Origin of the sequence: Zhongshania sp. (assembly GCF_029212375.1) — a bacterium.
Lineage (GTDB): Bacteria > Pseudomonadota > Gammaproteobacteria > Pseudomonadales > Spongiibacteraceae > Spongiibacter.
The window spans coordinates 115,344-230,686 of record NZ_JARGNU010000004.1 but is presented as its reverse complement, the minus strand read 5'-3'; the positions used below and the strand labels follow the sequence as shown (position 1 = coordinate 230,686).

General features: G+C 51.3%; 115 protein-coding genes and 2 tRNA genes (2 of these 117 cut by a window edge). 47 read left to right on the top strand and 70 right to left on the bottom strand.

All coding sequences use genetic code 11. The features are described from left to right. Both P1U47_RS06680 and P1U47_RS06675 read left to right on the top strand, forming a co-directional pair. Positions 1–215, top strand: partial view of a secondary thiamine-phosphate synthase enzyme YjbQ gene (locus P1U47_RS06680; RefSeq protein ID WP_301027879.1) — the 3' portion only. 205 nt of this gene lie to the left of the window's left edge; the window shows 215 of its 420 coding nt (coding positions 206–420); the start codon falls outside the window, past its left edge; the stop codon is at positions 213–215. A gap of 224 nt (positions 216–439) precedes the next feature. Next, a complete protein-coding gene (locus tag P1U47_RS06675; protein ID WP_301027878.1) occupies positions 440–1,012 on the top strand; it encodes a YtfJ family protein in 573 nt (190 codons plus the stop codon). Positions 1,013–1,034: 22 nt separating this feature from the next. Here P1U47_RS06675 and P1U47_RS06670 read toward each other — a convergent pair whose 3' ends face one another. Beyond that, positions 1,035–1,553 carry an SRPBCC family protein gene (locus tag P1U47_RS06670; protein ID WP_301027877.1) on the bottom strand — a complete coding sequence of 173 codons (519 nt, stop codon included), beginning with the start codon at positions 1,551–1,553 and terminating at the stop codon, positions 1,035–1,037. Between the two features lie 132 nt (positions 1,554–1,685). Between P1U47_RS06670 and truC the strand changes: the two genes are divergently transcribed. Further along, positions 1,686–2,462: a tRNA pseudouridine(65) synthase TruC gene (gene truC / locus P1U47_RS06665; RefSeq protein WP_301027876.1), complete on the top strand. Its 777-nt coding sequence runs from the start codon at positions 1,686–1,688 to the stop codon at positions 2,460–2,462. Here the strand turns inward: truC and P1U47_RS06660 are convergent. Then, complete coding sequence (locus P1U47_RS06660; RefSeq protein ID WP_301027875.1) at positions 2,459–3,325, bottom strand: DUF2971 domain-containing protein; 867 nt, start codon at positions 3,323–3,325, stop codon at positions 2,459–2,461. The two genes, truC and P1U47_RS06660, sit on opposite strands and share 4 nt — an antisense overlap. A gap of 90 nt (positions 3,326–3,415) precedes the next feature. Next, positions 3,416–4,207 carry an alpha/beta fold hydrolase gene (locus P1U47_RS06655; protein WP_301027874.1) on the bottom strand — a complete coding sequence of 264 codons (792 nt, stop codon included), beginning with the start codon at positions 4,205–4,207 and terminating at the stop codon, positions 3,416–3,418. Positions 4,208–4,274: 67 nt separating this feature from the next. Here P1U47_RS06655 and P1U47_RS06650 point away from each other — a divergent pair, with 67 nt between their 5' ends. Together P1U47_RS06650 and P1U47_RS06645 are read left to right on the top strand one after the other, a co-directional pair. Next, positions 4,275–5,081, top strand: coding sequence for a hypothetical protein (locus P1U47_RS06650; protein WP_301027873.1), 807 nt, complete (start codon positions 4,275–4,277; stop codon positions 5,079–5,081). 156 nt (positions 5,082–5,237) lie between these two features. Further along, complete coding sequence (locus tag P1U47_RS06645; RefSeq protein WP_301027871.1) at positions 5,238–5,543, top strand: hypothetical protein; 306 nt, start codon at positions 5,238–5,240, stop codon at positions 5,541–5,543. Between the two features lie 54 nt (positions 5,544–5,597). On the opposite strand, the gene P1U47_RS06640 is transcribed toward P1U47_RS06645, so the two are convergent. Further along, entirely contained in the window at positions 5,598–6,221 is a 624-nt protein-coding gene (locus tag P1U47_RS06640) for a glutathione S-transferase family protein (protein ID WP_301027870.1), read from the bottom strand. 116 nt (positions 6,222–6,337) lie between these two features. On the opposite strand from P1U47_RS06640, the gene P1U47_RS06635 reads away from it, so the two are divergent. Genes P1U47_RS06635 through P1U47_RS06620 form a run of 4 tightly spaced genes read left to right on the top strand, consistent with a single transcriptional unit; the run spans position 6,338 to position 9,213 of the window. Continuing rightward, on the top strand, positions 6,338–6,853 hold the full coding sequence (locus P1U47_RS06635) for a glycine zipper 2TM domain-containing protein (protein ID WP_301027869.1): 516 nt from the start codon (positions 6,338–6,340) through the stop codon (positions 6,851–6,853). A 21-nt stretch (positions 6,854–6,874) separates the two neighbouring features. Beyond that, complete coding sequence (locus P1U47_RS06630) at positions 6,875–7,174, top strand: PepSY domain-containing protein (RefSeq protein WP_301027868.1); 300 nt, start codon at positions 6,875–6,877, stop codon at positions 7,172–7,174. Positions 7,175–7,193: 19 nt separating this feature from the next. After that, positions 7,194–7,877 carry a response regulator transcription factor gene (locus P1U47_RS06625; protein ID WP_301027867.1) on the top strand — a complete coding sequence of 228 codons (684 nt, stop codon included), beginning with the start codon at positions 7,194–7,196 and terminating at the stop codon, positions 7,875–7,877. After that, on the top strand, positions 7,852–9,213 hold the full coding sequence (locus tag P1U47_RS06620; RefSeq protein WP_301027866.1) for an ATP-binding protein: 1,362 nt from the start codon (positions 7,852–7,854) through the stop codon (positions 9,211–9,213). The genes P1U47_RS06625 and P1U47_RS06620 overlap by 26 nt, the downstream gene beginning before the upstream one ends. 80 nt (positions 9,214–9,293) lie before the next feature. Here P1U47_RS06620 and P1U47_RS06615 read toward each other — a convergent pair whose 3' ends face one another. From P1U47_RS06615 to P1U47_RS06605, 3 genes are all read right to left on the bottom strand, one after another. Further along, a complete protein-coding gene (locus tag P1U47_RS06615; protein WP_301027865.1) occupies positions 9,294–9,896 on the bottom strand; it encodes a hypothetical protein in 603 nt (200 codons plus the stop codon). Between the two features lie 303 nt (positions 9,897–10,199). Further along, entirely contained in the window at positions 10,200–11,930 is a 1,731-nt protein-coding gene (locus P1U47_RS06610; RefSeq protein WP_301027864.1) for a ShlB/FhaC/HecB family hemolysin secretion/activation protein, read from the bottom strand. A gap of 18 nt (positions 11,931–11,948) precedes the next feature. Further along, positions 11,949–12,932 carry an OmpA family protein gene (locus P1U47_RS06605; RefSeq protein ID WP_301027863.1) on the bottom strand — a complete coding sequence of 328 codons (984 nt, stop codon included), beginning with the start codon at positions 12,930–12,932 and terminating at the stop codon, positions 11,949–11,951. Positions 12,933–13,481: 549 nt separating this feature from the next. Between P1U47_RS06605 and P1U47_RS06600 the strand changes: the two genes are divergently transcribed. Beyond that, positions 13,482–14,501 (top strand): alpha/beta fold hydrolase, encoded by a 1,020-nt coding sequence (locus tag P1U47_RS06600; protein ID WP_301027862.1) that lies wholly within the window; start codon positions 13,482–13,484, stop codon positions 14,499–14,501. A gap of 1 nt (position 14,502) precedes the next feature. Here P1U47_RS06600 and P1U47_RS06595 read toward each other — a convergent pair whose 3' ends face one another. Then, positions 14,503–15,366 (bottom strand): CoA ester lyase, encoded by an 864-nt coding sequence (locus tag P1U47_RS06595; protein WP_301027861.1) that lies wholly within the window; start codon positions 15,364–15,366, stop codon positions 14,503–14,505. A 184-nt stretch (positions 15,367–15,550) separates the two neighbouring features. On the opposite strand from P1U47_RS06595, the gene P1U47_RS06590 reads away from it, so the two are divergent. Genes P1U47_RS06590 through P1U47_RS06570 form a run of 5 tightly spaced genes read left to right on the top strand, consistent with a single transcriptional unit; the run spans position 15,551 to position 21,867 of the window. Next, complete coding sequence (locus P1U47_RS06590) at positions 15,551–16,828, top strand: imelysin family protein (protein ID WP_301027859.1); 1,278 nt, start codon at positions 15,551–15,553, stop codon at positions 16,826–16,828. A gap of 21 nt (positions 16,829–16,849) precedes the next feature. Then, positions 16,850–18,202 carry a di-heme oxidoredictase family protein gene (locus tag P1U47_RS06585; RefSeq protein ID WP_301027857.1) on the top strand — a complete coding sequence of 451 codons (1,353 nt, stop codon included), beginning with the start codon at positions 16,850–16,852 and terminating at the stop codon, positions 18,200–18,202. Beyond that, on the top strand, positions 18,202–19,329 hold the full coding sequence (locus P1U47_RS06580) for an imelysin family protein (protein WP_301027856.1): 1,128 nt from the start codon (positions 18,202–18,204) through the stop codon (positions 19,327–19,329). The genes P1U47_RS06585 and P1U47_RS06580 overlap by 1 nt, the downstream gene beginning before the upstream one ends. A 38-nt stretch (positions 19,330–19,367) precedes the next feature. Beyond that, a complete protein-coding gene (locus P1U47_RS06575) occupies positions 19,368–20,450 on the top strand; it encodes a DUF1513 domain-containing protein (RefSeq protein ID WP_301027855.1) in 1,083 nt (360 codons plus the stop codon). Positions 20,451–20,478: 28 nt separating this feature from the next. Beyond that, positions 20,479–21,867, top strand: a complete 1,389-nt coding sequence (locus P1U47_RS06570) for a multicopper oxidase family protein (RefSeq protein ID WP_301027854.1) — start codon at positions 20,479–20,481, stop codon at positions 21,865–21,867. Between the two features lie 100 nt (positions 21,868–21,967). On the opposite strand, the gene P1U47_RS06565 is transcribed toward P1U47_RS06570, so the two are convergent. From P1U47_RS06565 to P1U47_RS06520, 10 genes are all read right to left on the bottom strand, one after another. Beyond that, positions 21,968–23,632 (bottom strand): wax ester/triacylglycerol synthase family O-acyltransferase, encoded by a 1,665-nt coding sequence (locus P1U47_RS06565; protein ID WP_301027853.1) that lies wholly within the window; start codon positions 23,630–23,632, stop codon positions 21,968–21,970. Between the two features lie 183 nt (positions 23,633–23,815). Continuing rightward, positions 23,816–24,766: a rhodanese-related sulfurtransferase gene (locus P1U47_RS06560; protein WP_301027852.1), complete on the bottom strand. Its 951-nt coding sequence runs from the start codon at positions 24,764–24,766 to the stop codon at positions 23,816–23,818. 1 nt (position 24,767) lies between these two features. After that, entirely contained in the window at positions 24,768–25,097 is a 330-nt protein-coding gene (locus P1U47_RS06555; RefSeq protein WP_301027850.1) for a BolA/IbaG family iron-sulfur metabolism protein, read from the bottom strand. A gap of 175 nt (positions 25,098–25,272) precedes the next feature. Then, entirely contained in the window at positions 25,273–25,626 is a 354-nt protein-coding gene (locus tag P1U47_RS06550) for a TfoX/Sxy family protein (protein WP_301027849.1), read from the bottom strand. Between the two features lie 17 nt (positions 25,627–25,643). After that, complete coding sequence (locus P1U47_RS06545) at positions 25,644–26,768, bottom strand: aminotransferase class I/II-fold pyridoxal phosphate-dependent enzyme (RefSeq protein ID WP_301027848.1); 1,125 nt, start codon at positions 26,766–26,768, stop codon at positions 25,644–25,646. Continuing rightward, complete coding sequence (locus P1U47_RS06540) at positions 26,765–27,733, bottom strand: CobD/CbiB family cobalamin biosynthesis protein (protein WP_301027847.1); 969 nt, start codon at positions 27,731–27,733, stop codon at positions 26,765–26,767. The genes P1U47_RS06545 and P1U47_RS06540 overlap by 4 nt, the downstream gene beginning before the upstream one ends. A gap of 141 nt (positions 27,734–27,874) precedes the next feature. Beyond that, a complete protein-coding gene (locus P1U47_RS06535) occupies positions 27,875–28,630 on the bottom strand; it encodes an amidohydrolase family protein (RefSeq protein WP_301027846.1) in 756 nt (251 codons plus the stop codon). 144 nt (positions 28,631–28,774) lie between these two features. Continuing rightward, positions 28,775–29,953, bottom strand: coding sequence for a glycosyltransferase family 4 protein (locus P1U47_RS06530; RefSeq protein ID WP_301027845.1), 1,179 nt, complete (start codon positions 29,951–29,953; stop codon positions 28,775–28,777). A 175-nt stretch (positions 29,954–30,128) separates the two neighbouring features. Continuing rightward, the gene (locus P1U47_RS06525) at positions 30,129–30,527 is read right to left on the bottom strand and encodes a TM2 domain-containing protein (protein ID WP_301027844.1); all 399 of its coding nucleotides are present in this window, start codon (positions 30,525–30,527) and stop codon (positions 30,129–30,131) included. A 194-nt stretch (positions 30,528–30,721) separates the two neighbouring features. After that, complete coding sequence (locus tag P1U47_RS06520; protein ID WP_301027843.1) at positions 30,722–31,399, bottom strand: class I SAM-dependent methyltransferase; 678 nt, start codon at positions 31,397–31,399, stop codon at positions 30,722–30,724. A 203-nt stretch (positions 31,400–31,602) separates the two neighbouring features. Between P1U47_RS06520 and rlmC the strand changes: the two genes are divergently transcribed. Then, positions 31,603–32,733 carry a 23S rRNA (uracil(747)-C(5))-methyltransferase RlmC gene (gene rlmC, locus P1U47_RS06515; protein ID WP_301027842.1) on the top strand — a complete coding sequence of 377 codons (1,131 nt, stop codon included), beginning with the start codon at positions 31,603–31,605 and terminating at the stop codon, positions 32,731–32,733. Positions 32,734–32,756: 23 nt separating this feature from the next. Beyond that, positions 32,757–33,743: a 2Fe-2S iron-sulfur cluster binding domain-containing protein gene (locus P1U47_RS06510; RefSeq protein ID WP_301027841.1), complete on the top strand. Its 987-nt coding sequence runs from the start codon at positions 32,757–32,759 to the stop codon at positions 33,741–33,743. An 18-nt stretch (positions 33,744–33,761) separates the two neighbouring features. Here P1U47_RS06510 and P1U47_RS06505 read toward each other — a convergent pair whose 3' ends face one another. Further along, positions 33,762–34,193 carry a gamma-glutamylcyclotransferase family protein gene (locus P1U47_RS06505; RefSeq protein WP_301027839.1) on the bottom strand — a complete coding sequence of 144 codons (432 nt, stop codon included), beginning with the start codon at positions 34,191–34,193 and terminating at the stop codon, positions 33,762–33,764. A 174-nt stretch (positions 34,194–34,367) separates the two neighbouring features. Between P1U47_RS06505 and P1U47_RS06500 the strand changes: the two genes are divergently transcribed. Further along, positions 34,368–35,018, top strand: a complete 651-nt coding sequence (locus tag P1U47_RS06500; protein WP_301027838.1) for a hypothetical protein — start codon at positions 34,368–34,370, stop codon at positions 35,016–35,018. Positions 35,019–35,069: 51 nt separating this feature from the next. Here the strand turns inward: P1U47_RS06500 and P1U47_RS06495 are convergent, their stop codons facing one another. Both P1U47_RS06495 and P1U47_RS06490 read right to left on the bottom strand, forming a co-directional pair. Next, positions 35,070–36,461: a HAMP domain-containing sensor histidine kinase gene (locus P1U47_RS06495; RefSeq protein WP_301027836.1), complete on the bottom strand. Its 1,392-nt coding sequence runs from the start codon at positions 36,459–36,461 to the stop codon at positions 35,070–35,072. Next, complete coding sequence (locus P1U47_RS06490; RefSeq protein ID WP_301027834.1) at positions 36,448–37,125, bottom strand: response regulator transcription factor; 678 nt, start codon at positions 37,123–37,125, stop codon at positions 36,448–36,450. Before P1U47_RS06490 ends, P1U47_RS06495 begins: the two co-directional genes overlap by 14 nt. A gap of 183 nt (positions 37,126–37,308) precedes the next feature. Here P1U47_RS06490 and P1U47_RS06485 point away from each other — a divergent pair, with 183 nt between their 5' ends. Both P1U47_RS06485 and P1U47_RS06480 read left to right on the top strand, forming a co-directional pair. Then, positions 37,309–37,797 carry a hypothetical protein gene (locus P1U47_RS06485; protein ID WP_301027833.1) on the top strand — a complete coding sequence of 163 codons (489 nt, stop codon included), beginning with the start codon at positions 37,309–37,311 and terminating at the stop codon, positions 37,795–37,797. A 71-nt stretch (positions 37,798–37,868) separates the two neighbouring features. Continuing rightward, entirely contained in the window at positions 37,869–38,348 is a 480-nt protein-coding gene (locus P1U47_RS06480; protein ID WP_301027832.1) for an RDD family protein, read from the top strand. 5 nt (positions 38,349–38,353) lie between these two features. Here the strand turns inward: P1U47_RS06480 and lptG are convergent, their stop codons facing one another. Together lptG and lptF are read right to left on the bottom strand one after the other, a co-directional pair. Next, complete coding sequence (gene lptG, locus P1U47_RS06475) at positions 38,354–39,415, bottom strand: LPS export ABC transporter permease LptG (RefSeq protein WP_301027831.1); 1,062 nt, start codon at positions 39,413–39,415, stop codon at positions 38,354–38,356. Beyond that, complete coding sequence (gene lptF / locus P1U47_RS06470; RefSeq protein ID WP_301027830.1) at positions 39,408–40,520, bottom strand: LPS export ABC transporter permease LptF; 1,113 nt, start codon at positions 40,518–40,520, stop codon at positions 39,408–39,410. The genes lptG and lptF overlap by 8 nt, the downstream gene beginning before the upstream one ends. Before the next feature lie 205 nt (positions 40,521–40,725). On the opposite strand from lptF, the gene P1U47_RS06465 reads away from it, so the two are divergent. From P1U47_RS06465 to P1U47_RS06445, 5 genes are all read left to right on the top strand, one after another. Beyond that, entirely contained in the window at positions 40,726–42,207 is a 1,482-nt protein-coding gene (locus P1U47_RS06465) for a leucyl aminopeptidase (RefSeq protein ID WP_301027829.1), read from the top strand. Positions 42,208–42,210: 3 nt separating this feature from the next. Beyond that, on the top strand, positions 42,211–42,633 hold the full coding sequence (locus P1U47_RS06460; protein ID WP_301027827.1) for a DNA polymerase III subunit chi: 423 nt from the start codon (positions 42,211–42,213) through the stop codon (positions 42,631–42,633). Between the two features lie 11 nt (positions 42,634–42,644). After that, a complete protein-coding gene (locus tag P1U47_RS06455; protein WP_301027826.1) occupies positions 42,645–43,037 on the top strand; it encodes a hypothetical protein in 393 nt (130 codons plus the stop codon). Between the two features lie 167 nt (positions 43,038–43,204). Then, positions 43,205–46,072, top strand: coding sequence for a valine--tRNA ligase (locus P1U47_RS06450; RefSeq protein WP_301027824.1), 2,868 nt, complete (start codon positions 43,205–43,207; stop codon positions 46,070–46,072). A gap of 312 nt (positions 46,073–46,384) precedes the next feature. Beyond that, positions 46,385–46,594, top strand: a complete 210-nt coding sequence (locus tag P1U47_RS06445; protein WP_301027822.1) for a cold-shock protein — start codon at positions 46,385–46,387, stop codon at positions 46,592–46,594. Between the two features lie 69 nt (positions 46,595–46,663). Here P1U47_RS06445 and P1U47_RS06440 read toward each other — a convergent pair whose 3' ends face one another. Beyond that, positions 46,664–49,294 (bottom strand): ATP-binding protein, encoded by a 2,631-nt coding sequence (locus P1U47_RS06440; protein ID WP_301027821.1) that lies wholly within the window; start codon positions 49,292–49,294, stop codon positions 46,664–46,666. A 433-nt stretch (positions 49,295–49,727) separates the two neighbouring features. Between P1U47_RS06440 and P1U47_RS06435 the strand changes: the two genes are divergently transcribed. Beyond that, entirely contained in the window at positions 49,728–49,988 is a 261-nt protein-coding gene (locus P1U47_RS06435; protein ID WP_301027910.1) for a cold-shock protein, read from the top strand. Positions 49,989–50,076: 88 nt separating this feature from the next. Here P1U47_RS06435 and P1U47_RS06430 read toward each other — a convergent pair whose 3' ends face one another. Then, a complete protein-coding gene (locus P1U47_RS06430) occupies positions 50,077–50,298 on the bottom strand; it encodes a SlyX family protein (RefSeq protein ID WP_301027820.1) in 222 nt (73 codons plus the stop codon). A 93-nt stretch (positions 50,299–50,391) separates the two neighbouring features. Here P1U47_RS06430 and P1U47_RS06425 point away from each other — a divergent pair, with 93 nt between their 5' ends. Further along, the gene (locus P1U47_RS06425) at positions 50,392–50,739 is read left to right on the top strand and encodes a translation initiation factor Sui1 (protein ID WP_301027819.1); all 348 of its coding nucleotides are present in this window, start codon (positions 50,392–50,394) and stop codon (positions 50,737–50,739) included. Between the two features lie 37 nt (positions 50,740–50,776). On the opposite strand, the gene P1U47_RS06420 is transcribed toward P1U47_RS06425, so the two are convergent. Next, positions 50,777–52,120, bottom strand: a complete 1,344-nt coding sequence (locus P1U47_RS06420; protein WP_301027818.1) for a sigma-54 dependent transcriptional regulator — start codon at positions 52,118–52,120, stop codon at positions 50,777–50,779. 184 nt (positions 52,121–52,304) lie between these two features. Between P1U47_RS06420 and gpt the strand changes: the two genes are divergently transcribed. Together gpt and P1U47_RS06410 are read left to right on the top strand one after the other, a co-directional pair. Next, a complete protein-coding gene (gene gpt / locus P1U47_RS06415; protein WP_301027817.1) occupies positions 52,305–52,769 on the top strand; it encodes a xanthine phosphoribosyltransferase in 465 nt (154 codons plus the stop codon). 75 nt (positions 52,770–52,844) lie between these two features. Continuing rightward, a tRNA-Arg gene (locus P1U47_RS06410) sits at positions 52,845–52,921 on the top strand. A gap of 36 nt (positions 52,922–52,957) precedes the next feature. Here P1U47_RS06410 and P1U47_RS06405 read toward each other — a convergent pair. The 3 genes from P1U47_RS06405 to P1U47_RS06395 are packed head-to-tail and all read right to left on the bottom strand — an operon-like array spanning position 52,958 to position 57,063. Next, positions 52,958–54,529 carry an ATP-binding protein gene (locus P1U47_RS06405; RefSeq protein WP_301027816.1) on the bottom strand — a complete coding sequence of 524 codons (1,572 nt, stop codon included), beginning with the start codon at positions 54,527–54,529 and terminating at the stop codon, positions 52,958–52,960. 21 nt (positions 54,530–54,550) lie between these two features. Beyond that, a complete protein-coding gene (locus tag P1U47_RS06400; RefSeq protein WP_301027815.1) occupies positions 54,551–55,114 on the bottom strand; it encodes a YfiR family protein in 564 nt (187 codons plus the stop codon). Then, positions 55,102–57,063, bottom strand: coding sequence for a TonB-dependent siderophore receptor (locus P1U47_RS06395; protein WP_301027814.1), 1,962 nt, complete (start codon positions 57,061–57,063; stop codon positions 55,102–55,104). The genes P1U47_RS06400 and P1U47_RS06395 overlap by 13 nt, the downstream gene beginning before the upstream one ends. 231 nt (positions 57,064–57,294) lie before the next feature. On the opposite strand from P1U47_RS06395, the gene P1U47_RS06390 reads away from it, so the two are divergent. Continuing rightward, positions 57,295–58,314 carry an AraC family transcriptional regulator gene (locus P1U47_RS06390; RefSeq protein WP_301027813.1) on the top strand — a complete coding sequence of 340 codons (1,020 nt, stop codon included), beginning with the start codon at positions 57,295–57,297 and terminating at the stop codon, positions 58,312–58,314. Positions 58,315–58,330: 16 nt separating this feature from the next. Here the strand turns inward: P1U47_RS06390 and P1U47_RS06385 are convergent, their stop codons facing one another. The 5 genes from P1U47_RS06385 to P1U47_RS06365 all read right to left on the bottom strand — a co-directional run bounded on the left by P1U47_RS06385 (position 58,331) and on the right by P1U47_RS06365 (position 63,746). Next, positions 58,331–59,866, bottom strand: coding sequence for a hypothetical protein (locus P1U47_RS06385; protein WP_301027812.1), 1,536 nt, complete (start codon positions 59,864–59,866; stop codon positions 58,331–58,333). Positions 59,867–59,982: 116 nt separating this feature from the next. Beyond that, positions 59,983–60,762: an SDR family NAD(P)-dependent oxidoreductase gene (locus tag P1U47_RS06380; RefSeq protein ID WP_301027811.1), complete on the bottom strand. Its 780-nt coding sequence runs from the start codon at positions 60,760–60,762 to the stop codon at positions 59,983–59,985. A gap of 23 nt (positions 60,763–60,785) precedes the next feature. Then, on the bottom strand, positions 60,786–61,814 hold the full coding sequence (locus P1U47_RS06375; protein WP_301027809.1) for a phosphotransferase: 1,029 nt from the start codon (positions 61,812–61,814) through the stop codon (positions 60,786–60,788). A 9-nt stretch (positions 61,815–61,823) separates the two neighbouring features. Continuing rightward, a complete protein-coding gene (locus P1U47_RS06370; protein WP_301027808.1) occupies positions 61,824–63,047 on the bottom strand; it encodes an acyl-CoA dehydrogenase family protein in 1,224 nt (407 codons plus the stop codon). A gap of 39 nt (positions 63,048–63,086) precedes the next feature. After that, positions 63,087–63,746 carry a histidine phosphatase family protein gene (locus P1U47_RS06365; RefSeq protein WP_301027807.1) on the bottom strand — a complete coding sequence of 220 codons (660 nt, stop codon included), beginning with the start codon at positions 63,744–63,746 and terminating at the stop codon, positions 63,087–63,089. A 134-nt stretch (positions 63,747–63,880) separates the two neighbouring features. Here P1U47_RS06365 and P1U47_RS06360 point away from each other — a divergent pair, with 134 nt between their 5' ends. After that, complete coding sequence (locus P1U47_RS06360) at positions 63,881–64,780, top strand: LysR family transcriptional regulator (RefSeq protein WP_301027806.1); 900 nt, start codon at positions 63,881–63,883, stop codon at positions 64,778–64,780. Positions 64,781–64,834: 54 nt separating this feature from the next. On the opposite strand, the gene P1U47_RS06355 is transcribed toward P1U47_RS06360, so the two are convergent. The 4 genes from P1U47_RS06355 to P1U47_RS06340 all read right to left on the bottom strand — a co-directional run bounded on the left by P1U47_RS06355 (position 64,835) and on the right by P1U47_RS06340 (position 70,746). Continuing rightward, complete coding sequence (locus P1U47_RS06355) at positions 64,835–65,695, bottom strand: hypothetical protein (RefSeq protein WP_301027805.1); 861 nt, start codon at positions 65,693–65,695, stop codon at positions 64,835–64,837. A 146-nt stretch (positions 65,696–65,841) separates the two neighbouring features. After that, a complete protein-coding gene (locus P1U47_RS06350; RefSeq protein WP_301027804.1) occupies positions 65,842–66,738 on the bottom strand; it encodes an alpha/beta hydrolase in 897 nt (298 codons plus the stop codon). 50 nt (positions 66,739–66,788) lie between these two features. Next, positions 66,789–67,205, bottom strand: coding sequence for a hypothetical protein (locus P1U47_RS06345; protein ID WP_301027803.1), 417 nt, complete (start codon positions 67,203–67,205; stop codon positions 66,789–66,791). Positions 67,206–67,656: 451 nt separating this feature from the next. Beyond that, entirely contained in the window at positions 67,657–70,746 is a 3,090-nt protein-coding gene (locus tag P1U47_RS06340) for a parallel beta-helix domain-containing protein (protein WP_301027802.1), read from the bottom strand. Between the two features lie 115 nt (positions 70,747–70,861). On the opposite strand from P1U47_RS06340, the gene P1U47_RS06335 reads away from it, so the two are divergent. Then, positions 70,862–71,872, top strand: a complete 1,011-nt coding sequence (locus P1U47_RS06335) for an AraC family transcriptional regulator (RefSeq protein WP_301027801.1) — start codon at positions 70,862–70,864, stop codon at positions 71,870–71,872. Positions 71,873–72,047: 175 nt separating this feature from the next. After that, positions 72,048–73,778: a potassium/proton antiporter gene (locus P1U47_RS06330; RefSeq protein ID WP_301027800.1), complete on the top strand. Its 1,731-nt coding sequence runs from the start codon at positions 72,048–72,050 to the stop codon at positions 73,776–73,778. A 140-nt stretch (positions 73,779–73,918) separates the two neighbouring features. On the opposite strand, the gene P1U47_RS06325 is transcribed toward P1U47_RS06330, so the two are convergent. From P1U47_RS06325 to P1U47_RS06240, 18 genes are all read right to left on the bottom strand, one after another. Next, a tRNA-Lys gene (locus P1U47_RS06325) sits at positions 73,919–73,993 on the bottom strand. Between the two features lie 199 nt (positions 73,994–74,192). Further along, entirely contained in the window at positions 74,193–74,870 is a 678-nt protein-coding gene (queC, locus tag P1U47_RS06320) for a 7-cyano-7-deazaguanine synthase QueC (RefSeq protein WP_301027799.1), read from the bottom strand. 15 nt (positions 74,871–74,885) lie between these two features. Then, positions 74,886–75,536 carry a 7-carboxy-7-deazaguanine synthase QueE gene (gene queE, locus P1U47_RS06315; protein ID WP_301027798.1) on the bottom strand — a complete coding sequence of 217 codons (651 nt, stop codon included), beginning with the start codon at positions 75,534–75,536 and terminating at the stop codon, positions 74,886–74,888. Positions 75,537–75,603: 67 nt separating this feature from the next. After that, positions 75,604–76,440 carry a tol-pal system protein YbgF gene (ybgF, locus tag P1U47_RS06310; protein ID WP_301027797.1) on the bottom strand — a complete coding sequence of 279 codons (837 nt, stop codon included), beginning with the start codon at positions 76,438–76,440 and terminating at the stop codon, positions 75,604–75,606. A gap of 15 nt (positions 76,441–76,455) precedes the next feature. Next, positions 76,456–76,950 (bottom strand): OmpA family protein, encoded by a 495-nt coding sequence (locus P1U47_RS06305; RefSeq protein WP_301027796.1) that lies wholly within the window; start codon positions 76,948–76,950, stop codon positions 76,456–76,458. A gap of 85 nt (positions 76,951–77,035) precedes the next feature. Continuing rightward, positions 77,036–78,328, bottom strand: coding sequence for a Tol-Pal system beta propeller repeat protein TolB (gene tolB, locus P1U47_RS06300; protein WP_301027795.1), 1,293 nt, complete (start codon positions 78,326–78,328; stop codon positions 77,036–77,038). After that, entirely contained in the window at positions 78,328–79,107 is a 780-nt protein-coding gene (locus P1U47_RS06295) for a cell envelope integrity protein TolA (protein ID WP_301027793.1), read from the bottom strand. The genes tolB and P1U47_RS06295 overlap by 1 nt, the downstream gene beginning before the upstream one ends. Positions 79,108–79,112: 5 nt before the next feature. Next, the gene (gene tolR, locus P1U47_RS06290; RefSeq protein ID WP_301027788.1) at positions 79,113–79,556 is read right to left on the bottom strand and encodes a protein TolR; all 444 of its coding nucleotides are present in this window, start codon (positions 79,554–79,556) and stop codon (positions 79,113–79,115) included. A gap of 11 nt (positions 79,557–79,567) precedes the next feature. Next, a complete protein-coding gene (gene tolQ, locus P1U47_RS06285; protein WP_301027787.1) occupies positions 79,568–80,242 on the bottom strand; it encodes a protein TolQ in 675 nt (224 codons plus the stop codon). 22 nt (positions 80,243–80,264) lie between these two features. Further along, a complete protein-coding gene (gene ybgC / locus P1U47_RS06280; protein WP_301027786.1) occupies positions 80,265–80,657 on the bottom strand; it encodes a tol-pal system-associated acyl-CoA thioesterase in 393 nt (130 codons plus the stop codon). Then, positions 80,657–81,697 (bottom strand): Holliday junction branch migration DNA helicase RuvB, encoded by a 1,041-nt coding sequence (gene ruvB, locus P1U47_RS06275; protein WP_301027785.1) that lies wholly within the window; start codon positions 81,695–81,697, stop codon positions 80,657–80,659. The genes ybgC and ruvB overlap by 1 nt, the downstream gene beginning before the upstream one ends. Positions 81,698–81,710: 13 nt before the next feature. Further along, positions 81,711–82,310 carry a Holliday junction branch migration protein RuvA gene (ruvA, locus tag P1U47_RS06270; protein WP_301027783.1) on the bottom strand — a complete coding sequence of 200 codons (600 nt, stop codon included), beginning with the start codon at positions 82,308–82,310 and terminating at the stop codon, positions 81,711–81,713. A gap of 72 nt (positions 82,311–82,382) precedes the next feature. Continuing rightward, entirely contained in the window at positions 82,383–82,910 is a 528-nt protein-coding gene (ruvC, locus tag P1U47_RS06265) for a crossover junction endodeoxyribonuclease RuvC (protein ID WP_301027782.1), read from the bottom strand. 126 nt (positions 82,911–83,036) lie between these two features. Further along, positions 83,037–83,792 carry a YebC/PmpR family DNA-binding transcriptional regulator gene (locus P1U47_RS06260; protein ID WP_301027781.1) on the bottom strand — a complete coding sequence of 252 codons (756 nt, stop codon included), beginning with the start codon at positions 83,790–83,792 and terminating at the stop codon, positions 83,037–83,039. 81 nt (positions 83,793–83,873) lie between these two features. Beyond that, complete coding sequence (gene aspS / locus P1U47_RS06255; protein WP_301027780.1) at positions 83,874–85,649, bottom strand: aspartate--tRNA ligase; 1,776 nt, start codon at positions 85,647–85,649, stop codon at positions 83,874–83,876. A 46-nt stretch (positions 85,650–85,695) separates the two neighbouring features. After that, on the bottom strand, positions 85,696–85,950 hold the full coding sequence (locus P1U47_RS06250; RefSeq protein WP_301027779.1) for a zinc ribbon domain-containing protein: 255 nt from the start codon (positions 85,948–85,950) through the stop codon (positions 85,696–85,698). Positions 85,951–86,143: 193 nt separating this feature from the next. Further along, entirely contained in the window at positions 86,144–86,545 is a 402-nt protein-coding gene (locus tag P1U47_RS06245) for an HU family DNA-binding protein (RefSeq protein ID WP_301027778.1), read from the bottom strand. A gap of 287 nt (positions 86,546–86,832) precedes the next feature. After that, complete coding sequence (locus P1U47_RS06240; RefSeq protein WP_301027777.1) at positions 86,833–87,255, bottom strand: HIT domain-containing protein; 423 nt, start codon at positions 87,253–87,255, stop codon at positions 86,833–86,835. A gap of 80 nt (positions 87,256–87,335) precedes the next feature. On the opposite strand from P1U47_RS06240, the gene P1U47_RS06235 reads away from it, so the two are divergent. The 3 genes from P1U47_RS06235 to P1U47_RS06225 all read left to right on the top strand — a co-directional run bounded on the left by P1U47_RS06235 (position 87,336) and on the right by P1U47_RS06225 (position 90,187). Further along, positions 87,336–89,060, top strand: a complete 1,725-nt coding sequence (locus tag P1U47_RS06235; RefSeq protein WP_301027776.1) for a proline--tRNA ligase — start codon at positions 87,336–87,338, stop codon at positions 89,058–89,060. Continuing rightward, complete coding sequence (locus P1U47_RS06230) at positions 89,023–89,658, top strand: lytic transglycosylase domain-containing protein (RefSeq protein WP_301027909.1); 636 nt, start codon at positions 89,023–89,025, stop codon at positions 89,656–89,658. Before P1U47_RS06235 ends, P1U47_RS06230 begins: the two co-directional genes overlap by 38 nt. 190 nt (positions 89,659–89,848) lie before the next feature. After that, a complete protein-coding gene (locus P1U47_RS06225; RefSeq protein WP_301027775.1) occupies positions 89,849–90,187 on the top strand; it encodes a YnfA family protein in 339 nt (112 codons plus the stop codon). A 14-nt stretch (positions 90,188–90,201) separates the two neighbouring features. Here the strand turns inward: P1U47_RS06225 and P1U47_RS06220 are convergent, their stop codons facing one another. Continuing rightward, a complete protein-coding gene (locus P1U47_RS06220) occupies positions 90,202–90,618 on the bottom strand; it encodes a BLUF domain-containing protein (protein ID WP_301027774.1) in 417 nt (138 codons plus the stop codon). A gap of 304 nt (positions 90,619–90,922) precedes the next feature. Between P1U47_RS06220 and P1U47_RS06215 the strand changes: the two genes are divergently transcribed. From P1U47_RS06215 to P1U47_RS06200, 4 genes are read left to right on the top strand one after another with little or no spacing between them, the layout of a single operon-like run. Next, a complete protein-coding gene (locus tag P1U47_RS06215; RefSeq protein WP_301027773.1) occupies positions 90,923–91,432 on the top strand; it encodes a MarR family transcriptional regulator in 510 nt (169 codons plus the stop codon). Beyond that, positions 91,432–93,003, top strand: a complete 1,572-nt coding sequence (locus P1U47_RS06210) for an efflux transporter outer membrane subunit (RefSeq protein ID WP_301027772.1) — start codon at positions 91,432–91,434, stop codon at positions 93,001–93,003. The genes P1U47_RS06215 and P1U47_RS06210 overlap by 1 nt, the downstream gene beginning before the upstream one ends. A 9-nt stretch (positions 93,004–93,012) precedes the next feature. After that, positions 93,013–94,209 carry an efflux RND transporter periplasmic adaptor subunit gene (locus tag P1U47_RS06205; RefSeq protein WP_301027771.1) on the top strand — a complete coding sequence of 399 codons (1,197 nt, stop codon included), beginning with the start codon at positions 93,013–93,015 and terminating at the stop codon, positions 94,207–94,209. An 11-nt stretch (positions 94,210–94,220) separates the two neighbouring features. After that, positions 94,221–95,783, top strand: coding sequence for a DHA2 family efflux MFS transporter permease subunit (locus P1U47_RS06200; protein WP_301027770.1), 1,563 nt, complete (start codon positions 94,221–94,223; stop codon positions 95,781–95,783). 62 nt (positions 95,784–95,845) lie between these two features. Here P1U47_RS06200 and P1U47_RS06195 read toward each other — a convergent pair whose 3' ends face one another. From P1U47_RS06195 to P1U47_RS06170, 6 genes are all read right to left on the bottom strand, one after another. After that, the gene (locus P1U47_RS06195; RefSeq protein WP_301027769.1) at positions 95,846–96,310 is read right to left on the bottom strand and encodes a periplasmic heavy metal sensor; all 465 of its coding nucleotides are present in this window, start codon (positions 96,308–96,310) and stop codon (positions 95,846–95,848) included. Further along, positions 96,307–96,762, bottom strand: coding sequence for a hypothetical protein (locus P1U47_RS06190; RefSeq protein ID WP_301027768.1), 456 nt, complete (start codon positions 96,760–96,762; stop codon positions 96,307–96,309). Before P1U47_RS06190 ends, P1U47_RS06195 begins: the two co-directional genes overlap by 4 nt. Continuing rightward, entirely contained in the window at positions 96,759–97,307 is a 549-nt protein-coding gene (locus tag P1U47_RS06185; RefSeq protein WP_301027767.1) for an RNA polymerase sigma factor, read from the bottom strand. Before P1U47_RS06185 ends, P1U47_RS06190 begins: the two co-directional genes overlap by 4 nt. 39 nt (positions 97,308–97,346) lie before the next feature. Further along, entirely contained in the window at positions 97,347–97,808 is a 462-nt protein-coding gene (locus P1U47_RS06180) for an EF-hand domain-containing protein (protein WP_301027764.1), read from the bottom strand. A gap of 231 nt (positions 97,809–98,039) precedes the next feature. Continuing rightward, the gene (locus P1U47_RS06175; protein ID WP_301027763.1) at positions 98,040–98,714 is read right to left on the bottom strand and encodes an NUDIX hydrolase; all 675 of its coding nucleotides are present in this window, start codon (positions 98,712–98,714) and stop codon (positions 98,040–98,042) included. Between the two features lie 34 nt (positions 98,715–98,748). Then, entirely contained in the window at positions 98,749–99,597 is an 849-nt protein-coding gene (locus P1U47_RS06170; RefSeq protein ID WP_301027762.1) for a peroxiredoxin, read from the bottom strand. 370 nt (positions 99,598–99,967) lie between these two features. Between P1U47_RS06170 and P1U47_RS06165 the strand changes: the two genes are divergently transcribed. Together P1U47_RS06165 and P1U47_RS06160 are read left to right on the top strand one after the other, a co-directional pair. After that, complete coding sequence (locus tag P1U47_RS06165) at positions 99,968–101,371, top strand: wax ester/triacylglycerol synthase family O-acyltransferase (RefSeq protein ID WP_301027761.1); 1,404 nt, start codon at positions 99,968–99,970, stop codon at positions 101,369–101,371. A gap of 51 nt (positions 101,372–101,422) precedes the next feature. Then, entirely contained in the window at positions 101,423–103,411 is a 1,989-nt protein-coding gene (locus tag P1U47_RS06160; protein ID WP_301027760.1) for an SDR family oxidoreductase, read from the top strand. A gap of 67 nt (positions 103,412–103,478) precedes the next feature. Here P1U47_RS06160 and P1U47_RS06155 read toward each other — a convergent pair whose 3' ends face one another. Next, entirely contained in the window at positions 103,479–104,498 is a 1,020-nt protein-coding gene (locus P1U47_RS06155; RefSeq protein WP_301027758.1) for an alkaline phosphatase D family protein, read from the bottom strand. Positions 104,499–104,844: 346 nt separating this feature from the next. Here P1U47_RS06155 and P1U47_RS06150 point away from each other — a divergent pair, with 346 nt between their 5' ends. Beyond that, complete coding sequence (locus tag P1U47_RS06150; protein WP_301027757.1) at positions 104,845–106,146, top strand: GntP family permease; 1,302 nt, start codon at positions 104,845–104,847, stop codon at positions 106,144–106,146. Between the two features lie 42 nt (positions 106,147–106,188). Here the strand turns inward: P1U47_RS06150 and chrA are convergent, their stop codons facing one another. From chrA to P1U47_RS06120, 6 genes are all read right to left on the bottom strand, one after another. Further along, a complete protein-coding gene (gene chrA, locus P1U47_RS06145) occupies positions 106,189–107,316 on the bottom strand; it encodes a chromate efflux transporter (protein ID WP_301027756.1) in 1,128 nt (375 codons plus the stop codon). Positions 107,317–107,383: 67 nt separating this feature from the next. Further along, positions 107,384–109,219 (bottom strand): DEAD/DEAH box helicase, encoded by a 1,836-nt coding sequence (locus P1U47_RS06140; RefSeq protein ID WP_301027753.1) that lies wholly within the window; start codon positions 109,217–109,219, stop codon positions 107,384–107,386. 169 nt (positions 109,220–109,388) lie between these two features. Then, a complete protein-coding gene (locus tag P1U47_RS06135) occupies positions 109,389–109,775 on the bottom strand; it encodes a thioesterase family protein (protein ID WP_301027752.1) in 387 nt (128 codons plus the stop codon). 32 nt (positions 109,776–109,807) lie between these two features. Continuing rightward, positions 109,808–110,080 carry a hypothetical protein gene (locus P1U47_RS06130; protein ID WP_301027751.1) on the bottom strand — a complete coding sequence of 91 codons (273 nt, stop codon included), beginning with the start codon at positions 110,078–110,080 and terminating at the stop codon, positions 109,808–109,810. Positions 110,081–110,103: 23 nt separating this feature from the next. After that, positions 110,104–110,805: a hemolysin III family protein gene (locus P1U47_RS06125; RefSeq protein ID WP_301027750.1), complete on the bottom strand. Its 702-nt coding sequence runs from the start codon at positions 110,803–110,805 to the stop codon at positions 110,104–110,106. Positions 110,806–110,927: 122 nt separating this feature from the next. Continuing rightward, entirely contained in the window at positions 110,928–111,215 is a 288-nt protein-coding gene (locus P1U47_RS06120) for a hypothetical protein (protein WP_301027749.1), read from the bottom strand. A 422-nt stretch (positions 111,216–111,637) separates the two neighbouring features. Here P1U47_RS06120 and cls point away from each other — a divergent pair, with 422 nt between their 5' ends. The 4 genes in view from cls to P1U47_RS06100 are tightly spaced (at most 7 nt apart) and all read left to right on the top strand, a layout consistent with a single transcriptional unit that may run on beyond the window. Then, on the top strand, positions 111,638–113,107 hold the full coding sequence (gene cls / locus P1U47_RS06115; RefSeq protein WP_301027748.1) for a cardiolipin synthase: 1,470 nt from the start codon (positions 111,638–111,640) through the stop codon (positions 113,105–113,107). A gap of 7 nt (positions 113,108–113,114) precedes the next feature. Then, positions 113,115–113,744, top strand: coding sequence for a paraquat-inducible protein A (locus P1U47_RS06110; protein WP_301027747.1), 630 nt, complete (start codon positions 113,115–113,117; stop codon positions 113,742–113,744). After that, positions 113,741–114,361: a paraquat-inducible protein A gene (locus tag P1U47_RS06105; protein WP_301027745.1), complete on the top strand. Its 621-nt coding sequence runs from the start codon at positions 113,741–113,743 to the stop codon at positions 114,359–114,361. The genes P1U47_RS06110 and P1U47_RS06105 overlap by 4 nt, the downstream gene beginning before the upstream one ends. Next, positions 114,354–115,343: the start of an MlaD family protein gene (locus P1U47_RS06100; RefSeq protein WP_301027744.1), read on the top strand. The gene runs 1,332 nt beyond the window's last position; the window shows 990 of its 2,322 coding nt (coding positions 1–990); the start codon lies at positions 114,354–114,356; its stop codon lies beyond the right edge, outside the window. Before P1U47_RS06105 ends, P1U47_RS06100 begins: the two co-directional genes overlap by 8 nt.

Below are 115,343 nucleotides of genomic sequence, written 5' to 3'. Positions count from 1 at the left end.
GAGTAATTCCAGACGGTGAGCAATATTACACGCATATTACTGAAGGCGACGACGACCTTCCCGCACATATTAAAAGCAGCATTCTGGGTAGCAGTCTTACTATCCCCATCTGTAGTGGTAAGCTTAAATTAGGTACGTGGCAGGGGATCTACCTCGCAGAGCACCGCAATTACGGCGGTTCACGCACGTTAGTAATTACTTTACATGGTGAATAATATTCGCAGAGGACTCTAAGCCTCTCTGTTAGGCCACTGATTACATAAAGAAAGCCCACCTTTACTCCACGCGGCCAAACCAACAAATTGCGCTATTAAGTAACTGTTCAGCTCCGTCCGCTAAACTATGAACTAAGCGTCATCTTTCCTCACTGGCCGCTATGCTATTCTTGTCGATATTTTTAGCCATTGGTTTCATCTTTAATAATACGGGTACACAAAATATGCTGAGTCTTAAAAAAGTGCTGATTGGGCTTACGCTAATCACGGGTGTTAGCAGCAGCTATGCAATAGAGATGGGTGGCACACTTCCCGACGTCAGCATTCCCACAAAGGGCGAGCTGCTATTAAGTAAGTCCAAGGTCACTTATAAAAAGTGGTCCAGCAGCAGCATTCAGCGTGGTTCGCCAGCCCTAATTTTTCATATGGCCGCCAGAATGTCGTCAGACAAAATTATTGCGCCACTACGTGAACGCTTAGAGAAGGAAGATTTCACACCCGGCAGTTTTCAATCAATCAGCGTGGTCAATATAGACGACGCGCTGTGGGGCACCTCTGGCCTAGTTAGTAGCGAGATGGAAAAAAACAAGCGCGCCCACCCTGAAGCGATTTTGGTAGCCGACGATGGCGGTCGCGGGCGACAGGCGTGGCAGCTAAAAGAGCGAGGCGTCGCCGTGATGCTGCTCGATGCCAAGGGCGAAATTTGCTATTTGAAAGAAGGCTCGCTGAGTAGCGACGACGTGAATACCATTATTGACTTACTAAATGCTGAAATTGCGCGAGGCGCCAGTAACTAAGCCCGAGCCGAAGCTATAGCGCTTACTTAGCTACGCTCTTACTTTTACTGCGCCCCTCAAGCAAACACGCTAACTTGCGTAGCATCAATTTTAGCGCCACTCGCATGACGGGACTGACCAGCGGCAAAAAATACCGGCTAACGCCCCTAGGGCGCATAGCCATCGTTAGCTTCACTTTACAGCTAGTGTCGTCAATTTCCTCAATCTGATAGCGTTCAGCAAAAGATTCAATACGGCCTTTACTTGCATGAGTAAAGCAAAAGGCCATTTCCCGCCCTCGCTCCCACGCGATAAACTCTTCGTAAACCACGAGCCCACCCAAGGTAGTCACTGTACGAGTGGTGCCTATACCAAAGGGTTGTTCGGCTGTCCATTCTACTGCTTTGATTAGCTTTACCCAGCGCGGCCAGTCCTCTGCGTTTTCAAAGCAGGCAAACACATCCGCAGCACCGGACTTAATCACAACGTCAGCAACGTAGCGAAAAGGGGCCGTATCAAAAAATGTCATATCGACAGTTTTACACGGGTATTTTTTTACCACACAAACGCTCCATAGAGATTAAACTGGCTCCAAGCCAGCGAGTAATCCGAAATCTAACACCCCCAGTAAAACTCAAACAAGGTAAGACCGTGAATATGACAAAGTCTTCATCTAAGGCTAGATGGTAAAACAATGAGTGTATGCGCCGAAAGCCTTCCTATTCTGTACCGCGACGAAGCCATTATCGCTATTAACAAGCCCAGTGGCCTCCTTGTGCATCGCAGCCCCATTGACCGCCACGAAACTCGTTTTGCGATACAATTACTGCGCGATCAAATCGGCCAATACGTCTACCCAGCCCACCGCCTCGACAAACCCACCTCGGGGGTTTTGTTATTCGCATTAAACCCCGATGTGGCCCGCAGCTTGGCCCAGTCTTTTCAGGCCCATCAAGTAGCCAAATCTTATCTCGCGGTGGTTCGTGGTTTTTGCGCCGACAGCGGCCATATCGATCACCCTCTTACCGAAGAACCGGATAAACGCATCGCCAGAAGCCAGCCCGCGGCCCCGCAAGATGCGGTAACCGACTTTCGCTGCCTTGCCCACCATGAACTGGAGGCTGAAATTGAAACCTACCCAACGTCGCGCTATTCGTTGGTACTTGCCGAGCCCAAGACTGGCCGCCGCCACCAGCTACGGCGCCATTTCAAGCATATATCGCACCCCATAATTGGCGATGCTAAGCACGGCCGCGGACGACACAACCGCTACTTTGCCGAGCAACTAGATTGTCCGCGACTGCTACTGCATGCGGCGCAGCTGAACTTTAAACACCCGTTAACTCAGCAAGAAATAAGCCTTAGGGCAGATCTAGACGATAGTTACAGCCAGCTTATTACGCGCTTTGGCTGGCAGGAAAAACTTACCGAGGCTTGGCGGGCCGACCCCTCTATTAGCGAGCAGCGCTAATTCTGCCGGTAGGGGATTTGGCAGTACTCGATGCCACGCACCGGTCGAATACCGTGTTTAGCAAGGCACATCTTCATTGAGTTCATCGACAGGCTTATATTGGGAGTGGGCCCGAGAAACACGTGATCGAGGGCCACCGATTCATGCTCTTCCAAGACTAAGGCAAAACTCATATAGGGCACCAACATACTGCGTCCTTCGCGGAAATTCACCGCCGCTTGGCGATAATCAGGAATAACCGGCGAAACCAGCCGCCACTCCTGCTCCTCTTCAAAGGAGGGGTGCTTAAGAATTGCCGCCAAACGCAGTAAATCGCTCTCAAGATGTTCAAATAATTGGTGGTATACCTCGCGTTCAACGCCGTCGTCGATATCCGCAGCCAACAGCTCTACTGCATCAACCACCTGCGCGATTAGACTCTGCTGCGCCTGATGATCGTATATGCAGCGGCCCATACGAAAATCTTGGGCGCGGGCACAGCGGCTCACCGTTTCGGGATTAAAGCCTAGGCTTGCGCCCTTGCCCACCGCGCTATACCCCCGCCATTGGCTAAGTAAGTTGCCATTAGCTCGAAATGAGGCGCCAAATAAAATATGGCCATTGGTGATCCGATTCTTTACCCAGTCTAAAAAACTGGTGAGCAAATGGGGACGGCTGTGACCATTATTTATACGCGCGGTCACGTCGCGGCCAACTAAGTCAGCCGTGTGTCGCAACTCAGCAGAGTCATTCATATAGCGAATATCACTGGCCCACAAAGTGCGGCTACCAATGATCCCCAGCACGCCGCTTAAGGACGTGTAGTGATATAAGGTTTCCTGAGGCGGTTCCGCAAACAAAGCCTCAGTAATAGCGCTAATCATAGCCCTCCCCCGTTAATCCTATTTCTAGCCAAAACACTAATGCCACTTATTTGCTTAAGTATAGCCTGCAGCAAGTATATTAACGCCCCGTTACACCTCGGTATTATCCGCCGCCAAAAAGTCCTTTACCATGCTGTTAAAAATCTGCGGATATTCGGCGTGTAACCAATGACCAGCACCGTCAATAGTGTGCATATGCATTTGCGGAAACTGGCGCTGCATTGGTACGCGATTTTCGTCGCGGATATATTTCGACAGCCCACCACGAATAAACAACGTTGGCCCGTCAAAAGACTCGCTGCTGGGCGCATCGCGCAAATTATCATAACACTCAGCAATCACCGGCAAGTTCATCCGCCACATCCAAGCCTCCTTGCCATCGCGGGCGATATTTTTTAATAAGAACTGCCTAATCGCGAGCTCAGGAACCGCTTTCTGCAATAGCTCATCAGCCTGTTCACGGCTGCGCAAAGCACGTAAATCCATCCCTAATAGGGCGGTAATTATTTCATCGTGACCTCGGCCATAACGCACTGGTGCAATATCTGCCACAATGAGACGGTCTACGCGCTCGGCATGTGTCACTGCCACTTGCATAGCCACCTTGCCACCGAGTGAATGCCCAAGAAAATGGGCCTTGGCAATTTTCAACTGATCCATAGTGGCCAAAACATCTGCCGCCATGCTCGGAATATCCATGTAATCGCTGTGCGGAGATTTACCGTGGTTGCGCAAATCCATGCGAACAACCTTAAAATCCTCTGCCAAGACCCTAGCAACCGACATCAAATTACTCGCCGAGCCAAATAAACCGTGCAGCAAAATCACCGGAAAATCGCCATCTCCGCTCACTTCGGTATGTAAACTAAGAGCTCTGGGCATATGTTCGCTTCTCTTCATCTATAGCGGTTGTTAGAATGCACAGGCTTTCAAATAAAAAGGTGTTACTGTGCGATTAACTTTTTTCATACTAGTACTGGTCAGTGCGATATTCAGCACCGGCTGTAGTTCAACAGATTACAACCCGACGACCTACGACTATTTTATCAGTCGCGACGACCTCAAACAAAAGCCGCTTAAAAAAGTGCTCTTAGCGACAGTAAATGTCAGCGGCGAACCCACTCGCTCGGTATTGCGTGACAGTGTTGATAAAGTAGACAAGCAAGTTGTGGAATATTTAGAGAGCAACGGCATTAGCCTCGCGCCCAGCCATTTATTTGATAATGCTTGGCGCCAAGCCCTACTCACCTTCGGCAATTTCTACGATCCAACGACCGGCAAGGTTGACCGCGTCGCTTGGCAGCAAGTAATGGCCGCGACCCTGCAAAGCATAAAGGAACAAAAGGACATCGATGCCATTGTGTTTACTGATTTACTCGAACACGACATTCAACACAGCCCCAGCATGAAACACTACGCGCGCTGGTATGGTGTTAGCCGCGAGCCAGCGACCGACGGCCCGACCTCCAGTGTTCCAGCCGACTTCAACTGGACCCAAGTGATTAAAGGCGCCACGCTGATGATTACAATCTATTCCCCCGAGGGAAAACCGCTATTTTCTAGCCGCGGCGGCCTAGACACCCTACACAGTATAGACTCGCGCAAATCGCAAAAAAGCTTTGTGCGCCGCAGCAAGATTTTGAGCCGCTCTAGCAATATTGAAGAGGGTATTGAACTAGCTTTCCACCCACTCATTAAAATGAGTCGCTATCCTGGCAAAACCGAAAAAGCCAAACCCGCCGCTACCGCTGAATAAGCCGTAAGCAACAACGCCGCGGTCTCTGTGAAAGAGGCCGCAAGCTTAAAAATCCATATAAACGTACCCCTTTCTGATAACAATCCACCTGATTCAGCTCGGGTTCAGATTGACCATGGCATCCTGCAGGTATTATTCAGCGAGGGAGATACCGTCATGAAATTATGCACTAGCCTTGTCCTTGTAGCTGGACTGGCATTCGCCGCCAATAGCTACGCCGACCATCAGCGCAGTAATACCGAATTTGAGGCCCGCTACCACTACCGGAGCGACAACGGCCACAGTCGTCACAACTACAAACACCACCATGACCGCGATGTATATTATGTTCGTGAGGACTATCACGATCATTATGACGATAACCGCGATCGCTATTATGTTAGCCATGTTCACAGCAGAGACTGCGGGCACCACTATCAACCCGCGTTTAACACACGGGTTAAAGTATTTCTCGGAATTTAAATACCGAGAACGCCTTAAATACGTCTAGGGGCGGCAAGTCACCGCCCCACTTCATTACTCACCAAACCGAGCTTTCATGGAAGCAAACCAAGCCTGTAATACTAAACAAGTATCGGGAATCTTCCGTTTTACCCAGCCACAAAAGCCGAGTACCACGTACAAATCAATATCGGCCTGCGACAGACTGCTGCCAACCAAAAATTCTCGTCCTGTAAGCTCACTGTTCATCGTTTCAACAAAAGCGCCAATGCGAAGATTTCCCCGCTCAACTAACTGGGGTATTTGCGGCATTGGCAAAGGGCCGGGCAAAGGACGATCCTTAAATGCATCGCCTTGGTTACGCAACACGTCAGCTACCGCAGCAAAGCCTTCAAAAAATATTTGGTGGCAGCGTCCGATAACTTGAGCGCGCTCAACATCGTTACTGCCAAACAAACCACGTTCAGGATACATGGCATCCAAATACACGCAAATAGCGATGGTATCGCTTAACACCGTGCCATCATCTAGCACCAATGTTGGCAGGGTTGAACGAGGATTAATCGCGCAAAAGCTTTCCGAGAACTGCGCCTTACTCATTAAATCAACTTCTTGGGTATCGACATTGATGCCCTTGTATTTCAAAAGCAAGCCAACTCGCCGCGGGTTAGGGGCCGCCGAAAAAGTATATAATTTCACTATGTTCACCCTCTATTATCATTTTGGAGAATCAGCTACAAAGCACTGGTTTATTCAGCTTTAGTTCAGCCTCAGCCACGTAAACTTCATGCTAACTACTCAAGGGAGTATATGCCATGTTGAAGTACTCTGTAATTCCCCTACTCATTGCGTGCTCAAGTGTCACTGTTGCCGACCATCGTCAGTACAGTCACAGCACAACTCGCATGGCTTGGGTTACCCAAGCCACCCCCATTTATGAGCGCATTTCCTACTCTGTTCCGCAGGAGCACTGCTGGCAAGAAACCGTCGCTTATGAAGAGCGCCGCAGTAATAGCGCGCCGATTATTGGCGCGATATTAGGTGGCGCACTGGGCAATGAGTTGGGCCACCATAAAAGTAATAAGCGCGTTGGCACCGTAGTGGGCGCGGTACTCGGCGCCACTGTTGCCACCGATATTTCGCGACGGCGAACCGGCAGCCACTACGAAACCGTTGATCGCTGCGAAATTCAGGATCGCCGTGAATGGCGAGATGAAATTGTTGGCTACAATGTCAGCTATCGCTATCAGGGCGAGATTTATCATACTCGTTTACCCTATAATCCAGGTAAGCAAATTGAGATTGACGTGAACGTTACTCCCCGCGGGTAAGGGCGAATGCCTAGGAATTCTATGAGCAGAAGAGAGCTGTACAAAGTAGGCATATTGGCCGGCGCCTGTATTCTGGCCGCGCAACTGAATGCCGACCCTCTGCGCGGCGCAACGGGGGGCCACCTAGGACTTCCTGAGCGGCCCCAATTTGAACAGCGCTTAGATACACGAGCAAGGGAAAGTATGACGGCCAGTGAGGCCATTAGTATTGCCGAGCGGCGTTATGGCGGCCGAGCCGTAGGTGCACAAAAAGCGGGATCAGGCTACCGCGTACGTATTCTGCAAGATAATGGCAAAATCAAAAACGTCACCATTGATTAATCGCTGACCGGATATTTCTATGCGCATACTAATTGTAGAAGACGAGCTATTGCTGCTAGAACAGCTTCGTCGTCAATTTGAACAGGCTGGCTACGCCTGTGACTGCGCCGCCGATGGCGGCGAAGGACTTTTTCTAGGGCAGGAAAACCCCTACGATCTCGCCGTGGTTGATCTTGGCCTACCAAAATTAGACGGTATTAGCGTTATAAAACAGTGGCGTGGCGAAGGTCGCAAATTCCCCGTATTAATATTAACCGCAAGGGACCGCTGGCAAGACAAAGTCGAGGGGCTCGAAAGTGGTGCCGACGACTACGTTGCCAAACCCTTTCAAATTGAAGAAGTTATGGCGAGGGCCAATGCCCTAATTCGCCGCTCAGCCGGATTTGCCAGCCCGCAACTAGAGTTCGGCTGCCTGACCATTGACACCGGCGCCAAGCGCGCACTGCTAAATAAGCAACCGTTGGAACTCACCGCTTACGAATACAATGCCCTAGAATTTATGGCCATGCGCAGCGGCCAAGTGGTGTCAAAAACCGACTTAACTGAACACCTATACGATCAAGACTTTGATCGCGACAGCAATGTTATCGAAGTCTTTATCGCCCGGCTGCGCAAAAAAATTGACCCAGCAAATACGTTAAAGCCCATTTCTACCCTGCGCGGTAGGGGCTACCGTTTTGAGCTTAGCGAAACCCAGCACTAACATGCCCAGCACCCGCCCCGGCTCCATTACCCGCCGTCTAATTGTTGCCAGCCTCACCTTAATGCCGCTGCTGCTCGGTTTAACAGGCGTGGCAATTGACCGAGCCCACACCAGTAGCTTAATTAGCGCCGAACAAGAGCAGCTGCGACTGCAATTTTTTGGTTTACTCGGCGCCATCGAGTGGCAGGATGGCAATTTTGAGATGGGCGATAGACTGAAAGAGCCTCGCTTCTGGCAGTTTCGCTCAGGCTTGTACGCTGAGATAAGAGAGCGCAACGGCGCAGTAGTATGGCGCTCAGTATCGAGCGACACCTTAAACCTTCCCTCCCCAAAAGACATGCCTCGCTCTGGCCGAGAATTATTTGGCGATACGAAAATAAACAATAAACCGTTTTTTACTTTTCATTACCATGCCATCTGGGAGACCGAAGAGGATAGTGAAGTACCCCTATTATTTTCTTTGTATTCCCAGCAAAGCACTTTCTTGACCGAACGCAAAAATTTCCGCGCGCAGCTCAGCTTGTGGCTGAGCTTAGTGCTGATTCTGTCATTATTTATCAGCGCTTTTATTCTGTACTGGGGGCTTCGCCCACTGCGCGAGCTTGCGCGCGACCTCCGCCGCCTAGAGCACGGTGAAACCCTAAAGCTCAGCACCAATTACCCCCGCGAGTTACGCGGTATCACCGACAATTTAAACCAATTACTCGACAAAGAGAAAAAGCAGCGCGAACGCTATCGCAACACCCTTGCCGACCTCGCTCACAGCCTTAAAACGCCCTTAGCCGTATTAAAATCCGGCAGCACTGACGCTAATGCCTTACAAGAACAAATCACGCGCATGGACAATATTATCAACTATCAATTAAAGCGCGCGGTCAGTAGTGGCAAGCAGCACTTAGCCCGAAAAACCCCAATTAAAGCCTTGATTGCTCGTCTCAGCCAATCCTTAGAGAAAGTTTATCGAGACAAAGCGCCTCAGTTTCAAAATCAATTACCCAGCAAGCTTGCCCTCGCTATCGACGAGCAGGATGCCATGGAGCTTTTCGGAAACCTTCTAGACAATGCCAGCAAGGCCTGCCGGCACAAAATTAGAATCACTGCGACCGAAAACCAACACTCGTGCCACATCCACATTGATGATGATGGCCCAGGAATGACAGAAGAACAGCGCCAGCAACTCTTGCAACGGGGCTTACGTGGCGACCAGTACGGCCAAGGGCATGGTTTAGGCTTGGCGATTGTTCGTGACATTGTCGACAGCTATGATGGCGAAATACACTTTAGCGACTCACCCTTAGGTGGTCTGCAAGTTACACTCGCACTGCCAATACGCTGATTAACAAAAAAGGCCAGCTGCTAGGCAACTGACCTTTTAGATTTAGTAAATACCGCTTAAATCGTCGGTATGTATGTGTTTTAGATAGGCAGAGCAACCGGAATCGCAGCTAAACCGGGTAAGCTCGGTACGCCACCGCCCAGCAAAGAAGTAACGGTAGCGAGTAAATCACCCACTAAGGAGGTGGGGTCAGCTGGCAGTGAACCCAAAACCAGCAGGCCAGTCACATCGCCGCCAAGTAAAGAAGTTGGATCAACTGGCAATGCACCCAAACCAGGCAGAGTCGGTACACCGCCACCCAATGAAGAAGTAATCGTCGCGAGTAAATCACCCACTATTGAAGTTGGGTCGGCGGGTAGCGAACCCAAAATCAGCAGATCCGGCAAACCGCCACCAACTAAGGCCGTTGGGTCAACTGGTAGTGAATCTAAACTAGGTAAACCGCCACCAACAAGCAACAGATCTACAGGTAATGCATCTAAACTAGGTAAACCGCCACCAACTAGCAACAGATCTACAGGTAATGCATCTAAACCTGGAAGACCACCGCCGGCACTCCCAAGCTGAGCATCGATGGCAGATAACACATCAATAACCGGCGCCAACGGGCCTGCGAAACTTAATGCACTTCCTGATACAAGTGCGACAGCCAAGGCTACTTTTTTAATTTTTGTAGTTTTCATAATATCCCCAATGCTTTTAGTAAGCGTTATTCATTGTTATCAATTTGGTTAAGCACGATTAAATTTTAGTTTAACCGCTGTCCACACCCGAATACTACGCACTAATACCTACACTTGAATGTGGTATTGCTCACAATAAAATGCCAATCATGGTGAAATCGCCCAAACTACGACACATAGCTGCAACATTGAGCACTACAGATAAAGACAGATAGGCGGCGAGTTTAGAAAATTAAGCGGAATGTTGAATGTAAGCCAGCTACCGAGAATGTTCTCGGCAGCGCAATACTGCATTTTCTTACATTAGAAACTGAGCTTTATACGCCAAAAGAAATCCACTTCTAGAGCAGATAAGGCATCTTCGTCAAGATTATCATCGTAAATTGGTGTTGCAGCGATCAATTCAGTTTTAAGGTATTTCCCCAATTCCGCTTCTAGGGTGAAACCCGCATCAGCGATTGCCCGCACGTCACCGGATTGACCAGCGGCATCTTCGTACCACACTTCACCATGCTCAATAAAAAGCGAGGGTTTGAACTGTAAGCCTAAGAATGGCAGGCCATTGCTCTCTAATGAGAGCTTGCTATACACACCCGAATCACCAACCAAAACACCTGGTAAATATGCGCTGAGGCCACTACCACCGCCGAGAAAAAATTGCTGTTGCAGCGGTAACTGCTGATTATTTGAAAATTGGCCAATTACATCGAACTTAATACTGGCCCAGTCGGCCACGGCCATTTTAAGCCCCGCACGGGGCTTAAATACCACAAACTCACCCGTTCGCCGGCCTACTGCCACTACACCCTCACGGCTATCTGTGCCTAATGTGCCCGCATCACCCTCTAAACCCGCCTCGACAAAACCCTGCGCAGTTAACTGGCTACCAACACCAAATAAGCGCAGCAATTTATTGTATTTAAGCCCCAACTCTAGGGTGGTATGGGGTTCATCCAACGCAAGGCCGACATTCTTTACATCAATAAAACTGTCAATTTTTTCCAGTCGCTGGGAGCTCGTGAAACGATGATAACTATCACCACTAATGACCTGCTCCCCAGTTAGGGCGACCGATGTCGTTTCTGAATAAAGATGAAGTGTGGTACTCCCGCCACCGGAAGATGGGAGTGACGAGTCGCTCGGTAAACCCAAGTCAAGACCAAGTAAGCCACTACTGATATCACAAAGCAGTGGTATTGCGCACAGCCCCCCCGAATTCCCACTGGTTTGCTCTGCAGCTACGCCACCTTCAAGCAAAACCTCTGTGTCGCGCTGGTATTCTGTATAACGCGCCTCTATTCCATACAGGCCAAAACTACTCGGATAACTCAACCTAAAGGTATACCCGTCGTAATAATCGCCGCCATTGACCTCACCAAACTCGGTAAGCGCCCTGTCGTAAGACAACAAGGCATCTATTCCGCTACTAAAATCGTGTTTAAGTGAGACATTGCCAAAATAACGACCTAGGAAACGATTACCAAAATTATTAGCACTAACACTCAGCTCGGTACTGTCGTGGTCTACTTTAGGTCTCTCGGTAAATACCAAAGTATAAGCTGCAGGATCGCCGGCAACTTGGTAGGTCACCGCGTAATCGAGCCCTGCACGATCACTTTTTAAATTGGCGAGCACCTGCTTGCCGCCAAATTCAGATTTCCGTAAATCTTCATCACCAACCAAGCCCGAAAAATAGGGCGTAATACTGTCGGGGGCTTTGATTGCTGCCAATTTACCATTAATGACATGGGCAAAAATGGTTTTATCTCGCTGGGCAAAATACACAGTAACTAACAAATGCCCTAATTGATAATACGCTTGATTTAGCGCATTCACCGCCTGCGCGGGGGATTTTGCCGCCCCCATTATCATGTCAATTTGCTCGCGAGTTAAATAGCGATTCCCCGAAATTCGCAAATCATAATCACCGACTTTGACCGCAATAACGCTCTCTGAATGCTGAGCTGAATATTGCTCTATTCGCTCTGCCGTCGAGGCCTGTGGTGGTATAAGTGGTGGTAAATCGATAGCCATAATTTCTCCAGTGTAACGCTATTCGCTAGGCTTAGGGTCGCCCTTAAGGACACGCAGTTCAACACGCCGATTCCGCGTTCGAGCGGCAAGTAATTCATTGCCCTCAAGGGAATCCGTCGCTACAACTGGCCGGCTCTCACCATAACCGCGAACTGAAAGCATCGACTCAGGAACACCCTCAGCCAGAAAGTATTTTTTTACGGCCACAGCTCTGCGTTCAGATAAACGCTGATTATAATTTTCACTACCCAAATCGTCGGTATGGCCGCCAATTTCAATCTGTAGATTTTGGTTTGCTTTCAGCATCTTCGCTGCTTGTCGCAGGGTCGCCGTAGACGAGGCTGTTAATAGTGCCGTATCAACCGCAAAGGTCACATCTCGCAGTGCCAGTGGGGTTTTGGCATCAAGATGACATCCCGAGGGTAAAACAATGGCATGAGGCGCTGAATCGAGGCATTGGTCGTGGCTGTCGCAAACATTGTCGCGATCATTATCTACGCATCGATACCCGCTGTCTTTTGGTAACTCTTCAGCGGAGTCACTTGCGGGCTTCATTACTTTATCTTTACTGTTATCAATACCGCCGTTCGACGCATCACCAGAACCCGGCAGTACTACTGTGAGCACCGTTGGATTGATATCGCCATCACTCGCGGTGTCCTGCAAAAACTCAAGCACCGCGCCCTGCGAACCACCCAAATCCATTAACGGCGCAAGAACGCTTCCAGTAGGGTCATCTGCCACTGGCGCACCCAAAAGCAATATATCTTGGCCGCTAACACTTACACCCAGTAAGCCGTTGTCACCAAGCACATCCACCTCGAGTAAAACACCCAAGCCGCCGGCTTCTTCATTCAAAAGATCAACATTAGACAGCAAATCGGTTACTGGCGCCGTCAGTGAGTTACCCAATAGCTGCACGTTAATCAATTGGGCACGTAAACTTGGCGATATAGCAATAACGCTTAACGTTAAAAAAAGTAACTGCGCTAATCGAGCCAAAAGGTCCTAATACTCCGCATAAATGCAATCTGGGCACTGTTTTTAGGTGGTAATATGAGCAATTCTTGGTTTCAACCCAATTTGCTTACAGTGTAAGTATAGTGTGGCATAGCAGTGCAGCTTTACCAAACCGCAAAAAATCAAGCCCTGAATGAGTAAAGGCCTACTGCGATTCTACCCGAATAGTTCAATATAAAAATGGTAATTATCCGCTAACTTCCGAGGTTTAGCTCAGGTACTACTCGAACAAAGCGCCGCCACACTTAACAATGAACACCCATTACCCTCGGCAATACGGTATCTAGGCAAGGATCAGCAGGCGAGCCCCTACGCCCTGCCAATGGGAAATTTCCGCGTTACTCGAACTGCCTAAATGTTGCAATAATTGGTCATTAATAACGGCCATGGCATACTGCCTTCGATAAATGATTGACCCTAACTCGTGACCCACTCAGTGCAGCCCCCTTACTAAGCTCATGCAGCGACGGGAACAAGCGGCACTCCACACAGCCCAATAGATCTTCACGAGAATCTTATTCAGGACACACCATGAGCGACTTTGCCCCAAGCGGGCTGCTAAAAAACCCCCACGCCCAATCTATCCTCGCATCGACTGGGCTGCGCAAATTGCGCAGCTATCCCCGCGCTCGGGCGATGCTAGCGGCCAGCAAAACCGTTATTTTGGATTGCGGCAACGGCCATCAACTCCTCGGCGAGTACGCCGCCCAGCCCAAGCGCAGCAAAGGTCTAGTCACGCTCATTCACGGTTGGGAAGGCAGTTCACAATCAACGTATATGCTCTCGTCCGGCGGCGCTTTATACCAAGCGGGCTACGATATATTCCGTTTAAATCTTCGCGACCACGGCCCCAGCCACCACCTTAACCGCGAACTTTTTAATTCTGCACGTCTCGACGAGGTGGTCGGTGCCATCGCCGCAATCCATGAAATCTACCCCCAGCCTTGGCAGTTTTTGGCGGGCTTCTCACTCGGTGGCAATTTTGCCCTGCGGGTCGCCGCGAAAGCCACTGAAGCAGATTTAGACATAAAGCAAACCGTTGCTATTTGCCCAGTAGTCGACCCCGCAAAAACCATGACGGCGCTAGAACAAGGCTGGTGGGTTTACGAGCAGTACTTTGTACGGAAGTGGCAGCAGTCGCTGCGTAAAAAAATCAATCTTTACCCAGAGCTGGGCTATCAAAAAAGTTTATTTAAGCTAAAAACCCTGCGCGACATGAACAGCTATTTTATTCCGCATCACACGCCTTTCAGCAATGTTGAAGACTATTTCCGCGCCTATTCTATCGCCGAAGAAGCCCTCAGCACCTTAAGCTCACCCGCACACATCATTGCCGCGCAGGACGATCCTATTATTCTTGCCGAAGATTTTGCACGCCTAGCCAATAGTGAGCACCTCAGCATTGAAACCAAACGCTACGGCGGTCACTGTGGCTTTATGAAAAACTACCAGCTCGACAGCTGGCTAGACGGCCGCCTACTGGAATTAATCAATCTCCGGCGCTACCCCAGTGGCGACCCAGCAAAACTGCACACGTTAGCCAGCGATTGAGTTAAGCCCGCGCGATTTGCTCGGCAACCGCCAGCAAACGCACAGCCTCTTCAACATGCAACGCCTCAACCAAGCGGCCATCAACCAACACCACGCCCTTGCCCTCGGCTTGAGCTTGTTGCCAAGCCACTTGGATCTTCTCTGCCCGCGCCAAGGCTTCCGCCGAGGGTGAGAAGGCCTTATTGGTCACCGCAATTTGCTTGGGGTGAATCAAGGTTTTGCCATCAAAACCCAACTCAACCCCCTGCTCGCAAGCCAGCGCCAAACCCGCTTCGTCATCAAGATCTAAATGCACGCCGTCAAACACATCAATACCATTGGCTCTGGCCGCCAGCACACACAGCCCCAAGGACGTTAACATTCCCAAGCGCTGTGGCGTATGTGGCACCCGCAAATCTTTGGCAAGATCAGAGGTTCCCAGCACAATAGCGTCCATGCGCGCATGGGCACCCGCAATCTCGTTAACCGCCAAAATTCCTCGCGGCGTTTCCGCCATTGCCCACAATTTTAAACTGGCGGCTGCGCCAGCCTGTTGCAATACCTGAACCACCGCGTGAATTTCCTGCGCCGACTCAACCTTGGGCAAGCACAGCGCAGAAATCGGCGCCGTTGCAAAGGCCTCAATATCTTTGCGCCCCCACTCGGTGTCAAAGGCATTCACCCGCACCACTAGCTCACGCCTGCCGTAACCACCGGCCATAACCGCTGCCAGCACCTGCTCCCGTGCCACAGCTTTTTGCTCAGGCGCAACCGCATCTTCTAAATCTAAGATGAGAACATCGGCATCAAGCCCCCGCGCTTTGTCTAGGGCCCGAGCATTGGAACCGGGCATATACAGCACTGAGCGACGCGGATTAGCGGCCATAGCAAAAATTCTCTCTTTAGAATGAAATAGGGTAAAACCGCAGTTTAACACAGCCCAAGCAAGCTCAGACCAGTTAGACCACTGCACTAATCATAAGCATTAATTGCGAATCATTATCAATAACAGGTAGAATATCCGCCCCTACTCCGGTCGCGGAGTATTACTGAATATGCGGAGTCTGTTAATGCCAGCGCTGTTTCGCCAGATTTTAGTCCTTATCAGCTGCCTTATGCTCTCCAGCCTGCTTCATGCTAATGACAGCGGCAACACCAAAAAGCCCAACGCAGTGACGGCTCAAGCGGTAGTCAAACACTACGCCGAACTTGCCTACGCCGTGTACAGCGACGCTGAAAGTAGCGCCCGTCAATTGCAAACCAAGGTCGAGGCCTTATTAAAAGCACCAAGCCCAGCAGGCTTAGTCGCCGCGCAACAGGCGTGGAAAACCGCCCGCATCCCCTATCAGCAGAGCGAGGTGTTTCGGTTTGGCAACCCCGTCGTAGACGACTGGGAATACAAGCTAAATAGCTGGCCCCTCGACGAGGGCTTAATTGACTACGTAGCAGAAGACTACTTCGCCGCGCTGGGCAATATTGGCGGTAGTCTCAACATTATTGGCAATCCAACTATTAATCTGGGCGGCGAAGTGCTCGACGCCAGCGCCATCACCCCCGAATTACTGCGCAGCCTACACGAACTTGGCGGCTCGGCTGCCAACGTCGCCACGGGCTACCACGCGATCGAGTTCTTGCTCTGGGGACAAGATCTCCACGGCCATGAACTCGGCGCAGGCGAGCGCCCCTACACCGATTACAGCCTTGGCGATAACTGCAGCCACCGCAACTGTGACCGCCGCGCCGCGTATTTGCGCAGCGCGGTCAGTGTTCTTGTCGACGACCTCAGCTATATGACAAAACAGTGGGCGCCGAACAAAACCGACAACTACCGCGCGCAGCTACTCGGCCTTAAAAGCGATATTGTCTTAGCGCGGATGTTTAGTGGCATGGGCTCGCTGTCGCTAGGTGAATTGGGCGGCGAGCGTATAAAGGTCTCTTTAGAGGCCAATTCCACCGAAGATGAACACGACTGCTTTAGCGACAACACCCACTGGTCTCATTACTATAATGGACTCGGTATCGAAAACCTGTATCTCGGTCGCTATCAACGTCTAGATGGCAGCATTCTTAGCGGGCCCGCACTGGGCGACCTTGTCCGCCAAGCTAAGCCAGCAATCGACAACAAAACCCGCAAGGCCTTGAGCGACACCATGGCCAGCCTCAAAGTATTAAGCGACACCGCCGAGGCCGCGCAAAACCCAGTGAAATTCGACATGTTGATCGCTGAAGGCAATAAGCAGGGCGAAAAAATCCTTAGCGATATACTCGCCGCCTTAGTCGTCCAAACCCCCGCCTTTGAGGCTGCCGCAAGCGCGATACAGATCGACCCCACAGCAACAGGCATATAAGCTTTGAAAAGTCGGCGCTCAATGCTGGCTTTAGTACTCGCTAAAGCCATGCTTTGTATAGGTTTGCTCAGTTTGCTCGCCTGTGAAAGCCCTCTGCCTACACCCTACCCCAGCGCAATGAGTTTTAGCCGCGAGCAAGGTTCGCCACGCCTGCTGCTGCAAGCCCAGCCACAGCTCAGCATTGAACAGCAACTCGACTGGGCGGTGGGTAAAAGTTTTGCGACCCAAGCTTGGGTCAGCGGCCCAGCCAGCACCACCGCCAGAGACGGACTCGGTCCCTTATTCAATGCCAATAGCTGTGTCGGCTGTCACCAATATAACGGCCAAGGCCAGCTGCCCGAACACGGACCAGGCTTAATTTTGCGCATCGCGCCCAGCGGCGCACAGCACCAAGCCTACGGCGAGCAGCTGCAAGATCACGCCCTCACCGGCACCCTCGCCGAAGGCCAAATTACTTGGCAAACCGTATCGGCATTACTCGCGAATAGACAGGGCATAGTGGCTCCGTTGAATCACCGCCGTTACTACATTAAAAATGGCCAATACGGCGACACCAGCGAGCTAGCGTATTCAGCTCGCCTCGCGCCAGCACTGATTGGCATGGGCTTGCTCGACGGCATCAGTGATGAAGACATTTTGCGCCACAGCGACCCCGATGACCGCGACGGCAATGGTATTTCTGGCCGCGCTATTCAACGCTGGGATGCAGCAAGCCAGCGCTTTCGGCCAGGCAAATTTGGCTGGAAGGCCAGCCAAAGTAGCTTAAAACAACAAATTGCATTGGCCTTTAGCCAAGATATTGGTATTCGCTCGCCCATTTATCCCGCAGCTAATTGCCCAGCAAATACGCCTAATTGCGAAACTCAACACGAACATGAAATCAGCGCGAAATTATTGGACGCAGTAACCAACTACATTGCCAATCTCGCCATACCCAGCCCGCGTCATAACGCCGACTTTGAAAAAGGCTTTAGCGTGTTTCAGCAACTCGGCTGCGCCGCCTGCCATATTCCCGCAACGCAGACCCATATTCGCGCAAGCTACCCGCAGCCGGCTAACTCGAGTACCCTAGCTCGCAGCGAAACCATTTACCCCTTTAGTGATCTACTGCTCCACGATATGGGCCCAGCACTCGCCGATGAGCACAACACCGACAACACTCCCGCCACCGAATGGCGCACGGCGCCGCTGTGGGGGCTGGGTATGCGCAGCATAGATCCAGACCATACGCGGCTACTTCACGATGGCCGCGCCAACTCAATTCACGCCGCCATATTCTGGCACGGCGGCGAAGCCCAATTAAGTCGCCAGCAATATTTGCAACTCGACTCTAATTCACAACATTTCCTGCTGAATTTTCTAAAGGCACTGTAATGATCGCAATAACTACTCAAACCATAAAATCCATGGCCCGCGGCGCACTCGCGGTCAGCGCCGTTAGTTTGATCGCCGCCTGCAGCCCGCCCCCCGCCGCCAAAGTACTAGCGGATACCAGCGAACGCTACATCCTAACTAGCTACCACGAGTTTTCAACGACAAGCCTGCAACTCGCCGAAGCCGCCGCTCAGTTTTGCGCAGCGCCCACTCAAAGCAGCGAGACCTTTGAGGAAGTCCGCACCCAGTGGCGGCGCAGTGTTATCGCTTGGTCTGGAGTACAAAATCTCCAGTTCGGCCCCTTACTGGTCGACAATCAAGCGTGGAAAATTCAGTTTTGGCCAGACAAGAAAAACCTCATCGCCCGCAAGGTAGAAACGCTATTGCGCAGCGAGGAAGCACTCGACATCAAGCGTATCGACGACAGCAGCGTAGTGGTTCAAGGCTTATCTTCACTTGAATATTTACTGTTTGACCAAGCGGCCGGCAAGCTCGACAGCTACAGCAATGCCACCGGCGCTCGTCGCTGCGACCTTCTGGTCGCCGTAGCCACCCATCTGCACGGAGTCGCAGCAGGCTTATACGATGCGTGGCGCCCCGAGGGCGGCGACTATCTACACAGCTTTATAAAGACCGGCAAAAACAACCCCGAATACCCCGACGACAGCATTGCTCTCGCCAATTTACTCGACACCTTAGTGGCGGGAGTTGAACTGATTAAGCGTGACAAATTTGAACGACCACTCGGCCTAGACAGCGACACCGGCCGCGCCCAGATTTACCTGTTGGAATGGTGGCGCAGCCAGTACGCCAAAGAAGCCATTACCGCCAATTTAAATAGCTTACAAACTCTGTTTAACGCCAATGACGGCTACGGCTTAGATGACTATCTAACTGATGTTAAGCAGCGCGGCGACTTAAGCACAAAAATTCAGCAAGGCTTTACTAGCAGTATTGCTAGCGCCAAAGCCATACCAAACAGCCTGTTCAGCACTGCCAAGCCCCGCGAGCAAGCCGAGCTAATCGCCTTTCAAAGTGAACTTAGCCAATTGCTTAGCTTGCTGAGAACGGACCTGCCCGAGGCATTGGGAATCAGCCTCGGTTTTAACGCCAAAGACGGCGACTAAGTCCATCTGTATTCGGCATTAGGAGCCCCACAAGCACCATGCAGCGACGCCATTTTATACTCTCCGCCACGGCCCTGTTATGCGCGCCAGCGCTGGCCAAGTCAGCGAATTTTACGCCGGTGCTCAGCGCCGCCAGCGATACCGCGGGCAAACATATTGGCCTGTGGCGCGATGACCACTGGCAAATTAGCAAAACCATCCCCCACCGCGGACACGACAGCCTATTCCACCGCCAGCGCCAAGAGCTCGTGTTTTTCTCACGCCGGCCTGGCCGCGAGATGTATATCATCGACGCCCGCAGCGGCGCCTTGCGGCATACCATTAGCAGCAATGCCGGCTACCACTATTACGGTCATGGCTGCACCAGTGCCGACGGCCGTTTTTTATACACTACTGAAAACAATATTGCCGACAACGGCGCCGGCAGCATTGGCGTTTACGACTGCGAACAGAGTTATCAGTGTATTGCTCATATGAGCTGCGACGGCATTGGCCCCCACGAGCTGGCGCTAATGCCCGACGGCAAAACCCTGGTAATTGCCATCGGCGGCATAAAAACCCTACCTGCGAGCGGGCGCGAAACACTAAATGCCGACAGCCTAGCGCCTGCATTGCATTATTTAGATATTGCCTCTGGTGAGATTGTGGAGCGTCAAGCCGCCCCGCATTTTCAGCTGAGCTTGCGCCACCTCGATGTTAGCCCCGATGGCCAAGTCGTGGTTGGCGCGCAATTCCAAGGTAGCTTGCCCTCGCGCCTGCCGCTGGTTTACAGCCACCGCCGCGGTGGCAAGCTCACCGCCATGGACTACGGCGAACAGCACCTTCAATTCAAAAAAGACTATATTGCCAGTGTCAGCATTGACGATCGCGGCGAGCACGCCGTAAGCAGCTGCCCACGCGACAATGTGGTCTGTCTTTGGGATTTAAAACACCAGAAATTACTCAAGGTTTACCCCTTGCGCGACAGCGCTGGCGCCATCTACGACCCCAACTTTACGCAATTTATTTTAAGCAATGGCAGTGGTCAGCTTATGGCTTTAAAACCCGGCCAGCCTACACTGACACCCCTCGCCTATGCGGCGGGTACCCAATGGGACAATCACCTGACACTGCTGAGCTAGCAATCCGCAGCGCCAACAGGGAAATACTATGAAACGTCGAAGCCTAATCAAAAACAGCGCCGCCGCGATAATCGCCAGTTCACTGCCCCGCTTCACCTTAGCGATGGCCTCGGCGGATAAAAGCGGCGGCCCTCACTACGACTATATTCTCACCGCTGAGGTCGCCACCGCACACTTAGCCGACAGCGGCGACAGCGAGATATTTGGCTTTAATGGCCAATTTCCGGCGCCAGTTATTCGCGCCAAACAAGGCCGGCCACTGCGTGTTAAGTTTGTAAACAAACTGAATGAAGCCAGCACCATTCACTGGCATGGCATTCGTATAGATATAGCCATGGACGGGGTCCCCTATTTAACCCAGCCACCGGTGCCCGCTGGCGGTAGTTTTATCTACGAATTTACCTGCCCCGACGCCGGCACCTTCTGGTATCACCCCCATATGAATAGCGTCGAGCAACTGGGCAAAGGCCTGGTTGGCGCCTTGATTGTTGAAGAACACAACTTACCCGACTACCACGACGTGATTATTGGCTTAAAAGATTGGCGGCTAAATCCTGACGGCAGTTACTTGCCCTTATCACTACCCCGAGAAGCGGCCCGTGCCGGGACATTGGGCACCCTCGCCACCGTGAATGGCAAACAAAAACCCGTCATTGAAGTGCCGGCCGGCGAGCGCCTGCGCCTGCGTTTTTTAAATTTGGACAATACTCGGGTTTACAATTTAAGCCTGCGCGACAAAAACACCAAAGTCATCGCCATTGACGGCAGCCCTATTGCCGAACCTTACCCCCTCGAGGTTCACCCAACTGGCGCGGGTATGCGCCTCGACGCCGGCCTTATCAGCCCCAGCGAAGCCGGTGTCGAGATTCCCATTTACGATATGAAGGGCCGCTTTGGCATTGAAATTTGTCGTTTAAAAACCGTGCCCTCGGCAAAAACAAAAGCCGCCAAAACCGGCATTCCCGCTCTGCCCGCCAACCCCATAGCCGCGCCGCAATTGGCCGAGGCAGAGACCCTGAGCTTTGTCTTTGAGTGGGCTGGGGCAATGTCGCCCAGCAGCAAAGACGGCCAAGTCGATCACAATTTTTGGCTTATTAACCGCCGCGCATGGAGCGATCACAGCCATCAGCATTTGCCCGAGCCCTTGGCCACTCTCAGCTTGGGCAAAAGCTATATTTTTGACCTGCATAATGCCACGCCCCACCATCACCCCATCCATCTTCACGGTTTGATTTTTACGGTGTTGGAGTCGGATAAACGCAGCCTCACCCCCTACCACACCGACACCATCTTATTAGAGAAAAACGAGCGCGCGAAAATTGCCTTTGTCGCCGATAACCCCGGCCGTTGGATGTTCCATTGCCATGTTATTGAGCACATGCAAACCGGTTTAATGGGCTATATCACGATCGCCTAAGCCATCGCTAGCTGAGCAAAGCCGAAGTGCGCAACATGAAAAAGCCAGTGCCGCAGTGGCACTGGCTTGATGGCACGAACAGCTGTTTAACGCTGCTATTTCAATTTATTGATTGATTAATGGGCACCACTTTCGAGTCACTGTTTGGCGGCGTAGCGGCCTTATTTGTTTGCGCTTTTAGCGTGGCGGGCTTCTCTACCCGCTGACTCACGGCGGACTTCGCTTTTTTAGCCACCGGCTTTTTTACGGTTGGTAACCCACCACGGCTCGCAGGCTTAGTTTTACTCGGTGCTTTTGCTGCCCGAGCCCGCCTATTTGCCGGCGGCGGTGTTACCGCCTCAGGCGTAGCGTGACTTTTTACCGCGGCCAGTAATTCGGCAAAAGACTGCTCAAGACATTCACGGTAAAACGCGGGATCTGCTAGCGACTCGCGATCAGCAACGATCGATAAGGTAACAATGCCATTTGAGCTAAAGATCAAATGCGACAAACCCACCCCTGGCGTGAGTAAACCCAAGCCGTAATACCTGAGCATCTGCGCCCCAGCCGAATACACTGGATAGGTCGGCCCGGCAACGCTGGACGCTAGCGAGCTAATTCCCGACGGCAAATACTGGGTCAACTCTCTATTCACATAGGCATTAACGAGAGGCCGCATTATCGCCGGCGACATCACCCCAGCCAAACCCAGCACATCCACCAAGGGGGAGTTCTCACCGTATACTTTTGCCTCTTGAGCGCTAGTACAAAGTTTACTTAGGCGCTGTAGCGGATCGCCAATATTGGTATGGAGGTCCATCACCACGGCGCTCTGTTCAGCTTTTTCGTCGTTCAAAACTCGGCGGTGATGCTTATTTAGGGGAATGGACACCGCGAGACTCGCATCGGGCAGCTCATTATGGTGTTTGAGGTATTTACGCACACCACCCGAAATAATCGCCAATACCACGTCGTTAAACTTAACTTCGCCAAGGTCTTTTATCGCCTTAATATCCGCAAGGGGAAACTCCGTAGCCTCAAAAACACGGTAAGGGCCAACAGGGCTGTTAAAGCGAGTACGGGGGAAACTAACTGCCGGCACAGGAATTTTATTTTGCGCCATGCCAATGGCCATTTTGCCCAAGTCGCGCACAATACCCGCACTGTCTTTCAGCAATTTCACCGTGCCTTTCAGGTTATTTAGTGCGGCTGAACTCATAAGATACAAAGCGTTAGGTAACACCTCGTTCGTTAATACAAACTCAGCTTGGGGGACTGCTGCTGGGTCTGGCTCTAAATCATGAATGACCGACATAATTGACGAGTCGCCAGCGCCATCAACCAAGGCGTGATGCACTTTGGTGTAGATGCCAAAGCCCCCCTTCGGAACCCCTGGAATATTGTCCAAGCCCTCGATGATATAGGCCTCCCACAGGGGCCGACTCATATCCAGTGGCCGCGCGTGTAGCCGAGCAACCAGAATACACAACTGCCGCCAATCACCTGGCTGCGGCAGGGCGATATGGCGGATATGAAATTCGACATCAAAATTAGCGTCTTGCATCCAGTAAGGCCGATCAACATTACCAGGCACTTTAACGAGACGAGAGCGGAACATTGGGTGTTTTTGCAGGCGGCGCTCAAAATTAGCAATAACACCCTTAAAGCGGACAATACCGCCAGGTGCAGTTGAGGGGTCGTAAATACCTAAGCCCCCAACATGTTGGGGGGTATTGGCATGTTCTAAATTAATAAACGCGGTATCGAGAACACCTAACTGCTTCATGCAAGCTAACCTCTTATTTTAATATTCCCAGCCTAGGGTATTTTCCATAGTACAGCAATTTCCCAGCGTTCAAAGTGATGCGCGCTCGGGGTGGCGGCGCTGAACTAATTTAGGAAAGGCGTGCAGGCCCAAGCCTGCTGAAAATTGCCAGCAAGCTTTAGGCCAAAGTTTGTTTTTATTGCGCTAGGGCGCGGGTTTTCGAGACTTGCGCTGACGGGCTGGCGGCGGCGCACCAACATGGGATTCATTGCGCAGACGGGCAAGTTCAACCTGCTTCTGGCGATCCCGAAAACGCTTACGCTGATCTTCGGTGATGTGGTTAAAACACGCGGGGCAAGTTACCCCTTCTTCAAAATATTCACTGCGCTTATCGCTGTCGGTAATAGGCCGCCGACAACCGTGGCAAAGATCATGGCTACCGGTGTGTAAGCCGTGGGTTACCGCAACCCTATTATCAAATACAAAACACTCGCCCTGCCAGAGACTTTCCGCCTCATCGACTTCTTCCAAGTATTTGAGAATACCGCCCTCGAGGTGGTAAACCTCGTCAAAACCCTCGTGTTTCATAAATGCAGAGGCTTTCTCGCAGCGAATTCCACCAGTGCAAAACATCGCCACTTTTTTATGAACCGCGGGGTCGTAATGCTCGCGCACATACTCTGGAAACTCCCGAAAACTGGTGGTTTTTGGGTCTACCGCGCCCTTAAACGTGCCAATTTCGACCTCGTAATCATTGCGCGTATCAATCAGTAACACTTCGGGGTCGGCAATCAGCGCATTCCAATCTCGGGGCTTCACATAGCTGCCAACCACGTCATTGGGGTCGATGCCATCGACGCCCATGGTCACAATCTCTTTTTTCAGTTTGACCTTCATCCGATAGAAGGGCTGCTCTTTATCGAAAGACTCTTTATGCGACAAGCCAGCCAAACGCGGGTCTGCCCGTAAATACGCCAGCACTTGGTCGACACCGGCCCGTGAGCCGGCAATTGTGCCATTAATACCTTCTTCTGCGAGCAGCAAAGTGCCCTTCACTTCGGCGCGTAAGCAACAGGCTAAAAGCGGCTCGCGCAGCGCCTGATAATCGGGAAGACTAACAAATTGATAAAGTGCGGCAACAACAAACTGATTCATACTAATTTCCGCCCTGCTCCTTTTTACTACCGCCCAAACAATCTGGCGATGCTGGCACTGCGCCGGCGCGGGCCGCCCACTCGTCGGGACTGTAGGTGTGCATTGCCAAGGCGTGAACTGGGCCAGCTAACTCCTCAGCCAAAATCTGATAAACCCGCTGCTGACGGGCCACTTTGCGTAACGTCGCAAAGGCATCGGCAACCACTACCACTTTAAAATGAGTTTCAGAATTGGCAGGAACACTGTGCATATGGCTTTCGTTAATGACCTCAAGGTGGCTGGGCGTCAGCGCCGCCAGTAATTTGCCCTGAATTGTTTCTTGTACCAGCATTTATGCCACTCCCAATTGTTACAACGGCGCATATTATACACAGAGAAATGCTTGCCATGAGGCGGAATTTTGTTCAATAAGAAGGCAAGATTGGCTGCGAACAGGGATTTTACGCCCCATAAACACCCACTTTCTGGGGCTTTAAACTGCGCGTTAGACTTAGCTTTACAGAGAATTACGTCTTGCGGCGTTTGGCCGCCGCCGAGCGCAACGCTGCCGCATAGGCGCCATTCGCCCATGTCAGCAGCAACTCAACATCATCTAGGGCCTCTTCTGGCGGCTGAAAATAAGAAAGTGCAATACCGCGGCCACCGCGTTCATAGCTGAAGGGCTGCAAGCCCAAGGCGTCGAAGTCGCCACGGCTTTCAGCATCAGCTTTTAAATACAGGGTGTTATCAAGGACCAAGGCAAACATCAGGCCTTCTAAAAACAAGCCCCAGCCGCCAAACATACGCCGCGCGGTGACCGGCCCCATCCACTGTAATTGCTCTAGCAAAAACTGGATAAATGCACTTTCCTTGGCTGCCATTGGCCCCTGCTCCCGTTTTAGCTAATAGCACCTTGTGCGGTATTGCTCGGCTGGCGCTGGGTTTGTGCTGCGCCAACGCCAGCGCCAAGTTCAGCGCCAAGTTCCGTAATACCTGCAAAGCAAATACCGCTTAGGCGCTGCGCCAAAAGATTCTGATCCGCAGCCAAACCCCAGCGCATATAGGCCAGTTTGTCGCCGCGATACACGCGCACCGACAGGCCTTGGGCATAGCACGCTAATTGCAATTTTTCTGCTGTAATAAGTGGCATCACCAAGCTAATAAACAGCGGCGTGGTGCTTATATGCTGTATATAAGCACCAAAATATTGCCTCAACAATTCTGTTTGCTGCTGACTAGCTGTTTGCAATTTCGTCAGCATCTGCTGCTGCCACGGCTTATCAGCCAAGGCCAAGCGGCCCAGCCACTGGGCGCTACCACTTACCCCCCACGGACCCAATCGGTCATCGAGCTCCGTTAAAAAATCAGCGCGGCCTAGCGCAAAACCGAGGCGTAGGCCCGGCAAGCCAAAGAACTTACCCACTGAGCGCAGTAATACAATGCCGGGCGCGGCCGCCAGCATACTCAAGTCGCTGCTTGGCAGCACATCGGCAAAGGCTTGATCGAGCACCACCATGCCATCGTCTGGCAACAGGGAGCGCCAGTAGCGAACATCAGCTTGGCTTACCGTATCACCGGTAGGGTTGTTGGGACTGATAATAAGCAAATACTGAATTTGCTCGCTCGCAATCAATTCGGCAATACACTCGCGCTGATAGTCATGAAACAAGTAAATATCGTGCCCCGCCTGCTGCCAGCGATAGCGATGCTCTTCATAGGCAATTGCTGGGAGTAGAATTCGGCCAGGCTTAACCATATAGGGCAATTGCTGAATGACCGGCTGGCTGCCTGCCGTTGCCAAAATCGCGTCGCTTGCTACGCCGTAATAATCTGCTGCCGCAAGGATCAATTGTGGGCAGGTATAGGGCAGCACCTGGTAACACTGCGCCGGCGGCTCGGGTACCGGCCAGGCCCAGGGGTTTACGCCCGTTGCCAAGTCCAGCATGGCGAGGCCATTATTTGCCGGTGGAATATTTTTAGGGTCGCCGCCGTGATGGGGGCGCGCCAATGTCCTTTCCGTCACAGCCGCAATCCTAATTCCGTGTACAGACCTGCACCCAAACCCAAAACCATCATTAGCCCAATCCATATAGCCAACTGGCTATTCACCAGTTTTACACTGCGCGCTAAATCACCGATAGCCGGCGCCTCGCCATGGCCAAGTGCTGGCCGCAGCACCGCCGCGCCGTGATAACTCGCCGCGCCCCCCAAATTCAAGCCAAGGGCAGCCGCGCCGCTGGCCATCACCGAGCCAGCGTTAATACTTTTCCAGCGCCAGCCCTGCTGAATCCAACAGCGCAGCCCCCAACGCGAACCAGCCAATAGACTAAACCCCAGCGCGGTCAGCTGAGCCGGAATAAAATTACACACGTCATCACTGCGCGCCGCCCACCAACCAAAATACTGATAGCGTGAATTGCGATAGCCCCACATTGCATCCAAGGTATTCGTTAAGCGCTGCAACACCACCCCCGCAGGGCCAGCGACAGCGTAAAAAAACAGCGAGGCAAACAAGGCATCGCTGCTATTCTCTAGAGTCGTTTCCAAGCCCGCGCTTAAAATTTGCTCTGCGGTGAGGTCGTCAGTATCTCGGCTAACCAAATAGCCCACCCGCCGGCGCGCCTCGTCGAGATCGCCCACCGTCAGTGCCTCGCCAATAGGCGCAATATGCTCGCGCAAACTCTGCCAACCCACCGCCCAATACAAAACCGCTATGTGTAAGCCAACAGTGAGAACAAGGGAAAACCGAAACAATAAATAGTCGAGGTAGGCCATGGCAATAACGGGGGGAAGCACCAACAAACACCAGCAGCCAAGACCTTGTAAACGTTTAACACCAGCAGGCCCAGGCCGATTACATTGCCGCTCAATACCGGCAGCCAGGCGTCCAAAGCCAACCAAGGGGTGCCAGCGCGCGGCTTCGCCCAATACTTTATCGACACCAAGCGCCGCAACCCAAACCAGGCTAATGAGCAAGAAATTATTCAACAAGGATTCCAAAGATAAACTGCCGCGCTGAGCAAACTATAAGGTCATCAGCGGGCGCAAATGGTGCTAAACGCACTCGCTAATCAATGCGGGGCACTTTAAAGAATGCAGCTAGGAGGGTCAATTGGAATTACCGCGAGCTTAAACACCCAAGCGGTAGAAGGCGGCGGCGTTATCCCAAAGCACTTTTTTAGTCGCGCTATCGCCCAGTGCATTGCCAATGATTTCTATGTCGACAGGGTTAAAGGCGCGAGGTGAACGGGTAGAAGGCAGATCGGTACCAAACATGAGGGCATCGGGGTTAATCTCGAACAAGCGCCGAATTGCCTGACTCACCGCAAAATCGACTCGGCCAAAACCGGTCGCCTTTACCCGAGCACCACTTTCGGCGAGCTGGTATAAAGTCGGCAAGCCCTCTTTAGACAAACCCAGATGGTCGATACTCACCGCCGGCAGGCGGCACAGCTGATCGCTGAAATCGGCTAGCGATTTACAGTCGGCATAGATCTCGATATGCCAGCCCAGTAAATCGTAAATCCGATTGGCAAAATCAATGAGGTGTTCTGAGGTTTCTGAGCCACCTCGTCGCAAATTAAAGCGCACCGCGCGGATGCCGTGGCCAGCCAGCAGCAGTAAATCTTCGTCGCTAATGGTATATGGGACTTGAGTTACGCCAACAAACGTCGGCCCCAAGGCCGCCAGCGCGGTAATTAAATAGCTTTGATCAAAGGATTGAAAAGAACCGGATACCACGGCGCCGCCGCCCACACCCAGCGCTGCGGTTTGGCCAACATAATCGTCAACGGTAAACGCATCGGGCAAAAAGCCGTCATTACTAACCAACGGAAAGGCTGGATCAATAATGTGCAGATGGGCATCAAATATCATGTGCTGCATACCGCTCTTACCTCCGCCAGCTAATCTATGAGCCAGCGTAATCGCCATTTTGTTATTTTATGAGCTGGCTGGCCTGCGCCAAGCTTTTCAACAGTCGCAGATTTACGGCCTAAAAGCAATATTGATTACACCGCCTATGACACATTAGGCCTGCTGATTTTTAGCGGCGATCCACTGTGACATGTATTGATGACTTTTTACGGTGTGGTGGCGCAACATCAGGCCGTTAAAGTGTTTCAGGCGATGCTCGTTTAATTCAGTGCTCAGTTCTAGCAAGCGCCGGGCAAAATGCGCTAGGTGACTACTGCACTGATAGCGCTGCAATAGCAGCTCGCCGCCTTGGCGTTGCGCGGCATTCCACGCCTCGCGGTCACTATACAATGCACTGGCCGCCTCTGCAAAATCGGCAGCAAACTGGCTAGAATCAGGAACTATACAGCCACTCCACGGCAAATCACCGCACATCCCTTCCGCGCCAATAACACTGGTAATCGATGGGGTGCCACACTCCATCGCCGCCAATAACTTACCCTTCTGGCCGGCACCAAAGCGCAGCGGCGCCAAACATAAGCGCGCCTTACGCACCACCTCATCAGCATCCGCTGCCCAGCCTTTAACCAAAAAGCCCAGTTTATCGCTGTGCAATTGCAGGGCCTTGGGTGGCGGATAAGCGCCGTAAACATGGCATTGCAGCGTCGGCATGCGCCGCCGAATAAGCGGCCATATTTCACTGCGCAAATACTGTACGGCATCCCAATTGGGCGCGTGACGAAAGTTACCCACCACCACGCAGTGCTGGCGCTCATCATAGCTCGGCCAGTTTGCGGCCTGAGAACCATCAAATTCGCTAAGCAGCGGCAAATAATGCAGTAAATCGGTGGGCACACCATAGCTGTCTTGCAGTAGCGCCAATTCAAACTCGGAAATAACCAACGTCAGATCACAGCGCCAAATCGCGGCGATTTCCCGCAGTGCCAGCTCGCTGCACAAGTCCTGTCGATTAAGCTCGCGCTTTTGCTTTAAGGCCTGATGGCGAGCGTGACGCAGGCAGTGCAGATCCTCGCTGTCGAGTATTTTCAGGGCCGCCGGACAACTGCGTTCAACCCGCCAGCCGAATTGCTCTTCCATCAGAAAACGGTCAAATATCACTACCGTCGGCTGTAGATCTTTTATATAGGAATCAAAACTATCGCAGTTAAGGGCAATGCTTACCGCACTAACGTCCAGCGCGGCAAGATCAACACTGTGTTCACCCAGCACGGCGGCGCTGGCAAAGTGGATCTCGCCGCCATTTGCTTGCAGTGCAGACACTAGTTCCAGCATTCGCCGCCCTGCGGCCGAAGAGTTTGGTTCAGGCCAGACATAGCCAATAATTAAAACACGCACTATTTCACGCCCGCAGCTAACTTTAATGAGAGGGATAATATTTTCAATAAACAATCGGTGAATTTATCAGCGGACACGAAAGGATTACGCCATCGCAGATTGCATAAATAGCTCAGCGCATAAATAGACCGGAATTCTTTTCACTGATTTGCTGATTTAAGGTCCAGTAATCGTAAATTACGCCGAGTAGAAACACGCCGCCGGTTAGCAAATACAGAATACCGCTCAGCCACTTGCCCATATAAAAACGGTGCAGGCCAAAAATGCCAAGAAACGTCAGCAGTATCCAAGCCAAGGTGTAGCTGGTTGCACCACTTTTATATGAGTTATCCGCTTCCCTATCCATGCTCGGAATAAGAAACAAATCGACAAACCAGCCAATTAAAAATAAGCCTAGTGTAAAAAAATAAATCGTCGCGCTTATGGGGCGTCCGTAGTAAAACCGATGCGCACCCATAAAGCCAAAAATCCATAAAATATAACCAACGACTTTACTGTGGGTGTTATCCATTGTTCGGGAGCTCCATTGCGGCCGCTAGACTTTAATTGCAAAGCCATTAAAACTAGCGTCTTTGAATATAGGGGAATTTCACCCGAGGGGGTTCACTTAAGCGCATTCACTTAAGGCCCTAGAGTGTAGGCGATTCGGCCCTAGAGCTAAACCCCACCACCTAAATATCCGAGCGCATTCGATCAGCAGCAACGTTATTTTCTTGATGAACCTCTGAGCACAAAAATAATCGATGCCGGACTTCCGCTCGCCGCGTTCAAGGGTTCAATCAACTCCTCTAATTGCAAGCCACAGCTTTTGAACATTGCTAACCACGTCGCTAAAGTTCGAAAATACCACGGCGCTGGATCGCTAAAATCTTCACTAAAGCCCTGCCAGCTCCCCTCTCGCCAGCCGTCGCAATAAGGCTCACCACTATAAGCGGGATGCAGTGTTTGAATTACGCAGCGTCCCTTTTCATTTATCAGCTTAGCAATAGCAGCCAACACATCCTCAACGAGCTGATGGCCCAGCAGCGAAAAATTACATGCCACGCAGTCTACGGCTTGTTGCCATGCGCCTGCGGCAAACTCTTCGTAAGACATCACCGAAAATGTACCACCGCGCTGCTGTGCTCGGTCAATTAATCCAGCAACTGCGTCTACGCCTTCAGCAGTCACGCCGAGATCAGCCAGTGCACGTACCAGCCAACCCTCACCACAGCCGAGATCGAGCACGTGCTTAGGACTCTGAGCAATAATCGCATTCACGATTGCGGCGTCACTTACCGCTACGCGGCTGCGAATCTCTGACTCGCGAACAGCGCGGGTCCATGGCTCAACATTTTTATGCCACGACCGCAGAATGGCCGCCTCCTTACTCTTGTCCTGCATACTCAACTCCCTGCACCCACTCTATGCAAAAGCCAAAACTCAAGCTAAATACAAATACCGCACCGAGCTAAAGACTATCGCCAAACGCCGAAATCAACCACCGCAAAATACCCTAAATTGATTGCAGTATTGTGGGTCTGGGCTTATAAGGTCTGTTTCATTCTGTCTGAAGCTTAGGCTTAAGCAATTTCTTGAGTTGACTAATGCACTGCCCGTTTTATGAAGCCAATCAATGCCGGTCCTGCAACTTCCTAGAGCAGCCTTATTCTGTGCAGCTGGAAAATAAGGAGACCGCTCTACAGGCCTTGCTCGCCCCTTTTTCGCCACCCCCATTACTGAATTCAATTAGTTCAGAAGCCCAGCATTTTCGCAACAAGGCCAAAATGGTAGTACTCGGCAGCACTGAAAAACCGCTGCTCGGCATTACCAATCATCGCGGCCAAGCCCTGAGCCTATGTGAATGCCCACTCTACCCCGACGACATGCAGGCGCTACTAACGGTACTACAGCAATGGCTCGGGCAGCTCGCCATTGCGCCTTACCACATTAAACAACGCAGCGGCGAGCTTAAATACCTGTTGCTAAACCGCAATGAACAAGGCCAATTTATGCTCAGGCTGGTCTTACGCAGCACCAATGCAATGGCAAAAATTCGTGATTCCCTGCCGCCCTTACTGGCGGCACAACCTTGTATTACATCGGTTTCGGTTAATATTCAGCCAGTAGCCATGGCCATTATCGAAGGGCCAGAAGAACATGTGCTGTGCGGCGATAATTGGCTGCGCCACACGCTAAATGGCATTCCGCTGTACCAAAGGCCGAAGGGCTTTTTCCAAACCAACCCCACAGTTGCCGCCCAACTGTATGCCGCAGCACAGCAGTGGACTGCCGAACTGGATATTCGCCACTACTGGGATTTATTTTGTGGATCAGGGGGCTTTGGACTGCACTGCTTAAATACTGAACGCCAGCTCGTCGGCATCGAGATCGAGGCCGAAGCCATCGCCTGTGCCAAGCGCAGCGCCGATGAAATGGGGCTTGCCGCCCAAGTAAGCTTTCAGGCCCTAGACTCCAGCGCCTTTGCCAGCGCCGCCACAGATAGCGCGCCCCAACTTATTATTGTCAACCCCCCGCGTCGCGGCCTTGGCGCAGCACTCTGTGCGCAAATTGAACAACTGGCGCCCCAGCACCTGCTCTATTCCAGCTGTAATGCGCAATCATTGGCGAGCGACCTGGGCGCACTCGGCAACTATCACATTCAGCGCCTGCAATTATTTGATATGTTTCCCCATACCGCCCACTATGAGGTATTAGTACTACTCAGCCGCAAGTAATCAGCCAGAACACTGACTCCGCTATGACCTCCATCATTTTAAACGCACAGGAATTTGCCGTGAACGACGGCGAAACCGTATTGGATACATTGCTCAGAAATCGGGTTGCCATTCCCTATGGCTGCCGCGCTGGCGCCTGCCAGGCCTGCCTTATGATGAGCGACGGCGAGATTCCCGACGATTGCCAGCTCGGCCTGAGTAAAGAACGCATTCAAGAAGGCTATTTCCTAAGTTGCCAATGTGAACCCGAGCAGACTATGCAGCTGCAGTTTCCAGCCTTAAGCCAAGAGAAACATCTCGCCACGGTTGTAGAAAAGACCCAATTAAACCCGCGTACCGTACGCCTGCGCTTAAGTTGCCGCCTGCGCTGGCGAGCGGGGCAATATATTACGCTGTGGATAAACGACCGTACCGCCCGCTGCTATTCGATTGCCAGTGTTGCCAGTCTGCATTATTTCATCGAACTCCATATTCGAATCTACCCCACTGGCGCCGTAAGCCCGTACTTGCTGAATACCATCAAGATTGGCGACCAACTGGCCATTCAGGGGCCTTATGGCGAATGTGTCTACGACCCCAAGCAAGCTCAGCAGGCGCTGTTACTCATTGCTGCGGGCACGGGCTTAGCGCCGCTACTCGGCTTAGCGCAAGACGCACTCAGCCAAGGCCACGGCAGTGCCGTTCACTTACTGTTTAGCGTCAAGCGCCACAAGGATTTTTACGGCATAAGCGAATTGCAAATATTGCAGCAGCAATATGCCAACTTCCATGTAACGCTAGCCTGCGACGAGGCCGTCGCGACCTTAACACCACCGCCAGAATTGCCAGCGACAGCGTCTTATTCAGCAGTTTTACACCGCGACTTCGCTCAGCTGCGCGGGACCAAAGTGTATATTTGTGGCGGCGATGACTTTGTGCAGCGCGCGCAAAAGCAGTGTTTTATGCAAGGGGCCAGCCGCCGCGACATTATTTGCGAAGCCTTTATCAACTTCAGCCCAAGCGAAGCCTAAACAATTAGCAGGAATGCCTTAAGACGGTAGTTTTTGAAAGCCAAGATAAGCACCGCTAAACCGCGCCTTACCCGAAGCGAGGAAGTGTTCAAAATCCCATGGCCAATCGGCCAATAGATCTCGGAACTGGGGGCGAAAAATATAGGCCTCGGCTGCAATAAATTCACCATCAACAAGCTGAACACGCACAGTGCTGCGCTGGTAATAATCACCCTCAAACACGTCCAAACGACGCAGGCCTTCGTCGCTTACATCGCGATAGACAATGCCAACTACCTCAGGGCTTTCTTTGACAATAGCCGCTGGCACCATTCCAGGATAATCCTCACCTTGCACCGCGTAGCGCCGATAGCCAGCCAATACCCCAGTCTCAAACGTGGAATTCTCGCCGCATACCGCCGCCATAATATCGGCGCACATTAAACTGCCATAGGTAAACACATTCGCCATGGTGGCCTCGGTAATATTGATCTCGATAACATGGCGGTCATTAACATGAATAAGCTTAGGGGCGCCAAAAAACCTATTTTCCCTTAACGGCGCAGTATAATCTCTGCTAAGTTGAAGATAGCTTATACGCCAACACCGGCCTTTGCGCCGCAAGCTGCTAGGTATATAGAATTCATGACTACACCGCACTTTGACCTTATCATGACCGGCGAATTGGCGCCTAGCCACAGCCGAGATACCGCGCTTGCCCAGCTCTCGGCACTTTTTAAGCGGCCAGTCGATCAAATTGAAAAGCTGCTCAATGGCCGCCCCAATCGAATTCGCAAAAATCTGAGCGAGGCAGAATTACAGCGCTACCAAGCCTTGTTTGCCAAAATTGGGGTAATTACTCTAGCCCAGCCCAGTAGCGCTGCTATCGCGGAGGAAACACCAACCCCTCCCGCCACGCAGCCAGCACCACAAAGCGCCGCGCCAACGCCAGCGAGTCTCAGCATGAGCCCTGCAGGCACGCCGGTTTTGCGCGAAGACGAACGCCATTTTATCGCGACCGCCGCCCCCGATACGGACCACCTTAGCCTAGCCGCCAGCGGCACAAACCTTGTTGATGCCGAAGATCGCCCCCCGGTCGCGGAGCCAAATACCGATGAGTTAAGCTTAGCGCCAGTTGGCGACGATATGCTGCCCCTTAGCACGGCGCAAATTGAGGTTGATTTAGAAGCGCTAACAGCCGACCTCAGTTTGTGCGAGATTGGCACACCAGTTTTAGCCGAAAAACCAGCGGCCAATCACCCAGTTCCTGATACCAGTCACTTAAGTTTGAAATAACCGCAGCCACTGTGGCTGGCTTTGAATACAAAGACATACACCAAGGCCACTTTAGGACGAAAGCGTGTCTTGCCGAGGAAAGCGCAATACCACCCGCAGACCAGGTTTATTATTTTTCAATTCAATATACCCGTCATGTAGCTTAACTACCGCCTGCACCAAGCTTAAGCCCAGACCGTTGCCCGGATGCTGGCTGCGGCTGTGCTCTACACGGAAAAACCGCTGAAACACTTTTTCGCGATCTTCCTCGGGAATACCCACGCCGCTGTCGGCCACCTCAATCCGCACTACATTATTTTCCACGGCCAAGTTCACCTGAACTTTACCGCCCGCAGGAGTGTATTTAATGGCGTTATCAACGAGATTGGCCACGGCCTGAAACAGCAGATTGCGATCGCCGTTAAAGCTGCCAACCTTGGCTAAACCGGTGTGAAAAACTTGATCTTTCTCGGCGGCCAGCGGCTCATACAATTCGATAACATCCGACACCAAAGTACACAAATCGACACTGGCAAAGCCAGAGCGACGATTCCCCGACTCCACCTGAGCAATTCGCAACAGCGCGCTAAAAGTACCCAGCAGGCCATCAGCCTCTTCAATAAGGGCCTCCACCTCTTCGCGATTGCTCGAATCAACGCAATTATCATGTAAGTTGCTGAGCTTATTGCGCAGCCGAGTTAGCGGCGTGCGCAGATCGTGGGCGATGTTGTCAGAGACCTGCCGCACCCCAATCATTAACACCTCGATTCGGTCTAGCATTTGGTTGACGCTTTCTGACAAGCGTAAAAAATCACCGCGACTGCTTTTAATATCAATGCGCTCAGACAAATCGCCCGACATGATCCGCCGCAGAGTAATATTAATGTGCTCCACTCGCCGCAGGCTCAAGGCGGCAACAATGGCACCACCAATCGTGCCCAGCAAAATAGTGGCGACCATACTGCGCGTTAAGGCGCCGGCAACCAGTTTGGTACTGTTCAGCACGTCGGCATAATGACGAGCCACCAAGACATGCTCACCGCCAGGCAATTGCTTTGATCTAGCGATAAATTCGGTGCCTACCGAGTCGGCGTCGTCGAGCATGGATTCAAAATTAAAACCCAGCCAGCCGTCGCGATACTCCTCACTGTCTGGCCATTGATCGAGATTGCCAGCAACTTTATTAAGGTGCTCGTCGCCCACAAAATAAAAAAACCGGATTAGGCGATCTGGACCACTATGCACTCGCACAAAATCTTCAACAGCCGGTTCCCCGCCCTCCTGATACGCCTGACTTAAGGCCCCCAGTTCGTCGGTAACCGAGTGATGGACTTCGGCAAAAAAATCGTAGGCAATAAACGCGTAAATAAGCGCTAACACCATAAAAACCGAAAGGCTCAGCCACGCAACATAGCTAACCAAAAACCGAAAGGTAAAACTGGTGAATATTTTACTGAGAATCATCCAACATATATCCAGCACCGCGCACGGTATTCAGCAGAGGTTTGTCAAAACCCTTATCAATTTTCTGACGCAGGCGGCTGATATGCACATCAATAACATTGGTTTGCGGGTCAAAATGGTAATCCCATACATTTTCTAAGAGCATCGTGCGCGTCACCACCTGCCCCGCGTGACGCATCAAATACTCCAGCAACTTGTATTCTCTAGGCTGGAGATTAAAAGGCTGGCCTGCGCGCGAAACCTTATGCGCCAACAAATCCATCTCTAAATCAGCCACCTTAAGACGCGTTACTGCAGACCCCGCTTCTTGGCGGCGTAGCATTACCTCAATACGTGCCAATAACTCGGCAAAGGCAAAGGGTTTAACCAGATAATCGTCACCACCAGCCTTCAGCCCCTTCACCCGATCGTCGACTTCGCCAAGGGCACTTAAAATCAGCGCTGGGGTAGTGTCATTAGCGGCGCGAAGCGTTTGAATGATCGTAAGGCCGTCAACATAGGGCAGCATACGGTCAACAATCAGCGCGTCGTACTGTTCCGTTGTCGCCTTCACTAAACCGGTTTTACCGTCGGCGGCGTGTTCAACCTGATAGCCGCTCTCGCGCAAGCCTTTAACAATATACTCCGCCACACTGGTGTCATCTTCTATCAATAAAACCCGCATTTAGCTTATTTCCCGTCCAATTTTATTATTTATCCGCACCAGTCGCGCCAGCCCCTCGGCGGCCCCCTAGCCCCATTGCGACAAGACCTCAGTCCGCAAAGTACATCTACTTATTCTTCCTTAGTATGGGGGCGAGTAAGCTTATTTCCAACAGTTACAACGCCTGTAATGGAGACTAAAGCAATGAATAATATAAAAAATGCTTATCAAACCACCAAAAAATACCTTACTTGGATTAAAAGCCTTGCCGTTATCGCCTTGGGTTTGGTGTCTCTTTCTAGCGTAGCTGAAAACTGGGGTTCGCAGCCGCAGAACGACATGACACTCCCCCATGGACAAAAGCTCGGCTACCAGCCCACGCTCAGCTTTTGCATTGAGCGCAATACCATTAGTGGTAATTTCCAAGCTATCAATGCCAATCAAGCGCGCTTTAATCAAGTGTGGATGGATCAAAATAACGCTAAGCAAGGCAGCGATGCGATTCGCGCCCTCCTTAAGATGGGAATTAAATCCCTGTACAAGTCCTTTCATGCCCGCAGCAGTGGCGCCAAACGCTACCTGCCCGATGAAGAAGGCCGCATATCAACGCCGAGCTTCACACACTACGAGACCGACTACACAGTGCATTTGCGCAGTGACTCCCTCACCCTTGGTGTAGCCCTCGCGTTTTAAGCCCCAAGACCACGCGCAAGCATGCGCAGCTCTGCTACAATGCGGCAGTTTTTGAATTTGGACTGCCCTAAATGACTAACCAACTCCCCGCTCCCAGCCCATTTCGGCGCCTCGCCGCCATTGTGTATGACTGTTTCTTATTATTTGCCATCTTGTTTGTTGCCAGCCTGATTCCCGCGCTGCTACTAAGCCCAGAAATAATGAGCAATAACGCGGCCAATAATAGCGTGGTACACGAGTTAAACTCGCCGCTGGAAGGCGCTTGGTATCGAGTCTATTTATTGAGTTTGATCGTCGCCTTTTACAGCTGGTTCTGGCGCAAAAGCGGCCAAACCCTTGGTATGCAAGCGTGGCGAATCAAACTGGAAAGCAGCGATGGCGGCAAACCTAGCTGGGGCCAATGCCTGATTAGACTCGCTGTTGCGGTGCCGGCACTGGGGCTGGCAGGACTGGGTTACTGGTGGATATGGATAGATAAAAACGGCCTTGCTTGGCACGACCGCGCCTCGAATACACGACTGCGTGCGCTAGCTAAATCGAGCAAAAAATAAACAGTTTATGCTCGCCGGCTAAGCATATAAATACCCGCCAAATAACATACAACGATGGGCGCCACACTGGCATATATTGGATCAAAGCCATACACCATGCTGGATGGCCCCAGAATATCTTGGGCGGTGCGAAACACAATACCAACCATGACCCCCACAAAGATCCGAAAACCCATTGTGACATTGCGCAGCGGCCCAAAGATAAATGAGATCGCCACTAAAACCATCCCCATAATGGTGAGCGGCTGCAGCAATTTATTCCAAAACGCCAACTCATAATCACCGGCATTCAGACCCTGCTTTTTCAAATAATGGGCGTAGCGCCACAGGCCGCTAATAGACAAATCCTGTGGGTCCAACACCAAGATATTCAACAAGTCTGGCGACAGACCAGAGTCCCAATCCATCTGTTGAACATGCATTTGAGTGGCGCCTTTGTCGGTCAGGCTTACCACCTTGGCATCTTCCAAGGTCCAGTGACCATCAATAAAATAAGCGCGCTCGGCAAAGGTGTTGGTTTCCAAGCGCCGATCGTCGTCAAAGCTAAAAATACTCACGCCAAACAACACGCCATTGGGCTGCACTGCGTTAAAGTGCATAAACTGCTGGCCCTCGCGATGCCACATCCCGTGCCGCGAGTGGATGTCGGCGGTTTTTTGCAGCGCCACGGCGCGCTGACTTTCAGCAATTTGTTGCGACACCGGCGCCACAAACTCGGCCACACACAAGCCCACTAGGGTCAAAACGAGTGTTGGTTTAATGACCGCCGCCAATAGCTGCCACGTTGACACCCCAGCCGCGCGCATCACAATGAGTTCACTGCTACTCGCCAGCGAACCCAGCCCAGACAAGCAGCCAACGAGCGCGGCGAAGGGCAGATAGTCGTAAAAACTGCCCGGCGCAATCATCGCCACATATTTCAATACCGAGACAAAGGTGTAATCCCCGCGAATTTCCTTAAGGCCGTCAACCAACTCAGACAAAAGATCGAGGCCAACAATAACCATTAACACCAGTAAAATGGCGCCGGTGACAGTGCGACCGATGTAGCGATTAAGTTTACCCACGGCGATGTCTCCAACCCAGTATCCAGTGTCGATGCATACTGTCGCGATACAACAGGAATAGCCCCAGGGTTAAAAACGCCACGTGTACCACCCACATACCAGGAAACACCGGCCACTGGCCTTTAGCGATCGCGTCGCGCACGGCGTTAAGGCAGACCAAATACACCATATAAATCATAAAAGCCGGAAACATTTTTCCGTAGCGGCCACGCCGATGGTTGGTTTTACTCAGTGATACCGCAATTAGCGCGGCAATCGGAACTAACAGGCCTAGTGAAACTCGCCACTGAATCGCGGCAACATCCTCGAGCTGACTTGACCCCCAAAGAGCAGCGGTATCTTTACCGTCGAGCTCCTGGCGATAAGATTTCTCTTCAGGATCCCGCAATAATTGATCAAGGCGATTAAAACTAGTCACTTGGTAATCCATATCGCCAGATTGGCCAACATAGCGCACGCCGCTATCTAACACCAAATACCGCAGCCCCGTGTTATCGTCAACTTGAAAACGGCCCTCGGCAGCCGTCACCAGCGACAACAAGGGGCGGCCGTCGGCCTGCACCGGCTCAGGCTGGGCAATAAAGACCCCCGTCATGGTCTGATTATCGCGATTCGCTTTTTCGATGTAGGTCACTCGGCCAGTGGCCTTATCTAAGCGAAAGCGGCCCTCGACCGCCGCCTTAACGCCAATCTCCGATTTACTGTCGGCCAGCAAATCGAGATAGGCCTGAATCCCAGATGGGGTAAGAATCAAACTAATATAGACAACTATGCCTGCGGTAAATAAGGCGGGGATCATGGTGTAGGTAAGCAAACGGCGGCGACTCATGCCACAGGCGCTCATTACCGTCATTTCGCTGTCGACGTATAAACGCCCATAAGACAGCAAAATACCAATAAACAGGCCAAGGGGTAACACAACTTCTAAAAAGTTGGGTAAGCGGTATAACATCACCAGTAGAAGCACGTCGGGAGCAAAGTCCCCAGACGCAACCTGCCCTAAGTACTTCACAAAGCGGCCGCTCATGATAATGACCAGCAGGGTCAAGGTCACGGCAAACACCGTCTTCAGCATTTCGCTGGCAAGGTACCTAAATAAAATCAAACAGCCATATCTCCATCGCCCCAGCTCACTCACTATTGCTCAGAGCACGCTATGTCTTTGCGCCTAAGTATTTCACGCGCAGATGATACCCTTTACACTAAGCGCAGAACACTGCCTTTACGCCGCACCGTTGCCAATAAATTCATTCGGTCCATAATAATGGCACGCATTATCACTAATCCGCCCACTGCCTGCGAGAGTATCCATGCAAATTAGCCTTAAGCCCTGCAAAGATGTCACCACTGTTAATACCGACTGCCTAATTCTCATCACCGATGCCGCACTGAGTTCAGACCTTGCAAAAACCGTGGACGCAGCCTGTGGTGGCGCAATCAGCCAATTAATTAATCGTGGCGATTTTAAAGCCAAAATTGCTGAGACACTCTACCTGCCAACCGTGAGCGGCCTCAAAGCCCGCCGTTTATTAGTGATTGGCGCCGGTGACAGCGCCAGCCTTAGCGACAGCAATTTTGATAAAATTATTCAGGCCAGCATCGCAACCCCCGCTGCAGCAGATTGCAAAGACGTCAGCTATTTACTCGATCACATCAGCATTAACGACCGCAAGCCCACTTGGGCATACCAACGCATTTCGCAATTACTGGTGAGTTCAAGCTACCGCTACACCGCAACAGTGAGCAAACCCAAGCCGCCGCTGTCGATTCGACGCGTCACATTGCAGGGCGCAAACACCGAAGCCAATCGCCAAGTTATTCAAGTTGGCAGTAGTATCGGTAAAGGTATTAATACTGCCTGCGAACTCGGCGATTTACCTGGCAATATTTGCACCCCAGAATACATTGCCAGCGAAGCCCGCAGCCTAGGCCGCAAATTTGAATCGGTCACCGTGAATGTGCTCGATGAGAAAAAAATGAAACAGCTGGGCATGGGCGCCCTGCTGTCGGTAAGCGCCGGCAGCGACCAAGGTGCGCGCTTGATTGTTATGGAATATAACGGCGGTAAAAAAGGCACTCGCCCCCATGTATTAGTGGGCAAAGGCGTTACGTTTGACACCGGCGGCATCAGCTTAAAGCCCGGCGCTAAAATGGACGAGATGAAATACGATATGTGCGGCGCCGCCAGCGTGGTCGGCACAATGAGCGCCATTGCCGACATGGACTTAAAACTCAATGTGATCGGGATAGTTGCCGCTGCCGAAAATATGCCCAGCGGCGGCGCAACCAAACCCGGCGATGTAGTGACCAGCATGTCTGGCCAAACCATTGAAATACTCAATACCGATGCCGAGGGCCGCTTGGTATTGTGCGACGCCCTTACCTACGCTGGACGTTTTAAGCCGGCGTCAGTAATCGACATTGCCACCTTGACCGGTGCCTGCGTTGTCGCCCTCGGCAAGCATGCATCGGCCGTATACAGCAATGAAGACAGCTTTGCCCAAGAACTACTCGTTCAGGGTCAGCTCGCGCAAGACCGCGCATGGCATATGCCACTGTGGGACGACTACCAAAACCAGCTCGACAGCAACTTTGCCGATATGGCCAATATCGGCGGCCCCGAAGCCGGCAGCGTCACTGCTGCGTGCTTCCTGTCGCGCTTTACCAAGGACTACCGCTGGGCTCACCTCGATATCGCTGGCGCAGCATGGCTTGGCGGCGCCAACAAGGGTGCAACCGGCCGGCCGGTGAGCTTGCTCTGCCACTATTTAATGAGCAAGGTCGGCAGCTAAGCCATGACCAAGATAGACTTTTACATCCTTAATCAGGACACCGCCGCAGCGGCAATGCTATACGCCTGCCGCTTGGCGGAAAAAGCCTATCGCAGTGGCCGCGAGGTGTATTTACATTGCGAAGACGGCGACGCCGCCGACGCAATCAATCAATTGCTGTGGAATTTCCGCGACGAAAGCTTTATTCCCCACAGCTGCCATCCCGCCGACAACAACCCAGTATTGGTCGGCTGCGGTGAGTACGCTGGGGAGCACTGTGATGTATTGATTAATACCGCGCGGGAAACCCCCGCCTTCTTTAGTCGCTTTCAACGCCTTGCCGAGATTGTCAGCAAGGATGAGGCAAGTCTAAAGGCATCGCGGCAGCGTTATAGTTTTTATAAGAATCGCGGCTACCCGCTAAACTCGCACACCATCAACAGCTAGCAACGATTATTATGGCCAAAGACAAAGCACCCCTGCTTGGGGAATTAGAAGCCCTGCAAGCGGTACTCCTCGATACCAATGGTATCGACCCCGCCTTAATCCCCTTGTTAGATGACATTATCGAAATCGGCCCCAGTGCCGCTTACCACGCCAAAAACCACGATGAACCACGCTTTAGCGACGCTGGCGTCGAATTCCAATACGCGCCACAAACAGCCATTCAAGAACCCACACCTTCAGCCTCTGCGCATCACCACGACGATGACTACGCACGTGAACTGCTAATTCAAGATGTGATTGACTCCATGATGCCCAGCATTGAAGCCGAATTGCGCAAACGTCTACTCAGCCTTGATGAATCCCTGCTTGAGCGCTGGCACCAGCAAGCACACCACAATAGCTAATCACCGCAAAGAAAATCCGCCCATATAAATCCCCCCAGCTTTGGCCAGAACGGCCAAAACTCAGTATACTTGCTCCCTTTTTTAATCGCCGTATTGCTATGCAGCCAAGTGTGTTTTGCCATGGCTGGCGCGGCGTCATTTATCGCTAAACACATTATCGAGACACCATGGACAAGACATTTCAGCCCGCCGACATCGAAACTAAGTGGTATCAAAATTGGGAAGAAAGCGGCTATTTTTCGCCGCAGGGTAAAGGCGACGCCTACAGCATCATGATTCCGCCGCCGAATGTCACCGGCAGTCTGCACATGGGCCACGCCTTCCAAGACTCCATCATGGATGCCCTAACCCGCTACCACCGTATGCAGGGTAAAAACACGCTCTGGCAAGTGGGCACCGACCACGCCGGTATCGCCACCCAAATGCTGGTTGAACGCAAACTCGCCGCCGAAACCGGCCAAACTCGCCACGACTTGGGTCGCGACGCCTTTTTAGACAAGGTTTGGGAGTGGAAGGAAGAGTCTGGCGGCACCATCACTCGCCAGCTGCGCCGCCTCGGCGCCTCGGTAGATTGGAATCACGAACGCTTCACCATGGACGACGGTTTTTACAAAGCCGTGCAGGAAGTTTTTGTTCGCCTCTACGACGACAAACTGATTTATCGCGGCAAACGCCTCGTTAACTGGGACCCCAAACTGCACACTGCCATCTCTGACCTTGAAGTCGAAAACACCGACGAAAAAGGCTTTATGTGGCACTTCCGCTACCCACTTGCCGACGGCGCCACCACTAGCGACGGCAAAAGCTATCTCGTAGTTGCCACCACTCGCCCAGAAACCATGCTGGGTGACACCGCTGTGGCGGTGAATCCAAAAGATGAGCGCTACGCCTCACTGATCGGCAAATTTATCACCCTGCCCTTAGTTGGCCGTCAAATTCCGATTGTTGCCGACGACTATGTAGACCGTGAATTTGGCACTGGCTGCGTAAAAATCACTCCCGCCCACGATTTTAACGACTACGCGGTTGGTCAGCGCCACAAGCTACCGATGATTAATATTCTCGATCAAAACGCCGCTGTTCGCACAGAAGCCGAAATATTCAATAGCGATAGCTCAGAGAATACCGAGCTCGATAAAACCCTGCCCGCCAGCTACGCCGGTTTAGACCGCTACGCGGCGCGCAAAATAATTGTTGCCGATTTAGACAGCGCAGGTCTGCTTGAAAAAGTCGACGACCACGCCCTTAAAGTACCCCGTGGCGACCGCTCAGGGCTGGTCATTGAACCCATGCTCACCGACCAGTGGTTTGTTGCCACCGCGGCCCTCGCTAAACCAGCGATTGAAGCGGTTGAAGACGGCCGCATCGAGTTTGTGCCCAAGCAATACGAGAATATGTATTTCAGCTGGATGCGCGACATTCAAGACTGGTGTATCTCGCGGCAATTGTGGTGGGGCCACCGCATTCCCGCGTGGTACGACAGCGAGGGCAATATTTATGTTGCCCGCAACGAAGCGGAGGCCAGAGTAAAATATCAGCTGGCCGACAGCCTTGAACTCAAACAAGATGATGACGTGCTGGACACCTGGTTCAGCTCCGCACTGTGGACTTTCGGCACCCTCGGCTGGCCTGAGCAAACCGAGCGCCTGAAAACTTTCCACCCCACCGATGTCTTGGTTACCGGCTTCGACATTATTTTCTTCTGGGTGGCGCGCATGATCATGATGACCATGCACTTTAATAAAGACGAAAACGGCGAGGCGCAAGTGCCCTTCAAAACCGTTTACGTTACCGGCCTAATCCGAGACGAGCAGGGCCAGAAAATGTCCAAGTCTAAGGGCAACGTCTTAGACCCGCTAGATATGATTGACGGCATTGAACTCGACGCCCTGCTCGACAAGCGCTGCGGCAATATGATGCAACCCCAGCTCGCCGAGAAAATCGCCAAAGCGACCCGCAACACCTTCCCCGAAGGTATTGGCGCCCACGGCACCGACGCCCTGCGCTTTACCCTGTTCTCATTAGCCTCAACTGGCCGCGACATAAACTGGGATATGAAACGCCTTGAAGGCTACCGCAACTTCTGCAATAAAATTTGGAATGCCGCCCGCTACGTGTTGATGAACACCGAGGAGCAGGACTGCGGCATCAATGGCGAGGCCGTAGAGCTGAGCTTAGCCGACCGCTGGATCATCTCGCGCCTGCAGCAAACCGAGCAGACCGTTGCCGACGCCATGAGCGCCTACCGCCTCGACCACGCCTCGCAAGCCATTTACGAATTCATTTGGAACGAGTACTGCGATTGGTATCTTGAATTGTCTAAACCGGTACTCTGGGACGACAACGCCAGCGCAGAAGCCAAGCGCGGCACCCGCCGCACCTTGATTCGGGTTTTAGAAGCCACGCTGCGTATGGCTCACCCCTTTATGCCCTTTATCACCGAGGAAATTTGGCAGCGAGTAGCACCCATTGCCGGCATTAGCCTCAAGGCTGGCGGCGACACTATTATGCTGCAGGCCTACCCCATTGCCGCCAGCGAAGAAATTGACAGCGATGCGATTGCCGACGCCGAGTGGCTAAAAAGTGTCATTTTAGCCATCCGTAATATTCGTGGCGAAATGAACGTACCACCGGGCAAAACCCTCAAATTGCTGCTTAAAAACGGCAGCGACGAAGATTTTCGCCGCCTCAATGGCAACCGCCAAGCACTCAGTAAACTCGCCAAACTTGACGACATTCAGTGGCTAGCCGCCAGCGACGAAGCGCCCATGTCGGCAACGCAATTGGTTGGCAGCATGGAAGTATTGGTGCCGATGTCCGGCTTAATCGATAAAGTGGCTGAAATCGCCCGCCTTGAAAAAGAGATTCAAAAGCTCGACAAAGACATCCAGCGCATTCAAGGCAAACTCGGTAACGCTGGCTTCTTAGACAAAGCCCCAGCAGACGTTGTCGCCAAAGAGCAGGAAAAACTCGCCGCCCAGCAAGCTGCGCAACAAACCCTGTCTGAGCAAATCAAGAGCATTCAAGCCCTGTAAGTAGCTCACAAAAAAGCCAATAGCGCCCTGCTATAACCGCTTAAACCGTAGACAAATACGCTAAAGCCGTTATAGTAGGGCCTAACACTGGCCCGATACCCCGCCGTATAGTGATGCTTGCACGTATTTGCCAAGCGCTGCACTTTCCAGCGCACCCCTCTTTCGCAGTACCTGCATTGCCTTCTTTTTTTTCATCTTTTGACCAAAGTAAAACCGCAACTTACTGCTGGCCAAGTACTAAGTGGCGCTTATTTACGCAAACGATTCCTGTAGCATCATTCCCAGTCACAAGTATTTCTACGAGGTACAACGATGAGTGAACGCGTTTCCGGCACGGTTAAATGGTTTAATAATGCGAAAGGTTTTGGCTTTATTAGCCACAGTGAAGGCAGCGATGTCTTTGTGCATTTTCGTTCTATTCGCGGCGACGGTTATCGCACTTTAGACGGAGGCCAAACAGTGGAGTTTAATTTAATTAACGGCCCCAAAGGCTTGCAGGCTGAGGACGTAACAAAAGTCTAAGCAACGCCAAACGTATGTGCCGCTAGCTAAAACCGGCTACGCAGAAAACCGAACCCGCGCCAATACCCGCTATTGGCTGGCATCATCCTCGGTAATTATGGAGTTTAGCAAACGCGTTTCGCGCTCTAACGCCCGCATTAGTGCTGAGGGTAAAAGCGGGTCGGTATAAACCAAGCCTAAACCCAAGATTGTCTTATCTCGAGGCCGCTCACTTAGCTTAATTACCTTTAATTTTTGCGCAGTGCAGCAGTCCAAAATTGCCTGATTATCGCTTGCAACTAACACAATTGCCGCCGCATTTAACTCATCAATTTGCGTCATTAACTCAGCAGTCGACTCAAAACATTGAAGTTTGTAACCGTGCCGTTCAAGAATAGCGGCAACCGCATTGCGCAGTAGCTTTTCTGGAACACATGCCAAAACCGTAATATCACTAAACGGCTCAACAATCGGCAATATTTCGGGCACATCAATAGGGAGCTTTACCGTGAAACAGGTATCTTGGCCTGCGGTGCTCGTCAGCCCGACCCGCCCCCCCATGAGTTTTATCATGCGCGCAGCAATGGCTAAACCTAAACCGGTGCCCCCGAATCGGCGGGTGCGACTGTTTTCAATTTGCACAAATGGTTCAAAAAGCTGACTTCGCTGGTCACTCGAAATACCGATACCGTTGTCAATAACGTTTATTTCTAGGCGTTGCTGCCCAGACGGCAATTCAGACTGATCCGCGGCGAGACCCAAGCGCAGCTGAATAATCCCTTGCGGGATCGTGTTTACCGAGAATTTAATGGCGTTATCAATCAAATTAAGCACAACTTTACGCAAATGATTTGCATCTGCGCTTACTCGTGCGGGCACATCTGCCCCGATATGCAGTATAAAGCGCTGCTTATTTTTGGCTAACTGCAAACCCACGCTGTCGGCAATTCCCTCAATAAATTCAACAAGCTGGAACTCTTCAGGAACAATCTCAACGCCGCCCGACTCCAGCGCAGTGTAATCAAGGATATGATCAAGTGTGGTTAGCAGGCTCAACGAGGAACTACGCACCGTATTCAGCATCATTTGTTGTTCGCGATCTAATTTCGTTTTTGCCAGTAAATCGGCCATACCCAGCACGCCATTCATCGGGGTTCTAATTTCATGGCCCATTACCGATAAAAATGCGGCTTTTGCGCTGTTGGCCGCCTCAGCGCTAACCAACGCGTTTTCTAATTGCTGGGTACGCAGGCGAACTCGATCTTCGAGATTGCGATTTAAACGCAGCACTTCCCGCTCAGCCTCTTTAAAAGAAGTAACGTCTGAATGCACACCTACAATTCGCAGAACCTTTCCCTCGCTATTGCGCAGCGCGCAACCTCGACTCACCACATCACAAACCCGCCCATCTCGACTGCGTAGGCGATACTCAGTGCGGAATAAAATATCCTTGCCGCGCAAAAACTGGTCCACCTCACGCTCAACCCTTTGGCGGTCTTCGCTGTAAACACTGTCTTTAAATACCACAAAGCCATTTAGGGGGTGCCCTTCCCTAATGCCCATCATTTCTAACCACGACGCGCTAAGTAAAACCTCATTGCTAATCAAATCCCAGTCCCACAACCCGTCCCGCGATGCGGTCATTGCCATATCAAAACGCTTTTGAAGATGCTGGTAGCGCTGATAAAGGGCTCGCTGCTCAGTTACATCTCTAAAGCAAACCAGCAATACCTCACCCTCACTCGTGTCAAAATGACCGAAATGGAGTTCTACGGGTAACTCTTTGCCGCCCGCATTCATCACCAGTAGCTCTCGGCCCTTTACTATTTCGCCTTTGGTGTCGAGGTAGTTTTTACTATAGAGCTGATACTGCTGGCGGAAACGCTTTGGTAGTAACTGGGCCATCGTCCCCTGCTTATACCACTCCTTGGAATGCCCTAAATACTGAGTAACCGCATTGCTCGCAGCCAGGACTTCACCGCTGCGGGTGGTCAACAACACCAGCCCCGGCAAGTTATCGATCAGCTGAGTAAAATATTCTCTGGTATTTAAAAGCTGTAAGTGCTCCCGAGCAAAACGCCGCGAAGTGAAAATGCCACCAAATAAAGGGATAAATCCGAGGAGTATAAATGTCACCACAATACTTGACCGCGCGCGCCATAAACGGCGCTCATCCACGCTCTGCGCACTCAACTCACTCATCCAACTTTTCTGGTAGGCACGTAAACTCTGCAGGCCAGAAATCAGCGCCTTGGTATCCAGCTGTGGATTGAGTGGCAGCATGCCAGTATTAGCAGTTTCATCGTGGTGCAGCCGGTAAGAAGCGTAAATATTAAGCAAACTCGCCATATCTGTTCGCATCGCGGTCGGAAAACCTGCCATTGCCTCGCTGAGCAAAAGCTGCCGACCTGAAATAAGCCGCGTGCGCGCACTGTCGGCCAAAAACAAATCCCCAAGCGCCATGGCCTCAACAAATTCATTAATCGCAAGACCACGATCAAGCACCGCATCCAAAGCAAATAAGGCGTCTTCTCTAACCCGATAGCCCTGCGCAATTTTTTCTGATTGTTTAACTTTTTCAGACGCGCCAATTAGAGAAATAATTTCAGAAGAAGCAATCAAAAACATCAATAGAAACAGCGTAACTATCGACAAATTCAAAATAGCGCGATTCCGCTGGGCCTGACCGCCTCCCTCCTTAGATTTCACCCAATCGCGCACGAATATTCCCCAGCTTTAGTTAACATACGAATCATGCCTGCCCGCGTCACCAGTAACTATGCGTAATTTCCACTAAGGCCTGGCAACGCAAGGGGGTTCTCATTGCTAAGGGTAGTTCAAATCTTGGCAAATCCCATAACGGCTTGATTAATCCCATACCAAGCTAAGCCTGCTTCAAGGCAAGCCTGAGCACTGCCGCGACCTTTTCATTAGAAAATGCTATGCTTGCGCGCGGGTTTATCGCGTTCAAACCCGCCAAACAACTTTGTGCTATTTCAACTTCAGCTATATTTGGATTTTTATGTTATTGATAATTAGAACTATTCTTATTGCCACCTTGAGCTTTGCCAGCCTTTGGGCTCTACACCTTCTCGGTTTTAACACCTTACAAGCCGCTCCCGCCGCCATCGTCAGCATCGCCCTATTACTGACCATGCTGCTTTCACCCCTCCTGCCCGACTTGGCCGACAAATTTAAAAGTCAGCGCGAACGCGGCACCGTAAAATGGTTTAACGTGAGTAAAGGCTATGGCTTTATTACCCGCGACGCCGGCGGCGACGTGTTTGTGCATTTTCGCTCTATTCGCGGCCAAGGACGCGGACGCCGCAGCCTCAATGAAGGTCAGCTAGTTGAGTTCGTGCTCAGTGAAGGCGAGAAAGGCCCCCAAGCGGAAGAAGTTTCTGTACTTAAGTAAGTTTTAAAAAAAGGCCGCAGACATTCGCCTGCGGCCCATTTATACAAAACAAACCCAGCCGCAAGCGCCAAGCCAAAGAACCCGCCCGCTAATAATGTGGTGGACGATCTGATTCTATCGACTGCGCGGCACCTTCTGAGTCAGTATTCTGCTGGCGAAGCTGCTCACTCAACTGGGTGATCGCTCGCCGCATATCTTGCAGCTCACGATCTTGAGCAATCACCCGCTCGTTGAGAGCCCCGAGTAAATCTTCCTGAAAAGCAAATTGACTTTGCAAGTCAATGAGTTGGGCAGAAATATCGCTGGCCATCGGTATAAACTCCACTAAGGATTTTGATTAGGAAAGGCGCCATTGACGACGCGCAGCCATTATAATCAGCACAGCGCAAAATAGGAGAAATTCGTGTCTAGACTTGTTTATTCCACCGAACAGGGCCGCCTGTGTCCCGAGTGCCAACAACCCAGCGAGCAATGCCAATGCAAAAAACGCAACACGGCCAATCAAGACGGCGACGGCATTGCCCGAATTCACCGCGAAACCAAAGGTCGCAAGGGTAAAGGCGTCAGTATTGTGAAGGGGTTGATACTCGACGAGGCCAGCTTTAAAAACCTTGCTAAAGAATTGCGCCAAAAGCTCAGCACCGGCGGCGCAATCAAAGACGGCGACATGGAGTTTCAGGGCGATCATCGCCAAGCACTAAAAGCGCTACTGGAAGCCAAAGGCTTTCAAGTGAAATTGGCCGGTGGCTAGGCTCAGCAAAGCGCGAACTCGCTACATTTGCAGGAGCTTAGACGTAAATCTCTAGCTTGCGCATTTTTTCGATCAAGGTGGTTCGGCGCAGGCCCAAATGTGCCGCCGCCTTGCTAACAACCCCAGAATGCGTGGCAAGGGCTTGCTCGATCCACGACCGCTCCAAGGCCTGTAAACTCGCCTTCATATCGAGTCCCGCTGTGGGCAGAGCCGAGCTAAGCGCAGCTTCAGGCGTCGCCGCTAAGCCCGCTACTTGCTCGGCTGCGCCGTGCTCCCGCCAAGGTTCGGCTGCGCAGCGGTAGCTTTCGGGCAAATCCCCCAAGCCGACCACTTGATCGGGATACATAATAACGAGGCGCTCAAGTAAATTCGCCAACTCGCGAATATTGCCTGACCACGGCTGCTGAACCAAAGACTGCAGGGCCGAACTCGCCAAACGCAAGCGCCCCAGACCATCAGCCTCTAATTGCCGACTCAAGACCCGAATCAAATCCGGAATATCTTCTTGGCGCTCCGCCAGTGGCGGCACCTGCAAGGGAAACACATTAAGCCGGTAATAAAGATCTTCACGAAACTCACCGGCGGCTATCATACTAGCCAAATCCCGATGTGTGGCGGCAATAATACGCACATCAGCAACTCGCGTTTTATCTGAGCCCACGCGCTGAAACTGGCGCTCTTGGATTACCCGCAAAATTTTAACCTGCATATCGAGGGGCATATCGCCAATTTCGTCGAGAAACAGGGTGCCGCCCTCCGCTAACTCAAATCGACCCGCGCGGCTGGATATCGCACCGGTAAATGCGCCCCGCTCATGGCCAAAAAGCTCACTTTCCAGCAACTCCCGCGGAATCGCACCACAATTAATCGGCACAAAGGGTCCGTTGCTGCGCAGCGAGTGGCGATGGAGGCTTCGCGCCACCACTTCTTTACCCGATCCCGACGGCCCAGTAATCAAGACCGTCACCATTTTATCCGCCACCTGCCGCAATAAACGCCGCAATTCGCCAATTGCCGCGCTACAACCGACCAAATCCTCGTTGGGTTCAGCGCCAACATCAGCTTGATTCGTTACCCCGACACTGGCACGAAGGCGATATAGCAACTCTAAAACATCTTGGTAGTAGAAATCATCGGGCAGGCTGAAAGTATGCTCGGCAAGGGGCTTTGCGCTAGGGGTAGATATAATTGGAACACTTAGCGCTGAGCATCTAGCTAAGTAGTCGCTCTGTTCAGGATTCAGTTCGGCATAGAAAACCACGTCGACATTATCAGCGTCCAAGCCAACGTAATCGCTACTTACTTGTTCTTCACCCACGGCCTGCAGAACAGCAGCCAAACGCTGAGTTAATGACTGGGGGGCCAAAATTAAAATGCGCAAAGCAGTTACCATAGATAGAACCAGTGCCGTCATTTTTTTGACTATACTACAAAAATACTCCGCATCATCACTGATCGTCAAAATTCCGACAAAACAAATATATGACCTAGAGCTCAAGTCTTGCGGTAGAACACGCCATCCGGCACAATCTGCCACCTTTGCCGACAGCACAAAGGCCAACACCATGCCAGACACCAATATTCCCGTTTACTACCTGAGCTGGGATGAACTGCACCGCGACACCCGCAATCTTGCGCGCAAGCTCACCGACCGCAGCTGGAAAGGCATAATTAGTATTGCTCGCGGCGGGCTAGTGCCTGGCGCCATACTCGCGCGCGAGTTAAATTTACGCGTTGTCGACACTTTATGCATTGCCAGTTACGACCACGACCAGCAAGGTAAAATCAATATTCTGAAAACCGTAGAAGGCGACGGTGACGGCTATTTACTCGTTGATGATTTAGTCGATACCGGCGGCACCGCCAGAATCGCTAAAGAACTGCTGCCCAAGGCCTGCTTTGTAACGATTTACGCCAAACCGCAAGCCATGGCCCTAACCGAGCACTACGTACGTGAATTTGCCCAAGACACCTGGATCCACTTCCCTTGGGACAGCGAGCCCAGCTACAGCGAACCATTGGTAAAATAAGGCTTTTTTTGATTCGTAGCGCTAATCACTATAGAATCTGCGGCGCGGTTACGGGTGACCTTGATCGCATTTGATGTCCCCGTGGCACAGCTGGATAGCGCGGCCCCCTCCTAAGGGGCAGGTCACAGGTTCAAATCCTGTCGGGGACACCATCTCTTCTCTGCACAATCACAGCTGCAAGTAACGACTCAATCCAACTCCCTTTTCGGGAATACAATATCCACCGAACTCCCCTTGCCGAGATTGCTGTGCAAACTGACCGTGCCTTTTAACTGCTGGGTTACTAAATTGTAAACAATATGCATACCCAAGCCGCTACCACCCGAGCCTCGACGGGTCGTAAAGAAGGGTTCAAACACCTTTTTCAAAACTTCTGGAGGCATACCCTTACCATCATCGCTGTAGTGAATATGGATGTGCTTTGCCTGATCCTCAACGTGAATTCGCAAACAGCCCTTTGTGCCCTCATCGTAGCCATGTTGCACCGAGTTCATTACCAAGTTAGTGATAATTTGTGATATTGCGCCTGGCACAGAATTAACGGCTAAGTTGGGGTCACATTCAACCTCAACCTTTAATTCCGTACTGCGCAATTTAGGCTTAAGGCTTAACAAGGTTTCATCGATATAGCGCTTTATTTCAAACATGCGATATTCGCTGCTGGTTTGATCTACAGCCACTTGTTTAAAGCTATGAATTAAATCTGCAGCCCGCTGCAAATTGCCTAAAATAATTTCCGTGGCTTGCATACAGGTAGCAAAATAACGTTTGAGCGAGGAGTTAGTTAGTTCACCTGATTCGTAAAGCCCGGTTGTCGTCTTTGTATCTTCTCGTAGGGTGCTGGCGGCGGTCACACCCACACCTACTGGCGTGTTTATCTCGTGAGCCACTCCGGCTACCAAACCACCCAGCGAGGCCATTTTCTCGTTATTCACTAATTGCTCTTGGGTTTCTTTTAATTTTGCCAAGGCCGCTTCAAGCTCATTATTGGCCTTATCCGCCTGCTCAATCCTGACTTCCAACTCCTTTTTGGTAGATTCAAGTGCAATATCTCGGCCCTCAATTTGCGCCAACATATTATTAAAACCCGAAATCAGTTCACCGATTTCATCATTACCAGTCGGTATTGCCCGCAATGAATAATCACCCGCAACCGACACCGCTTTGGTTGTACCTAATAGGGCCAAAATAGGATTTGAAATTAGCCGTTGTAAAAACAGCGACAAAACCGATGCAATGGCAATACTGGCTAAAGCCATTAGCGCCACAACAATACTGTCGACGCGAGTCGACTCCCACAGGTCATGAAGGCCTCGCTCAATATACAAACTACCAATTTTTTCATTACCCAAAATAACTGGGCTCACCACAACAAGGTGATTATGTGTAAAAAAATCTGCGGTCGGCGGGGTTTGCGGACATTGCAGGCTTAGATCTTCGCCACTGCTATACCGTGCAAACAGCAACTCTTGGCCATCATTATCGAACTTATAAATACAGGCTTGGAGCACCTCGCGCTTAGCACGTAACGACGACAATATTTCGGTGGCGGCAGGCGCGTCATTAAAACTCAGCGCGGCAGTGGTATTTAAAGTAAACACTTCGGCAACAGCAGCGAGATTATTAGTTAAGGTACTACGCACACTAAACCAGTTATAAACAACAAACACCGCCGCGGTGGCAATTAAACACAGCGAGGTGGTACCCACAATGGCAGACAGTAATTTAACTCGAATAGGAATATCAGCGCCGCGAATCATAACTTGTTTTATTCCTTGTTATTAATTTACATTCCGCGCTAAGCCCAACAGCTTCGAGCTCATTTTTATACTCAAGCGATTTGCTGCTGACTGATTTATATCAAAACGAATCTTGCCATCAATAATAACAAACTGAATCATGCCACCTAAGTTGATAAAGTCTTGCTCGTCGCTCACGGTAAGTACCGCAAGTTCAGACATGGCACCGATCCAATCACCTAATCGCTCCCGCTCAAGAAAACCCAGAAACACCATTTGGCAATTTTGGGCTTCGCCAGGGTGTTTTATCATCGTAAATTGAATTGGCTTTCCATCATGCTGCTTATTACCGATGGTTTCTATTAATTTGGCATGCAGCTGACCATTACCCACTACACACATCACAAATTCACTGCGCGGAGTTTGTGCGATTGGCCACTCAATAAACTTGGTGAAATTGAACAAAAAGGCAGATTTAACGCGGTATTCCAGCTCGCTATTGTCTGCGTAGGCATGTATAGCCGTGCAAAACAGTGGCAACATCACCGTGATAAGCAGCCTACAAAGCCGCACTGGCCTAACAAATTTTAAGTTTAGAAATGCCATGTAAATTGTCCAGTTAGGCTCCGGCTTATTTCCTTGCCTCCACTAAACTCAGCGTGCTGCGGGTCGAGTAAATTGGCCCCCAACAGCGACAGTTCCACACGTTCACTTACTCGCCAAATGGCGGTCATATCGAATGCTGAATAGGCTTTTACGCCAACATCGTCTAGGCCATCAACCCAGCGCGTGCGCGCCTGAACAGAAACGTTTGCAGCAACATCCCAATCCACTCTGACGTTAAGTTGATTATTTGGGTCGTTTTCATCATTCTGGCCGATATTAATATCTTTACTACCGAATTTAGCCGCCACATCCATATCCTGATAGACGTAACTCGCCAATACTTTCACCTCGGGCAACGGCTCCCAGCGAACTGTAAGCTCAAGCCCTTGGGTTCTTCCCGCACCGTCATTTACAATTCGAATTGGCTCCGCTTGCGGCACGCCGAAACTACCTGAGAACGCACGAAGATCATCATATTCATTGTAGAAAACGGCAATGTCTGTCGATAAAGTCGGGGTTAAAATAGTTCGGTAACCAAGTTCATAAGCAATGACTTCTTCAGAGCTGAAGCTTTCATCGCCAACAAGAACGCCGTTATAAATATTTAAAGTATGATCAAGTCGATTTGGAATACGAACGGCCCGCGACACCGCCCCCCAGGCAGTATTATGTTCATTTAAAATATAACTAACGCGTACGCTGGGCTGAAACTCATCGCCGGTATAGTCATTGTTTTCGTACTTCGCCCCCAAGGTAAGGTGCAGTTTGTTCTCTATTAATGCTATTTGATCTTGAGCGAAAAAGTCTAACGTCTTATCTTTACGCGTCGCTGGCACAAATTTTAGTATCGCTGAATTAATGCTTCCAATATTGTCATCCGTGGTATGGTAGCCCCCGCCAACCACAAAATTCTGACGCTCGCCTAGGGCAAAACGGTGCTTCACTTCCAAATCGTAGGTATTGCGATCTTCGGTAAATGTTCTTGTGTCATCGCGGCTAGTTTGATCGTAATAAAACTGCACTTCAGTGTCAGCGCTATCATCGTAACGCCGCTTCCAACGTGCGATTACATTGTGACCACTAATAGACTCGTCTTGATTACTGAGTGGGTTCGCGATCCGTTCTTTATACAAATCGCCCTGCAAGGTTAGGGTATCGCTATCGTTAAGCCTAAGATCGCTACGAAAACCAAGCTGATCATTATTTCGCGCATCACCAGCGTCACCCGCTCCCGCAACTTCTTGAGCAGTGTAGTGAGTGGTTTTTGCGTACAAACGGTAATGGCCAAGCTCGCCGAGCTTGCCACCGTAGCGCCACGCCGCAAAGCCTTCAAACTCACCACCACCACCAATTTGTTCTAAACCACCTTGGGTTTTTGCCGCAGACTTGGTAACAATATTCACAACGCCATTTACCGCGTTGGCGCCCCACAGAGCTGCGCCGGGGCCGCGAATAACTTCGATACGCTCAATATCTTCCATCAGGGTATCCTGCGCGTCCCAAAAGACACCAGAGTACAAAGGCGTATATAAACTGCGGCCATCCATAAGCACTTCTAACTTATCGGCAACGGTAGAATTAAAGCCCCGAGCGGTTATGGCGTAGGTATGAGAATCTAAGCGCGCCACCTGCAAACCTGGGATCAAGCGCAGCGCTTCAGGAATGCTTTTGACGCCCGAGCGAATAATACTACCGCCCTCAAGAACAAACACCGCGGCGGGGGATTGCTGCAGCGGCTCACTGCGCTTAGACACCGATACCACATCGATATTCATCAGCGACTCAAGACTCAAACTGGCTAAGTCATCAACACGAGCAAGCATGACGGGCTCAGAATTTGCCGCGTAGCTGCTACTCACCGCGCTGACAAATAGCGCCAACACCGACAAGCCACCGCGCCCCGTATTTTTGCCAAATTTATTTATGGCCTTCCAATAACACTTTGACATGCTTTAGACTCATTTATGGGTGTGCTTAATGGCTCAGCTATTATCGTTTTTCACGTCCTAATCAGTGGCATAGTTGCGCTAAGTCAACACTAATACACGCATGCACGCGGTGATATAGTCGCTTTTACCTATATTATGCACATCGACTTACACTTGTACTTTAGCTCTTAATTCATTTTATGCTCAAAAACCCGTTGTAATGACGTAACAAGGCCTTCTGAAAAAATACTAATGAGCAATATTTCTTCAATGCGCAACATATCGGTTGCCAACTATTTTCTGCATGCGGTGCTGCGAAACGCGCCGGCAAATGGGCTGGATCCCGAACAGCTTTTACATGAAGCTGGCATTTCTGCCGAGCTACTTAAGCAGCAAAATGCCCGCGTTCCCGCCGTAAATTTTGGCAAATTACAAGCCATTACTATGCGCGCAATGAATGATGAATTTTTAGGTTATGGCCCCGGCCGCTATTTACCTGGCACATGGACCAATATGTGTTATTCGCTTATTAACTGCGCAACACTTGGCCACGCACTGGCGCGCTATTGCCGGTTTTACCAAATGTTTGAATGGGGCCTGCAACCTCATTTTGAAATTTGTGGCAATGAAGCCAAACTGACGATACATCGCGGCGATCCAAATCATCCTTACGAAGCTTACGCGTTTGAATTGATTATGTTTAATCTTCATCGCTTCAGCAGTTGGTTTACCCAACAACATCTTCCATTAATTGCAGTTAACCTAGAATACCCCGCCCCCGATCACGCCGAGGAATACCGGCATTTGTTTTTAGGGCAGGCGATCTACTTCGACAAGGCGCAAACCGAGCTGGTATTTCACCGCAGCCTTACCGAGCTGCCCACTAAGCAAACAGAGCAATCGCTACACCGATTTTTACAACACCCTATTTTGGTGTTTCTTATTCAACAATATAAAGAAAAGAGCTGGACAGCGCAGGTTCGTATTATTATCAACAAACGTCTCATCGACACCCCCAGCATTGATGAGATAGCCGAGCAATTAAAGCTGCACCCGCAAACTCTACGGCGACGTCTCGCCCAAGAGGGAACGACATTCAACGACGTTAAAACGCAATGTCGACACGATACCGCACTCTACTACCTTGGCAAGTCCAAGCTATCGATTGAAAGTATTGCCCAACGCACTGGTTTTTCAGAAGCCAGCGCCTTTACCCGCGCGTTTAAGACGTGGACCGGAATGACACCCCAGCATTACCGACGGCAGCTGTAGGCGCCAATACCCATCGTTAATCATTTATAAGTGTAAACGTGTTCTTGCCTGCATCGTGGCTCACCCTAACTTTACGACCGATCACCTCGTCTTCAGTGGTCATTGCGAGCAAGGTATGCGCATCGCCTACGGCAGTATTGGCGAGAAAGCGGCGGCCATCTTCAAAGCGCCCCACCACAATGCCCAAGTTCGCAACACCGCGGTTATACACCACAGTATAGGTTTCAATAACGCCATCTCCCTCTGCCTGCTCTGTCAGCTCGCACACCGGCAGCGCGTCGAATTTAGCCTGCAAACTCGGGTCGGCGTTGTGACAGGGTTTTACTGGTGGCTGCGCAGAATAAACACCCACCGACTGCTTAGACAAAAAGCCACCATTGGCGGTAATCAAACCGTAACTCTCGGGCTTAGCTCTAAGCATATCCGTTAAGCTCGCAATGGCATTGGTACTATAGCTATTACCGGGACCGCCAAAAAAGGGTAAGCCACCAGTGACTGTTAGCGGCTTATCGGTGGTCCAGTCTAAGCCCATAGCCTCGCAGGCAGCCAGTACCGCTATGGGGAAGCAGCTGTAAATATCCATAATATCGATCTGGTCGATGGTTTTATCAACACTGCTAAGCACCGCATTTAGGCTCAGGTTCATGGTTTCTGAAACCGCCAAGTCAGGCCGCTCCGACACCCAGCGGTCATCTACGTCGGCATAGCTGTGCAGATAAACCCATTGGGATTCTGGCACACCTAATTCAATGGCCTTGTCGACCGAACACATTAACAGTGCCGCGCCTTGGTTGACGGCATCCTGCGCCACCATCCATTTGGTGTAGGGCCGCGCCACCCAGTAATTGTCCGTCGCAACTTCGTTTAAAAAATCGGCACTGCGCGCCAGCGGAAATTGGGAGTAAGGATTTTGCGCTGCCACGTTAGAAAATTTAGCAAACAACTCCGCCGCGAGGCGACGATGCGCAGTTTCAGACAGGCCGTGGCGGACTCGCCAAGCATTTTCAAACAAGGGGTAAACTTGGGTAGGGAAAGTAATGCCATGATTGACTTCGTGGGAGGTAAATAACAGGTGGCAGCCGCGATCATCCAACTCGCCGTCGACGGTTTCACTCCAATCCAGCGCTAAACCGCTTTTCAGCGCCTGTTTCATAATGCCCGTTGCTTCTGCCCCAGCAATTAAGCCCATCGACATTTCGCCAGCGGCAATTTTCTCGGCAAACTCATTTACAAAGCGCTGTGGGGAATGACCGCCTTCGCGACCATAAATTGCGCTGCGGGGATTGGCGCCAATGCGATTCGCTAAAGAGCGCGGAATATTATTGCTCACCCCAAAGGGGCCTGCGCCACCGGGGATGGAATCGATAAAACCGCGAATAAAGGCGATGGTGTCTATATGCTCGACAAGGGAGCTAGCAGCATTGGCGGAGGCCAGTGCCACCCTCGCCGCCTCGGCGGCAATATCCACAGGTGATCGCGCATTATCCGCCGTTAGCGCATCGCGAAATACATATTGACCGGACGCAATGAGAATGGGAGTTGTATTTGCCACTGGGCTACCTCTGTTGGAATATTTTTATCCAAACAGTGTAGCCCGTGACTTATTATTATGTATTGGCATTAACCGCCAGTACGCTGCAAATTTGCGCCAAGGCAAACAGCCAAGCCTTATAGTGACTGCACCAAGTGACCGCCATCCACCGGCAGCGCCACGCCATTAAGGAACGACCCCGCATCGCTAGCCAACAGCAATAGCGGCATGCTTAGCTCATGCATTTGACCAAGCCGCCGCGGCTGTATGCGGCCGAGATACTGCTGGCCTTTCTCCGAGTGGAAAAAATCGCGATTAATCTCAGTTTCAAAATAGCCTGGGCACAGGGCATTAACCCGAACATTATTGCGCCACAACTCCAGCGCAGCGCTTTTCGTTAATTGAATTACTCCTGCTTTCGCCGTTGCATACAAGCTATTACTAACGCCCGGCTGCAGACCCAAGATTGATGCAATATTAACAATGCTACCGCTAATTCCGGCCTTTATCATGCGCGCTGACGCTTCGCGCGACACGCGCCACACCGCCCGCAAATTGGTATCAACAACAAAGTCCCACTGCTCCTCAGAGCTGTCTACAAAACGAGCAGAATCAGCGACACCGGCGTTATTCACCACAATGGCAACGGCGCCCACAGCGGCCTCGGCCTGATCAAATGCGGCAACAACTGAAGCCTTATCATTCACATCCATTGCCACCGCCAAGGCCTTGCCGCCCTCGGCTTCAATACTTGCCACCAAGGTCTGCAAACGGTCAACTCGCCGAGCGCCGACCACCACGGTGGCCCCCGCTTGCGCCAAAACCGTAGCAAAATGGGCGCCGAGGCCACTAGACGCGCCGGTTACCAAGGCCACTCGGCCCGACAAATCAATACTTTTTGCTATTGCTTCATTCATTTTAAAACCCTTATTAACGGCTATTACTCGCCTTTTTCAATCAAGGCCCAGCCCAGCTCGGCCAAGGGCGCAGCCAAGGCGCCATAGGCCATGGCTTTTTCGCTAGAGGCGTTGCCATCGAGTGCGCGCTTGTACACGCCTTGTAAAATTGCACTGAGCCGGAAAAAAGCAAAAGCCAGATAGAATACCCAGTGATCAATACCCTCAATACCCCGCCGCTCGCAGTAGCGACGCACATATTCTTGCTCAGAGGGAATACCCAACGTCTCGCGGTCGACACTGCCCAGCCCCGGAATCGCGGCGTCACCGGGAATTCGCAATTGCATGCACTGATATGCCAAGTCGGCATAGGGGTGGCCCAAGGTCGACAACTCCCAGTCCAACAAGGCCAAAACCTTAGGTTCTTTATTGTCGAACATCATATTGTCGAGACGAAAATCACCGTGATTGATACACACCAAGCCGTCATCTGGCGGCAGATTGGCATTCAACCATTCGATCATGGCTTCCATCGCTGGCACGGTTGCCGTTTCACTGGCGCGATACTGGGTGGTCCAGCGGCTGAGCTGACGCTCAAAATAATTACCTGGGCGACCGTAATCACTCAAGCCAATCGCGTCGACATCTACATTATGTAAATCAGCCAATACCTGATTCATGGCATCGTAAATAGCGCCACGCTCTGCCGGACTTTGCTCTGGTAGCGCCGCATCCCAAAAAATACGGCCATCAATGTAATCCATAACATAAAACATTGAACCGATGACGCTATCGTCGTCACACAGCACCCGCATATTCGGCACGGGCACGTTGCTTTGGCCCAGCGCCTTCATCACGCGGAATTCTCGGTCTACCGCATGGGCAGACTTCAGTAATTCACCTGGCGGCTTACGCCGCAGAACGTATTTACCACTGGCGGCGGCAATAAGGTAGGTCGGGTTGGACTGGCCACCGGCAAATTTATCGGCGGTAAACGGTCCTTTAAAGCCCGCTATGTTTTTTTCAAGATATGCGCCTAATGCCGCGACATCTAAATCAAAGGTAGTAGCCATGCGTCCTCCTTAAACAGCGTAGCGATCAATAATTTGTTTGCCCAAAGCCATTTGGTGCACTTGATCTGGACCGTCGGCCTGACGACACCAGCGCGCGTAGTTAAAGGCTTCGGCCATAAAATAATCTTCGGTCAGGCCGCCAGCGCCATGCAATTGCATACAGCGATCAATCACATTTTGGACCAGTAGTGGCACGGTAGTTTTGGTCGCCGCGATCATGTCGGTAGTCTGCATTGGTCCCTGTTCGTCAATCTGCACACAGGTTTTTAATACTAGCAGGCGCGCCATTTCAATCTCAGAAAAGCTCTTGGAGATTTCTTCGCGCACCGATTGGTGCTTGCTCAGCGGCTTACCAAAGGTGGTGCGTGACACTGCGCGCTGGCAGGCCAGCTCCAGCGAACGCTGCGCGGCGCCAATCAAACGCATGCAGTGGTGCATACGGCCGGGGGCCAAACGGCCCTGCGCAATTTCAAAGCCGCGGCCTTCGCCCAGCAAGATATTCTCCAGCGGCACCCGCACATTTTCTAATACTATTTCGGCGTGACCAATTGGCGCATCGTCGTAGCCCAAGGTACTCAGCGGGCGAACAATCGACAAGCCAGGTGTGCCCTTGGGCACCAATACTTGGCTCTGCTGCTTATGACGGCTGGCATTCTCAGGATCAGATTTGCCCATCACAATAAAGATTTGCGTGCGCTCATTCATGGCGCCGGTAATAAACCATTTGCGGCCATTCAAAACCCACTCGTCACCGTCTTTAACAATGCTGAGTTCAATATTGGTGGCGTCGCTAGACGCTACTTGAGGCTCGGTCATCGCGTAAGAAGAGCGAATATCACCATTAAGCAAGGGGGTTAACCACTTTTCGCGCTGGGCGTCGGTGGCGTATTTCATAAACACTTCCATATTGCCGGTGTCTGGCGCATTGCAGTTAAACACTTCTGGCGACCAAATAACCCGGCCCATTAACTCGGCAAGGGGCGCGTAGTCGAGAAAGCTTAAACCGCCATGCTCGCAGTATTGGGGATACTCTTCTGGGCAAAACAAATTCCACAAGCCCGCCGCCTTGGCTTTAAGCTTGAGCTCATCCATTAACGGGATAATGCCAAAGCGATTCTCAGCGTTGTGCAACTGCTCGGCATAGGCCTTCTCGTTGGGGTAAATATGCTCGTCCATAAAGGCGCTGAGCCGTTGTAGTAAATCTTGGGCCTTGGCTGATGGCGTTAAATTCATTGCTATTTCCTCTTTGGTAAATCAAATAGACGGTAAATGTCAGGTATAAGTAATTAAGTGCCGAGTAGCCGGCTGATCAAGATGAGCAACGCCGTTAAACGCGTTTAAATTAAAGTGCTCACCCTTGGTGAAATAGCGGGTTACGCCGGTGTTCTTGGCCTGTAAGTTCAGATTAACCATAGTTTCAACGTCGAGCTTGAGCACCTCGCGCAACATTGCGCTGATCGGCCCACCCGAGCTAACCACCAACACACTACCCTTAGGCGTCGCTACACGGGCCAAGGTCGCTTTTACCCGCGCCTCAAACGCCGACCAAGGTTCGGCCACATCAGCCAAATCATCCCTGCTCCACGCCATTAAGGCTTGGCGTAATGTTCGGTAAAATGCGCGGCTATTACCTAAATCAATTACTTCGCCCGACATCGCTAAGTAGGCGCTTACCAGCTGATGAAAATCGTATTCATTTAAGCCCGGCAGTTCGGTGGCGTCTGGCACGGCTGGCAAAACATCGCGAATAGCCGCTAAGGTTTCACGGTGACGGCGCATGGTGCCCGTGAATACCGCGGTAATGGGCTGCGCGGCACCGGACAAATGCTCTCCCAACAGCCGAGCCTGCTCCCAGCCAACTTCCGTGAGCCGATCATAATCGTCGGTGCCAAACGCGGCTTGGCCGTGCCTGACTACAATGACCTCTGACATGAAAACTCCTAAATCGGCGCTGCGTTGGATAGTGAAGTCTGATAATAACAAGCGCACAATCATTATTGAAATTTATTGTTTTTATGTCGCATAATAAGCATTGCTTATTATTGAAACAAACGGATGGTGTGCACATGTCAAAGATAGATCTCAATCTCTTCGTTGTCTTCGACGCCATTTATTCTCAGCAGAGCTTAACGAAGGCTGCTGGGGTTCTACACGTTACCCAGCCCGCCGTCAGCAGCTCGCTGGCGAAGCTGCGCGCCATCTTCGACGACCCGCTATTTGTGCGCACCCAAAACGGCATGGGGCCAACACCTTTGGCTCGGCAACTCATTGCCACTGTTCGTGAGTCGCTGAAAAACCTCGATAATTGCATTACCGCGCGCATTGAATTTAATCCCGCCACCGTCAATAAAACCTTTCGGATTCACGCCACCGAAAACGCTGAGCTTATTTTGCTGCCCAGATTACTCACTCAACTAAACCGTGAAGCACCAAGCGTTAATCTTGAGGTGGTGTTCATCAAACGTCGCGAAGCGGCCTATGAGCTAGCCAGTGGCAATTTAGACTTAGCGGTCGACGCACCGTTGCTCAGCCACCCCGAACTCATTAGTCAGCCCCTGCACACCGACGAATATGTTTGCGTAATGCGCCCCGACCACCCGCTAAGCGCAACGAAGTGCGAGCTAAGCCTTGAGGACTTTCTCACCAGCAGCCACATTCATGTCTCTAGCCGCATGACCGGCTCAGGGCATATCGACTTAGCTCTGCGTTCGATTGGTCAAAAACGCCGAATAGCACTGCGACTACAGCATTATGCTGCGCTGCCAGCACTGCTCGCCCAATCTGATTTTATCGCGGCCATTCCCAAGACTATTGCCCAGCACTGGCAGCTCAACAGCCACGCCCTGCCCTTTAACACCCCAAAATTGGAGCTGCAAATGCTGTGGCACAAAAGTGTAGACCATGATCCCGCTCTGCTATGGCTGCGAGAATTTATTATGCGTGAAAGCCACGTTAGTAGAGCGTGACCAGTAATTGCGCCATCACCCGTGACGAATAAATATTATTTTAAGTTAAGAACCTTATTTGCTACCGAAACCAAATTTACTGAGCAACTTCCCCCGCAGCAAGAACAACATTAAAGCAAACAAAATCGCCACGGCCTCTGCCCAAAAATCGACAAACTGGGTCCACGCAATATCGCCAAGTACCTTCACCTTTAACATTAGCCACGCCCACCAACTCACCTCAACATCAACAGCTAAGCTTGTCGCCGCCTGCGGCACTGCAATACCTGTGCAATCGTCGGAGCCAAACAAATTAACGTCGGCCCCCACTTTAAAATGACCGCCCTTAATGGGGCGCAGCTCAAAACGCACACTTGAACCGCGACGATGAATTTTAATACAGGCGGTTTCCGCCGGTATTACTTCAAAGTCGGGAGCATAAGGCTTAACGGTAGCCGATTCGCCCAACGCAGGAATTGTTGAAGTGGCAATATTAAAATCATCGGGAAACGTGGCCGAGTACTCGGCATCGCCAATCCACACAATAAGCTGCCCAGAGTTAGACGGAAACGTGAGATGCGAATCACCCCCTAGCTCCACCTTGTAATCGCCCAAACGCTCACTTGAGTTATCTAGGGCAACGGTCTGCTCTTCCACCAGGTCTTGAACGCTATGATCACTACTGGCATGCACTTCGTCTGGCGCGGCCATAGGGGACGGTTGCTCAGCATCAACGACGGGCGCCGGCACCGCTAGCAACTCAGGTGCCGCCGTTATGGCATCGGGGTGGGTATCGAGACTGTCATCAGTAGCCTCGTCATAAATTCCACTATTACTCGTGACCCTGCTATTTGGAACCTCCTTGGCACACCCCCAAAAGATAGCAAACACACAGAAAAAGATGACGGCAACGCTATATTTATTATGTAATTTCATCTGCAAACTCCCTTTAAACAGCCCCAAGACCCCGCGCAATCATCGCACTATTACACACGAAGCCCGCACTAAGGTGCTTAATATGGCAAATTTACAGAAAGAAGCAAACGTCAGCTGAGCTTAAGTACCAGTTCGGCACTTAGGTACTAGCCCGCCATTTTCACCGCATCGACATGACCGAGAATTAAATTGACCAAGCGCTCCAGCATTGCTGTGGGCAAATCGTGACCCATCCCCGGAATAATTTCTAGGCGCGCATTGGGAATACGCTGCGCGGTATCCCGCGCACCTTTTAGCGACAACATCGGATCTTTGTCACCGTGAATCACTAGAGTTGGCGCGGAAATTTTAGATAGTAACTTTTTGCGATTACCACTGGCCACAATGGCTGCCAACTGCCTCGCCTTACCTGCAGGGTAGTGATTGCGCTCATAGGCCGCGGCGATGCGCGCTCTAAGCTGGGGTTCGGGATCACCGAACTCTGGGCTAGAAATAAGCTGCCATGTTTTAAGCGCGTGGCTAATTTGTGCCACCCTATGGGCTTTAGGCTTTTTCATGAAATGCATCAAAACCGCAGGTTTCATGCCGCCATAACCCGAGCTCGACATCATCGACACTAAGCTCGCCACTCGCTCTGGGTAGTTGATTGCCATTAACTGGCCGATCATACCGCCCATTGATGCCCCAACAATGTGGGCCCGCTCAATGTTTAATACATCCAATAACGCCACTGCGTCAGCGCACATATCATCCAAGGTATACGGCGCGCGAATGGGCAGGCGCAGACTGCTACGCAAGCGCAAACCAACAATGCCTGGCGGCACTTGATCGTATACTTTGTGAGACAAACCCACATCGCGATTATCAAAGCGAATAACACGATAACCCGCTGCGGCCAAACTCTGGCAAAATGCCTCGGGCCACACCGTTAGTTGACTGGCAAACCCCATAATTAACAATATTGCTGGCGCACTATTGCCACCTAGCTCTTGGTAAGCAAGCTCAATTCCATTAGCCTGCGCCTTGCCACACATCCACTGCATTACATCACCAAACGCTCAAATATCAGGTTTAAATCCAGTTGCACGCCAGCTTAGTGATTGTGTATTAGCTCACTATCTGAGTCTTTAAAATAAATCCGAAACGGCCAATCCTTGCTCTTGCCAATATAAATATATAAGCCATAGCGGTCAGCACTGTAATCCTTTACAAACTCGTAGCGCGTCGGCGCCGGCAAATCCGCTGCATCAGGGCTAATTGCAGGAGCACTAACGAGGACCTCCTCAATTTCCAAAGCCTCAGCGCCAGCCTTACCTGGAATCGAAATCAGCACCCGATACTCGCCAGACTGCTCACCGCGCTCAACCGCTTCCACCTTGGCACCGGTACTTTCATCTATAAAGCCAACTCGGCCTTCAATATCGCCACTTTCAAGCGCATAGGCAGTTACCCCAAAACCAGCCAACACGGAGAGTAACAAACCCTTTTTAATCAATTTCATTCTTAGCATTATTCATGTCCTTAGACTTCGCATTCTTTATGAATGCTAACACTGTCATTACAGAATAACACCAGACCTTTATTCCACAATGATTAAAGTATATTGGTGTACTTAGCGTAAGTGGAATGAAAGACAATCGCCGCAATGAGTAAAACCTCGCTGCTGCAATTAAGGGGTGACGACACTGAATTTCGTTTCATTTCAAAGTAATCACAAGCTAGACCTGATCCACTCGGCGCATGATTTCCAGCTATGTAACAAATAGCGTTCTATACGCCATGAAGCGACTGCATCAGGTAATCAAATGAGACAAATTCTGCCACAAAAAGTGCAGACATAAAAAGCGCTGAACAAATACAACATATTGAATTATATAGATAAAATTACAGACGTTCTGGGTTTAACATAACAAATTCGCCGCACTTAGATGGCGAATTTGTTATTACGTTTCTGGTAAAACTTACAAACTACCCGCTGGCAAACAGGCCCCACCGAGCAAAGGTATTTCACCTGGCAGGCAAATTCCGCCGTTCGCGCCACCGCCGCTGCTAGTCGTTTTGCAAGCATCCGCGTTGTCATAACTGTCATCAACTACTTCATTGATCCACTTAGTGATCAAATCAAATGCAGCGGCATGCACGGTACTCCTCGCAATCGGCGGCATACGTGCCGCCAGAGTATTGGCTTCGGGCCCTAGGCGGTAGGGGAGAATAGATTCTGCGGCGTTTCCAGGAACAATGTCATATTCACGACCACCGCGACCTTCACTACCACTGGCAGTCGGACCTTTACATATACCAAAGGTATCGTTTACTGAGCGAAATACATCAAGATAGAAACCGGTGTTCTGCGCTAATCCGCGGGGATTGTGGCAATGGCCACAGTTCACTTCAAGGTAAGAGCGTACCCGCGCCTCCACATCTTTGTCGCTGTTTGAATCAAAGCCCGAGTCACCCGGCATATTAAAGATTGGGTTGCGTTCAACAGCCTTCAGATACTGTGTATTTGAATCGACTTCCATGTTGCTGGGGCAGTTTTTCATTAAGCCGGTTTCACACCAAAATACCAATTGGTTTTTGCCGTTAACCGCATGCGCATCCATACCCGAGGCAAGGGGCGACTCGCTGCTATACGGACGGTTAAGATTCCGCGCCTTGGGGCCAATGGGCGCAGAGCCTGTTTCGGCATCGTCATTGGCATGACAACTTTGACACTGGTTAGCGTTTGGCAATACATAGGCAGCCGTTGAGCCTTGGTAGTGATCACCACTATTAACGTCGCTGTAATCCCAGCTTGCGCTCATCAACCCGCCCTGCTGGGTCAAATATGCGACTTTCTCTCCATTTTCCGCTTTCCAAATATATTCCAACCCTTCCCAATAATACTGACCACCACTGGTTTGCCGTTTTATGACCAACCTCGTCTCAGCTGCTGCTTCAGTTTGCTTCGTTTCATTCGTAAAAGAGAAGGTCTTAGCGAGAATTGTTCCGACGGGGAATAAAATTGCCGCATTGGCGTTGTCATTACCATCGCGATAAATAGCCTGCTCGCCTTTAGGAATATAGGCCACGCGATACTTGGTGGCGTAATCCGAAAACAACTTGGTATTCAGCACAAAGGGCACACCCTGGCCATTGGGTAGGCTTGTAGGGTCCTCTGCATCGGCAAATAAATGGTACTGATCAAGACGTGGGCAATTTACCGTATAGGCCGCCGCATTGATCTCACCGGCGGCTACCGTGGTATTACACAGCTGGTCGACCAATGCATCTGACGGCGCGGGATCAATTGTGCCAGAAGGCACAAACTCGGGAATCACAATAGGCGGTAACGGCGCCATGTTGCTGCCATAGGTCTCGTCACAGAGATGCGGCGTGATATCGGTATCCACAGGGAAGTTTGGCAGACTGGTCACAATATCTATAAGGTCTTCTGGGCCTTGCGGTGGCAGGTATAACAGCGCTTCTAGGCCTTCGGTGCCGTGAAAATTGGCGAAGGTAGCGCTGTCGCTGTCAAAGTTATTACTGGCATCAATACAGGAATACCACCACTGCGGCTTCTTGCGTTCACCAGCCTCGTTAAACTTATAGGCATTGTAACGGCAGGAAGGATTGGGGTACTGGTTACCCGAAATAGGTTTGCCTTCAGCATCTGCTGGAATCGGATCGCCATTACTGTCAATTGGATAGGGACAATCGGCATTGTATTCGTCTTCATAGCCATCCCATGCGATGTGCGCGCCGCGGTATTCACCGGTGCCAGCCACCATTTTTAAACCGATTAACATAGGGAATGCGGAGGTGACCTGCTCACCGCCGGTATCGATAATCGAGGCGAAATCAGGGCTAGGTAGATCGTTACCGTTATTTTTAAAGGTGTTATTCCAAATGTGAACACCTTCACTGTATAAATCCATACGGCGATCACCAGGCACACCAAATAGCTTGTAGCTCGTGTGCACAATACCGGCAGTGCCGTTGTCTTCAAAGGTGTTATCAAAAATATCGATCTTGTCGTAACCCATGGTCAACATACCGGTACCGCGAGGTACGTTAGATACGATGCTGCCGGGTTCGGCAAAGTTGTAAGTGTTATTGTTGCGCGAGGTGTTGCGGTACATACGGGTACGGCTACCGTAACGCGTTAGGCCGTCTAAGTCATAAACCAAGAAACCGCCGGTATTACATTCCGACAAATTGTCGACATACTCACCGCCGCGCACATTCTCAATTTCAAAACCAAATACGTTAAACGCGGCGCGGCTGTTACGGATAATCGCGTTGTCGGTTTGACCTACATAAATACCGGCGTCAGATGCACCTACCGATTCCACATACTCAACCAAAATATTCCGCGAGTTTACTGGGTAAACCCCATAGCGGCCCGACAACTTACTGACATTGTAATCTGGTGACGTCGTATCCATTTCAAGGGGATTGGGATTATCAGGGTTGTGCCGCGCCGGATCAGTACAGGCAACCTGCAGCTTAGTTTTATAATTTGCCGCCGTTATGGTGTCTTCGTTGGCCGTGTTGCGCCCGCTAGACCAAAATGCACGAACGCGACGTAACGTTCCGTGATCAACACCCTGTAGTTTGAAAGCATCACCTGGCGAATCCAGCACCGTCAAATCTTCAACGGTAATGCCGCGCACGGTGGTGGCAAGAAAGCCTTCCTGCGAGCCGCTATTTTTGAACGAGAGTACCGTTTTATCCATACCCTGGCCTTTAACGAGGATATCTTCTGTGCCGGATATTTGAATACCAGAGCTAAGTTCAAAATAGCCTTCACCAAATTCAATAACATCCTTGGGTTTGGCGCTGATCATCGCCAACACCATCTCAGTGGTCGCATTCGGCCCGTTTGCGATAAAGAAAGTACGCCCCTGCCCGTCCTCGGCACTGGGGTTACCGCCGGTATTGGAGTTACCACCCGTATCGGGGTTACCCGAGTTCGGACTAGAACTAGAGCTACCACCACAAGCTGCAAGGATAAGCACCAGCAGTAATAGTAAATAGTGAGATACGGCTCTTTGCTTGAATTTCAACATAACATTCCATCTGCGACGTCTATGAACTATTGAGCGGCCTGCCGCCATCAAGCAATTATGCTACCTTGTAAAGAATTAGGTACAATGCGGAAACGTGTCTTAAACGGGTTAATTTGTGACAAACAGCTCATTAGCTATCACCGCCCACGCTCAGTGGGCTGACATGGTCGCCAATGTTACCGCTGCGGCCTGCGGCTTTGATCGCGGGCAGTTATTGAAGAAAGCGGGTATTCCTTCACTCGCTTGGGACTCAGTGAATCGGGTGAACCAAGAGGATCTCACTGCGCTTTGGAAATTAGCACAGCGATTAACTGGCCGAGTCGATCTTGGTCTGGATGTATTAGACCACTTCCACTTTAGAACCATTGGCTCACTGGCCTTTAAGATGATGGTCGCCAAAACATTTCGACAATCCATTCTAGAAGCGCTCGATCAAATCTCCTTGGTAAGCGAAGTGTGGCAATTTTCACTCACGGAAGAACGCGGCTTAGGCGTGATGCGATTTCGCCTTGCAAACCCCAATTTAGAGGTTACCCATTACTCCTATGACGCCTTTATCTGCGCCTGTGTTCGGATTTTGCAAGACTGCTTCCCAAACAACACCTATAAATATGCTGAAATCTGGTTTGCGCACCCAGACTTTGGCCTAAAAGAAATATATGAGGCCAAGCTCAACGCGCACTGCCGATTTAACTGCAAGGAATACGCACTATGCCTAGACGCAAAACTGCTAGACCTTCCACTCCAGTCAGCCGACCCCCAACTTTACGAATCCCTTGATACCAGCCTTGACTATCAAGTTCGCACACTCAATAGCCAAAGTGCCATTATCGAAAAAGCCATACTAAAATTGATCGACGAAGGCGTGGCGCCATCGCGTCAAACAGTATCCGCTAAACTGGAAATCGGTGAGCGCACACTATTGCGCAGGCTGAAGGATGAAAAACTCACCTACAAAGAGGTCCAAGAACAAGTCTTTGAAAAACTCACCCTCCGCCAACTGCGGCGCGGTGAATCTATGGAGGCGATTGCCGAAAAACTGGGCTATTCCGATGCCAAATCCCTAGGAAAGATGCTCAAGCGCCGCACCGGTTTAGGAATTCGCCAACTAAGAGCCGGCACTTAAACAAAGCAACACCCGCATGCAGCAACAAAGCAGAAATCGCCACGGTTCCCTGAAATTATCTAATCTCCTATATAAAGCCAAGGCAAGCGCCTTAATGGGATAGAATTGCCGTTACCTAGCCAGACTACAAAGAACTAACCCAATACACCGCAAGTCATGAGCACCTAGCCAGCAGATGATTGAGCACACCTACCAACTTGTATTTATCGGCGCCGCACTATTCTTATTTGCGGTGTTTGCCAGCATCATCTCCCGTCGCCTAGGGGCTCCCCTATTACTGATATTCCTGCTACTCGGCATGCTAGCTGGCGAAGACGGCATCGGCGGCATCCACTTTGATGATATCGACACCGCGTTTTTAATTGGCAACCTCGCACTCGCCATTATCATTTTTGATGGCGGGCTTGGCACCCGTATGGATACCTTTCGCAGCAGCTTACGGCCTGCGCTCTCCTTAGCCACTGTGGGCGTATTTCTCACCGCAGGAATAACCGGCGCGGCCGCCTGTTATATCCTTGACCTACCTTGGCAAGAGGGCTTATTGATCGGCGCGATTGTCGGCTCAACAGATGCGGCGGCGGTATTCGGCCTTATCAAAAATGCTGGGCTAAACCTAAAGGATCGAACCGGTGCCACGCTAGAGATTGAATCTGGCTCCAACGACCCTATGGCCATTTTCCTAACCATCACGCTCGTTGAAGCCCTTAGCAGCCCTGCCGGATTAAGTGGCTGGCTGCTGCTAGCCGAGCTTGCCAAGCAAATGGGGCTCGGCCTTCTCTTCGGGGTGCTGGGCGGCTACGTCATCCCGGCAGCGCTGGGCAAAATAACATTGCCGGTGTCCTTATACCCCTTAATGGTCTTTGCCGCCGCGCTCACCTTATTTGGCGGCACCAGCTTTAGCGGGGGCAGCGGTTTTCTCGCCATTTACATCGCTGGCGTGATGACCGGCACCACGTCATCTTTGTATATGAATGACATACGACGCTTTCACGATGGCATCGCCTGGTTGAGTCAGATTGGCATGTTCTTAATGCTAGGCCTCTTGGTAACGCCAAGCCTGCTGCCCCCCATCATCATTCCGGCGCTAATTATCGCCGGTGTTCTGATATTCATCGCGCGGCCACTGGCTGTTGCGGTATCACTGCTGCCGTTCAGGTTTCCCGTGCGCGATCAAGTTTTTGTAAGCTGGTGTGGATTACGCGGTGCGGTACCGATCATTCTCGCTCTATTCCCCTCCCTTGCAGGCTTAGAGAACGCGCGCATCTACTTTGAATTGGTGTTCTTCGTGGTATTAACCTCGCTGGTCATCCAAGGCTGGACCATTGCACCAATGGCCCGCTGGTTAAAAGTCGACTTGCCCGTGGCATTAAAACTGCCCAGCTTTAAAAGCACCCACTTGCCCAGCAACCCTCACAAAGACTTAGTGGTGTATCAGGTGGTTGCCGGAAGCAGTGTCATTGGCAAATCTATCTATCAGCTGGTGTTACCAGACAGCGCTCAGGTCGTCGCGCTCATCCGCGATGAAATCCCACTTAACTCAAACGAAGAGAACACGCTTAAAGAGCGCGATCAAGTTGTCATCGTTGCCACTACCGGTATGGCCGAAAAACTAGCCGAGTTATTCTCCCCGGTCCTTTCACGCATGTCATCAAAACAATCGTCCAGTTATTTCGGAGATTTTACTATTCGGCCAAACAGCGAATTGGGGAATCTGGCGCTCCTTTATAACTTTGAAATACCCGATGAATTAAAACACCTCACCGTAGGCGAGCACATTAAGCGCAAGTTTAGAGGACGGCCCGTGGTTGGTGACGCACTGACATTCCCACAACTTAAACTGACTGTTAAGGAAATGAAAAATGGGGAGATCTCTTTGATAGGTCTCAAGCTCAACCTAGATTCCTAGGTGGAATTGACCAATTGGCTTTTAAAATTGCTCAAACTTAAGCCGAATCGGCAAAAACTTGTCACAGATTGGTCAAAAGAGAAAGTCCAGACAAAAAAAAGCGCTGCATGTATGCAACGCTTTGAATTCTTTAGAGAAAATGGTGGGCCGTGATGGATTCGAACCATCGACCAATTGGTTAAAAGCCAACTGCTCTACCACTGAGCTAACGGCCCAAATTCTCTTTTTTGCTACCCGCGTGTTCCGGGGGCCGCATTGTAATGCTATCTTTCGAATGAATCCAGTATTATTTACTAGACCTAAATCACTGATTATTCGCTAAAATTGCGTCTTTTCAGTGACCCCGAAAGAGGCGCCTATAATACGGATTTCAAAAGAAAAAACAACCGTTTAGTGTTAAAAAATGCAGTTTTATTACAGTTTCCGATATCGGGTAGGATCTGCAACATGCGCCTGCTGAAAACCTTCACGACGAAGATGGCAGCTATCGCAGCGGCCACAAGCTTCGCCGTCGCTATTGGCTTGGTAACACGACACAGTTTGGGCGTAATCCACACCTAGCTCTAGGCCCTGCTTGATGATATCCGCTTTGCTGAGCGTCATTAGCGGGGTGTGTATGTGCATGCCATGCCCTTCTACGCCCGCCTTGGTAGCGACATTGGCGAGGGTCTCGAAGGCTTCGATAAATGCCGGGCGGCAATCGGGGTAGCCCGAGTAGTCCACGGCATTCACGCCAATAAATATATCGTCGGCGTCGAGAACTTCTGCCCAGCCTAGAGCAATAGACAAAAACACAGTATTGCGCGCTGGCACATAGGTAACAGGAATTCCCAGCGCGCCTGCATCCGGTACGTCGATTTTCATATCGGTTAAGGCGGAGCCACCAATACTGCTTAAATCCAGCTTAATAATTTTAAACTCTTTGGCGCCACCGCTTTCTGCGACGCGCTTGGCGGCGACTAATTCGGCGCGGTGACGCTGGCCGTAGTCAAATGCTAGGGCGTAGCATTCGTAACCTGCGGTTGTTGCCTGGGCCAATACCGTAGCGCTGTCTAAGCCACCGGAAACCAGTACGACTGCTTTCTTTTGCAAAACACGTCCTCTTTTCTAATGCCCTGCGGCGTCATTCCACAATATTTTGTGTAATTGCATCTGGAAACGCACAGGGAGGTTGTCTGCCACTATCCAGTTTGCCAAATCGGTCGCGCTTAGCTGACCAAAGCTAGGTGAAAACAAAACTTCACCGGCGCGCTTATTTAGCTGGTGGCTATCGAGCTGGAATCTCGCCCAGTCGTAATCTTCACGATTACACAGCACAAACTTAACTTGGTCGAGCGGGGTGAGAAAGGGGATATTATCCATAAGATTGCGATGCATTTCACCCGAAGCAGGGGTTTTTAGATCGACAACCCGTGAAACCCGCGAATCCACCTTTTCGATAGGCAAGGCGCCGCTGGTTTCTAAGGACACCTCATAGCCTGCATCACAGAGTGCGGTAAGTAGGCTTAAGCATTCCGGTTGCGCCAGCGGCTCACCGCCAGTGACGCAGACATAACGTGGGGAATACTTGGCCACTTCGGCGAGAATATCGTTAAGCTCACGGCGCTCACCGCCATGAAAGGCGTATTCGGTATCGCAGTACACACACCGCAGGGGGCAACCCGTAAGGCGCACAAACACGGTGGGCAAGCCCAAGGTACGGGACTCGCCCTGCAGGGAATAGAATATTTCAGTAATACGAAGGGTGTTAGCTTTCATTGACGCCAGTTACCGGATACTGGATTGTTTCCGGAGACCAGCCGCGCAAGCTTTGCTCCGCGAACAATCAGAAATTCTTACGGAGAAATTCCCGCGATTTGTTTACTGCAGAGTTGCCGGTACTGCCGTAGCGGTCAATAACATGCGTCAGTAATTCTTGGGATTTTTGCTTATTGCCATTCAAGAAGTAGACCGTGCCCAATTTATACATGGCAGCGGGGACTTTATCGTGGTCGGGATATTTGCTTAGCAAATATTGAAAGGCCTCGGTTGCGCCTTTTAAATTCTGGGGTTTAACAGCGACATAAAGCTCGCCCAGCCAATACCACGCGTTTGGCGTGTAGCGGCCTGAGGGGTAGCGCTCTACATATGCTAGAAATGCCGTGATGGCTTGATCGTAACTGCCACTTCTCACCAAGGCGTAAGCGTCGGTGTAGTCGGATGAATCATTCCCAGCACTCGCCACAGCCGGAGCCGGACCAGAAACTGAGGGACTTGCGATAACAGGACTCGGCGCACTAACAGTAGGGCTTTCGCTGCCAGACAGCATTTCACCGCTTTCAGCATCTATTGTCGTGTCCGTTGTCGCGCCAGAGCTGCCAACCACCGCGCCTGCGGCGCCAGTGGTTAGCGAACCCAAACGGCGGTCTAAATCTATATAGCGATCTAGGCCCTGCTGTTTTAGCTGGCTGATCTGATGCTCTTGCTCTTCCACTATTCCGCGCAGCGCCATCATTTCTTGACGAAGCTGCTGAAGCTGCTGATAAATCTCGCCCTGCATGCTACGACCGGATTCAGCGGCCTGCCGAGGTGAGTTCATATCGACAACTGGGGCTTGCGCCCACAACTGCGCCGACAAACACGCTGCCGGCAGCAGCAAGAACAGTGGTTTTGTAAACTGCATCAGTACGCCTTTAAATTACTTCAGTTCAACGCGACGGTTCTGAGAGTAAGTTGATTCAGACTGGCCGAATGCAACTGGACGCTCTTCGCCGTAGCTAACAGTCTCAATACGGTAGCGCGGAATGCCATTAATTGCCATGTAATCTGCTACAGCAATAGCACGACGCTCGCCAAGAGCGATGTTGTATTCACGGGTGCCGCGCTCGTCAGCATGACCTTCCAGACGCACAGGACCAGTAGTTTTCTTCAGACGAACAATTTGCGCGTCCAGAGCTTTACGAGCCTTAGCAGTCAAAGTGGCTTGGTCGAATTCGAAATGGAAAACCGTTTCGAGATTCATCATGTCTTGGGCATCGTAAGCGGAGCTATTCGCATCAGCAGACTCAGTGTAAGTGCTAACAGTATCAGCACCGTCCTGACCACTGCTATCGGTATCGGTTGATGCACAACCAGCCAACAGCACGCTGAAGAAAGCTACACCCAAAAACATATTTTTTGCTTGGTATTTCATGGCATTTTCCCGTCAAATTTTGATTACACACTTCCGGACATACAATTCATTTTGTATGTTCGGTCTTTCTTTCCCGGCTACTACTTCATTGAAGAAAAGGCGACCAAGCCGGTTCGCGCACATCCCCGAATCGCGACGGTAAGCGATACTTCACTCCACCGTCTATCGATACTGCCGCCAAAACACCTTTGCCATCGTACTGTGTTGCATACAATAGCATACTAGCATTTGGCGCTACACTAGGTGACTCGTCCAAATTAGTGCTTGTGAGTATCTCAACACGGTTACGTTTCAAATCCTGTACTGCAATATGAAAGTTACCGTTGCTGCGATGCACTAACACCAAACCCAGACCATCTGCCAGAACTCTTGCCCTTGCATTATAGTCACCTATAAATGTAATTCTTTCTACCGCGCCAGTATTCAGTTGGACCTTATAAATCTGCGGTTTACCGCCTCGGTCAGACGTGAATATTAACGATTTACCATCTGGCAACCAGGCCGGCTCAGTGTCGATAGCAAAGTGATTGGTTACCTGCTCCAAACTGCCGCTGGCCAAGTCCATCACATACACATCGGGACTGCCGTCCTTTGACAATACCATCGCCATTTTTGTGCCATCAGGTGAAAACGCTGGCGAGCTGTTTAAACCACGAAACGCTGTTAACTGCTTACGCACACCCGTCACAAGGTCCTGCATGTATATTGCAGGCCGGCTACTTTCGAAGGATACGTATGCGATTTTCTTGCCGTCAGGGGACCATGTCGGCGCCATAATTGGCTCTCGACTGTCAAAAAGTACGGATTCATTGGCCCCATCGATGTCGCTTTTCAGCAAACGGAAGCGGGTTCGATTGCCCCCTTCGCGAACAGCGGAAACATAAAGCAGTTGCGTCCTAAATGCACCGCGAATATTTGTGAGTTTTTCATATATTTTGTCGCTAACGGTGTGCGCAAGGTAACGCGGCTTGTCTGAGCTCACCGATTCCGAGCCAGTAAGTACCACGCGCTGCGTATTGACATCTAGTAGCTCATAATTTGCCATTAATGTGCCTGGCATCGGCTGCGTAAGTGTACCCACCACCACATAGTCTACCCCCAAGCTTTTCCAGTCTCGGTAATAAACTTCACTGGCATTGCGCGGACGGCCCAGCATGTCGCCGCGACTCAAAGGTGCAAACTGGCCGCTGCGATGCAAATCCATTTCAACAATAGACGCGATATCCTCAGCCACGGCCACACCGGGTTGCCAACCAAAGGGCACAATCGCAATCGGCACGGGGTCGTCCTTGCCCTTATTGATTTCGATGGTGAGATCGGCCACTGCGAAATTACCGGCGAGCACCAAGGCTAACACTGTAACAATCTGTTTAAACATTACCGCCTCAAATCTTGGGGTGAAAAATTAATCGTAAAACGTCGGAAGTTTTTTTCATACGCCGACGGATCTTTGCGAGCTAACTCAGCCAGCTCCTCTATTTTGCCCAAACGAGTCACCGCTCGGGTTATGGATATATCAAAGGCGCTATCGCCGCTACCCTTAATAATCGAATGACCTACTATCTCGCCAGTAGGCGTGGTCATAATTTGGATCGTCGCCTGCATACCGTTTCGGGCAGACAGCGGCCGCGTCCAATTATTTGAAATCAATGCTGTAATTATGTCGGCATAGGTAGAGGCTAACTCACCGTCCTCCACCAAATCATCTTCGGAGGCCAGTGCGTCAGCGAGTTCCTTTTGCTGCTCGCGACGAATCTCCTCTTGTAGAGCCTTCTGCTTAGCGGCTTCGCGAGCCTTTTCCTGCTCCTGCTGCTTGCGAATCTCCTCCGGCGTTGGCCCTTTTGGTTCAGGCTTTTTCACCTGTGGCACAGGCTTCGGTTTTGGCGGTGGCGGCGTCGGCTTGGGTTCGGGCTTTTTCACCGGTTCAGGTTTAGGCGCCGGTTTGACCACGGGCTTTGGACTTGGTTTCGCCACTGGCTTAGCCGGTGCCGGCCGACTAACCGGCTTTTCAATAACCAATTTTGCCTGTATTGCCAGCGGTCGCGCCTCCAAGGGCTTTGTATCCTGCATGGTCGGTATACCAAACAACAGAAGCGCTATCACCCCCGCATGTAAGCTTAGCGTTACCGCTGCCGGAACCAGTTTTATATCACTCATCGCGCTTACTTCGCTCCACTGCGCGATTTAGGTTCCTCGGTAATCAAGCCTATTGACGTTGCGCCCGCACCTTGCAAGACCGCCATCGCCGCTACTACCGCCGAATAATCTACCGCGCCATCGCCCTTCACCATTACTGGCGTTTTGGGTTTATTGCGCAAAATTTTACTGATCTTGTCGCCAATATCAGCCAACTCCGCTGGCTCACCCTGCTTGCTTGGGTCGCCCAAGGTAACGTAATACTTACCCTGCTTATCAACCGAAACCACAATAGGATCGTCATCAGTAGGTGGCACTGGCTCGGTAGACGCCTGCGGCAATTTCACCTGCACACCCTGTACCAGCATTGGCGCCGTTACCATAAATACTATTAATAGCACCAACATCACATCAATGTAGGGAACCACATTAATGTCGGACATTGGCTTACGCTTATTTCGCCGCGACATAGCCGTTCCCCTTAATCCCGCGAGTGAATTTGGCGGTGTAAAATACTGGAGAACTCTTCAGAAAAAGTGTCGTATTTGCCAGCAAAAGAATCGACCTTCGAGGAAAAGCGGTTATAGGAAACCACCGCCGGTATCGCCGCAATCAAACCCATCGCCGTCGCTACCAAGGCCTCAGAAATACCTGGCGCCACGGTGGCCAAGGTGGCCTGTTGAACCTGACCTAAGCCATGAAAAGACCCCATAATCCCCCATACAGTACCAAGCAAGCCCACATAGGGACTGGTTGAGCCCACGGTCGCCAAAAATGGCAAGCTATGTTCCATGGCCTCTTCTTCTCTAGACAGAGCCACTCGCATAGAGCGCTGACAGGCTTCCATCATGGCATCGGAATCGAGACGTTTTTTAGCTAATCGGGTGAATTCTTTGTAGCCCGCCCGAAACACGCTTTCCATACCAACAACCACTTGCTTGTCGTCACCTTCTTTATAGAGGGTATGGAGATCAGTTCCCGACCAAAACCGCGCTTCAAAGCGATTCATTTCGCCCTGCGCCTGATTGAAATACATAACTCGGTTGGCAATTTGATACCAAGACACCACCGAAGCGAGCAATAGGACCATCATTATCAGCTGCACAAATAAGCTGGCCGAACTCACTAATTGCCAAATGGAAAGCTCTTGTCCCACAGTTCACTCCTGATTTTTTGTATTAATGCTTCAGTGCTGCAAGCAGCTCCGTTGGTATTCGTTTTGGCTTTAGCGTGCTGCTATCGACGCATGCCACTGTTACTTCGGCCTCGCACAGCAATTCTTCACCTCGGTAAACCCGCTGTTCAAAGCACAAGCTTACCCGAGCCGCCGCTAAGACTCTGGCGGTAACAATAAGTTGCTCATCTAATCGTGCTGGACGTAAATATTTTGTTTGCAGTGCGCTAACCACGAACATTAGCGCATCATTCATGATTGCTGCTTTAGAGAATCCCTGTGCCCGCATATATTCAGTGCGGGCGCGTTCCATAAATTTGAGGTAGTTCACATAGTAAACAATGCCACCTGCGTCGGTGTCTTCAATATAGACTCGCAGCGGCAAACTGAATTCCATCAGGATGCACCACCGTTTTCGGTAATATCCCCACTTTTGGGCATTTCTAAGCCAAAATGCCGATAAGCCAGATTTGTGACCACCCTGCCGCGGGGCGTACGCATAATATAGCCTTGCTGAATTAAGTATGGCTCTAGCACATCTTCTATGGTGCCCCGCTCTTCACTAATCGCCGCGGCGAGACTGTCTACCCCCACGGGGCCACCGTCAAAACGCTCAATCATGGCCAATAATAGCCGCCGATCTTGATGATCGAAACCGCTGCTGTCTACATTAAGCATATTTAATGCCTGATCGGCGACTTCGGCGCTCACAAACCCATCTGCCTTCACCTCGGCGTAATCCCGCACCCGCCGCAGTAAGCGGTTGGCGATGCGCGGCGTACCTCTGGAGCGCAGTGCAATTTCATGGGCACCGGCGTCATCCAAGCGCATACCGAGAATACCCGCACTGCGGCTAACAATGGTGGTGAGGTCCTTCACCCCATAAAACTCTAGGCGTTGCACAATACCAAAGCGGTCACGCAGCGGCGAAGTTAACAAACCCGCCCTAGTAGTTGCCCCTACTAAGGTAAACGGCGGCAAGTCCAATTTAATTGAGCGCGCCGCGGGGCCTTCACCAATCATAATATCCAACTGATAATCTTCCATCGCGGGATACAGAATTTCTTCAATATTGGGGCTGAGACGATGAATCTCATCAATAAATAGCACGTCGCCCGCGTCGAGATTGGTTAATAAGGCAGCGAGATCACCGGCTTTTTCTAATACCGGCCCCGAGGTGGTTTTAAGCGACACCCCCATTTCATTGGCCAATATATTCGCCAAGGTGGTTTTGCCAAGGCCGGGTGGGCCAAAGATAAGCGTGTGGTCCAGCGGTTCACTGCGCATCCGCGCTGCACTTACAAAAATCCCCATTTGCTCGCGCACCGCTGGCTGACCAATATAATCGGCCAAACTTTTAGGGCGAATCGCACGGTCATAGCGCTCTTCAGCTGGCTCGCCGAGTTCCGGTGCCACTAGGCGGTCTATTTCTATCACAGGGCTTTGCTCATTACTTAATCATGTTTTTTAAGGCGGCGCGGATCAATTCCTCGCTACTGGCGTCGTCTAACTTCAAGGCGCTAATGGCCTTGCTCGCCTCTTGGGGTTTATAACCCAGTGCCACCAGCGCCGCCTCGGCCTCCGCAATATTTGCGCAGCCCAGCGCCTGAGAAGTCGGCATACTCATACTACCCGACTCCGGCGCCCAATCTTTAAGACGGTCGCGCATTTCAATCACCAAGCGCTCGGCAGTTTTCTTGCCCACCCCCGGCAAGCGAACCAGCGCGGCGGTATTACCATCTTGCACGCAGCGCACAAACTCATCGCTGTCGATACCCGACATAATCGCCAAGGCCATTTTGGGGCCGACACCGTTGACCTTGATTAAGTCTCGAAATAAGCGCCGCGCGCGGCTGTCACTAAAACCAAATAACTGTTGGGCATCTTCGCGAACAATAAACTGGGTGTAAAGCGACACTTCTTGCCCTAGCGCAGGTAAATTGTAGAGCGTTGTCATTGGTACCAGCACTTCGTAGCCCACGCCATTAACATCAATAACGATCTCAGGTGCCTGCTTTTCTATTAACACCCCCCGCAAACGACCTATCATTTGTGCTCCGTCTTCATTTTAACCTTCATCGGTATGTATTCGTTCTTATGCATCGTTATTGATCTATAGCAACTAAGAAAGCCGACCGCGGCGCATGCGTGTGCCGCCATGTGGCCCAGACATACTCAGCAAGCCCTGCCGAGAATTGGCGTGGCAAATTGCCGCCGCCAAAGCATCTGCAGCATCTTCCTGCGGCGCAGCGGGGAGTTTCAGTAAGATTTTTACCATGTGCTGGATCTGCTCTTTATCTGCAGCGCCGGTGCCTACCACCGCTTTTTTTATTTGTCTGGCGGTATATTCAGCAACCAACAAGCCCTCACTCACACAGGCCACCACGGCCGCCCCCCGCGCCTGCCCAAGCTTTAAGGCAGAGCCCGCGCTCTTGGCCATAAACACCTCTTCTACGGCCGCTTCATCGGGTGAGTACTCATTAATAATGGTGCACAAACTTTTAAAAATAATATCCAAGCGTGCTGGCAACGCACCCTGCGGCAGGCGAATCACACCACTGGTTACGTAACGGTGCTTATTGCCCTGCACTTCTATTACGCCAAAGCCGGTTTTTTGTGATCCGGGGTCTACCCCCAAAATTATGGTCATGGCGCCTGCAAATAGAAAAAGGAAGCAATATGGCTGCGCATGAGCATACGCTGAGCGCGGCGAGTTAGACTTATTATGCACAGATTTTTATAGATAATGACACGCCGACGTTGTCAGCGCGAAAGATCAGCCCAATTCCGCTAACGCAGCAAGAACATCGTCGGGAATGTCGGCATTGGTGTGCACATTTTGCACATCATCGAGATCTTCCAACATGTCGACGAGTGCCAGTAGCGCTTCGGCTCCGCCGCCATTCAGCGGCACTGTCATTGAAGCTTGCATAATAATTTCGGCGTGATCTGGCGCAAAGCCCACCGCGACCATCGCCTCTTTCACTGCCATAAAATCGCCGAAGGCGGTTAGCACCTCAACCGACCCGTCATCACTAAATTGCACGTCTTGGGCACCTGCCTCTAACGCCGCCTCTAGCACAGCATCTTGTTCTTGGCCCGGCTCAAAAACCAACTGGCCAAGACGATTAAACAAATAGGCCACTGAACCATCGGTACCCAAATTGCCGCCACGCTTATTAAAGGCGTGCCTAACGTCCGCCACCGTACGATTGCGGTTATCGGTCATGCATTCAACCAGAATAGCCACGCCACCAGCACCATACCCTTCATAGGTAACTTCTTCGTAATTGTCGCTCTCGGCATTACCGGCGCCACGGGCGATGGCCTTGTCGATGGTGTCGCGCTTCATATTCGCGGTTAGCGCTTTGTCGACCACGGCGCGCAAACGCGGATTGTCTTCAGGTGCAGGGCCGCCAGCTTTGGCAGCCACCACAATTTCTCGAATCAGTTTGGTGAACACTTTGCCGCGCTTGGCATCTTGCCCAGCTTTGCGATGCTTAATATTGGCCCACTTGCTGTGACCCGCCATACCGCCTCCTGATAGCAGTGAGCCCCGCATTGCGGGGCTCAGCTAGTTAGAACAATTAACGCCATTGAGCACTTAGCGTAATTATTTCTCTTCTTCTAATTTGCGCAATCGAATATTCAGCTCGGTTAATTGCTTCACTTCCACCGTGCCAGGTGCGTCGGTCATCACACAGGCTGCGCTCTGGGTTTTGGGGAAGGCAATAACGTCGCGAATCGACTTCGCACCGGTCATCAGCATCACTAAACGGTCCAGACCAAAAGCCAAACCGCCGTGTGGTGGCGCACCGTATTTTAAGGCATCTAGCAAGAAGCCAAATTTCTCGTCAGCTTCTTCTGGGCCAATTCCTAGCACGCGGAATACCGCCTGCTGCATGTCTGAGCGGTGAATACGAACCGAACCGCCGCCAAGCTCAGTGCCGTTAAGCACCATGTCATAGGCAATAGACAATGCTTCGCCAGGTGCTTTTTCAAGCTCTTCTGGGCTGCACGAAGGTGCAGTGAAGGGGTGGTGCAATGAGGTCCAGTTGCCGCTGCCGTCTTTCTCAAACATGGGAAAGTCGACAACCCACAATGGCGCCCACTCGCAGGTATACAAATTGAGATCTTCACCCAGCTTGCAGCGCAGCGCGCCAAGGGCTTCGTTCACTACTTTGGCAGTATCGGCGCCAAAGAAGATCAAATCGCCATTTTCAGCTTCCAAGCGCGCCAAAATCGCAGCGCGCACTGGCTCAGGCAAGAACTTAACAATGGGCGACTGTAAGCCGTTTTCCAAATCGCTTTTGTCGTTAACTTTGATATAAGCCAGGCCTTTAGCACCGTAAATACCGACAAATTTGGTGTATTCGTCGATCTTTTTACGGGTCAGCGCCTCGTTGCCACCGGGTACTTTCAAGGCTGCTACGCGGCCTTCTGGGCTTGTCGCTGGACCAGAGAAGACTTTAAATTCTACGTCTTGCATCAGATCGCCAACATCGACCATCTCGAGCGGAATCCGCATATCGGGCTTGTCGCTACCAAACCGCGACATGGCCTCGGCGTACTTCATGGTTGGGAAGCTGCCAAGGTCAATATTCATCACTTCTTTAAACAGATCACCAATCATGCCCTCGGTAACGGCCATGATCTGCTTGTCATCCATAAAGGAGGTTTCAATATCGATTTGGGTAAATTCTGGCTGGCGGTCGGCGCGCAGGTCTTCGTCGCGAAAGCACTTGGCAATTTGATAGTAGCGGTCAAAACCCGACACCATCAGCAACTGTTTAAAGAGCTGAGGCGACTGGGGCAGCGCAAAGAATTTGCCGGCGTGGGTACGGCTGGGCACCAAATAGTCCCGAGCGCCTTCTGGCGTAGCGCGGGTCAAAATCGGGGTTTCGATATCCAAGAAATTCTGGCCATCTAAATAGCGACGCAGCACCGACGTAATCCGCGCGCGTAGGCGCAGCTTGTCGGCAATTTGCGGGCGACGCAAATCTAGGTAGCGGTAGCGCAAACGTACGTCTTCGCCAACATTGGTGTGATCGTCCAGTTGAAACGGCGGGGTTTCTGACTCGTTCAGAATTTCCAGCTCTTTACCCAGCACTTCAATTTCGCCAGTTTTCATATTGGCGTTAACGGTCGCTCCAGCGCGGGCGCGAACGCGACCGCGAATACGCAGCACATATTCACCGCGCACTCTGTCGGCAGTACGAAAGTGCTCTTCGGTGTCTGGATCAAATACCACCTGCACAATGCCCTCGCGGTCGCGCATGTCGAGGAAGATAACCCCACCGTGATCTCGGCGGCGGTCTACCCAACCGCACAAGGTCACTTCTTGATCAATGTTTTCACTACCCAAGCTGCCGCAATAATGACTGCGCATGAATTCTGTCCCGCTTTATCGAGTTTAGTAAGTCACAATCCGAGGTTTAGTCGGAGGATGAAGACGTAGATGAGGCGCCACTAGGGGCACTGTCACCCGCCAAATTTTTCTTTTTGCCGCCAGATTTAAAATCGGTTTCATACCAGCCGCCACCTTTTAGGCGAAAACCCGCCGCCGAAACCTTTTTAATCAGCTCCACAGCCTTACATTCTGGGCAATCTGTTAGTACTGGATCGCTCATTTTTTGCAAGGCTTCAAACTCATGTTCGCAGGCCCGACACACATATTCGTAGATAGGCATAGGAAAAAAACCCCAATTCAAAACAAACCAATGAAGTCATTAAGGGCCAAACGGCTCAAAAGGAGCGGGATTATAACGCAAAGCGCCGCCAGCAATAAATGCAGGAGCCTATATGAGGGAGGAAATAAACGGTAATGCGATGGATTAAACCCCAAAGTGGCGCAAATACCACTTTGGGGTAGAAGATTTACGCTTAGATAGCGAAATCTTTAAGCTTTTTCAAAGGGCGAACCTTAACCGCCACGCTGGCAGGTTTGGCTTTAAACATGGTCTCTTCGCCGGTAAACGGGTTAATGCCCTTGCGCGCTTTAGTCGCTGGCTTTTTAACCGTGGTGATTTTCATCAAACCAGGAATTGTAAATTCGCCCAGCGCACGCTTTTTAATGCTGCGCTCAATCAAGAGTTCCAGCTCAGTCATTACATCACCTACCTGCTTACGGCTCAGGTTAGTGTTTTCTGCAATCTCAGTCAGAATTTGAGTTTTGGTCATTTTCTCACTAATTGCAGCGACTTTACGCTTAGGTGCCGCGCTCGCTGTTGCGCTAACTTTTGCCTTAGCGGCAGCTTTTTTTGGAGCAGCTTTTTTTATCGCCATTATGATTATTCCTATATCTCACGTTGAATTGTTCTTGCCCATTTAAATCCCTAGCACTAACTAGCTGCACCAAGGCATTAACCACTGTAACTGCCTCAGCAATTTCGTTCAGAAAAGTGCTTGCGACTACCTATAGTCGATTGTTTTACGCAATACAAGATATAGGGCAACTTTTAAGCCTAAAACACTATAAAAAAGGCCTTTCTTGCTGATTTCAGCACAATTAACACCCAAAACAGCGGCGTAAACAAAAACCGCAGTTTGGCCCTAAATACGCCCTTAAAACCCTAATACTTAAGTTCAACACACGCCGCAAATACCTCTCGTAACTGCGCCACCAGCGCAGCTAATCGGTCATCGGTATAAGCCAGTGCGGGAAACTGCCCCCACACCGGTTTGGGCCACGCAGGGTCTTTGCTAAACCGAGCAATATGATGAATATGCAGCTGCGGCACCATATTGCCCAGCGCCGCCACATTGAGTTTTTCGGCCCCAAATTCACTGCGCAACACCCCACAGCAAATATTCGATTCCTGCAAATATAGCAGTTGATCGTCGCTGCTTAAGTCACATTGCTCGCGCAAATCTGCGCGGCGCGGCACCAAAATCAACCACGGATACTGGCTATCGTTCATCAACAGGAGCCTGCACAGGGGTAAATCACCCACAAATACGCAATCTCGGGCCAAAGCCTCATGTAATTCGAACATCACTACCTCCTGCGGCTGTACCGCGCTGCCGATCAATCGTAAAATGCGCACACTCTGATAAACAAGGCCAGAATTACATCATGCGCGCTAGCCAATTTCTAATTGCCACCATTAAAGAAACTCCCGCCGATGCCGAAGTCATCAGCCACCAGCTAATGTTGCGGGCGGGCATGATACGCAAGCTCGCCACCGGCCTCTACACTTGGCTACCAATGGGCCTGCGGGTACTGCGCAAAGTCGAAGCCATAATTCGCGACGAAATGGATCGCAGCGGCGCCATGGAAGTACTGATGCCGGTCGCCCAACCCGCCGAATTATGGCAGGAATCTGGCCGCTGGGAACAATACGGCGCCGAGCTATTACGTTTTAGCGACCGCCACGGCCGCGATTTTTGCCTTGGCCCAACCCACGAAGAAGTCATAACTGACCTTATTCGCAACGAAATCAAAAGCTACAAGCAGCTGCCCGCCACCTTCTATCAGGTGCAAACTAAATTTCGCGACGAGATTCGCCCTCGCTTTGGGGTGATGCGCTCACGTGAATTTATAATGAAAGACGCCTACTCCTTTCATAACGACCAAGATTCGTTGCAGGCCACTTATGACGTAATGCACGCCGCCTACTCGCGCATTTTTACGCGTTTGGGCTTAGATTTCCGCCCCGTTATTGCCGACACTGGCTCAATCGGTGGCAGCGGCTCCCACGAATTCCATGTATTGGCCTCGTCTGGCGAAGACGACATTGCCTTCTCTGACACCTCAGACTATGCCGCCAACGTGGAAATGGCCGAAGCCATCGCCCCCGCTGGTGAACGCCCTGCGCCTAGCCAAGCAATCGCAAAAATCGCCACCCCTAACACCCACACTATTGACGAAGTCAGCGCCCTACTCAAACTGAGCGTCGAGCAGGTGCTAAAAACCCTCATCGTTTACGGTGACGAAGACGAGAATGGCAAACAAGATTTAATCGCACTGGTCCTGCGCGGCGACCACCAATTAAACGAAATCAAGGCCGAAAAAATTGCTGGCGTAGCCTCACCGCTCACTTTTGCTTCAGAAGAAGACATTGTCGCGGTACTGGGCTGCAAACCCGGCTCGATTGGCCCCGCCGGTTTAAGCATTCGTGTTATTGCCGACCGCAGCGCTGCCCACTGCGCCGATTTTGTCTGTGGCGCCAACGAAGACGGCTATCACCTTACTGGCAGCAACTGGGACCGCGACGCCGCGTTCACCGAAACTGCCGATATTCGCAATGTAGTCGAAGGCGACCCCAGCCCAGACGGCCAAGGCAGCTTGCTTATTAAGCGTGGTATTGAAGTTGGTCATATCTTCCAGCTCGGCACCAAGTATTCAGAAGCGCTCAAAGCCAGTGTGCTAAATGAAAATGGCAAAGACCAAATCATGACCATGGGCTGCTACGGCATTGGCGTTACTCGCGTGGTCGCCTCTGCCATCGAGCAAAACAACGACGACAAAGGCATACTCTGGCCCGCTAGCATTGCGCCCTTTGAAGTGGCCATTGTGCCGCTGAATATGCAAAAGTCGGAGCGGGTTCGCGAGCAAGCCGAAAACCTCTACAACACTCTGCGCGGTCTAGGCTACGACGTGCTGCTCGACGACCGCAACGAACGCCCCGGCGTTAAATTTGCCGACATGGAGTTAATCGGCATTCCTCACCGCATCGTGATTGGCGACCGCGGTTTAGACAACGGCATGTTCGAATACAAAAACCGCCGCGCCAGCGACAATGAAGACATTGCCATTGACGATGTTATCGACTTTATTCAGCAGCAGCTGCCTCGTTAATATGATGTGGCGCGGCTTAGTTTCAGTTTATTTGATGCTCTGCCTACTCGCCGCCCCCACTTGGGCGGCGACCGGCAACAACATAAAAGACCGCGACGAACTGCGCCAATATTTGCAACTGGCTATTGCCGAAGCCGACAGCTTTGAAGACCGCTTCGACGCCGAAGTGTGGCTATTCGACATGTCTAGCCGCATGAGCCGCTTTATAAAAGACCCAGCAGAACGCCTCAGCTTTTTGCGCAGCGTTCACCGCGAAGCCAGCGCCGCCAAGTTAAGCCCAGAACTCGTCCTCGCCCTAATAGAAGTAGAAAGCTACTTCGACCGCTACGCGGTGTCCCGCGTTGGCGCCCAAGGCCTAATGCAAGTCATGCCCTTTTGGAAAAAGGAAATTGGCCGCCCCGAAGACAACCTCACCCAGCCCGACACCAATCTGCGTTACGGCTGCCACATATTAAAATTTTACCTAGACAAAGAAAAAGGTAATCTCCACCGCGCCCTCGCCCGCTACAACGGCAGCCTTGGCAAACACTGGTACCCGGAGCGAGTCTTCAGCCGCTGGCGCAAGCATTGGTATAACGGGGAGTTAATTTTTAATTAAATAGTGCTCTTGCGCTAAATATTCGCGTGCAGCTAGACAGACCATACAAGCTCTTAACACTCGCCCACCGCAGACAATATTTTAAATATCAATTAGCAAAAAATTGCTAATTTGAACGCCGATATAATATAAACCTTGCTCATAGTATTTCACGATTAGGCACTACACCAGACCAAAGGGATCATTACTCTTGCTAGAAGTTAAGACAGTCGCCCTATTCATCATCACCGCCATTGCCGAAATTATCGGCTGTTATCTGCCCTATCTTTGGCTGCGCGAAGGGAAATCAATCCTACTCCTCATTCCTGCCGCGTTGAGCTTAGGGATATTTGCGTGGTTACTCACGTTGCATCCCTCGGCGGCAGCCGCTGGTCGGGTATATGCGGCCTATGGCGGCGTGTATATTTGCATGGCGATTTTGTGGCTGTGGGCAGTTGAGGGAATTCGCCCAACAACGTGGGATATTGTAGGGTCTAGCGTAGCGCTATTGGGCATGGCTATTATTATGTTTGCACCGCGCAATGCGTAAGTAAAAGCCTGCGGCTAGCGATTACTCGCATTAAAGTGGGAAATAAATTCATAGGCTTGTTCGGCATCGCCCTTAAATGGATACAAAGTGAGATTATCTTTAATATAATTATCATACGTCTGCAGATCAGCAACCTTATCCATATTTTGAAAGCCCATTGACCAACCAATAAAATTGCGCTCTTTAAGGTTTCCGGTAATGATTGTCAGCACATTTTTGTGGCGCTCATCATTTTTGATGGTTGCGTAGAGTTCGCGAACCGTTTTCTCGTCGCCTTCGAGCATCTGCATGAAATTACCGCCTTTATAAAGCAGCATTCCGCTAATATCGAGATCGCAGTTCTTTGCCTGAGACTGCCGCAAAAGCAATAGTAGGTCTTCTTCCGGCATTTGTTTGACGGCAGAACTGACATAAATCAAGTAGAAAATCATTGCCCCATCCTTTAGGTAAATTCCATTTAATACGCTACCCAACTACGCCACAACTTATTAGAACCACATGAACAACAGCACCAATAATAGTAGGTGTTAGAAAATAATCTACCTATTTACACATTTAAGAACACTTAATAGTTGCCACTTTTCCCGCTAGCTCATTAGGTCTATCAGAAAGGCACTCATACTCACCAACTTATCGAAACACTTGCTTTTCATTATTTGCGAAGGCATATTAACTGTCTAGGCAGATAATGTTATAGCAGCCACTGCCACGACACCTATTTAACAGGCTACCGTTATGACTCCTAAAAACATTCTCGATCTCGCCGTTGAAAACCCCGACGGCCCTTATAATTTGGCCGAATACCAGCAGAATGAGAGCATTGGCTACCTGTTAAAGCGTTGTTTTGGCTTTTTGACTACCGCCATCGATAAACAATTAGCACCCTATGATTTAACCCATCCCCAATTCGCCTTTCTTATGACGCTAAAGCAGCAAAACTGCTCCACTGCGGCAGAGTTAGCCCGCGAAACCAGTCTTGATACTGGCGCCACCACGCGGATGCTTGACCGCCTAGAGGCAAAGGAAATTGTGCGCCGCGAGCGGAGCCTTGAAGACCGTCGGGTCATCAAAATCGTACTCACCGACTACGGCAAGCTGGTGGTTGAGAAAATGCCAGTAATTGCCATTAATGTGCTTAATCAGTATTTGCAAGACTTCGACGCCGACGAGATCTCGGTCTTAAAGCGCCTACTGAAAAAATTCATTTATGAAGCCGACGCCATTGTTGCAGAGGATAGGCTGTGATGATGCTAAGCCCTTCGCTCGGTCATCGTTTAAGTGCTCTGGTATTGATTGCCAGCCTAAGCGCCTGCGCTAACTACAGCGGCATTAGCAGCAGCCAGACAATGCTAAATACAAAGCAGCTAGCCACCGAGCAAAGCTTGGGCGCCGAACACGATATAAACCCAGTAGTATACGAATGGCCTACACAAACTTGGTGGAAAAATTTTAACGACCCGCAGCTCGACGCGCTAATTACAGAAGCGCTAGAAAGCAACCCTAGCTTAGCCATTGCCGCAGCCAAGCTTGCTCGTGCCAACGCCTCGCTAGAGCACTTCCACGCAGCAACACTACCTAACGTAGGCGTCACTGCCGACGCCAGCCGCCAGCACTACACCGAAAATGGTATGTATCCTGCGCCATTGGGTGGCTCTACCCAAACCAGTGGCAATGTCACCCTGCAAGCAAAATACGATCTGGATTTCTGGGGACGAAACCACGCCGCTGCCGCGGCCAGTCGCTCGCGTTTGGCCGTGGCGCAAGCGGAATCGGCCAGTGCTCAGTTAATGCTCGCCAGTGCAGTGTCCAAAACCTATTTTCAACTGGCGCAGCTGCAGCGTTTTCGCCGTATTGGCGACAGCGCACTTGAACAACGCCTACACATTTACCAGCTAACAAAACAGCGGGTTGATGCAGGGCTTGATACCCAAGTAGAGCTAAAACAAGCCGAAACCCAACTGCCGCTAACCCGCACCAATATCGAAATGGTGAAAGAAAACATCGTCAACACCCAGCATGCTTTGGCCGCCCTATTAGGCGCTGGACCAGACCGTGTTTTAAACCTGCAGGCAGCGCTGCCTGAGCCTAACGCCAGCCATAATTTCGCACTTTCGCCGCAAAATATACCGATTGCCCTGCTCGGTCATCGACCCGATCTCGTCGCTGCGCGCTGGCAGGTAGAAGCCGCCCAGCAAGACACCAAAGCAAGTAAAGCGGCGTTTTACCCCAATATTAATCTTGTCGCCTTTGCAGGGTATTCCAGCATTGGCTTAGATCAACTGCTGCGCTCCAGCAGCGAGAACTACGGCGCTGGCCCAGCACTGTCACTGCCCATATTTGACGGCGGCCGGCTGCGCGCTAACTTAAAAGCCAATTACGCCGACTACGACGCCGCGGTGGCCAACTATAATCAAACCCTGATTGGCGCACTGCGCGATGTCGCAGACCAGCTTAATAGCTATCGCTTTCTGCAACCGCAAATAGCTCAGCAGCAACTGGCACTTGATGCTGCCAGTGCCGCTTATAATCTCGCGATGCAGCGCTATAACGCGGGGCTGGGCAATTACCTAACCGTGCTTAACGCGCAAAGCATGGTCATTCAACAACAATTATTTCAATCCCAATTACGACTGCGCGCGCTCACAACGCATGTTGAGCTGGCCCGCGCCCTCGGCGGCGGCTTCCCCAATATTGATCCAGTCAGAGTTGCCGATGACTCAGCAGTCACAGAAACAGAAACGAAAATTGCCAGTGCCACATTTGCGGCCAGCCAAATAAACAGCAACACGCCAATCACTACAGCAGCGCCTTTGTAGGAAGCCATTATGACGAATGCAAACACCTCCGTCACACCAACGCCCAATGGTGATCGTCGCCGCCAAATGCTCATTGCCGGCGGTATTTTTATACTGATTGGCGCAGCTTGGACAGCACACTGGGCCCTAGTTGGCCGTTACCACGAAGACACTGACGATGCCTATGTAGCTGGCAATATTGTGCAAGTCACGCCCCAAACAGCGGGCACCGTGGTCGCCATTTACGCCGACAACACGCAGCGCGTAAGCGCTGGGCAAATCTTAATCGAACTGGACGACAGCAATGCGCAAATTACACTAGCGCAGGCCGAGGCAGAATTAGCACATACCGTGCGCACCGTGCGCTCATTGTTTACTGCTAACGATGCACTTAATGCGCAAATCGATTTACAGCAAACCATCTTAAGCCGCGCCAAAGCCGATCTAAACCGCCGCAGCGGCTTGGGCAAAACCGGCGCTATTTCCTATGAAGAACTTCACCACAGCGAAGTTGCAGTGAAATCTGCGCAATCAGATCTACTTGCGGCCCGCGAAGCACTCGCCGGCAACGAGGCGCTCACCGAGAACACCGCGATTGACAGCCACCCCGAAGTATTGGCCGCTGCGGCCAAGGTGCGCGCCGCCTATTTAAACCTGCAACGCACTCGCATCCCCTCACCAGTTGACGGCTATGTGTCTAAACGCGGCGTGCAACTGGGCCAACGTATTGCTCCAGGCAAACCGCTAATGGCAGTAATTCCACTAGACCAAGTGTGGATAGATGCCAATTTTAAAGAGAGCCAGCTCCATCATATTCGCATCGGCCAGCCCGTTGCATTATCAGCCGATATGTATGGCGGCGATGTAGAATATCAGGGCTACGTGGTGGGCCTAGACGCCGGTACAGGTAGCGCCTTTAGCTTACTGCCTCCGCAAAATGCCACTGGCAACTGGATTAAAGTGGTACAGCGCTTACCGGTACGTATTGCGCTCGACCCCAAGCAGCTCGCGGCAAATCCACTGCGCATAGGTTTGTCGATGACAGCGGAAATCGATATTAGCGATGACAGCGGCGCACAGCTAAGTCAAGGCACCAACAAGCTACAAGCCGCCTATGCAACCGAGGTGTACGAGCTTGCCGGTCACGCTGCCGAGGAGCTAGTGGAGCAGATCATCAAAGCCAATATTGGTACTCCTTCAAGCATTGCCACGTTAACTAATCACTAAGGATTTTTGCTATGGCTAATGCTGCGAATGCCGAGGCCACATTACCGCCGTTGCAGGGCGTAATACTCGCGATTGGCGCGGTGTCGGTATCGCTTGCCACGTTTATGAACGTGCTGGACTCCTCCATCGCCAATGTTGCAATTCCCACCATTGCCGGCGATCTTGGCGTGTCTGCAAATCAGGGCACCTGGGTAATTACCTCCTTCGCCGTGTCTAACGCAATTGCAATTCCCTTAACAGGCTGGCTGTCGCAACGCTTTGGTCAAGTGCGCCTCTTTATTGTGTCTACGCTGCTATTTGTGATTGCATCTTTTCTTTGCGGAACCGCGCAAAGTATTGAAATGTTAATTGCCTTTCGAATATTGCAAGGTGCGGTTGCAGGGCCAATGATCCCAATGTCGCAGTCGCTACTCTTGGCCAGTTTCCCTAAGGCCAAAGCGGGAACTGCCATGGCCGTGTGGAGCATGACCACCCTCGTAGCGCCGGTGGTGGGGCCAATTCTGGGCGGCTGGATTTCAGATAATTATTCTTGGCCGTGGATTTTTTATATCAACGTGCCACTCGGCGTACTGGCCACCTATTCCACATGGACAATCTACCGCACGCGGGAAACCGCTACCAAAAAGCTGCCAGTCGACACCATTGGTTTATCGCTTTTAGTTCTGTGGATAGCCGCCTTACAAATCATGTTAGACAAAGGCCGCGAGCTGGATTGGTTTAACTCAGGGCAAATCATTGCGCTCGCCGTAGTTGCAGTGGTGGGTTTGGTTTTCTTCTTAATTTGGGAGCGAAACGAAAAGCACCCCATTGTGGATTTATCTTTATTTCGCAACCGCAATTTCACTGGCGGGGTCATCGCACTGTCACTGGGTTACGGCGCCTTTTTTGGCAATATTGTGATCTTACCCCTATGGCTGCAAACCCAAATCGGCTACACCGCAACCGCGGCCGGTTTAGCAATGGCACCGGTGGGCTTATTCGCCATATTGCTGTCGCCTTTTGTGGGCCGCAATATACACCGCATGGATGCCCGCATATTGGCAACCTGCGGTTTTTTGATTTTCGCATTGGTTTTATATATGCGCTCATTATTTACCAGCAGCGTTGATAATTGGAGTGTGATGCTGCCAGCCTATCTTCAAGGCTTTGCGATGGCGGTATTTTTCACACCGCTGACGATGCTCATTATGTCTGGTTTAAAACCAGAGCAAATACCCGCTGCCAGTGGCTTGAGCAATTTTGTACGCGTTCTCTGTGGTGGGTTTGGATCATCTATTACTACCACCGCATGGGACAACCGCTCTGCACTGCACCACACCCAGCTAATGGAACACGCCAATGTGTACAATCCAATTTACACCGACAGCATGCAAAACTTGCAGCAGCTCGGTTTAAGCGGTGATCAGGCTAACGCGATGTTTGAGCGAACACTGTCAGTGCAAGCCAGCACCCTTGGCGTAAATGATATATTTTATTTTTCGTCAATGATGTTTTTGGTGTTAATAATCGCCATCTGGAGCACCAAGCCAATTCACGGCAAGCACGCGGCAGTCGATACCGGCGGTGCCCACTAACCGAGATACAAAAAGTGAATATGTGCTGCTGAAGGCGGCTCGCTTAAATTACCGACAACCCCTTAGTTAGCAGGCCGCTCTCCGCTATGGGGTTTACCACCGTGACGCCGCATCATGTCTTCTTTTGCAAAATGCAGACGCTGCTCTACCGGCATATTAGGCAAAACCTCGGCGAGCACTTGGTGGCTTATTGCTTTAAGGTTCATCTCTGCCTCGCGGATACGAACAAAACCTTGATTTATATCGGCGGTGCTCGCCTCTGGTATTTTCAGAATTTTAAACATATCCCGCCGCGCGCTGCGCATTTGCCGAAAAGCACTGCGCATTTCGCTGCGGTGGGCTTCCATGGCAAGACGCATTGGCTCGGCAAATTCGCTGGGTTCATCGCGCAGCAACTGTCGAGTCATGCCGTGCATGGCGCGGCGCTCTTCGCCTTCCATGCGATGGCCAACAATCAGGCCAATTAAGGCGCCATTGATTATTACTGATGCCAACAAGGCAATTAAAATCCCTTTGCGTGATGTCATTGAATGTCACCTGCTAGCCAATTACTGACTTCGTAATTCATTGCACTCTCCAGATACAGGCTATCGCTGTCACTAAATTCGTCGAGCATACCGCCCGCGCCTAATACCAAGCCCAATAGTGCCGAGGCCATGGCTGAGGCAAGGCTAATTCGCCAAAACGGCATGGGGGTAACTGCTTTTGTGCTACGCAGCTGGGGGCGAGCGGCAATAGCTTGTAGGCGCCGCTGCAAGGTATCGCTCGGGCTAAGTTCCGGCATACCGTCTGCGTAAGCTTGAAGTAGGTCACCATTTGCGGTTTGAGCTTCGCGCTGAGCTGCTTGCCATTGCTGCCGACTGCGACGGCTACACAGAATTACCAGGCCTAATAGTGGCCGCAATAATAACGGCCACGCGCCGAACTGGGCGCCATAATGCCGTATTGCTCTAGCCAATAGTGTTTGCGATGTATTCACTCGCCACCTCCTAAATTCTGTCTTAGCTGGGTTTTGGCGCGGCCCAGCAATGACTCAACAGCCTTGGCCGACAAGCCCATAATTTCTGCAATATCTTTTACGGGTAAATCCCGATAAAACCGAAAGGCCAAAACCGCACGCTGATTCTCTGGCAACTGGGCTAATGCCTGCACTAGGCTTTGATCGGCAATATGGTCTGTGGGACTACTCGCCGCTGCGATCTCATCTGCACCACCCTCGGCGATGGAGTTTTCATCTAAATCCAGCACGTAGCGTTGCTGCACGCGCTGGCGAAAATTAATGGCTAAATTATTAGCTACTCGGTACAGCCATGTGGTGATTTTAGCGTCGTCGCGCCACTGTGGCGCGTTCACCCACAAGCGCTCAAACACCTCCTGACACAGATCCTCGGCGTCGTCACGCGACAGCACAATGCGGTATAGAACATTAAGTACCAGCTTGCTGTGGCGGTCGACCAGACAGGTAAATGCCTGTTGGTCGCCACCGGCAAGCCGGCGCATCAAACTCACGTCATCGCTTGGCATTTAGCAGCTAAGTGTTATTGGTTTGATACAATACCCACCTTACTCGCCGCGCTTCTCGTGGCCGCCGTCGCAGCCATGTTTACGTCCACCGTCGCGCATACCCTTGTGCATTTCGCGGCGGCTGAGTTCGCCATTGCCATCGGCGTCCATTTCCGCAATCTGGGCTTGGGCTTGAGCGGCAAACTCTTCTGCCGACACTTTACCGTCGCCATTACTGTCTGCTTTAGTGAAACGCTCTTGCGCTTTCGCTTCGCGCATCATTTTGTGTTTGGCTTCCATCTGCGCTTTAAAGGCTTCGCCCTCTTCCTTGGTCAGAAAGCCGTCTTTATTTGCATCGATCTTGCTAAAAATTGCTTGCCGATGCTCCAACATTTCTGCGCTGGTCACCACGCCATCATTGTTGAGGTCTGGCCGAGGATGACGGTCTTTACCTTCACCCGCTTGAACCGACATTGCGCCCATGGCGATGAGTCCGCTGATCAGTAATTGTTTGGTGTTCATAAGCTGCGTTCCCTTAATAAATTTGAGTAATGTAACGGCCGTATTGATTAAACACCGCGGGCCGACAAATCCCTCGCCACTTACGGGCACACAAATAAAAAAAACATTATTTGATGGACCAAATTTTGGACAGCCATGATTAAATAAAGACTAGGAAGCCCGCGCAAACAACGGGCTAGGATCGATTTAAAGAATACAACAGGCCGGCTAAACGGGCGCTTAAATACCCGCTTATTCCGTAGCAAATTCGTAGCGCCACACTCCAGCTTCTAAATAGCAGCGATTTTTAGGGCCTTCAATATGAGGGTCAATGGCGTCAAAACCGGCGTCACCGGCATAAAGCATACACACCACCTCATTGTGTTTTGAAATCCGCGGCGCGATAAAGGGCACTTCACGCTCGCGGTAAAAGCGCTGGGCCTCTGCCGCACGGGCACAGCGCGCCAGTTCAGTCAGGGTCACTACGGTTGGCGGCAGCAAGGCAATTTCGCCACTGCGATGCTGGTCTAAAAACAGCTCAGGAGTCGCCCAACTAAAATCATCCATTTCTTCGCCGTCAACCACCACCTCACTGTGCTCTGGCCCAGCCACGGCTAAATAAAACCAGGTTGCAAAACGACGCCCCATTGTGGGTGGGGTTGTCCAGTGTGACAAAAACTGTAAGGATTCTGGGTCGAGTACTACGCTGGCCTCTTCGTGAGTTTCACGCACTGCCGCCACTCGTGCCGCCAACTCGTCGTCACTGCCGCCCAGATAGTCACTTGGGTCTATTCCACCACCAGGAAACACCCAGTGCCCACCACTGACTTTAAGTTGGCGGTGGCGCCGTAGTAATAAGGCTTCAATGCCCGCTTCGCCATCGCGAATAATGACGGCGGTCGCCGCCGCTCTAATCTCGGTATTCATAAATTACATCCAAAACGATTATGGTCTTAAGCAGTTACATCCATACGCTATCTAAGGCGCTGATTAAGGTCTTGGCCTTAGGCCGTACGCGGAAATTTTCGGTTAGATCGGCGTACACAATTTTGCCGCGCTCATCGACAATCAGGGCCGTCGGTAATACGGTGTCTTGACCATAGCCAAGAATCCCCAGCGGCACGCCGTAGCGGTGAGCAATACCCAAGCTCCGCGCCGCGAGATTACCTTCATCAATACAAAACTGCATACCTACCTTAAAGCGGCGCGCTTGCGCAGCACTGCGCTGCGGGGCCTGCGGGCTAATTAATACCACCGAAACGCCTCGGCGCTGAATTTCTTCAAATTCGGCGGCCAGCTCCCGCAACTGTACCTGGCAAGCAGGACACCAATTACCGCGATAAAACACTAATAGGGTTTTACGCCCGAGAAAAGCCGTGGAATGGAGTATCTCGCCGTCGAGGGTGCGCACACTAAAGTCGGGCAGTTTTGCGCCGATTCGCAGCAGCTGGTTGTCACCGCGATCTAAATAGGAATACCAAAATATATAGGCCAAAACCCCACCCAAACCGAAAAACAGGGTATAAAAGGTCGGCACGGCGCGCATTTCTATCACCGCCAAAAAGGACCCAAATAATACGGCGACCACCGGAATAGCAATAAAATGGGCAATGCCGATCCACGGTAAAAAGTAGACAATTCCAATAAAAACCACCAGTGGCACTAATGCCACTGCCGAGCCCAGCCACGAAAGGCTAAAGTCGTTGCCGCCCAGTAAATACAACACGCTTTGTATCGACACCAATGAGCACAGCAGCAAATAGGGAATTGCATACCAGCGTTTAACAAGGGTCACTACGGTCTTTATCATTTCTTATTATTCCGACTATTCACCAACATATCCCTTAGTTTGCTATTAAATATCCATATTGTGGACTAACGTAAAGGCAGCCTCGTAATGAGTATGCGCGCACTGCCACATAAGATGAACACCAAACGGCAGGCGCCACAAGTAGACCAACTATAGAAATAGGCGCGGCGCACAATTGCCGATATTTAGCGCACACTGAGCATTGACCTAAAATAATAACTTGCCGAAAACTCGGCAATAGCTAAGCAAAACATTAGGACATAGACTAATACGGTATTCAAATAAATTAACTGGCGCCGCAAGATAATAACGTCATCAATTATTGCGTTAGCCTACCATTTACTTGCAAACACAGGGTGTGATTACAGTTATGGCAAAACTTTCAATAATGGATCTGGCCTTTTTCCTGACCGAAACGGACGCAAGCCCCAAGCACGTTGGCGGGCTCTTGATGTTCCGTAAGCCTGCAAAGGCAGCAGCCAATTACGTTGAAAATTTGGTTGCGGAATACGCCGGCAATATTAGCGAAATTCGTGCGCCCTTTAATCAGATTGTTAAGTTCGGAACATTCACCGCCCCGCAATGGCAGACAGACTCTCAATTCGACATTGAAAATCACGTTTTTTTCCACACCATTGGCGGCGACGATTTTCGTGAAAGCCTCTATGAGCTCGTTGGCGAGCTGCACAGCATTCGCATGGATAGAGCACGGCCAATGTGGGAAATGCATGTTATTCAAGGTATCGACGACCAGCGCTTTGCGCTGTATACCAAACTCCACCACGCCTACGCCGACGGCGTTACCATGTCGTCTTGGCTGGTTAACAGCCTAAGTACGTCGGCGCGCACCAAAGCTGTCACGCCGATCTGGTCGGTTCTCCCGCAAAAACGCCTGCAAAAAAACGCAGACAGCATCTCGATTATGAAGGTGCTCAGCCAACTAGGCGGTCGCTCTGGCGACTACCTCAAAGCCATCACTGGGCTATCTAAACTCAGTGCGCAATTGGCACTGGAAACCTTACACCTGACTAAAAATGCGGTGGCCGTTCCCTTTAAAGCCAACCCCAATACACCACTCACCGGCCAAGTCAGCGCGGGTCGGCAAATTGCCACTGCGGCGGTCGATATGAGCCGCGTGACCAAGCTCCGCCAACAGACCAGATCCACCCTCAACCATATTGCCCTAACCTGCATAGACGGCGCTCTGCACCGCTATTTACAAGATTGTGATGCCGACATCAATGAGCCAATCACCATCCAAATGCCGGTCAATTTACGGCGCAGTGATGACGACAGCTTTGGCAATAAGATTGGTATTGTCTTGGTTGAATTAGCCAGCAAGACCACTGATCCTTATGAGCGCCTGCGAGAAATCGGCTTTACCCTGCGCAATGTTCGCTACCAAATAGACGGTGTACCGCCCGCCTCAGTAATGGCTTACACCGTATTGCTCGGCAGTATTTCACTTATTAGCGAAGCCCTTAAGCTGGGCGATGTATTGCCGCCACTGGGCAATACCTTGGTGTCTAATGTGCCTGGCCCAGCAAAAGCCCTTTACCTCAAGGGCGCCAAGTTAGAAGAGATGTACCCAATAAGCGCACTGACGCCAAGCAACCACCTCAATATTACGCTATACAGTTATGACGGCCGCTTGCAATTTGGCTTAGTAGCCAGTCAAGCCATGCCAAACCTTGATATTCTCAGTGATTACATTCACGATGCATTTGACGATCTCGAAGAGGCGGTGTCCCCTAGCAGAGGAAAATCAAACTAAAAATAATAGATCCTGAGCACTATAGAATTCAAAAGACCTGGAGATTCACCTATGAGTTATTTTGTTACCGGCGGTACCGGTTTCATCGGCCGTTTTCTAATTGAACGCCTCGCCAAGCGCAAAGGCACCATATACGTTCTAGTGCGCCGCGGCTCCAAACAAAAATACAAAGACCTTCTGCAGCGAACTGGACTGAGCAGCGATCGCCTGGTAGCAATTAATGGCGACTTATCTAAACCTAAACTCGGCATTAGCAGTAAAGACCTCGCCACTTTAACAGGCTCGGTCAAACATTTTTATCACCTAGCTGCCATCTACGACTTAAAGGCCGACGCCGAAAGCCAAGAAATCGCTAATATTGAAGGTACCAAAAATGCCATTGCCGCCGCCGAAGCAATGGAAGCCAAGTGCTTCCACCTTGCCAGCTCCATCGCTGCAGCGGGCCTATACCGCGGCGTATTCCGCGAAGACATGTTCGAAGAAGCCCGCGGCTTAGAGCACGCCTACTTCCGCACCAAGCACGTATCCGAAGGCCTTGTGCGCAGCGAGTGCAAAATCCCCTACCGCATTTATCGCCCAGCAATGGTGGTTGGCGACTCTAAAACTGGCGAGATCGACAAAATCGACGGCCCTTACTACTTCTTTAAATTACTGCAATCACTCAGAAACCGCCTACCCCAGTGGCTGCCATTAATCGGCATTGAAGGCGGTCAAATGAATATTGTGCCGGTGGACTATGTTGCCGATGCCATGGATTTTCTGTCGCATAAAGCTGGTATGGACGGACGCTGCTTCCATTTGGTTAACCCCGAATCTCAGCAGGTTGGCGAAGTGCTCAACATCTTCTCTAAAGCCGCCCACGCGCCGCGCTTTGCCCTGCGCATTGATATGCGGATGTTTGCCTTTATTCCCGCCTCAATTCTAGGCTTGGTAAAGGGCCTGCCGCCGGTGCGCCGAATTATCAACGCGATATTGGCCGACTACGGCATTCCCCGCGACGCGGTGAGCTTTATGAATATGCCCACCCGCTTCGAAGCCCGCGACACCCTTAAAGCACTCAAAGGTAGCGGCATTGAGCCACCAGCACTGGAAGATTACGCCGCCAAAATATGGGATTACTGGGAGCGCAATCTCGACCCAGACCTATTTAAAGACCGCTCACTGCGAGGCAATGTCAAAGACAAAGTTATTGTTATTACTGGCGCCTCGTCCGGTATCGGCAAAGCAGCCTCACTGAAATTAGCCGCGGCAGGTGCCAAAGTCATCTTGGTTGCCCGCTCGCTAGAAAAGCTCGAAGAAACTCAGAAAGAAATTGATGAGAAAGGCGGCACCAGCTTTGCTTACAGCTGCGACGTATCGGATTTAAGTTCCTGCGATAAACTCGTGGCCACTTTGCTCGAGAATCACGGCCAGGTAGATGTGCTTGTTAACAATGCCGGTCGCTCGATCCGCCGCTCACTAGAGCTAACCTTCGACCGCTTCCACGACTTTGAGCGCACCATGCAGCTCAATTACTTTGGCGCTATCCGCCTGATTATGGGCTTGGCACCGTCAATGCTGGAGCGCAGAGCCGGTCACGTTATTAATATTTCGTCAATCGCCGTAATCGTTGGCACATCGCCACGCTTCTCGGCTTACGCGGCCTCTAAATCGGCGTTGGACGCCTTCTCACGCAGTGCTGCCGCCGAGTTCTCGGACCGCAATATTGCCTTTACCACCATAAATATGCCGCTGGTAAGAACACCGATGATTGGGCCAACCTCAATCTATAATTCGGTGCCAACCTTATCGCCAGAAGAAGCCGCCGATATGATTTGCGACGCGATTATTCGCCGTCCTAAGCGTATTGCGACGGGGCTGGGAATCACCGCACAGGTGCTCAACGCCATCATGCCCAAGGCAGTGGAAATCACCATGAACACGGTATTTCGCACCTTCCCAGACTCATCTGCCGCCAAAGGTGAAGGCGATGCCGCCAGCCCCGAGGTATCAACTGAGCAAATGGCACTGGCTGCGGTACTCAAGGGTATTCACGTTTAAGTTTCGTCAACACGATGCGATAGGAGCAATATCATCCTCCTATCGCATTCTCTTCTCCACATTCGTATTAGCGCAAACTGCGTAAGTCTAAGAGCGTTTCCTGTAATACTTGACCATTCACATCGCGAATCTGCAAGGCCAATTCAATGTGCTGGCCATTGCGGCGAATTTCAATGCTGCCAAAATTATTAACAAGAATTGGCTTAGCCGATAAGCGCAACGTATTTTTTTCATTCGCTGCGGGGCTATTCAACCCCACCGCCGAATTAAGGCCACTGCTCGTTACCTCGTAAAGTGGGTAAGGCAGACCAATATCGGCCTTGGCAATTTCGGCTAGATGGCGGTCACCACTCAACAAAATCAGACCATTGGCCTGACTGCCCTTTAGCACGTTAAATAAACGCTGTCGCTCTTGGGGAAAATTCTGCCATTTTTCAAAGCAGTGCTCAGTCGCTAAAACCTGAATACTCGACACCAGCAAACGTATATCTGCCGGCTGCTGTAATTCATTCGCCAGCCAAGCCCACTGAGCCGCACCCAACACGGTGGCCTCAGGGTCACGGTTGGCAACAATACCCGTGGGCGTACAGGCGCTGGCATTTACACTGCGCTTAATTGGGCTGCGGTAGCTGCGGGTATCCAACACCAACAGCTGAACCCGCAACCCCGACACCGTAAAATAATTACTGTGGTAGATCCCAAGTTCAGGTGACGAACCAATCGCCGCGGGATCGAGCTGAAAGAAGTCGGCAAAATATTGTTTAGCCTCAGCCCTATAAGCAAACTCAGCACCACCATCATTACTGCCGTAATCGTGATCATCCCAGCTGGCATAAATCCCGCCGTTCTGTTGCTCGATGTTCTGTAAAAATGCATTAAACTCAGGACTAAAGGCTAAATCCTTATACGCTTGTTGTATTCGCGCTGGCAGTGGCTGCTGAAGATAAGGCCCCACATCGCTATAAACATTGTCGCCGGTAAAAATAAACGCCTTAGGGTTTACACTGTTCACCCCCTGCCACACTGGCTGCTCTGCCCACTGGCGCAGGCAGGAGCCAAAAGCAATTATCTCGGTTTCTTGCCCCATGTACGGTGGAGACGCAGAAAGACTATTTGTAGTGTCACTTGGCAGCGTCCCGCAGGCGCTTATCCAAAGTAGTAAAAATACAGTTATCAATAAGCGAGGTATGAACATCTGGCAGCCCTGTATAAAATAAACTGTGCTGTTTTAACAAAAGGTTATGACAACTGGGGGTCACCCTAGCGACGGGCCTATTGATGTAAGCTGTGGCTACCTCGCTCAGGGCAGAGCAGGCAAAACCACCAACACCCTAAAATTACGGCGTTTTTTATTAGCACGCCAACGCCTTACTCGGTTAGCATTAGGCCACCCCCTTAACTACCACAACACAAATACAGATTTGGAGCATGCAATGGTTAGTATGATCGGCTTAATCGGCGGCCTGTTATTACTCACCACACTGGCCTTACGGGGCTGGAACCTATTTATTGCCGCGCCGCTGTGCGCCCTAGTTGTGGGCATCAGCGGCGGTATTCCGATTTTCCCCAACACCGATTCCGTCGCCTTTGTCACTACTTATATGAACGGCTTTGCCAGCTTTATCAGTGCATGGTTTCTGATGTTTTTACTCGGCAGCTTGTTTGGCAAGTTCATGGAAGACACCGGCACCGCCGACAGTCTAGCCCGCTGGATTATTAGTAAAATCGGCGTTAAACACGCGGTGGCCGCCGTTATTCTCGCCTGCGCGGTACTAACCTACGGCGGTGTTAGCGTATTTATTGTGGCGTTCTCGGTTTACCCCATGGCCTTGGGCCTGTTTAAAGACGCCAATCTACCAAGACGCTTTATTCCAGGCGCGCTGGCCTTCGGCTCAGTGACCTTCACCATGACCACCGCGGGCTCGCCAGAAATTCAAAACTGGATACCGGTTAAATTTCTGCACACCAGCCCTTATGCGGCGTGGGAAATCAGTTTCACGGTAGCCATATTTATGGCCGTACTGGGCTTTTTCTGGATCAATCGCATGGTGCGCAAAGCTGTCGCCAACGGCGAGCGCTTTGAACACCGCGCCACCGACCCCGCTATTCCAGAGCGGGATTACCCCAATCCGATTAGTGGCTTGGTACCACTGCTGGTGGTACTCAGCATTTCGTATTTTTGCCACGAACAATTTCAGCAATACGCGCTCATCCTAGCGCTATTAGGCGGCTGTATTAGCCTGAGTCTGTTAAATTTTCGGCATTTTCACAATATTAATAAAGCGATTAACGAGGGCACCACCGGCGCGCTAATTGCGATCGGCAATACCGCTGCCGTGGTGGGGTTTGGCACCGTCGCGAAAGCGTCGCCGGCCTTCGCTGTGGCCATCGAAGCGATGACCGCGATTCCCGGTAATGAATTAATTGGCGCTGCGCTGGCGGTGACTACTATTGCCGGTTTAACTGGCTCCGCGTCTGGCGGCTTGTCCATCGCCCTGCCGGTACTCGCGCCCCACTACACCGATTTAGGGGTGAACCCCGACCACTTGCACCGGATTTCGTCTATTGCCTCTGGTGCCCTCGATTCACTGCCCCACAATGGCTATATCGTCACCACCGTGCGCGCCATTTGCGGCGAAACCCATAAAAGCGCGTACTGGCCTATTGCCGCGCTAACCATTGCAATTCCCACCTTGGGTTTAATATTGGCGGTCTGTTTGATGCAGTGGTTTTAACCAATCGCCCAAAAAGCCGGCGGTTCATATGGGCGATATAACTTACAGAAGCAGCCAGCCGTACACTGTAAATGCGGGAATAAGCCAATAAATAGGCAGTCGCTGACTGCGCAGGCCAATAAAACCCAGGAGCGCCAGCGCCAATGAGAGGATGTCGTGGGGTGCATTGCTCAGCACCGGGTTGACCCAAGCCGCCGCCAACATACCAACCGCCACTGCATTGACCCCAGCAATAGCGGCCACTACGCGGCCATGCTGAGCTAATTGCTGCCACAGGCCATTAAAACCACCCACCAACAAAAACCCAGGCAGGAACACCGCCACAGTAGCTAGGCCCGCGCCAAGCAAGGCCGTTTCTGGCCGCAAGGCTGCACCCAGGTAACTACTAAAAGAAAACATCGGTCCTGGCACCGCCTGCGCCGCCGCATAACCCAATAAAAAGCGGTCTTTGCTTAGGCCATCGCCTATAAACGATTCCAATAAGGGCAGCACCACATGGCCGCCGCCAAACACAAAACTCCCCGCCCGATAAAAAATGCCAAACACAGTGTTGGGATAAACCAAGCTAAGCAGTAATAAGCCCGTAAAACTGGCTAAACAAACCATTGCCGCTTGGCTCAGTTTTATTTTTCCGGCAACTTCAGCCGGCGCCGCCCGCCACGCCATCCACAGCGCTGCGCCAAGCAGCAGGGCGAACTGGCGCAGCGGCGTCATTGCCAACAACAATATAGCGCCGCTCACAATACTGATCACGATGGTGCTTGGCTGCCGACAGAACTGGCGAGCCATACCCCACACCGCGTCGGCCACCACCACCAAGGCCAACAACTTTAAACCGCTAACCAAGCCATACTGCCAACTGCCGTGGCTTAAATTGGTCTGCCACACCGCCAGGCCAAGCATTAGCAGGAACGAGGGTAAGGTAAAACCAAGAAACGCGGCAACACCACCAAGGGCGCCACCGCGCTGACAGCCAATGGCAAAGCCGAGCTGACTGGAGGACGGGCCGGGAAGAAACTGACTAAGGGCAAGGTGCGCGGCAAAATCCTGTTCACTGAGCCAAGCTTTCTGCTCAACAAACACGCGCCGAAAATAGCCTATATGGGCCGCGGGGCCGCCAAAGCTGATACAACCAAGATAGAGGAAGCTTAAAAAGACTTGAAAAACCACGATTTAGACTCTCTGGCCGCTCACAGAACGTTCAAAGCCAGAGAGTCTAAATTATTACTGTTAAAGCTTACACCTTACCGCGCTTTTCTCTGCTGCCGGTAATTGTGGGCTTAGCTGAGCTGGGCTTGGTGCCGCTCGGCTTTGCTGCGTTAGAGACTCTCGGCTTAGCCTTAACAGGCTTGCGGCCCGCCTTATCACCACTGGACTTGCTCCGTGGCTTACGAGGACGCTCGCGATCATCAATCGGCATATCGCCGCCTTCGTGCACAGAAATACTCAGCGGCTGACCAGCAACCCGCGTAGTACGCAAGCACTGGAGTACATCCTCAGGCAACTCTGCAGGCAGATCTACGGTAGTAAACTCGGGGTAAATCGAGATACGGCCAATGTTGGCGCTGTCGATATTGGCTTCATTGGCGATGGCGCCAACAATATTGCCGGCACTAACACCGTGCTGACGTCCCACTTCCAAGCGGTAGCGCTGCATGCCGGTTTCTGGCCCGCGCGAGGCGCCGCCCGGCTTGTCGCGGCTCGGAGGCACCCGACCTTCGGTCATTAATTTCGGCGCATCTTTTACCAACAGCGGTTTGTCGCCCTGTAACTGGCTGGCTAAGGCCGCTGCAACGTCTATTTCAGAGACGTCGTGCTTAGTAACATATTCTTGCAGCATTTTACGGAAAAAGCTCAGATCGGTACCGGCGAGGGTATCGGTGATCTTTTGCATAAAGCGGTCAACCCGCAGTGCATTAATGTTTTCAGCAGTAGGCAAGCCCATTTCTTCAATAGACTGCCGTGTTGCGCGTTCAATAGCCTGCAACATGCGTTTTTCACGGGGTGCCACAAACAAAATAGCATCACCGCTACGACCCGCGCGGCCAGTACGACCAATACGGTGTACATAGGCTTCGGTGTCGTGGGGAATATCGTAGTTTATAACATGGCTAATACGCTCAACGTCGAGGCCGCGCGCGGCGACGTCGGTGGCAATAACAATGTCTAAGCGGCCATTTTTAAGCTGCTCTACGGTGCGCTCACGCTGGGCCTGGGCTATATCGCCATTCAGGGCAGCGGCGGCGTAGCCACGCGCCTGAAGCTTTTCAGCCAGTTCGGTGGTAACCAATTTGGTACGCACAAAAATAATCATGCCGTCAAAGGGTTCGGCTTCTAGGATACGGGTTAGCGCATCCAGTTTATTCAAACCACGCGCCATCCAATAGCGCTGACGAATTGTAATCGCCGTTGAGGTTTTGGTCTGAATAGTAACCTGTTCAGGATTATTCAAATACGTGGTTGCAATGCGGCGAATCGCCGGCGGCATGGTCGCCGAAAACAGCGCAATTTGCCGTTTTGCGGGCATTTGTGCCATAACCCATTCCACATCGTCTATAAAGCCCATGCGCAGCATTTCGTCGGCTTCGTCCAAAACCAAATGGGTTAAATCATCCAGTTTCAGGGTGCCGCGGCGCATGTGGTCCATAACGCGACCTGGGGTGCCAACAACAACCTGTACGCCGCGTTTCAGCGCCGCCAGTTGACCACGGTAATCCTGGCCGCCGTAAATGGGTAGTACATTAAAGCCAGGTAAATGCGAAGCGTAGCTTTGCAGCGCTTCAGCCACCTGAATCGCCAATTCGCGGGTTGGTGCCAAAATAAGTGCTTGGGTGCGTCGGCTGTTTACATCTAAACGCGAGAGCAGCGGCAGAGCAAAAGCTGCCGTTTTGCCAGTACCAGTTTGCGCTTGGCCAACAACGTCTCTGCCGGCAAGAATAAGGGGGATGGTCGCCGCCTGAATTGGCGAGGGTATTTCGTAACCAACTGCTTTAACCGCAGCCAGTATAAGAGGCGCAAGGCCTAAATCATCAAAAGTAAGAGTATCCGCTGCCGCGGGTGTATCTGAGGGCATAATCGCTACCGTAGGAATCAAGAGTCGCCGCAACATTTGACCCCACTCGGCCGAACGCAGCCAATGGCGTTGAGGCGGCATTATACCGGCAAGAGACAACAATTGCCCTGAAACCTTTGGCCTTTTTTGGCATTAGTGCGAGAGATAGGCTAATCGCGACGGTGAAATATTAGCCCAGCTTTTGTAGTTCCGCCCTAATTTCCGGTGGAATAGTGCGCTTTTGCTGAGCACCATAGTCGTAGAAAATCATGACGGCTGAGCCCCTTACTGTCAATTCCCCCTCCTGCCAAAGTTCGTGTTCAACCACAAATGAGGAGCTACCGACATGGCCAATGCGAGTCCGCACTTGAGCTGGGTGCTCATAGGAGGTTTGCGCCAAGTAGTCGACATCTATTTTGCGCAAAATCAAATTCCACTTACTTAAGTCTTGGCCCGGATTAAACAATTCGAATATTGCGCCCCGCGCAGCCTCAAACCACATTGGCAGTACGGTATTATTAATATGCCCCATGGCATCGGTTTCGCAAAATCGCGGGCTAATGTCATACAACAGCATTTAATTCTCTCTTATTTAAGCGGCTACGCTCACTACTGGCCCAGCCAACGCCAAACCATACAAGCCCACAGCACATAAGCTACTAGCGCGGCAGGCAAGGCTTTAATCGCTATTTCAGCCCGCTGCATTTTTTGCACCGCGGCGTAAATCATTGCCAAACTCACCACCGCCTGTAGAACGAGTAATACTGCCGCGTCCGACCAAGCATAAAGATGATTACTGATCTCAATTGGCTGCACAATTGCCACAACAACAGCCAATATATTTGCAAACCCAAATACGGCCAACAACTTAAAACCCAACATATTCAGCCCTATAAGCGCAAAAATTAGGCGACATAATAATAAATACTGCCGTAATGGCAAACGCTCCCCGCTAAAACAAAGAGGTGCCAAATGCCGTGAAAATGCACCACTTTTTTGTCAAATACATAAAAAACAATACCGGCGGTATAGGCGATGCCCCCCGCCAAAAGCAAATTAAAGCCTGCCGCGGGCAGCACCGCCGCCAGTGGCTTAATTAAGAACAGAGCTAGCCAGCCCATCAAGAGATACACCGCTATCGACCACAAGCGACGACTGGCTTTGGGAATGCCCTCTAAAATCATACCCACCGCTGCCAGCGACCATATCAGCGCAAACATCCACCAGCCGCCGGTCTCGCGCAGCGTAATAATCAAAAAGGGAGTGTAAGTACCCGCAATAAGCATATAAATTGCTAAATGATCGAGCTGACGAAACAGCGCCTTGCGGGGCCCGCAAGTGCTGTGATACAGGGTTGAAAACCCATAGAGGGCAATTAGCGATACGCCATAAACCGAGAACGCCAGTATCTTCCACCCCTCGTCAGCCTGAATAGCGGGCCAAAGCAATACGAGAGTGCCAACGATGGCGGCCGCGCTTCCCAGCAAGTGCGAATAGCTATTAAAACGCTCACCTTTGTACACAATATGGATACCGCCAAAACAAAATAACAAGGCGTGCACTATCACCCAATTAACGCTACTGCGCGAGCATTTAGCTTTTGCCAAACCACCAAAACACCAACGCGCACTCTGTGGGCCAGAAAACTGGCCTGACGCGAAGACGATACAATTAAAGTGGCTAAAACAGGCGAGGGATCAGATGCGAAATAAAAGACGGGGCTATCATATCAGGCGCTATTCTGCTGACTCCCAGCAAGCTCACCCAAACCCTCAAATAAGATTTCTACGTGCAGTGCACCATTGGTATTCACCACCTTACGGATCCGAATATCACCCAGCCGTCCGTCGCGAAGGCGAATACTATAATCGCTGCCATTGAGTAACTCGCTGATCTGTTTATTCAGGTGCAAACAGCCACCCCAGCGCACGTAATTGCCACCGGTGTTTATGTACATGGGCACATCGGCTAACAGTTCTCTATCACCCAATAGCACACTACCATGCGTCAAATCCATTGACCAACTCCGCGATAATCTCAAAATTATTAGATTTACGTAGTTTTCCTAATAGCTAAACTACGACTAACTGCGCTAGTTATAGCACAAATAAGCTTACTTCCGCTGCCTACGCGTAGACTAATCATGCTTATCTCATGATGTTTTCATAACTAAATAGCATTAGCGACGGACTTTGCGCGCTTTACGGTAAACCTGCCTTGCACGCAGCTCCCCTTTTTTATGTCGAAATAAAAAGCACTGCGGGGCGCAACGAAAGCCCTTAACTATGCCCGCCGAGCGGCCATCCCTAAACCTGCACTTTCTAATGCCGCTAGTGTCTACTATCTGCTGGAGTCTCAGCGCATAAATACAGCTACACTAAGCAATACGACACGCTCAATAGCAGCAACACCGATCACGATAAGGACGCCAACAAACCTATGCAAGCCGACACGTTCACTGCTCTTTCGTCTTGGCTAAGCACTAATCTTGCGGCCATCACCGCACTGTTTGCCGCCACTTTTTTTGCACTTGGCCTACTGTCTGCATTAGAAGCCATACTCAAATCTCGCACCGCCCAAGGCGCGGTGGCATGGGCCATTGTGCTAATCGGCCTGCCGTGGGTGTTTGTGCCCCTTTACTGGATTTTTGGGCGCCGTAAATTTCGTGGCTACGCGCTTGCTCAATCCAGCAAACACAGCGAAATCGACCACATTGCAGGAGAACTCTCGGCGAGGCTTAGCAGCTACAGCACCAAAACTAGTAGTGATGACCCGCGCTTGATTGCCTTAGGGCAACTCGCCACCCTGCCCTTTAGCCATGCTAATGAGTGTCGCTTACTCATCAATGGCAAGCATGCATTCAGTGAAATGTTAAGCCGTATAGCCGCCGCCAAGCATTATGTATTACTGGAGTTTTATATTATTCGCGACGATGGCATCGGCCGCGAACTTGCCGAATTACTGCTGCAAAAAGTACGTGATGGCGTGGCGGTTTACGGTATTTACGATGAAATTGGCAGCATTCAGCTACCGGGTAGCTATTTGCGCAAACTGCGCAATGGCGGCGTCGATATCCGCCCATTTAACAGCACCAAAGGCTTTGGTAATCGCCTGCAGTTAAACTTTCGCAATCATCGCAAAATCGTGATTTGTGATGGCGATTACTGCCTCATTGGCGGCATGAATATTGGCGATGAATACCGCGATATGCACCCTGTATTAACGCCTTGGCGAGATACTGGGCTGACCCTCGTTGGCCCCGCGGTACAAGCAGTACAACTGGCCTTTGCCGAAGACTGGCTGTGGGCCACCGGGTCGCTACCTGAACTTAATTGGCAAATTCGCGCAGCGCCAAGCGCCAATATCAACACACTTGTGCTGGCAACAGGCCCAGCAGACAATACCGACAGCTGCGCGCTGTATTTTCTCAACATGATTAATCAAGCCCGAACCCGGCTGTGGATTGTTAGCCCCTACTTTGTACCCGATGCGCCTGTCATTCACGCCCTGCAATTAGCCGCCATGCGCGGGATTGACGTGCGCATAATGCTACCGGCCAAACCCGATAAGATCATGATCCAGCTGTCTTCTTATACCGCAATTAAGGAGACCCTCGACAGAGGCGTGCAGTTTTATTACTACCAAGACGGTTTCTTGCATGAGAAAGTCATGCTGGTAGATGATGACATCAGCGTAGTGGGCACCGCCAATCTCGACAATCGCTCGTTTCGCCTCAATTTTGAAATCTGCGTGATCAATCACGACCGCAAACTAGCACAGCAAATGGAAGCCATGCTTAACACTGATTTTCAGCAATGCGTACAACTGCTCCCCCGCGACGCCGCTAAATGGTCACTCGGCCGCCGGCTACTCAGTCGCTGCGCCTATCTTTTTGCGCCATTGCAATAAATCCGTTATGACTGCCGCCAGCCAAATCCCCAAAGACCTGACCGCCTGCCCAGATTGCGACTTATTGCTGCACACCGATAGCAGCGATCACCGCCAGCAAGGCCACTGCCCTCGCTGTGCGGCGCAGCTCTGGGCCGCCAGCGGCGCCACCGCCGACATCGACCTTGCCAGCGCAGTAAGCGGCCTTCTCATTTTTATTCCCGCCGTTAGCCTGCCCATATTAAAACTCGATATGGTTGGCCAGCTGGGCAGCAACTCCCTCATTGGCGGGGTGTGGCGGCTGTGGCGCGAAGACGAGCCATTGCTCGCCATTTTAATTTTTTTATGTTCCTTGCTCGCGCCGCTCATGCATTTACTGTTAACCGCCATGATTGGCCTTGCGCAACGTCTCAACGTCCACCCTCGCCACTACCCAATGTGGCTCAAAGCCAAGGTGTGGATGCAGAGCTGGAGTATGCTAGAGGTCTACGCCATGGGCATCATTGTTGCCTATGTCAAAATGATGGACCCCGGCGAGGTCAGCGTTGCCAGCGGCACCTATTGCCTTGTTGGCCTGCTCTTATGCGTTATTTTGTGCAGCCAATATTTCCATGAAGAACAGGCTTGGCAATACTGGGAACAAGGTAAACCCCAATGACAGTAACTGCTCAACAACGCGGCATTGCCCGCTGCCTAGAATGTGGAAAACTCAGCCGCTTAGCAGCCTCCGGTAATGGCCACGCCCAGCATTGCCCGCGCTGCAGTGCGCCGTTGAGCTTTCGGCGTATTCACAGCTTGCAACGCAGCTGGGCCTATACTTTAGCTGCGACTTTTTTAATGATTCCCGCCAATATACTGCCAATACTCACGGTCATCAGCTTTGGCAAAGGTGACCCAGACACCATTATGTCTGGGGTTGTAAAATTGTGGCAGGCAGACCTGCAAGCAATTGCGGCGATAGTCTTTATTGCGAGTATCGCGGTGCCGGTAATCAAACTACTAATTATTGTTATTTTAATTTTAGTGGTGCAACTGCGCCTACCACTGAGTAAGCAGCAGTGCACGGTGCTATATCGTTTTATTCACTTTATCGGCCGCTGGTCGATGTTGGATTTATTTATGATTTCCATTCTGGTCACCTTGGTCCACCTCGGCAATATCGCCACGGTGGAGAGTGGCCCCGCCGCCACCGCCTTTGCCGCCGTGGTGGTACTCACCCTGTTTGCCGCCAATAGCTTTGACCCGCGTTTACTATGGGATTTGGACAATGATTGAAAACACCATCAAGCCCGCCATCTCCGCGCCAAAGCGGGGCTTGTCTGCCATCTGGCTACTCCCCATTATTGCCCTGGTGGTTGCTGGCTGGCTGCTTTACAAAAACGTCAATGACACCGGTTTAAGCATTACCGTTGCCTTCAACAATGGCAGCGGTATCAGCGTGGGCAAAACCCCAGTTATTTACCAAGGTATTAATGTTGGTCACGTTAAAAGTCTACAGCTCGATGACGACCTAGAAGGCGTAACGGCCACCATTGAACTCAGCCAACAAATAGCGCCACTGATTCGTAAAAACACCCATTTCTGGTTGGTGAAGCCACAAATTTCGCTGTCTGGTGTATCGGGCTTAGACACCTTAGTGGCGGGCAATTACATTAGCTTCAAACCCGGCGACGGCAAAGCCGCCGAGCGCTTTACTGCACTCATTGAACCCCCACCGCAAGACAGTAATTTACCTGGCCTGCGCCTAAGTTTAGATGCCGACAGCCTCGGCTCCCTGTCGGTAGGGGCGCCCATTTTGTATCAACAAATTGACGTCGGCGACATTGAGAGCTACCAACTCAGCAAAACCGGTATAGAGGTTAATCTTCGTATCGACCCCCAATACCAACACTTGGTGAACAGCAGTTCGCAGTTTTGGCAGCAGAGCGGCCTCAAGGTCAATGCTGGGCTACAGGGCATAGACATTGACGCTGGCTCCTTTGCCAGCATTCTTGCCGGCGGCATCGCCTTTGAGACGCCAAACAGCAGCGCCGACCCCGTCGACGACAAGAGCCGTTTCCCGCTGTTCACCAGTAAAGAGCGCGCCAAGGGCAGCAAGTTTGTGGAAGTGTATTTTCGCAGCGCCGAGGGCCTTAATGTTGGCAGTAATGTACGCTTGCTGGGCATGGACATTGGCAAAGTGGAATCCCTGAGTTTTATCGACAACAACCCCAATCTTGGCGCCCTTGTTAATATCGCCATCAGCGCCCCCCACCAC

Bases quoted from the DNA above. Each gene is read 5' to 3' on its own strand.
- P1U47_RS06675 (WP_301027878.1), top strand. From the start codon at position 440: ATGCTGAGTCTTAAAAAAGTGCTGATTGGGCTTACGCTAATCACGGGT.
- truC (WP_301027876.1), top strand. From the start codon at position 1,686: ATGAGTGTATGCGCCGAAAGCCTTCCTATTCTGTACCGCGACGAAGCC.
- P1U47_RS06660 (WP_301027875.1), bottom strand. From the start codon at position 3,325: ATGATTAGCGCTATTACTGAGGCTTTGTTTGCGGAACCGCCTCAGGAA.
- P1U47_RS06655 (WP_301027874.1), bottom strand. From the start codon at position 4,207: ATGCCCAGAGCTCTTAGTTTACATACCGAAGTGAGCGGAGATGGCGAT.
- P1U47_RS06645 (WP_301027871.1), top strand. From the start codon at position 5,238: ATGAAATTATGCACTAGCCTTGTCCTTGTAGCTGGACTGGCATTCGCC.
- P1U47_RS06635 (WP_301027869.1), top strand. From the start codon at position 6,338: ATGTTGAAGTACTCTGTAATTCCCCTACTCATTGCGTGCTCAAGTGTC.
- P1U47_RS06630 (WP_301027868.1), top strand. From the start codon at position 6,875: ATGAGCAGAAGAGAGCTGTACAAAGTAGGCATATTGGCCGGCGCCTGT.
- P1U47_RS06625 (WP_301027867.1), top strand. From the start codon at position 7,194: ATGCGCATACTAATTGTAGAAGACGAGCTATTGCTGCTAGAACAGCTT.
- P1U47_RS06615 (WP_301027865.1), bottom strand. From the start codon at position 9,896: ATGAAAACTACAAAAATTAAAAAAGTAGCCTTGGCTGTCGCACTTGTA.
- P1U47_RS06610 (WP_301027864.1), bottom strand. From the start codon at position 11,930: ATGGCTATCGATTTACCACCACTTATACCACCACAGGCCTCGACGGCA.
- P1U47_RS06600 (WP_301027862.1), top strand. From the start codon at position 13,482: ATGAGCGACTTTGCCCCAAGCGGGCTGCTAAAAAACCCCCACGCCCAA.
- P1U47_RS06595 (WP_301027861.1), bottom strand. From the start codon at position 15,366: ATGGCCGCTAATCCGCGTCGCTCAGTGCTGTATATGCCCGGTTCCAAT.
- P1U47_RS06590 (WP_301027859.1), top strand. From the start codon at position 15,551: ATGCCAGCGCTGTTTCGCCAGATTTTAGTCCTTATCAGCTGCCTTATG.
- P1U47_RS06585 (WP_301027857.1), top strand. From the start codon at position 16,850: ATGCTGGCTTTAGTACTCGCTAAAGCCATGCTTTGTATAGGTTTGCTC.
- P1U47_RS06580 (WP_301027856.1), top strand. From the start codon at position 18,202: ATGATCGCAATAACTACTCAAACCATAAAATCCATGGCCCGCGGCGCA.
- P1U47_RS06575 (WP_301027855.1), top strand. From the start codon at position 19,368: ATGCAGCGACGCCATTTTATACTCTCCGCCACGGCCCTGTTATGCGCG.
- P1U47_RS06570 (WP_301027854.1), top strand. From the start codon at position 20,479: ATGAAACGTCGAAGCCTAATCAAAAACAGCGCCGCCGCGATAATCGCC.
- P1U47_RS06565 (WP_301027853.1), bottom strand. From the start codon at position 23,632: ATGAAGCAGTTAGGTGTTCTCGATACCGCGTTTATTAATTTAGAACAT.
- P1U47_RS06560 (WP_301027852.1), bottom strand. From the start codon at position 24,766: ATGAATCAGTTTGTTGTTGCCGCACTTTATCAATTTGTTAGTCTTCCC.
- P1U47_RS06555 (WP_301027850.1), bottom strand. From the start codon at position 25,097: ATGCTGGTACAAGAAACAATTCAGGGCAAATTACTGGCGGCGCTGACG.
- P1U47_RS06550 (WP_301027849.1), bottom strand. From the start codon at position 25,626: ATGGCAGCCAAGGAAAGTGCATTTATCCAGTTTTTGCTAGAGCAATTA.
- P1U47_RS06535 (WP_301027846.1), bottom strand. From the start codon at position 28,630: ATGCAGCACATGATATTTGATGCCCATCTGCACATTATTGATCCAGCC.
- P1U47_RS06530 (WP_301027845.1), bottom strand. From the start codon at position 29,953: ATGCTGGAACTAGTGTCTGCACTGCAAGCAAATGGCGGCGAGATCCAC.
- P1U47_RS06525 (WP_301027844.1), bottom strand. From the start codon at position 30,527: ATGGATAACACCCACAGTAAAGTCGTTGGTTATATTTTATGGATTTTT.
- P1U47_RS06520 (WP_301027843.1), bottom strand. From the start codon at position 31,399: ATGCAGGACAAGAGTAAGGAGGCGGCCATTCTGCGGTCGTGGCATAAA.
- rlmC (WP_301027842.1), top strand. From the start codon at position 31,603: ATGCACTGCCCGTTTTATGAAGCCAATCAATGCCGGTCCTGCAACTTC.
- P1U47_RS06510 (WP_301027841.1), top strand. From the start codon at position 32,757: ATGACCTCCATCATTTTAAACGCACAGGAATTTGCCGTGAACGACGGC.
- P1U47_RS06505 (WP_301027839.1), bottom strand. From the start codon at position 34,193: ATGGCGAATGTGTTTACCTATGGCAGTTTAATGTGCGCCGATATTATG.
- P1U47_RS06500 (WP_301027838.1), top strand. From the start codon at position 34,368: ATGACTACACCGCACTTTGACCTTATCATGACCGGCGAATTGGCGCCT.
- P1U47_RS06495 (WP_301027836.1), bottom strand. From the start codon at position 36,461: ATGATTCTCAGTAAAATATTCACCAGTTTTACCTTTCGGTTTTTGGTT.
- P1U47_RS06490 (WP_301027834.1), bottom strand. From the start codon at position 37,125: ATGCGGGTTTTATTGATAGAAGATGACACCAGTGTGGCGGAGTATATT.
- P1U47_RS06485 (WP_301027833.1), top strand. From the start codon at position 37,309: ATGAATAATATAAAAAATGCTTATCAAACCACCAAAAAATACCTTACT.
- P1U47_RS06480 (WP_301027832.1), top strand. From the start codon at position 37,869: ATGACTAACCAACTCCCCGCTCCCAGCCCATTTCGGCGCCTCGCCGCC.
- P1U47_RS06465 (WP_301027829.1), top strand. From the start codon at position 40,726: ATGCAAATTAGCCTTAAGCCCTGCAAAGATGTCACCACTGTTAATACC.
- P1U47_RS06460 (WP_301027827.1), top strand. From the start codon at position 42,211: ATGACCAAGATAGACTTTTACATCCTTAATCAGGACACCGCCGCAGCG.
- P1U47_RS06455 (WP_301027826.1), top strand. From the start codon at position 42,645: ATGGCCAAAGACAAAGCACCCCTGCTTGGGGAATTAGAAGCCCTGCAA.
- P1U47_RS06450 (WP_301027824.1), top strand. From the start codon at position 43,205: ATGGACAAGACATTTCAGCCCGCCGACATCGAAACTAAGTGGTATCAA.
- P1U47_RS06445 (WP_301027822.1), top strand. From the start codon at position 46,385: ATGAGTGAACGCGTTTCCGGCACGGTTAAATGGTTTAATAATGCGAAA.
- P1U47_RS06435 (WP_301027910.1), top strand. From the start codon at position 49,728: ATGCTGCTTTCACCCCTCCTGCCCGACTTGGCCGACAAATTTAAAAGT.
- P1U47_RS06430 (WP_301027820.1), bottom strand. From the start codon at position 50,298: ATGGCCAGCGATATTTCTGCCCAACTCATTGACTTGCAAAGTCAATTT.
- gpt (WP_301027817.1), top strand. From the start codon at position 52,305: ATGCCAGACACCAATATTCCCGTTTACTACCTGAGCTGGGATGAACTG.
- P1U47_RS06405 (WP_301027816.1), bottom strand. From the start codon at position 54,529: ATGATTCGCGGCGCTGATATTCCTATTCGAGTTAAATTACTGTCTGCC.
- P1U47_RS06400 (WP_301027815.1), bottom strand. From the start codon at position 55,114: ATGGCATTTCTAAACTTAAAATTTGTTAGGCCAGTGCGGCTTTGTAGG.
- P1U47_RS06395 (WP_301027814.1), bottom strand. From the start codon at position 57,063: ATGTCAAAGTGTTATTGGAAGGCCATAAATAAATTTGGCAAAAATACG.
- P1U47_RS06390 (WP_301027813.1), top strand. From the start codon at position 57,295: ATGAGCAATATTTCTTCAATGCGCAACATATCGGTTGCCAACTATTTT.
- P1U47_RS06380 (WP_301027811.1), bottom strand. From the start codon at position 60,762: ATGAATGAAGCAATAGCAAAAAGTATTGATTTGTCGGGCCGAGTGGCC.
- P1U47_RS06375 (WP_301027809.1), bottom strand. From the start codon at position 61,814: ATGGCTACTACCTTTGATTTAGATGTCGCGGCATTAGGCGCATATCTT.
- P1U47_RS06370 (WP_301027808.1), bottom strand. From the start codon at position 63,047: ATGAATTTAACGCCATCAGCCAAGGCCCAAGATTTACTACAACGGCTC.
- P1U47_RS06365 (WP_301027807.1), bottom strand. From the start codon at position 63,746: ATGTCAGAGGTCATTGTAGTCAGGCACGGCCAAGCCGCGTTTGGCACC.
- P1U47_RS06360 (WP_301027806.1), top strand. From the start codon at position 63,881: ATGTCAAAGATAGATCTCAATCTCTTCGTTGTCTTCGACGCCATTTAT.
- P1U47_RS06355 (WP_301027805.1), bottom strand. From the start codon at position 65,695: ATGAAATTACATAATAAATATAGCGTTGCCGTCATCTTTTTCTGTGTG.
- P1U47_RS06350 (WP_301027804.1), bottom strand. From the start codon at position 66,738: ATGCAGTGGATGTGTGGCAAGGCGCAGGCTAATGGAATTGAGCTTGCT.
- P1U47_RS06345 (WP_301027803.1), bottom strand. From the start codon at position 67,205: ATGCTAAGAATGAAATTGATTAAAAAGGGTTTGTTACTCTCCGTGTTG.
- P1U47_RS06340 (WP_301027802.1), bottom strand. From the start codon at position 70,746: ATGTTGAAATTCAAGCAAAGAGCCGTATCTCACTATTTACTATTACTG.
- P1U47_RS06330 (WP_301027800.1), top strand. From the start codon at position 72,048: ATGATTGAGCACACCTACCAACTTGTATTTATCGGCGCCGCACTATTC.
- queE (WP_301027798.1), bottom strand. From the start codon at position 75,536: ATGAAAGCTAACACCCTTCGTATTACTGAAATATTCTATTCCCTGCAG.
- ybgF (WP_301027797.1), bottom strand. From the start codon at position 76,440: ATGCAGTTTACAAAACCACTGTTCTTGCTGCTGCCGGCAGCGTGTTTG.
- P1U47_RS06305 (WP_301027796.1), bottom strand. From the start codon at position 76,950: ATGAAATACCAAGCAAAAAATATGTTTTTGGGTGTAGCTTTCTTCAGC.
- tolB (WP_301027795.1), bottom strand. From the start codon at position 78,328: ATGTTTAAACAGATTGTTACAGTGTTAGCCTTGGTGCTCGCCGGTAAT.
- P1U47_RS06295 (WP_301027793.1), bottom strand. From the start codon at position 79,107: ATGAGTGATATAAAACTGGTTCCGGCAGCGGTAACGCTAAGCTTACAT.
- tolR (WP_301027788.1), bottom strand. From the start codon at position 79,556: ATGTCGCGGCGAAATAAGCGTAAGCCAATGTCCGACATTAATGTGGTT.
- ybgC (WP_301027786.1), bottom strand. From the start codon at position 80,657: ATGGAATTCAGTTTGCCGCTGCGAGTCTATATTGAAGACACCGACGCA.
- ruvA (WP_301027783.1), bottom strand. From the start codon at position 82,310: ATGATAGGTCGTTTGCGGGGGGTGTTAATAGAAAAGCAGGCACCTGAG.
- ruvC (WP_301027782.1), bottom strand. From the start codon at position 82,910: ATGACCATAATTTTGGGGGTAGACCCCGGATCACAAAAAACCGGCTTT.
- P1U47_RS06260 (WP_301027781.1), bottom strand. From the start codon at position 83,792: ATGGCGGGTCACAGCAAGTGGGCCAATATTAAGCATCGCAAAGCTGGG.
- aspS (WP_301027780.1), bottom strand. From the start codon at position 85,649: ATGCGCAGTCATTATTGCGGCAGCTTGGGTAGTGAAAACATTGATCAA.
- P1U47_RS06250 (WP_301027779.1), bottom strand. From the start codon at position 85,950: ATGCCTATCTACGAATATGTGTGTCGGGCCTGCGAACATGAGTTTGAA.
- P1U47_RS06245 (WP_301027778.1), bottom strand. From the start codon at position 86,545: ATGGCGATAAAAAAAGCTGCTCCAAAAAAAGCTGCCGCTAAGGCAAAA.
- P1U47_RS06240 (WP_301027777.1), bottom strand. From the start codon at position 87,255: ATGTTCGAATTACATGAGGCTTTGGCCCGAGATTGCGTATTTGTGGGT.
- P1U47_RS06235 (WP_301027776.1), top strand. From the start codon at position 87,336: ATGCGCGCTAGCCAATTTCTAATTGCCACCATTAAAGAAACTCCCGCC.
- P1U47_RS06230 (WP_301027909.1), top strand. From the start codon at position 89,023: ATGTTATCGACTTTATTCAGCAGCAGCTGCCTCGTTAATATGATGTGG.
- P1U47_RS06220 (WP_301027774.1), bottom strand. From the start codon at position 90,618: ATGATTTTCTACTTGATTTATGTCAGTTCTGCCGTCAAACAAATGCCG.
- P1U47_RS06215 (WP_301027773.1), top strand. From the start codon at position 90,923: ATGACTCCTAAAAACATTCTCGATCTCGCCGTTGAAAACCCCGACGGC.
- P1U47_RS06210 (WP_301027772.1), top strand. From the start codon at position 91,432: ATGATGCTAAGCCCTTCGCTCGGTCATCGTTTAAGTGCTCTGGTATTG.
- P1U47_RS06205 (WP_301027771.1), top strand. From the start codon at position 93,013: ATGACGAATGCAAACACCTCCGTCACACCAACGCCCAATGGTGATCGT.
- P1U47_RS06200 (WP_301027770.1), top strand. From the start codon at position 94,221: ATGGCTAATGCTGCGAATGCCGAGGCCACATTACCGCCGTTGCAGGGC.
- P1U47_RS06195 (WP_301027769.1), bottom strand. From the start codon at position 96,310: ATGACATCACGCAAAGGGATTTTAATTGCCTTGTTGGCATCAGTAATA.
- P1U47_RS06185 (WP_301027767.1), bottom strand. From the start codon at position 97,307: ATGCCAAGCGATGACGTGAGTTTGATGCGCCGGCTTGCCGGTGGCGAC.
- P1U47_RS06180 (WP_301027764.1), bottom strand. From the start codon at position 97,808: ATGAACACCAAACAATTACTGATCAGCGGACTCATCGCCATGGGCGCA.
- P1U47_RS06175 (WP_301027763.1), bottom strand. From the start codon at position 98,714: ATGAATACCGAGATTAGAGCGGCGGCGACCGCCGTCATTATTCGCGAT.
- P1U47_RS06170 (WP_301027762.1), bottom strand. From the start codon at position 99,597: ATGATAAAGACCGTAGTGACCCTTGTTAAACGCTGGTATGCAATTCCC.
- P1U47_RS06165 (WP_301027761.1), top strand. From the start codon at position 99,968: ATGGCAAAACTTTCAATAATGGATCTGGCCTTTTTCCTGACCGAAACG.
- P1U47_RS06160 (WP_301027760.1), top strand. From the start codon at position 101,423: ATGAGTTATTTTGTTACCGGCGGTACCGGTTTCATCGGCCGTTTTCTA.
- P1U47_RS06155 (WP_301027758.1), bottom strand. From the start codon at position 104,498: ATGGGGCAAGAAACCGAGATAATTGCTTTTGGCTCCTGCCTGCGCCAG.
- P1U47_RS06150 (WP_301027757.1), top strand. From the start codon at position 104,845: ATGGTTAGTATGATCGGCTTAATCGGCGGCCTGTTATTACTCACCACA.
- P1U47_RS06140 (WP_301027753.1), bottom strand. From the start codon at position 109,219: ATGCCCTCAGATACACCCGCGGCAGCGGATACTCTTACTTTTGATGAT.
- P1U47_RS06135 (WP_301027752.1), bottom strand. From the start codon at position 109,775: ATGCTGTTGTATGACATTAGCCCGCGATTTTGCGAAACCGATGCCATG.
- P1U47_RS06130 (WP_301027751.1), bottom strand. From the start codon at position 110,080: ATGTTGGGTTTTAAGTTGTTGGCCGTATTTGGGTTTGCAAATATATTG.
- P1U47_RS06120 (WP_301027749.1), bottom strand. From the start codon at position 111,215: ATGGATTTGACGCATGGTAGTGTGCTATTGGGTGATAGAGAACTGTTA.
- cls (WP_301027748.1), top strand. From the start codon at position 111,638: ATGCAAGCCGACACGTTCACTGCTCTTTCGTCTTGGCTAAGCACTAAT.
- P1U47_RS06110 (WP_301027747.1), top strand. From the start codon at position 113,115: ATGACTGCCGCCAGCCAAATCCCCAAAGACCTGACCGCCTGCCCAGAT.
- P1U47_RS06105 (WP_301027745.1), top strand. From the start codon at position 113,741: ATGACAGTAACTGCTCAACAACGCGGCATTGCCCGCTGCCTAGAATGT.